At 70.8% G+C, this 115,343-nt stretch carries 90 protein-coding genes, 1 tRNA gene and 1 pseudogene (2 of these 92 cut by a window edge); 42 read left to right on the top strand and 50 right to left on the bottom strand.

What is annotated here, in order from left to right; all coding sequences use genetic code 11:
• Together OG897_RS10975 and OG897_RS10970 are read left to right on the top strand one after the other, a co-directional pair.
• A protein-coding gene (locus tag OG897_RS10975; protein WP_266655235.1) for an ABC transporter permease crosses the window boundary here: on the top strand, window positions 1–665 show its 3' portion. Its footprint begins 118 nt before the window's first position; 665 of the gene's 783 nt are visible here — the last part of the coding sequence; its start codon lies off the left edge, out of view; the stop codon is at window positions 663–665.
• Between the two features lie 69 nt (window positions 666–734).
• Window positions 735–1,709, top strand: a complete 975-nt coding sequence (locus OG897_RS10970) for a heme A synthase (RefSeq protein ID WP_266655233.1) — start codon at window positions 735–737, stop codon at window positions 1,707–1,709.
• A gap of 117 nt (window positions 1,710–1,826) precedes the next feature.
• Here OG897_RS10970 and OG897_RS10965 read toward each other — a convergent pair whose 3' ends face one another.
• From OG897_RS10965 to OG897_RS10955, 3 genes are all read right to left on the bottom strand, one after another.
• Window positions 1,827–2,906 carry an amidohydrolase gene (locus OG897_RS10965; protein ID WP_266655231.1) on the bottom strand — a complete coding sequence of 360 codons (1,080 nt, stop codon included), beginning with the start codon at window positions 2,904–2,906 and terminating at the stop codon, window positions 1,827–1,829.
• A gap of 135 nt (window positions 2,907–3,041) precedes the next feature.
• Window positions 3,042–3,413 (bottom strand): hypothetical protein, encoded by a 372-nt coding sequence (locus tag OG897_RS10960; protein ID WP_266655229.1) that lies wholly within the window; start codon window positions 3,411–3,413, stop codon window positions 3,042–3,044.
• A gap of 108 nt (window positions 3,414–3,521) precedes the next feature.
• On the bottom strand, window positions 3,522–4,478 hold the full coding sequence (locus tag OG897_RS10955) for a heme o synthase (protein ID WP_266655227.1): 957 nt from the start codon (window positions 4,476–4,478) through the stop codon (window positions 3,522–3,524).
• A 360-nt stretch (window positions 4,479–4,838) separates the two neighbouring features.
• Between OG897_RS10955 and tkt the strand changes: the two genes are divergently transcribed.
• Genes tkt through pgl form a run of 5 tightly spaced genes read left to right on the top strand, consistent with a single transcriptional unit; the run spans window position 4,839 to window position 11,456 of the window.
• Window positions 4,839–6,944, top strand: a complete 2,106-nt coding sequence (gene tkt, locus OG897_RS10950; protein WP_266655225.1) for a transketolase — start codon at window positions 4,839–4,841, stop codon at window positions 6,942–6,944.
• A 34-nt stretch (window positions 6,945–6,978) separates the two neighbouring features.
• Entirely contained in the window at window positions 6,979–8,097 is a 1,119-nt protein-coding gene (gene tal, locus OG897_RS10945) for a transaldolase (RefSeq protein ID WP_266655223.1), read from the top strand.
• 4 nt (window positions 8,098–8,101) lie between these two features.
• The gene (gene zwf, locus OG897_RS10940; protein WP_266655221.1) at window positions 8,102–9,625 is read left to right on the top strand and encodes a glucose-6-phosphate dehydrogenase; all 1,524 of its coding nucleotides are present in this window, start codon (window positions 8,102–8,104) and stop codon (window positions 9,623–9,625) included.
• Window positions 9,622–10,674 carry a glucose-6-phosphate dehydrogenase assembly protein OpcA gene (gene opcA / locus OG897_RS10935; protein ID WP_266655219.1) on the top strand — a complete coding sequence of 351 codons (1,053 nt, stop codon included), beginning with the start codon at window positions 9,622–9,624 and terminating at the stop codon, window positions 10,672–10,674. The genes zwf and opcA overlap by 4 nt, the downstream gene beginning before the upstream one ends.
• On the top strand, window positions 10,674–11,456 hold the full coding sequence (gene pgl, locus OG897_RS10930) for a 6-phosphogluconolactonase (protein ID WP_266655217.1): 783 nt from the start codon (window positions 10,674–10,676) through the stop codon (window positions 11,454–11,456). Before opcA ends, pgl begins: the two co-directional genes overlap by 1 nt.
• A 344-nt stretch (window positions 11,457–11,800) precedes the next feature.
• Here pgl and OG897_RS10925 read toward each other — a convergent pair whose 3' ends face one another.
• From OG897_RS10925 to OG897_RS10850, 16 genes and pseudogenes are all read right to left on the bottom strand, one after another.
• On the bottom strand, window positions 11,801–13,372 hold the full coding sequence (locus OG897_RS10925; protein WP_266655215.1) for a PH domain-containing protein: 1,572 nt from the start codon (window positions 13,370–13,372) through the stop codon (window positions 11,801–11,803).
• Window positions 13,369–13,893: a PH domain-containing protein gene (locus OG897_RS10920; RefSeq protein ID WP_266655213.1), complete on the bottom strand. Its 525-nt coding sequence runs from the start codon at window positions 13,891–13,893 to the stop codon at window positions 13,369–13,371. The genes OG897_RS10925 and OG897_RS10920 overlap by 4 nt, the downstream gene beginning before the upstream one ends.
• Window positions 13,894–13,923: 30 nt before the next feature.
• Window positions 13,924–15,606: a glucose-6-phosphate isomerase gene (pgi, locus tag OG897_RS10915; RefSeq protein WP_266656746.1), complete on the bottom strand. Its 1,683-nt coding sequence runs from the start codon at window positions 15,604–15,606 to the stop codon at window positions 13,924–13,926.
• Between the two features lie 58 nt (window positions 15,607–15,664).
• Window positions 15,665–16,882, bottom strand: a complete 1,218-nt coding sequence (locus OG897_RS10910; protein WP_266655211.1) for an MFS transporter — start codon at window positions 16,880–16,882, stop codon at window positions 15,665–15,667.
• Between the two features lie 180 nt (window positions 16,883–17,062).
• Window positions 17,063–17,398 (bottom strand): RNA polymerase-binding protein RbpA, encoded by a 336-nt coding sequence (locus tag OG897_RS10905; RefSeq protein WP_010352468.1) that lies wholly within the window; start codon window positions 17,396–17,398, stop codon window positions 17,063–17,065.
• A gap of 171 nt (window positions 17,399–17,569) precedes the next feature.
• Window positions 17,570–17,800 (bottom strand): preprotein translocase subunit SecG, encoded by a 231-nt coding sequence (secG, locus tag OG897_RS10900; RefSeq protein ID WP_266656744.1) that lies wholly within the window; start codon window positions 17,798–17,800, stop codon window positions 17,570–17,572.
• Window positions 17,801–17,949: 149 nt separating this feature from the next.
• Window positions 17,950–18,729 carry a triose-phosphate isomerase gene (gene tpiA / locus OG897_RS10895; RefSeq protein ID WP_266655209.1) on the bottom strand — a complete coding sequence of 260 codons (780 nt, stop codon included), beginning with the start codon at window positions 18,727–18,729 and terminating at the stop codon, window positions 17,950–17,952.
• A 7-nt stretch (window positions 18,730–18,736) separates the two neighbouring features.
• Complete coding sequence (gene pgk, locus OG897_RS10890) at window positions 18,737–19,948, bottom strand: phosphoglycerate kinase (RefSeq protein WP_266655206.1); 1,212 nt, start codon at window positions 19,946–19,948, stop codon at window positions 18,737–18,739.
• Window positions 19,949–20,056: 108 nt separating this feature from the next.
• A complete protein-coding gene (gap, locus tag OG897_RS10885) occupies window positions 20,057–21,067 on the bottom strand; it encodes a type I glyceraldehyde-3-phosphate dehydrogenase (RefSeq protein WP_266655203.1) in 1,011 nt (336 codons plus the stop codon).
• A 246-nt stretch (window positions 21,068–21,313) separates the two neighbouring features.
• Window positions 21,314–24,271 (bottom strand): M14 family metallopeptidase, encoded by a 2,958-nt coding sequence (locus OG897_RS10880; protein WP_266655199.1) that lies wholly within the window; start codon window positions 24,269–24,271, stop codon window positions 21,314–21,316.
• 371 nt (window positions 24,272–24,642) lie between these two features.
• Window positions 24,643–25,611 (bottom strand): annotated as a pseudogene (gene whiA, locus OG897_RS10875) (DNA-binding protein WhiA); the annotation flags it as partial.
• The gene (gene yvcK / locus OG897_RS10870; protein ID WP_266655197.1) at window positions 25,602–26,660 is read right to left on the bottom strand and encodes a uridine diphosphate-N-acetylglucosamine-binding protein YvcK; all 1,059 of its coding nucleotides are present in this window, start codon (window positions 26,658–26,660) and stop codon (window positions 25,602–25,604) included. The pseudogene whiA and the gene yvcK, both read right to left, overlap by 10 nt.
• The gene (gene rapZ / locus OG897_RS10865) at window positions 26,657–27,688 is read right to left on the bottom strand and encodes an RNase adapter RapZ (protein WP_266655195.1); all 1,032 of its coding nucleotides are present in this window, start codon (window positions 27,686–27,688) and stop codon (window positions 26,657–26,659) included. The genes yvcK and rapZ overlap by 4 nt, the downstream gene beginning before the upstream one ends.
• Complete coding sequence (uvrC, locus tag OG897_RS10860; RefSeq protein ID WP_266655193.1) at window positions 27,660–29,702, bottom strand: excinuclease ABC subunit UvrC; 2,043 nt, start codon at window positions 29,700–29,702, stop codon at window positions 27,660–27,662. Before uvrC ends, rapZ begins: the two co-directional genes overlap by 29 nt.
• Window positions 29,703–29,783: 81 nt before the next feature.
• Window positions 29,784–30,593, bottom strand: a complete 810-nt coding sequence (locus OG897_RS10855) for a hypothetical protein (RefSeq protein ID WP_266655191.1) — start codon at window positions 30,591–30,593, stop codon at window positions 29,784–29,786.
• A 4-nt stretch (window positions 30,594–30,597) separates the two neighbouring features.
• Window positions 30,598–31,257, bottom strand: coding sequence for a papain-like cysteine protease family protein (locus tag OG897_RS10850; RefSeq protein ID WP_266655189.1), 660 nt, complete (start codon window positions 31,255–31,257; stop codon window positions 30,598–30,600).
• 272 nt (window positions 31,258–31,529) lie between these two features.
• Between OG897_RS10850 and OG897_RS10845 the strand changes: the two genes are divergently transcribed.
• Window positions 31,530–32,489, top strand: a complete 960-nt coding sequence (locus tag OG897_RS10845) for a hypothetical protein (protein ID WP_266655187.1) — start codon at window positions 31,530–31,532, stop codon at window positions 32,487–32,489.
• A gap of 56 nt (window positions 32,490–32,545) precedes the next feature.
• Here OG897_RS10845 and OG897_RS10840 read toward each other — a convergent pair whose 3' ends face one another.
• The 3 genes from OG897_RS10840 to uvrA all read right to left on the bottom strand — a co-directional run bounded on the left by OG897_RS10840 (window position 32,546) and on the right by uvrA (window position 38,123).
• A complete protein-coding gene (locus OG897_RS10840) occupies window positions 32,546–32,977 on the bottom strand; it encodes a Rieske (2Fe-2S) protein (RefSeq protein ID WP_266655185.1) in 432 nt (143 codons plus the stop codon).
• A 158-nt stretch (window positions 32,978–33,135) separates the two neighbouring features.
• Window positions 33,136–34,752 carry an alpha/beta hydrolase gene (locus OG897_RS10835; protein WP_266655183.1) on the bottom strand — a complete coding sequence of 539 codons (1,617 nt, stop codon included), beginning with the start codon at window positions 34,750–34,752 and terminating at the stop codon, window positions 33,136–33,138.
• A gap of 266 nt (window positions 34,753–35,018) precedes the next feature.
• Entirely contained in the window at window positions 35,019–38,123 is a 3,105-nt protein-coding gene (uvrA, locus tag OG897_RS10830; RefSeq protein WP_266655181.1) for an excinuclease ABC subunit UvrA, read from the bottom strand.
• Window positions 38,124–38,375: 252 nt separating this feature from the next.
• Between uvrA and OG897_RS10825 the strand changes: the two genes are divergently transcribed.
• The 4 genes from OG897_RS10825 to OG897_RS10810 all read left to right on the top strand — a co-directional run bounded on the left by OG897_RS10825 (window position 38,376) and on the right by OG897_RS10810 (window position 42,328).
• Window positions 38,376–39,062 (top strand): maleylpyruvate isomerase family mycothiol-dependent enzyme, encoded by a 687-nt coding sequence (locus OG897_RS10825; RefSeq protein WP_266655179.1) that lies wholly within the window; start codon window positions 38,376–38,378, stop codon window positions 39,060–39,062.
• Between the two features lie 22 nt (window positions 39,063–39,084).
• On the top strand, window positions 39,085–39,741 hold the full coding sequence (locus tag OG897_RS10820) for an MBL fold metallo-hydrolase (protein WP_266655177.1): 657 nt from the start codon (window positions 39,085–39,087) through the stop codon (window positions 39,739–39,741).
• Between the two features lie 81 nt (window positions 39,742–39,822).
• Window positions 39,823–40,911: a carcinine hydrolase/isopenicillin-N N-acyltransferase family protein gene (locus OG897_RS10815; protein ID WP_266655175.1), complete on the top strand. Its 1,089-nt coding sequence runs from the start codon at window positions 39,823–39,825 to the stop codon at window positions 40,909–40,911.
• A 73-nt stretch (window positions 40,912–40,984) separates the two neighbouring features.
• Window positions 40,985–42,328, top strand: coding sequence for an MFS transporter (locus OG897_RS10810; RefSeq protein ID WP_266655173.1), 1,344 nt, complete (start codon window positions 40,985–40,987; stop codon window positions 42,326–42,328).
• 142 nt (window positions 42,329–42,470) lie between these two features.
• On the opposite strand, the gene OG897_RS10805 is transcribed toward OG897_RS10810, so the two are convergent.
• The 4 genes from OG897_RS10805 to uvrB all read right to left on the bottom strand — a co-directional run bounded on the left by OG897_RS10805 (window position 42,471) and on the right by uvrB (window position 48,842).
• Window positions 42,471–43,457, bottom strand: coding sequence for a TerC family protein (locus OG897_RS10805; RefSeq protein ID WP_266655171.1), 987 nt, complete (start codon window positions 43,455–43,457; stop codon window positions 42,471–42,473).
• A 255-nt stretch (window positions 43,458–43,712) separates the two neighbouring features.
• A complete protein-coding gene (locus OG897_RS10800; protein ID WP_266655169.1) occupies window positions 43,713–45,785 on the bottom strand; it encodes a TerD family protein in 2,073 nt (690 codons plus the stop codon).
• 214 nt (window positions 45,786–45,999) lie between these two features.
• Window positions 46,000–46,578: a TerD family protein gene (locus OG897_RS10795; protein WP_266655168.1), complete on the bottom strand. Its 579-nt coding sequence runs from the start codon at window positions 46,576–46,578 to the stop codon at window positions 46,000–46,002.
• 143 nt (window positions 46,579–46,721) lie between these two features.
• Window positions 46,722–48,842, bottom strand: a complete 2,121-nt coding sequence (gene uvrB / locus OG897_RS10790; RefSeq protein ID WP_266655166.1) for an excinuclease ABC subunit UvrB — start codon at window positions 48,840–48,842, stop codon at window positions 46,722–46,724.
• A 278-nt stretch (window positions 48,843–49,120) separates the two neighbouring features.
• Between uvrB and OG897_RS10785 the strand changes: the two genes are divergently transcribed.
• The 3 genes from OG897_RS10785 to OG897_RS10775 all read left to right on the top strand — a co-directional run bounded on the left by OG897_RS10785 (window position 49,121) and on the right by OG897_RS10775 (window position 52,249).
• The gene (locus OG897_RS10785) at window positions 49,121–50,005 is read left to right on the top strand and encodes a glycerophosphodiester phosphodiesterase family protein (RefSeq protein ID WP_266655164.1); all 885 of its coding nucleotides are present in this window, start codon (window positions 49,121–49,123) and stop codon (window positions 50,003–50,005) included.
• A gap of 90 nt (window positions 50,006–50,095) precedes the next feature.
• The gene (locus OG897_RS10780; RefSeq protein ID WP_266655162.1) at window positions 50,096–50,686 is read left to right on the top strand and encodes a methylated-DNA--[protein]-cysteine S-methyltransferase; all 591 of its coding nucleotides are present in this window, start codon (window positions 50,096–50,098) and stop codon (window positions 50,684–50,686) included.
• Between the two features lie 312 nt (window positions 50,687–50,998).
• Window positions 50,999–52,249 carry an MFS transporter gene (locus OG897_RS10775; protein ID WP_266656742.1) on the top strand — a complete coding sequence of 417 codons (1,251 nt, stop codon included), beginning with the start codon at window positions 50,999–51,001 and terminating at the stop codon, window positions 52,247–52,249.
• A 54-nt stretch (window positions 52,250–52,303) separates the two neighbouring features.
• On the opposite strand, the gene OG897_RS10770 is transcribed toward OG897_RS10775, so the two are convergent.
• Window positions 52,304–52,666, bottom strand: coding sequence for a cupin domain-containing protein (locus OG897_RS10770; RefSeq protein ID WP_266655160.1), 363 nt, complete (start codon window positions 52,664–52,666; stop codon window positions 52,304–52,306).
• A gap of 252 nt (window positions 52,667–52,918) precedes the next feature.
• Here OG897_RS10770 and OG897_RS10765 point away from each other — a divergent pair, with 252 nt between their 5' ends.
• A complete protein-coding gene (locus tag OG897_RS10765; RefSeq protein ID WP_266655158.1) occupies window positions 52,919–53,200 on the top strand; it encodes a GlsB/YeaQ/YmgE family stress response membrane protein in 282 nt (93 codons plus the stop codon).
• 97 nt (window positions 53,201–53,297) lie between these two features.
• Here OG897_RS10765 and OG897_RS10760 read toward each other — a convergent pair whose 3' ends face one another.
• Complete coding sequence (locus OG897_RS10760) at window positions 53,298–53,948, bottom strand: uridine kinase (RefSeq protein WP_266655156.1); 651 nt, start codon at window positions 53,946–53,948, stop codon at window positions 53,298–53,300.
• 92 nt (window positions 53,949–54,040) lie between these two features.
• Between OG897_RS10760 and OG897_RS10755 the strand changes: the two genes are divergently transcribed.
• The 3 genes from OG897_RS10755 (at window position 54,041) to OG897_RS10745 (ending at window position 55,975) form a co-directional block, all read left to right on the top strand.
• On the top strand, window positions 54,041–54,838 hold the full coding sequence (locus OG897_RS10755; protein ID WP_266655154.1) for an SDR family NAD(P)-dependent oxidoreductase: 798 nt from the start codon (window positions 54,041–54,043) through the stop codon (window positions 54,836–54,838).
• Between the two features lie 73 nt (window positions 54,839–54,911).
• On the top strand, window positions 54,912–55,277 hold the full coding sequence (locus OG897_RS10750) for a MerR family transcriptional regulator (protein ID WP_266656740.1): 366 nt from the start codon (window positions 54,912–54,914) through the stop codon (window positions 55,275–55,277).
• 26 nt (window positions 55,278–55,303) lie between these two features.
• Complete coding sequence (locus OG897_RS10745) at window positions 55,304–55,975, top strand: DUF2293 domain-containing protein (protein ID WP_266655152.1); 672 nt, start codon at window positions 55,304–55,306, stop codon at window positions 55,973–55,975.
• 25 nt (window positions 55,976–56,000) lie between these two features.
• On the opposite strand, the gene OG897_RS10740 is transcribed toward OG897_RS10745, so the two are convergent.
• Window positions 56,001–58,001, bottom strand: a complete 2,001-nt coding sequence (locus OG897_RS10740) for a toll/interleukin-1 receptor domain-containing protein (protein ID WP_266655150.1) — start codon at window positions 57,999–58,001, stop codon at window positions 56,001–56,003.
• A 39-nt stretch (window positions 58,002–58,040) separates the two neighbouring features.
• Between OG897_RS10740 and OG897_RS10735 the strand changes: the two genes are divergently transcribed.
• The gene (locus OG897_RS10735) at window positions 58,041–58,712 is read left to right on the top strand and encodes a hypothetical protein (protein ID WP_266655148.1); all 672 of its coding nucleotides are present in this window, start codon (window positions 58,041–58,043) and stop codon (window positions 58,710–58,712) included.
• A 76-nt stretch (window positions 58,713–58,788) separates the two neighbouring features.
• Here the strand turns inward: OG897_RS10735 and OG897_RS10730 are convergent, their stop codons facing one another.
• The 4 genes from OG897_RS10730 to OG897_RS10715 form a co-directional block, all read right to left on the bottom strand.
• Entirely contained in the window at window positions 58,789–60,069 is a 1,281-nt protein-coding gene (locus OG897_RS10730) for an SWIM zinc finger family protein (protein ID WP_266655146.1), read from the bottom strand.
• A complete protein-coding gene (locus tag OG897_RS10725) occupies window positions 60,066–63,077 on the bottom strand; it encodes a DEAD/DEAH box helicase (protein ID WP_266655144.1) in 3,012 nt (1,003 codons plus the stop codon). Before OG897_RS10725 ends, OG897_RS10730 begins: the two co-directional genes overlap by 4 nt.
• 232 nt (window positions 63,078–63,309) lie before the next feature.
• Complete coding sequence (locus OG897_RS10720; RefSeq protein WP_266655142.1) at window positions 63,310–64,710, bottom strand: alpha/beta hydrolase; 1,401 nt, start codon at window positions 64,708–64,710, stop codon at window positions 63,310–63,312.
• Between the two features lie 35 nt (window positions 64,711–64,745).
• Window positions 64,746–65,759, bottom strand: coding sequence for an AraC family transcriptional regulator (locus tag OG897_RS10715; RefSeq protein ID WP_266655140.1), 1,014 nt, complete (start codon window positions 65,757–65,759; stop codon window positions 64,746–64,748).
• 187 nt (window positions 65,760–65,946) lie between these two features.
• On the opposite strand from OG897_RS10715, the gene OG897_RS41010 reads away from it, so the two are divergent.
• The 5 genes from OG897_RS41010 to OG897_RS10695 all read left to right on the top strand — a co-directional run bounded on the left by OG897_RS41010 (window position 65,947) and on the right by OG897_RS10695 (window position 70,241).
• Window positions 65,947–66,042: a putative leader peptide gene (locus tag OG897_RS41010; RefSeq protein ID WP_353963749.1), complete on the top strand. Its 96-nt coding sequence runs from the start codon at window positions 65,947–65,949 to the stop codon at window positions 66,040–66,042.
• Between the two features lie 222 nt (window positions 66,043–66,264).
• Window positions 66,265–67,488 carry an LLM class flavin-dependent oxidoreductase gene (locus OG897_RS10710; RefSeq protein WP_266655138.1) on the top strand — a complete coding sequence of 408 codons (1,224 nt, stop codon included), beginning with the start codon at window positions 66,265–66,267 and terminating at the stop codon, window positions 67,486–67,488.
• The gene (locus tag OG897_RS10705) at window positions 67,485–68,351 is read left to right on the top strand and encodes an ABC transporter permease (protein WP_266655136.1); all 867 of its coding nucleotides are present in this window, start codon (window positions 67,485–67,487) and stop codon (window positions 68,349–68,351) included. Before OG897_RS10710 ends, OG897_RS10705 begins: the two co-directional genes overlap by 4 nt.
• 35 nt (window positions 68,352–68,386) lie before the next feature.
• Window positions 68,387–69,439: a glycine betaine ABC transporter substrate-binding protein gene (locus OG897_RS10700; RefSeq protein WP_266655134.1), complete on the top strand. Its 1,053-nt coding sequence runs from the start codon at window positions 68,387–68,389 to the stop codon at window positions 69,437–69,439.
• A complete protein-coding gene (locus tag OG897_RS10695) occupies window positions 69,426–70,241 on the top strand; it encodes an ABC transporter ATP-binding protein (protein WP_266655132.1) in 816 nt (271 codons plus the stop codon). Before OG897_RS10700 ends, OG897_RS10695 begins: the two co-directional genes overlap by 14 nt.
• 54 nt (window positions 70,242–70,295) lie before the next feature.
• On the opposite strand, the gene coaE is transcribed toward OG897_RS10695, so the two are convergent.
• The 3 genes from coaE to rpsA form a co-directional block, all read right to left on the bottom strand.
• On the bottom strand, window positions 70,296–70,901 hold the full coding sequence (coaE, locus tag OG897_RS10690) for a dephospho-CoA kinase (protein ID WP_266656738.1): 606 nt from the start codon (window positions 70,899–70,901) through the stop codon (window positions 70,296–70,298).
• 132 nt (window positions 70,902–71,033) lie between these two features.
• Complete coding sequence (locus tag OG897_RS10685; RefSeq protein ID WP_266655130.1) at window positions 71,034–71,972, bottom strand: PAC2 family protein; 939 nt, start codon at window positions 71,970–71,972, stop codon at window positions 71,034–71,036.
• 308 nt (window positions 71,973–72,280) lie between these two features.
• Window positions 72,281–73,795 carry a 30S ribosomal protein S1 gene (gene rpsA / locus OG897_RS10680; protein WP_266655128.1) on the bottom strand — a complete coding sequence of 505 codons (1,515 nt, stop codon included), beginning with the start codon at window positions 73,793–73,795 and terminating at the stop codon, window positions 72,281–72,283.
• Between the two features lie 394 nt (window positions 73,796–74,189).
• Here rpsA and OG897_RS10675 point away from each other — a divergent pair, with 394 nt between their 5' ends.
• Window positions 74,190–75,053: a class I SAM-dependent methyltransferase gene (locus tag OG897_RS10675; protein ID WP_266655126.1), complete on the top strand. Its 864-nt coding sequence runs from the start codon at window positions 74,190–74,192 to the stop codon at window positions 75,051–75,053.
• Window positions 75,054–75,170: 117 nt separating this feature from the next.
• Window positions 75,171–77,681 (top strand): ATP-dependent helicase HrpB, encoded by a 2,511-nt coding sequence (gene hrpB, locus OG897_RS10670; protein ID WP_266655124.1) that lies wholly within the window; start codon window positions 75,171–75,173, stop codon window positions 77,679–77,681.
• A 37-nt stretch (window positions 77,682–77,718) separates the two neighbouring features.
• Here the strand turns inward: hrpB and OG897_RS10665 are convergent, their stop codons facing one another.
• From OG897_RS10665 to OG897_RS10655, 3 genes are all read right to left on the bottom strand, one after another.
• Window positions 77,719–78,765 carry a DUF3068 domain-containing protein gene (locus OG897_RS10665; RefSeq protein WP_266655122.1) on the bottom strand — a complete coding sequence of 349 codons (1,047 nt, stop codon included), beginning with the start codon at window positions 78,763–78,765 and terminating at the stop codon, window positions 77,719–77,721.
• A 16-nt stretch (window positions 78,766–78,781) separates the two neighbouring features.
• Window positions 78,782–78,919, bottom strand: a complete 138-nt coding sequence (locus OG897_RS10660) for an SPW_0924 family protein (RefSeq protein WP_266655120.1) — start codon at window positions 78,917–78,919, stop codon at window positions 78,782–78,784.
• A 212-nt stretch (window positions 78,920–79,131) separates the two neighbouring features.
• Window positions 79,132–80,922: a lytic murein transglycosylase gene (locus OG897_RS10655; RefSeq protein WP_266655118.1), complete on the bottom strand. Its 1,791-nt coding sequence runs from the start codon at window positions 80,920–80,922 to the stop codon at window positions 79,132–79,134.
• A gap of 209 nt (window positions 80,923–81,131) precedes the next feature.
• Between OG897_RS10655 and OG897_RS10650 the strand changes: the two genes are divergently transcribed.
• Window positions 81,132–82,040 (top strand): DUF4184 family protein, encoded by a 909-nt coding sequence (locus OG897_RS10650; RefSeq protein WP_266655116.1) that lies wholly within the window; start codon window positions 81,132–81,134, stop codon window positions 82,038–82,040.
• A gap of 49 nt (window positions 82,041–82,089) precedes the next feature.
• Here the strand turns inward: OG897_RS10650 and polA are convergent, their stop codons facing one another.
• A complete protein-coding gene (gene polA / locus OG897_RS10645) occupies window positions 82,090–84,753 on the bottom strand; it encodes a DNA polymerase I (RefSeq protein ID WP_266656736.1) in 2,664 nt (887 codons plus the stop codon).
• Between the two features lie 217 nt (window positions 84,754–84,970).
• On the opposite strand from polA, the gene OG897_RS10640 reads away from it, so the two are divergent.
• Both OG897_RS10640 and OG897_RS10635 read left to right on the top strand, forming a co-directional pair.
• Complete coding sequence (locus OG897_RS10640; protein ID WP_266655114.1) at window positions 84,971–87,250, top strand: FdhF/YdeP family oxidoreductase; 2,280 nt, start codon at window positions 84,971–84,973, stop codon at window positions 87,248–87,250.
• 89 nt (window positions 87,251–87,339) lie between these two features.
• A complete protein-coding gene (locus OG897_RS10635; protein ID WP_266655112.1) occupies window positions 87,340–87,813 on the top strand; it encodes a PaaI family thioesterase in 474 nt (157 codons plus the stop codon).
• On the opposite strand, the gene OG897_RS10630 is transcribed toward OG897_RS10635, so the two are convergent.
• Window positions 87,803–89,716, bottom strand: a complete 1,914-nt coding sequence (locus tag OG897_RS10630; RefSeq protein WP_266655110.1) for a Xaa-Pro dipeptidyl-peptidase — start codon at window positions 89,714–89,716, stop codon at window positions 87,803–87,805. The two genes, OG897_RS10635 and OG897_RS10630, sit on opposite strands and share 11 nt — an antisense overlap.
• A 176-nt stretch (window positions 89,717–89,892) precedes the next feature.
• Between OG897_RS10630 and OG897_RS10625 the strand changes: the two genes are divergently transcribed.
• The 6 genes from OG897_RS10625 (at window position 89,893) to OG897_RS10600 (ending at window position 96,517) form a co-directional block, all read left to right on the top strand.
• Window positions 89,893–90,309 (top strand): hypothetical protein, encoded by a 417-nt coding sequence (locus OG897_RS10625; RefSeq protein WP_266655108.1) that lies wholly within the window; start codon window positions 89,893–89,895, stop codon window positions 90,307–90,309.
• Between the two features lie 544 nt (window positions 90,310–90,853).
• On the top strand, window positions 90,854–92,074 hold the full coding sequence (locus tag OG897_RS10620) for a branched-chain amino acid ABC transporter substrate-binding protein (protein WP_266656734.1): 1,221 nt from the start codon (window positions 90,854–90,856) through the stop codon (window positions 92,072–92,074).
• A 99-nt stretch (window positions 92,075–92,173) separates the two neighbouring features.
• Window positions 92,174–93,103, top strand: coding sequence for a branched-chain amino acid ABC transporter permease (locus tag OG897_RS10615; RefSeq protein ID WP_266655106.1), 930 nt, complete (start codon window positions 92,174–92,176; stop codon window positions 93,101–93,103).
• Window positions 93,104–93,108: 5 nt separating this feature from the next.
• Window positions 93,109–94,905 (top strand): branched-chain amino acid ABC transporter permease, encoded by a 1,797-nt coding sequence (locus OG897_RS10610; protein WP_266656732.1) that lies wholly within the window; start codon window positions 93,109–93,111, stop codon window positions 94,903–94,905.
• Between the two features lie 5 nt (window positions 94,906–94,910).
• Window positions 94,911–95,804, top strand: a complete 894-nt coding sequence (locus OG897_RS10605; RefSeq protein WP_266655104.1) for an ABC transporter ATP-binding protein — start codon at window positions 94,911–94,913, stop codon at window positions 95,802–95,804.
• Complete coding sequence (locus OG897_RS10600) at window positions 95,801–96,517, top strand: ABC transporter ATP-binding protein (RefSeq protein WP_266655102.1); 717 nt, start codon at window positions 95,801–95,803, stop codon at window positions 96,515–96,517. The genes OG897_RS10605 and OG897_RS10600 overlap by 4 nt, the downstream gene beginning before the upstream one ends.
• A gap of 101 nt (window positions 96,518–96,618) precedes the next feature.
• On the opposite strand, the gene OG897_RS10595 is transcribed toward OG897_RS10600, so the two are convergent.
• Complete coding sequence (locus OG897_RS10595) at window positions 96,619–97,275, bottom strand: ANTAR domain-containing response regulator (RefSeq protein ID WP_266655100.1); 657 nt, start codon at window positions 97,273–97,275, stop codon at window positions 96,619–96,621.
• Between the two features lie 98 nt (window positions 97,276–97,373).
• Here OG897_RS10595 and OG897_RS10590 point away from each other — a divergent pair.
• Both OG897_RS10590 and OG897_RS10585 read left to right on the top strand, forming a co-directional pair.
• A tRNA-Leu gene (locus tag OG897_RS10590) sits at window positions 97,374–97,448 on the top strand.
• Window positions 97,449–97,557: 109 nt separating this feature from the next.
• Entirely contained in the window at window positions 97,558–98,319 is a 762-nt protein-coding gene (locus OG897_RS10585) for a transcriptional regulator (protein WP_266655098.1), read from the top strand.
• Between the two features lie 10 nt (window positions 98,320–98,329).
• Here OG897_RS10585 and pyk read toward each other — a convergent pair whose 3' ends face one another.
• Window positions 98,330–99,763 (bottom strand): pyruvate kinase, encoded by a 1,434-nt coding sequence (pyk, locus tag OG897_RS10580; protein WP_266655096.1) that lies wholly within the window; start codon window positions 99,761–99,763, stop codon window positions 98,330–98,332.
• Window positions 99,764–99,900: 137 nt separating this feature from the next.
• The gene (locus OG897_RS10575) at window positions 99,901–100,608 is read right to left on the bottom strand and encodes an SIMPL domain-containing protein (RefSeq protein ID WP_266655094.1); all 708 of its coding nucleotides are present in this window, start codon (window positions 100,606–100,608) and stop codon (window positions 99,901–99,903) included.
• A gap of 199 nt (window positions 100,609–100,807) precedes the next feature.
• Between OG897_RS10575 and OG897_RS10570 the strand changes: the two genes are divergently transcribed.
• Window positions 100,808–102,628 (top strand): bifunctional UDP-sugar hydrolase/5'-nucleotidase, encoded by a 1,821-nt coding sequence (locus tag OG897_RS10570; protein WP_266655092.1) that lies wholly within the window; start codon window positions 100,808–100,810, stop codon window positions 102,626–102,628.
• A gap of 51 nt (window positions 102,629–102,679) precedes the next feature.
• On the opposite strand, the gene OG897_RS10565 is transcribed toward OG897_RS10570, so the two are convergent.
• The 5 genes from OG897_RS10565 to OG897_RS10545 form a co-directional block, all read right to left on the bottom strand.
• Window positions 102,680–104,095: a lysine N(6)-hydroxylase/L-ornithine N(5)-oxygenase family protein gene (locus tag OG897_RS10565; RefSeq protein WP_266655090.1), complete on the bottom strand. Its 1,416-nt coding sequence runs from the start codon at window positions 104,093–104,095 to the stop codon at window positions 102,680–102,682.
• 109 nt (window positions 104,096–104,204) lie between these two features.
• Window positions 104,205–105,641 (bottom strand): aminotransferase class V-fold PLP-dependent enzyme, encoded by a 1,437-nt coding sequence (locus tag OG897_RS10560; protein ID WP_266655088.1) that lies wholly within the window; start codon window positions 105,639–105,641, stop codon window positions 104,205–104,207.
• Window positions 105,642–106,165: 524 nt separating this feature from the next.
• Entirely contained in the window at window positions 106,166–108,733 is a 2,568-nt protein-coding gene (gene pepN / locus OG897_RS10555) for an aminopeptidase N (RefSeq protein WP_266655086.1), read from the bottom strand.
• A gap of 418 nt (window positions 108,734–109,151) precedes the next feature.
• Complete coding sequence (locus OG897_RS10550) at window positions 109,152–109,475, bottom strand: chorismate mutase (RefSeq protein WP_266655084.1); 324 nt, start codon at window positions 109,473–109,475, stop codon at window positions 109,152–109,154.
• 20 nt (window positions 109,476–109,495) lie between these two features.
• The gene (locus OG897_RS10545) at window positions 109,496–110,374 is read right to left on the bottom strand and encodes an AraC family transcriptional regulator (protein ID WP_266655082.1); all 879 of its coding nucleotides are present in this window, start codon (window positions 110,372–110,374) and stop codon (window positions 109,496–109,498) included.
• Window positions 110,375–110,600: 226 nt separating this feature from the next.
• Here OG897_RS10545 and OG897_RS10540 point away from each other — a divergent pair, with 226 nt between their 5' ends.
• Window positions 110,601–112,388: a beta-galactosidase family protein gene (locus tag OG897_RS10540; RefSeq protein ID WP_266655080.1), complete on the top strand. Its 1,788-nt coding sequence runs from the start codon at window positions 110,601–110,603 to the stop codon at window positions 112,386–112,388.
• Between the two features lie 746 nt (window positions 112,389–113,134).
• Here the strand turns inward: OG897_RS10540 and OG897_RS10535 are convergent.
• Complete coding sequence (locus tag OG897_RS10535; protein WP_266655078.1) at window positions 113,135–113,923, bottom strand: trypsin-like serine protease; 789 nt, start codon at window positions 113,921–113,923, stop codon at window positions 113,135–113,137.
• A gap of 232 nt (window positions 113,924–114,155) precedes the next feature.
• On the opposite strand from OG897_RS10535, the gene OG897_RS10530 reads away from it, so the two are divergent.
• The gene (locus tag OG897_RS10530) at window positions 114,156–115,061 is read left to right on the top strand and encodes a hypothetical protein (RefSeq protein WP_266655077.1); all 906 of its coding nucleotides are present in this window, start codon (window positions 114,156–114,158) and stop codon (window positions 115,059–115,061) included.
• A 158-nt stretch (window positions 115,062–115,219) separates the two neighbouring features.
• On the top strand, window positions 115,220–115,343 hold the start of the coding sequence (locus OG897_RS10525) for an ankyrin repeat domain-containing protein (RefSeq protein ID WP_266655075.1). It continues 1,610 nt past the right edge of the window; 124 of the gene's 1,734 nt are visible here — the first part of the coding sequence; the start codon lies at window positions 115,220–115,222; its stop codon lies beyond the right edge, outside the window.

The raw sequence follows: 115,343 nt of genomic DNA, 5'->3' as shown, positions 1-115,343 counted from the left end.
CCGTGATCATCCCTGCCCTCCTCCTGGTCCTCTTCTCGGCCGTCGACATCATCGCGGTGCCTGTTTCACCGCAGGGCACGGGCAAGTCCGTCGACTTCCTCGCCCCCGGCATCCTCGCCCTCGCCGTGATGTCGACCGCGTTCACCGGCCAGGCCATCGCCACCGGCTTCGAGCGCCGGTACGGCGTCCTCAAGCGGCTCGGCACCTCGCCGCTCCCCCGCTGGGCCCTGATGACGGCGAAGACGCTCTCCGTCCTGGTCACCGAGGTCCTCCAGGTCGTCCTCCTCACCGCCATCGCCTTCGGCCTCGGCTGGTCGCCGCAGGGCGACCCGGTCTCCGTGCTCCTCCTCCTGGTCCTCGGCACGGCGGCCTTCTCCGGTCTCGGCCTGCTGATGGCGGGCACCCTCAAGGCGGAGGCGACGCTCGCCGCCGCCAACCTCGTCTTCCTCCTCCTCCTCGTCGGCGGCGGCGTCATCGTCCCGCTCGACAAGTTCCCGGACGCCGTGCAGGACGTCCTGGGCCTGCTGCCGATCTCCGCGCTCTCCGACGGCCTGCGCGACGTGCTCCAGCACGGGGCGTCGATGCCGTGGGGCAACCTCGGCGTCCTCGCGGTGTGGGCGGTCCTGGGCCTCGGCGCCGCGGCGAAGTTCTTCCGCTGGGAATAGGCGCGTGGGAGTGAGGTCACACGCCTCCACCGCCCCCCTCGTGAAAACTCGCACAAGCACCCGCCTACCATGGTTGCCGTGTTGACCCCCCTCGCCCTCATCGCCCAGCGATGGACGCCCACGCCCCGTACGCTCCAGCGCGCCGCGCTCTCCGCGGTCGTCATGAGCGTCTTCATCATCGTGACCGGCGGCGCGGTCCGGCTGACCGGTTCCGGTCTCGGCTGCGACACCTGGCCCAAGTGCACCTCCGACAGCCTGTTCGTGACGCCGGAACAGGGCTTCCACGGGTTCGTGGAGTTCGGCAACCGCATGCTGACGTACGTCCTGTCGGCGGCCGTCGGCTGGGCCATCATCGCGGCCCGCTCCACGAAGCCGTGGCGGCGCAGCCTCACCCGTACCGCCTGGGTGATGTTCTGGCTGGTCATGAGCAACGCCGTCGTCGGCGGCGTCACCGTGTGGATGGGCCTCAACCCGTGGACGGTGGCGGGTCACTTCCTGGCCGCCAACGCCCTCCTCGCGGTCGCCGTCACCGTCTGGCAGCGCACCCGCGAGGGCGACGGCGCGCCCGTCCCGAGGGTGCCGCGTCCGGTCCGCAAGCTGGCCTGGGCGATCGTCGCGACGAGTGCCGTCCTGATCGTGCTGGGCACCTCGGTGACCGGCTCGGGCAAGCACGCGGGCGACAAGAGCGAGGTGCCGCGCATGCCGTGGGACTGGGCGGACGCCGCACACGTGCACGCCGCCGCCGCGTGGGTGGTCTGCGCGCTGGCCATCGCGATGTTCCTGGTGCTGCGCATGGTGGACGCGCCGGACGACACCCGTCACCGCTCCCGCGACCTGCTGATCGTGCTGGTCGCCCAGGGCGCCGTGGGCTACGTGCAGTTCTTCACGCAGGTCCCCGAACTCCTGGTCGCCGTGCACATGCTGCTGTCCTCCCTCATGTGGATCGCGGTGATCCGCCTGCTGCTGAGCATGCGCGAGCGCCCGGTGGAGTCGGCGGAGAGCGTCGCCTCCGACGCCCCCGCCCAGGTGCCGGCGAGCGCCTGACAGACCGACACGAGAAGGCCGGGACGGACACCGTCCCGGCCTTCTTCTCGTCCGCACGGAGCCTCCCCGTACGCACGGAGCCTTCCCGCACGCACGGAGCTTTCGTACGCATGGAGCTCACGCCAGCCGGTAGACCCGCCGCGCGTTCCCCGCCGCGATCATCCTGGCCACCCGCTCCGCGTCCGCCTTCGCCCAGGCCCCCTCCGCCACCCACCCGCCGAGCACCCTGGCCAGCGCCTCCTGGAACAGCCGCGCCCCCACCACGTGCAGCTCCGGCAGCCCGCGCGCCCCGCTGGAGAACAGCACCTTCCCGAACGGCGCCAGCTCCAGCATCTCCGCGAGCACCGCCGCCGCCCCCGCCCCCGTCTGCGACAGGGCGGGCCCGAGATCCGCGTACACATGGGGGAAGACGCCCGCCAGGTGCGCCGCGTGCCGGTGGTACGGATAGTCGTGCAGCAGCACCAGATCGGTACCGAGCCCCGCGCTCGCCGCCGCGAACTCCGTCAGCCGCTCCGGGTCCCCCGCCACGTGCAGCTGGAGCGGCAGCCCGCAGCTCACCGCGTTCCACAACAGGTGCCGCAGGAGTACGGGGTCGGACAGGCGGCCCCCCGCCCTGCGCCCCGCCAGCCAACGCCCCGCCGCCCCGCGCACCTCGCCGGGGCCCGGCGGGTGCGGCGCGAGCGCCGGCCCGTGCCGTACGCCCGCCACGGAAGTGAACGCGACCGCGGTCTTCGTCGCCGCGTGCATGGCCTCGCCCAGGTTGGCGAGGAAGCACTCGGCGGTGCCCGAGGTGTCGGCGATCTGCTCGGCGAGCAGTTCGAGCCGTACGATCTCGCGCGCCTCGGCGTCGCCCGCGACGGCCAGCTCCCGGGGGCAGGTGAGGTCTCCCGGCAGCCCGGTGTCGACCAGGTAGGTGGCGATCCCGGTGCCGCGCAGCAGCCGCCGCCCCGCCTCCAGGACGCCCAGCTCGCGGCGTCGGGCCAGGTAGCGGGCGGGCGGGCAGTGCGGCTCCAGGCCGAGCAGGGGCGGACACCAGCGGCGTACGGCGAAGCCGGTCTGGGTGTCGAAGAAGGTGGTGCCGGGGGCGGGCGGCGCCGGGGTGCGGCCGAGGTGCGCCTCGAAGGTGCCCAGACCCAGCTCGGTGCGGAGCACGCCGTGGCAGTACTGGTCCACCAGGGGCGGAGGGGTGACGAACATCGGGGGCTCCCTGCGGGTGGCGTGACGCGTGTGACGCTTCCACAGGGCCTAACGGGTGAGGCCCGCCCCGGGGTACTGGACGGGCCTGTTCACTACGGCTTCCGTACGGCCCGACCGAGCCGTACGGGACCTCGGCTAGCGCCTGGCGGGCCGGCTGCCGCCGATCTGGATACCGGCCATCCGCTTCCACTCGTAAGGACCCGTCTCGACCTTGGCCGCGAACTCGCCGTCGAAGTCCTCGTGGACGGTGATCCCGGCCTTCTCGGTGGCCGCCTTCGCCACGTCGTACGTGGGGGCCACCAGGTCGCCCCAGGAGCCGTCGTCGCCGACCAGGACGATGCGGGTGCCCCGCTGCCCGATGTACGCGAGCTGTCCCTCGGCGCCGCCGTGCTGCCCGGCGAAGGCGGTGATCTGCTTGGCCAGCTTCGCCGTCCTGCGCTCCGCCGACTTCTCGGCCCTCTCGGCCGACTTCGCCGTGGGCCGCTCTGCCTGCTTGGTGTCTGCCATGAGCAGGATGCTACCGACGAGTAGCGAAAACGGCGACGGGCGGGACACGTGGCCTTGACCACGTGTCCCGCCCGTCACGGACGTACGAGAACGAACCCGGCGCGGAACTCAGAAGCGCAGGAAGGGGTCCACCGCGACCGCCACGAAGAGCAGCGAGACGTAGGTGATCGACCAGTGGAACAGTCGCATCTCCTTCAGCTTCGCGCCCGTGACCTCGGCCTTGGCGCGGGCCTGGAGGCCGTGCGCCTCCCACAGCCACCAGCCGCCCGCGAGGGCCGCGACGACGGTGTAGAACCAGCCCGTGTAGCCGAGCGGCTGGAGCAGCAGGGACACGGCGACCATGACCCAGCTGTAGATCACGACCTGCTTGGCGACCGCCTTGTTGCCCTTGACGACCGGCAGCATCGGCACGCCCACGCGGGCGTAGTCGTCCTTGACCTTCATCGACAGCGGCCAGTAGTGCGGCGGCGTCCAGAAGAAGATGACCATGAAGAGGACGACCGCGGCCCAGGACATCGAGTTGGTCACCGAGGACCAGCCGATGAGGACCGGCAGGCAGCCCGCGATGCCGCCCCAGACGATGTTCTGCGTGGTACGGCGCTTCAGGATCATCGTGTAGACGACGACGTAGAAGAGCAGCGCGCCCAGCGCCAGCCAGGCCGACAGCCAGTTGACCAGCAGGCCGAACCAGAGCGTGGAGATCACCGCGAGCGAGATGCCGAAGACCAGGCACTCGCGCGGGCTGACCATCCCGGTGACCAGCGGACGCTGCGACGTGCGGTCCATCAGCGCGTCGATGTCGCGGTCGATGTACATGTTGAGCGCGTTGGCGCCACCGGCGGAGAGATAACCGCCGAGGCACGTGGCCAGCACCAGCCACAGGTCCGGGACACCCTGCTCCGCCAGGAACATCACCGGAACGGTGGTGATCAGCAGAAGCTCGATGATCCTCGGCTTGGTCAGTGCAACAAACGCCTTGACCCGGGCTCCGAACGGCCGATGGCCCCCCGGGCTGGGAGTCGAAGCGACCCCTGCGGGTCGGGACTCGACGGCCGTCACGCACACCCCTGACAGAGAATTCCCAAAGCAAGCTCCGGGCGTGAAGGCCCGGTAAAGACTTGCGCGTACCACGCCACTCTAGACGTTGCCCATACGTCGCCCTTCGCCGGGGTGGGGTCGTGTTGGGCCGACCGTGAACAAGCAGGGGGACGGGGTGCCCCAGGAGTAGTGTCCGGATGTATACGGAAATGCGTTCGTCGAGAGGCGAACCCCGTTCAACGCGCGCACTCTGGTCCGTAACGCCTCTTGTTTTCACGGCGTGGACTCGAAATTTTGCGCGTTCCGGCGAGGGTAGGCTCGACAGCGCCCCGGTGCGGCGAACAGACACCGGGACTAAAACATTGTGGAGAGGAGCCCTGACCCAGGGTGAGCACCAAGCCGACCACCACAGATGACCTTGAGTGGACCGAATTGGACCAGCGGGCCGTAGACACCGCCCGCGTCCTGGCCGCGGACGCCGTACAGAAGGTCGGCAACGGCCATCCGGGTACGGCGATGAGCCTGGCGCCGGCCGCGTACACCCTCTTTCAGAAGGTGATGCGGCACGACCCGGCGGACGCCGACTGGACCGGCCGCGACCGCTTCGTGCTGTCCGCGGGCCACTCGTCCCTCACGCTCTACACCCAGCTCTACCTGGCCGGGTTCGGCCTGGAGCTGGACGACCTCAAGTCGTTCCGCACCTGGGGCTCCAAGACCCCGGGCCACCCGGAGTACGGGCACACGGTCGGCGTCGAGACCACGACGGGTCCGCTGGGCCAGGGTGTCGCCAACGCGGTGGGCATGGCGATGGCCGCCCGCTACGAGCGCGGTCTGTTCGACCCCGGGGCGCCGGTCGGCGAGTCGCCGTTCGACCACTTCGTCTACGCCGTCGCCGGTGACGGCTGCCTCCAGGAGGGCATCTCCGCCGAGGCGTCCTCGATGGCCGGTCACCAGAAGCTCGGCAACCTGGTCCTCCTGTGGGACGACAACCACATCTCGATCGAGGGCGACACGGAGACCGCGATCTCCGAGGACACGCTGAAGCGGTACGAGGCGTACGGCTGGCACGTCCAGCGCGTCGCCCCGAAGCCGGACGGCGACCTGGACCCCGAGGCGCTGTACAACGCGATCGAGGCGGCCAAGGCCGTCACCGACAAGCCGTCGTTCATCGCGATGCGCTCGATCATCGCCTGGCCCGCGCCGAACGCGCAGGGCACCGAGGCGTCGCACGGCTCGGCGCTCGGCGACGACGAGGTCGCGGCCACCAAGCGCGTCCTGGGCTTCGACCCGGAGCAGTCCTTCGAGGTCTCCGACGAGGTCATCGCCCACACCCGCAAGGCGCTGGAGCGGGGTGCCGAGGCGAAGGCCGAGTGGGAGAAGGGCTTCGCCGCCTGGCGCACCGCCAACCCGGAGCGCGCCGCCGAGTTCGACCGCATCAACGCGGGTGAGCTGCCCACGGGCTGGGAGGAGAAGCTCCCCGTCTTCGAGACCGGCAAGGGCGTCGCCACCCGTGCGGCCTCCGGGAAGGTCCTGCAGGCTCTCGGTGCGGTCATCCCCGAGCTGTGGGGCGGCTCCGCCGACCTCGCGGGCTCCAACAACACGACGATCGACAAGACCTCCTCGTTCCTCCCCGAGGGCAACCCCCTCCCGGAGGCGAGCCCGTACGGCCGCACGATCCACTTCGGCATCCGCGAGCACTCGATGGCCGCCGAGATGAACGGCATCGCGCTGCACGGCAACACCCGTGTCTACGGCGGCACCTTCCTGGTGTTCTCCGACTACATGCGCAACGCGGTGCGCCTCTCCGCGCTGATGCACCTGCCGGTGACGTACGTGTGGACGCACGACTCGGTCGGCCTCGGCGAGGACGGCCCCACGCACCAGCCGGTCGAGCACATCGCCTCGCTGCGCGCGATCCCGGGCCTGAACGTGGTCCGCCCGGCGGACGCCAACGAGACGGCCATCGCCTGGCGCGAGATCCTCAGGCGTTACACGAAGGTCTTCGGCAAGGGCGCCCCGCACGGTCTGGTGCTGACCCGTCAGGGCGTGCCGACGTACGAGGCCAACGAGGACGCCGCGCGTGGTGGTTACGTGCTCTTCGAGGCGGAAGGGCCCTCCGGGCAGCACACGGACGCCCAGGTCGTCCTGATCGGCACCGGCTCCGAGGTCCAGCTGGCCGTCGAGGCCCGTGAGGCCCTCCAGGCCGGGGGTGTCCCGACGCGTGTCGTGTCGATGCCGTCGGTGGAGTGGTTCGAGGAGCAGGACCAGGGGTACCGGGACAGCGTCCTTCCCCCGTCGGTGAAGGCGCGGGTGGCGGTCGAGGCCGGTATCGGTCTCACCTGGCACAAGTACGTCGGTGACGCGGGCCGCATCGTCTCGCTGGAGCACTTCGGTGCCTCGGCCGACGGCAAGGTCCTCTTCAAGGAGTTCGGTTTCACCGGCGAGGCCGTCGCCGCCGCCGCCCGGGAATCTCTCGCCGCCGTCCAGCGCTGACGCTCGTATACACGATCTAGGAGATGCATTTCTCATGACAGACGCACTCAAGCGCCTCTCCGACGAGGGCGTTGCGATCTGGCTCGACGACCTGTCGCGCAAGCGGATCACGTCCGGCAACCTGGCCGAGCTGATCGACCAGCAGCACGTCGTGGGCGTCACCACCAACCCCTCGATCTTCCAGAAGGCGATCTCGCAGGGCGACGGCTACGACGTCCAGCTGACCGACCTCGCGGCCCGCGAGGTGACCGTCGAGGAAGCCATCCGGATGATCACGACGGCGGACGTCCGGGACGCCGCCGACATCCTGCGCCCCGTCTTCGACGCGACGCAGGGCCAGGACGGCCGGGTCTCCATCGAGGTCGACCCGCGCCTGGCGCACAACACCCGGGCGACGGTCGCCGAGGCCAAGCAGCTCGCCTGGCTGGTGGACCGCCCCAACACGCTCATCAAGATCCCGGCGACCAAGGCCGGTCTCCCGGCGATCACCGAGGTCATCGGCCTGGGCATCAGCGTCAACGTCACGCTGATCTTCTCCCTTGAGCGCTACCGCGAGGTCATGGACGCGTACCTGGCGGGTCTGGAGAAGGCGAAGGCCGCGGGCCTGGACCTCTCCAAGATCCACTCGGTCGCCTCCTTCTTCGTGTCCCGTGTGGACACCGAGATCGACAAGCGCCTGGACGGCCTGGGCACGGACGAGGCCAAGGCCCTCAAGGGCAAGGCGGCTCTCGCCAACGCACGCCTCGCCTACCAGGCGTACGAGGAGGTCTTCTCCTCCGACCGCTGGGCCGCGCTCGACAAGGCGCAGGGCAACAAGCAGCGTCCGCTGTGGGCCTCGACCGGTGTCAAGGACCCGTCCTACAAGGACACCCTGTACGTCGACGACCTGGTCGCGCCGGGCACGGTGAACACCATGCCGGAGGCGACCCTGGAAGCCACCGCCGACCACGGCCAGATCACCGGCAACACCATCGCGGGCACGTACGAGCAGGCCCGCGCCGAGCTCGACGCCATCGAGAAGCTGGGAATCGCGTACGACGACGTCGTCGCGCTCCTGGAGACCGAGGGCGTCGACAAGTTCGAGGACGCCTGGAACGACCTGCTCAAGTCGACCGAGGCCGAGCTCAAGCGCCTCGCTCCTTCGGAGGGCTAAAACCTTGTCCAGCAGCAATCCGCTGCGTGACGCACAGGATCGACGGCTCCCGCGCATCGCGGGGCCGTCGGGCCTGGTCATTTTCGGCGTCACGGGCGATTTGTCCCGTAAAAAGTTGATGCCTGCTGTCTACGACCTGGCCAATCGCGGCCTGCTGCCGCCGGGCTTCTCGCTCATCGGCTTCGCCCGTCGCGACTGGGAGAACGAGGACTTCGCGCAGGTCGTGCACGACGCGGTCAAGGAGCACGCGCGCACGGAGTTCCGCGAGGAGGTCTGGCAGCAGCTGATCCAGGGCATGCGCTTCGTGCAGGGCGACTTCGACGACGACAACGCGTTCGAGACGCTGAAGTCGACGATCCAGGAGCTCGACCAGGCGCAGGGCACGGGCGGCAACTTCGCCTTCTACCTCTCCGTACCCCCGAAGTTCTTCCCGCAGGTCGTCCAGCAGCTGAAGAAGCACGGACTGGCCGAGCAGAAGGACAACTCCTGGCGGCGCGCGGTCATCGAGAAGCCCTTCGGCCACGACCTGGACTCCGCGCAGGAGCTCAACCGGATCGTGCACGAGGTCTTCCCGCCGAACGAGGTCTTCCGCATCGACCACTACCTGGGGAAGGAGACGGTGCAGAACATCCTGGCGCTGCGTTTCGCCAACCAGATGTTCGAACCGATCTGGAACCGGTCGTACGTGGACCACGTGCAGATCACCATGGCCGAGGACATCGGCATCGGCGGCCGGGCCGGGTACTACGACGGCATCGGCGCGGCCCGCGACGTCATCCAGAACCACCTCCTCCAGCTGCTGGCCCTGACCGCGATGGAGGAGCCCGCCTCCTTCGACGCGGACGCGCTGGTCGCGGAGAAGTCGAAGGTCCTGGGCGCGGTCAAGATCCCCAAGGATCTGGGCCGGGACACCGTGCGCGGCCAGTACGCGGCGGGGTGGCAGGGCGGCGCGAAGGCCGTCGGCTACCTCCAGGAGGACGGTATCGACCCCCAGTCGAAGACCGACACCTACGCCGCCGTGAAGCTGGAGATCGACAACCGCCGCTGGGCGGGCGTCCCCTTCTACCTCCGTACCGGCAAGCGCCTCGGCCGCCGCGTCACGGAGATCGCGGTCGTCTTCCAGCGCGCCCCGCACTCCCCCTTCGACCACACCGCCACCGAGGAGCTCGGCCAGAACGCGATCGTCATCCGCGTCCAGCCGGACGAGGGCGTGACGGTGCGCTTCGGCTCCAAGGTGCCCGGCACCTCGATGGAGATCCGGGACGTGTCGATGGACTTCGCGTACGGCGAGTCCTTCACGGAGTCGAGCCCCGAGGCGTACGAACGCCTCATCCTCGACGTCCTGCTCGGCGACGCCAACCTGTTCCCGCGCCTGGAGGAGGTCGAGCAGTCCTGGCGGATCCTCGACCCGATCGAGCAGTACTGGGACACCCACGGCAAGCCCGCGCAGTACGCGTCCGGCACCTGGGGCCCCGACGAGGCGAACGAGATGCTCGCACGAGACGGACGGAGCTGGCGCCGGCCATGAGGATCGACCTGACGGACACCACGTCCAGCAAGATCAACAAGGCACTCGTGCAGGGACGGCGGGCCATAGGAACCCCCGCCGTCGGCATGGTGCTGACCCTCGTCATCGTGACCGACGAGGAGAACGCCTACGACGCCCTGAAGGCAGCGAACGAGGCGTCCCGCGAGCACCCCTCGCGCACCCTGGTCGTCGTCAAGCGGTTCTCGCGCTCGCCCCGCGACCGCTCGAAGGCGCGCCTGGACGCAGAGGTACGGCTCGGAGCCGACGCGGGCACCGGCGAAACGGTTGTGCTGCGCCTGTACGGCGAGGTCATCAACCACGCCCAGTCGGTCGTGCTCCCCCTCCTGCTCCCGGACGCCCCCACGGTCGTCTGGTGGCCGGTGAACGGCCCCGTGGACCCGGCGAAGGACCCCCTGGGGGCCCTGGGCCAGCGCCGCGTGACCGACACGTACGCCGCCGAGCAGCCGATTCACGAGCTGACGGCACGCAGCGAGAACTACACGCCGGGCGACACGGACCTCTCCTGGGCCCGCATCACCCCGTGGCGCTCGATGCTCGCCGCCGCGCTCGACCAGCTCCCCACCCAGGTCACCTCGGTCGAGGTGGAGGGCGAGGAGTTCAACCCGAGCTGCGAGCTGCTCGCCATGTGGCTCGCGGACCGCCTCTCGGTCCCGGTCAAGCGCACCCTCTCCGCCGGTCCCGGTCTGACGGCCGTACGGATGGAGACCGAGGACGGCCCGATCGTCCTGGACCGCGCCGACGGCTCCCTGGCCACGCTGTGCATGAACGGCCAGCCGGACCGCGCGGTGGCGCTCAAGCGCCGCGAGACCTCGGAGCTGCTCGCCGAGGAACTCCGTCGCCTCGACCCGGACGACACCTACGCCTCGGCGCTGAAGTTCGGCGTGGACCGGCTGGGTGCGGTCGTGGACAAGGCGGAGGCGGAAGCCTCCAAGGCCGACGAGCCCGCCGCTCCGGAGAAGGCCGCCTCGGACAAACCCGCCCCGGCGAAGAAGGCTTCCTCCGCTGCCAAGAAGGCGGCCTCCAAGTGATGAGCAGCGCACCACAGTTGGTGGTGCACCGGGACAAGGAGCTGATGGCGCAGGCCGCGGCGGCCCGGCTCATCACGAAGATCGTCGACGCGCAGGCCGCCCGCGGCTCGGCGTCGGTGGTCCTCACCGGCGGCCGCAACGGCAACGGTCTCCTCGCCGCTCTGGCCTCCTCCCCGGCCCGGGACGCGATCGACTGGTCGCGTCTGGACCTGTGGTGGGGCGACGAGCGCTACGTTCCCGCCGCGGACCCCGACCGCAACTACACGCAGGCCCGCGAGGCCCTGCTGGACGCGGTCCCGCTGGATCCCGCGCGGGTGCACGCGATGCCCGCCTCCGACGCGGGCTTCGATGACGCGGACTCGGCGGCTGCCGCGTACGCGGCCGAACTGGCCGCGGCCTCCTCCCCCGAGGACCACGGTCCGGTCCCGACCTTCGACGTCCTGATGCTGGGCGTCGGCCCGGACACGCACGTCGCGTCGCTCTTCCCCGAGCACCCGGCGGTACGGGAGACGGAACGGACGGTGGTCGGCGTCCACGGCGCCCCCAAGCCCCCGCCCACCCGCATCTCGCTCACCCTCCCGGCGATCCGGGCGGCGCGCGAGGTGTGGCTCCTGGCGGCGGGCGAGGACAAGGCGAAGGCGGCGGCGATCGCCCTCTCCGGCCCCGGCGAGATCCAGGCCCCGGCCTCGGGCGCGTACGGCCGCGCCCGCACCCTCTGGCTCCTGGACAAGGCGGCGGCCTCAGAACTCCCGAGGTCCCTCTACCCCCCGTCCTCGGCCTGACCTCCTCCGCACCGCGGCCCGGCACTCCCCCCCACGAGGGGGACGACCGGGCCGCGGTGCGTCGGAAGGGGCTCGGGAGCCGGGGGCCAGGGCCTGTCCGGCGGATCAGGCCGTAGGGAGTGACCTGCGACTTCTCGATACCGCAGAGCGGGGTCGATGGGGTCTCCCCTGCTCGAACGAAGTTGAGAGCTTGGGGAAGCGTGCAGCTGCAAGGCGGAGGATGGAGACGACGCGGAGCGTCGGCGATTGACGACAACGCAGGAGGGGGGTCCCCCCTGGTCCTTAAGACCTTGGGGAGTGCGTGCCATGCCCCGCGACCGCGACAAGATCCGCCGGACAGGCCCTTAAGGGGCACGCTCCAGGAACGGACCGAGCAGGCCCTCCACCGCCTCGTCGGCGAACTCCAGTCCCTCCCCCGCCCCCACGTCGTAGGCGGAGTACGCCCCCACCCCGGCCGCCGTCGTCGCCGTCACCGTCATCAGCCCCGCCCTCCGCTGGAACACCGACTGCTTCACGGTGAACCCGATCACCCCGTCCCGCCGCAGCGCCACCGTCGCCCGCCGCATCGACCCCGACCTCACCACCAGATAGTCCCCGGACAGCCCGTGACCGAGCGAGCGGTACGCGTCCACCGCCATCAGCGCCGTCAACGGGAGCAGGACCACCGCGACGGCCACCGCCACCCACACCAGCACCTGCGTCAGCAGCACACCCAGCAGTGCCAGCGGCAGCACCACCCCGAGCACGGAACCGAGCGCCCACCTCAGCCGCCTCCCCCGCGCCGCCCGAGGATGCGCCCGCAGCCGGGCCGAGGCGGTCGGGGAGACCGGCTCCCGCAGCACCCGCGCGGCCACCGCTTCCGCCACGTCCTTCGGTGCGGGAGGGATGAGGGTCTTGCGGTCGGTCTTCTGGTCGGTCTCGGTCTCCGCGAGGCCGGTCGCCACCGCGTCCACCCGGGCCGCCCCCGACAGCCGGACCCCGAGCGGCTCCAGCACCTCGACCCCGCGCAGCCGCCGCTCCTCGATGGAGATCGACCGCGAGGTGAACAGCCCCCGCTGCACCCGCAGCGTCCCGCCCGGCTCCCGGTCGAGCCGGTACCCCCACCACATCTCGACGAACAGCCCGAGCGCCCCCACCACCCCCGCGGCCAAGAGCACGACGGCGAGCGTGACGATCATCCAGAGCACGGTGACTCCGTCGAACAGGTCGCCGACCCAGTCGATGACCTCCAGTTGGAGCCCGAACCATTCGCTGCCCTGCATCACCGCGCCACCGGCTCCGATCCCGAGGAGCGGTGCGACGAAGGACAGCGGCGCGTACCTGATCCAGCGGGGGTCCAGGGTGGCGAGCCTGCCGTCGGCGGGGTCGTCCGCGTCCTCCAGGGCCGCCCGGTTCAGCAGTTCGCGGCGCAGCCGGTCGCCCTCCCGCCGGGTGACCGGGTTGAGCTGGAGGATGGAGTCCGCTCCCCCGACGCTGTGCTCCCCCGAGCCGATCCGCACCTTGACCAGGCCGAAGACGCGCAGCAGCGGGTGGGCTGTCAGGTCGACGGTGCGGATGCGCTCACGGGTCAGCGAGCGGCGCTTCACCAGCAGCAGCCCGGTGTGCAGTTCGGCCCGCTCGGGGCCGATCCGGTACCGGGTGTGCCGCCAGCGGACGTACTCCAGGCCCGCGCTGACCAGGACGAACAGCGCGGCCCCGCCGAGCACCCAGCCGAGCGCGGACGGCACTCCGAAGGGAACGGAGAGGGCGACGAAGGCGGGCACTCCGCCGCTGAAAGCGATCCCGCCCATGAGGAGCGCCGCGACGAGCACCGCCCGCCGGTCGAGCTTCCGCCACGGCTCGACCCCGGGCCCGTCTCCTGCGGGAACGTCCCCGGCCGGGGCCACTCCCGGGCCGTTCGAGCGCGTCTCGCTCATGTCGCGTCCCCGGGGGTCGCCCCGGTGATCTGTGTGAGCTGCTCGGCCAGTTCGGCGGCGACCTCGTGGTCGAGCCCCTCGATCTTGACCGCGCCCTTGGCGGACGCGGTGGTGACGACGACGGTGGCCAGCCCGAAGTACTGCTGGAGCGGCCCGCGCACGGTGTCCACGGTCTGGATCCGGGACATAGGCGCGATGCGCCACTCCTGCCAGAAGTACCCGGTGTGGAGGTACACCGCGGAGTCGGTGACCTCCCAGCGGTGCACCCGGTACCACCAGCCGGGCAGGAACAGCGCCGCCGCCAGCCCGGGCACGGCGATCAGTGCCGCCGGGAGGAACAGCCAGAACCTGGCCGGTTCGAGCAGCACTCCCAGCAGGACCAGGACGAGGACGGGCGGCAGGACCAGGGCGAGCCACTGCACCCGCCACCAGGGGACGACCCTCCGGTCGAACCTGTTGCGCGGCGGCCTGAGCCGCAGCGCCCCCGCCGCCCTTCCGGTCCCCGCCCCGGTCCCCGTCACCGTCACCCCTCGCCCGTCAGCCGACCGGCCTCAACGGCCGCGCAGCATACGGTACTTGCCCACCAGAGCGGCGGTCGAACTGTCGAGCTGCCCGCCTGCCTCGGTTCCGGTAAGCACCGGTTCGATCTTCTTCGCCAGAACCTTGCCCAGCTCGACGCCCCACTGATCGAAGGAGTCGATGTTCCAGATCGCACCCTGGACGAACACCTTGTGCTCGTACAGCGCGATCAACTGGCCCAGCACGGACGGCGTCAGCGCGTCGCTCAGGATCGTGGTCGTCGGGTGGTTGCCCCGGAAGGTCTTGTGCGGCACCAGGTCCTCGGCGACGCCCTCGGCGCGCACCTCGTCCGGCGTCTTGCCGAAGGCGAGCGCCTGCGTCTGGGCGAAGAAGTTCGCCATCAGCAGGTCGTGCTGCGCCTCCAGCCCCGGCGTCAGGTCCTCGACCGGACGGGCGAACCCGATGAAGTCGGCCGGGATGACCTTGGTGCCCTGGTGCAGCAACTGGTAGTACGCGTGCTGCCCGTTGGTGCCCGGGGTGCCCCAGACGACCGGACCGGTCTGCCAGTCCACCGGGTTGCCCTCGCGGTCCACGGACTTGCCGTTGGACTCCATGTCGAGCTGCTGGAGATAGGCGGTGAACTTCGACAGGTAGTGGCTGTACGGCAGGACCGCGTGCGCCTGCGCGTCGAAGAACGCCCCGTACCAGACACCTAGCAGACCGAGCAGCAGCGGTACGTTCTCCTGCGCCGGAGCCGTCCGGAAGTGCTCGTCGACCTGGTGGAAGCCGTCGAGCATCTCGCGGAAGCCGTCCGGGCCGATGGCGATCATCAGCGACAGGCCGATGGCCGAGTCGAACGAGTAGCGCCCGCCGACCCAGTCCCAGAACTCGAACATGTTGGCCGTGTCGATGCCGAAGTCGGCGACCTTCTCGGCGTTCGTCGACAGCGCCACGAAGTGCTTGGCGACGGCGGAATCGTCGCCGCCCAGCTTGCCCAGCAGCCAGTCGCGGGCGGAGGTGGCGTTGGTGATGGTCTCGATCGTCGTGAAGGTCTTCGACGCGACGATGAAGAGGGTCTCCTCGGCGTCCAGGTCGCGCACGGCCTCGTGCAGGTCCGCGCCGTCCACGTTCGACACGAAGCGGAAGTCCAGCTCACGGGCGGTGAAGGAGCGCAGCACCTCGTACGCCATGGCGGGGCCGAGGTCCGAGCCGCCGATCCCGATGTTGACGACCGTCTTGATGCGCCTGCCGGTGTGCCCGGTCCACTCCCCCGACCTGACCTTGTCGGAGAAGGCGGCCATCCTGTCGAGGACGGCGTGCACGGCGGGGACGACGTTCTCGCCGTCGACCTCGACCACCGCACCGCGGGGGGCGCGCAGCGCGGTGTGCAGGACGGCACGGTCCTCGGTGGTGTTGATCTTCTCGCCGCGGAACATGGCGTCGCGCAGCCCGGCGACGTCGGTGGCCTCGGCCAGCTCGCGCAGCAGGCCCAGCGTCTCGTCCGTGACCAGGTGCTTGGAGTAGTCGAGGTACAGGTCGCCGACCTGGAGCGTGTAGCCCGTGCCGCGGGCCGGGTCGGCGGCGAACAGGTCGCGCAGGTGGGTGTCGCCCAGCTGCTCCCGGTGCTTGCCGAGGGCGGCCCACGCGGGCAGCTGGTTCAGCCTGGTGCGGCCGTCCGTACCCGTCCGGCCGCTCTTCGAATCCATCGCGTTCATCTCGGACATCAGCCCACTTCTACTCGTATCCGCCTGCATCCCCCGCTGCTTCCCCAACTTAATTGATCAGAGGTGCGAGTGCGGCAACGGACAGGACGAACAGTCCGGCGGCCAGCAGCATCGGCGTGTTCAGCCCCCAGGCCGACGCCACCAGCCCTCCGAGGAGGGCCCCCAGCGGGGCCCCCGCGGCGCCGAGCGTGCGGGAGGCCGCACTGACCCTGCCCAGCATTCCCGCCGGGGCGCGCTCCTGCATCAGCGTCACCTGGTTGGCGTTCCACACCAGTCCCATGAAGCCGAACACCGCGAGGGCCGCCACGCTCACCCACAGCTCCCGCACCAGCCCCATGGCCAGCAGGCACCCGGTCTGCACGGCCCCGGCCAGGAACACGCACCGTAGGCGCCCCAGCGCCGCGGCCAGCCGCCCCGCCGCCAGCCCCCCGGCGACGCTCCCCACCCCGTACGCGGTGAGCGCCACCACGTATCCGGTGTGCCCGGCGTCCAGCCAGCCGGTGATGTGCAGCACCAGCATCGCGATGAGCGCGCCGACCCCCACGTTGCACAGCGCGGCCGAGACGCAGAGCCCTCGCAGCGGGCGGTCCGCCCAGAGCGCCTTCACGCCCTCCTTGATGTCGCCCCGCAGGGTCGCTCCGGGGGCCCTCGGCTCCTTCTCGGGGGCCTCGGCACGCAGCGAGGCGATCAGCACCGCCGCCAGCGCGTACGTCGCCGCGTCGGCCGCGTACGGCACGGAGGGCCCCTGGAGCAGCAGTACCGGCACCAGCGGCGCGGCCAGGAAGGTGCCCGCGATCATCTGCCCCGTCATCAGCCGGGCGTTGGCCGTGCCCAGCGCAGGTCCGGGGACCAGGGAGGGCAGCAGGGCGGTGGCGGCGTTGTCGAAGAGCGTCTGGAGCGTGGTCAGGGCGAACGCCACCACGACGAGCAGCGCGATCGAGGCGTGCCCCAGGGCGACCGCCACCGCGAACGCGGCCATCAGGGCGCCCCGCAGGAGGTCGACGGTCCACATCGCCCGCCGCTGGTCCACCCGGTCCGCCACCGCCCCGCCCACCAGCCCGAACAGCAGCCAGGGCAGGAAGCCGCAGGCGGTCACCAGCGACACCGGTACGGGATCGGCGGTGAGCGAGGCGGCGAGCAGCGGCATCGCGGCCCCGCGCAGCGAGTCGCCGAACTTCGACACGACGGCCGCCGACCACAGCCTCCCGAAGCCCCCGCGCCACGCGGGCGCCTGCCCCTCCACCACCTCTGCCGCTGCCACTGCCACAACTACCCCCGTACGTCCCACTGTTCAGCTCGTGCAAGAACCGTAGGGGGTACCACTGACAATCGCGCTGACCAGCTGAAACAACCAGAAGGGCCAGGAAACAGCGAAAGCCGGGAAGCAGCGAGAACCAGGAAACAGTGAGGGCCGGACGCCACCCGGCGTCCGGCCCTCACTCCGTTCCTAGATCTCGCCCCGCAGTTTGGCGAGCGCCTCGGCGAGGATCGCCTCGCCGTCCGCGTCGCTGCGCCGCTCCCGGACGTACGCCAGATGCGTCTTGTACGGTTCCGTGCGCGGCGGAGCCGGAGGGTTGTCCCGGTCCTGACCGGCCGGGAATCCACAGCGCGGGCAGTCCCAGGTGTCGGGGACCTGCGCGTCACTGGCGAAGCTGGGCTGTGTCTCGTGCCCGTTGGAGCACCAGAAGGAGATGCGCAGGCGGGGCGCGGACTCGCCGCGCTCGGCCTCACCCATCGGCCCCGCTCCGACCCGGCTTCCCCGGATCGCGTTGCCACTTGCCACGGTCGTAACTCCCTGCGTGAAGGTGCTGCGAGGCTTCGTCGTACGACCTCGCGGCGGGCGCCCCGTCTCGATAAAGGCTCAACGCGCGTCCAGTGAGGGGAGTTACACCCCGACGCCGGGACGCCTGCCCATGATAGGCCGCGATCCCGGCGTCGTACCGGACGATGTGCGTCAGCCGTCGAGCTTCATCAGCAGCGCGAGCGCCACGATGAGTGCGAACCAGACCAGACCGACGACAACGGTGATCCGGTCGAGGTTGCGCTCGGCGACCGAGGACCCTCCGACGGACGACTGCATGCCGCCGCCGAACATGTCGGAGAGGCCGCCGCCCTTCCCCTTGTGCATCAGAACCAGCAGCATCAGCAGCAGGCTGAATACGATCAGGGCGATCGAGAACCCCATAACCACGGCTGGACCAACTTCCTCGGATCAGACAAAGACGACGGGGGCCGGTGGCGAGCCACCGACCCCCGTCAGAGTACGACGGATCGGCCCTAGGGCCTACTCACTGCCAGTACTACTGGTAGCGGCCGGGCCCGACAGGAGGGCGACTACTGGTCGCGGAAGCGGACGATCTTGACGAACTCGTCGGCGTCCAGCGCCGCGCCGCCGATCAGCGCACCGTCGACGTCCGGCTTCGCCATGATCGCGGCGACGTTCCCGGACTTGACGGAACCGCCGTACTGGATGCGGACCTTGTCGGCCAGCTCCTGCGAGTACAGCTCGGCGAGACGGCCGCGGATCGCACCGCAGACCTCCTGCGCGTCCTCGGGCGTGGCGACCTCACCGGTGCCGATGGCCCACACGGGCTCGTACGCGATGACGATGGTCTCGGCCTGCTCGGCCGGGATGTCCTTCAGACCGCCGTCGACCTGGGCGAGGGTGTACTCGACCTGGTTGCCCGCCTTGCGGACGTCCAGGCCCTCACCGACACACATGATCGGGGTGATGCCGTGCTTGTACGCGGCCTTCACCTTGGCGTTGACGACCTCGTCGGTCTCGTCGTGGTACTGGCGGCGCTCGGAGTGGCCGACGGCCACGTAGGAGCACTTGAACTTCGCCAGCATCGCGCCGGAGATCTCGCCGGTGTACGCGCCGGAGTCGTGCGCCGACAGGTCCTGGGCGCCGTACTTGATCTTCAGCTTGTCGCCGTCGACGAGGGTCTGCACGGAGCGCAGGTCGGTGAAGGGCGGCAGGACCGCGACCTCGACCGCGTCGAAGTCCTTGTCGGCCAGCGCGAAGGCGAGCTTCTGGACGTGGGCGATGGCCTCGAGGTGGTTGAGGTTCATCTTCCAGTTGCCCGCCATCAGCGGGGTACGGGTGGTGCTCATCTAAGGATCAGTCCTCCAGTGCGACAAGGCCGGGCAGGCTCTTGCCTTCCAGGTATTCGAGGCTTGCGCCGCCGCCGGTCGAGATGTGGCCGAACGCGTTCTCGTCGAAGCCCAGGATGCGGACCGCGGCGGCCGAGTCGCCACCGCCGACGACGGAGAAGGCGTTGCTGTCCAGCAGGCCCTGCGCCACGGCGGCGGTGCCGCCCGCGTAGTCCGGGTGCTCGAAGACGCCCATCGGGCCGTTCCAGAAGACGGTGGCGGCGTCGGCCAGCTTGGCAGCGTACAGCTCACGGGTCTTGGGGCCGATGTCCAGGCCCTCCTGGTCCGCCGGGATGGCGTCCGCGGCGACCGTGGTGGGGTTGGCCGGGGTCTTGCCCTTGAGGTCGGGGAACTCCGCCGAGACCAGGACGTCGACGGGAAGGACGAACTCGACGCCCTTCTTCTCGGCGCGCGACAGGTACTCCAGGACGACCGGGATCTGGTCCTCCTGGAGCAGCGAGATGCCGACCTCGTGGCCCTGTGCCTTGAGGAAGGTGTACGCCATGCCGCCGCCGACCAGGATGCGGTCGGCCTTCTCCAGCAGGTGGTCGATCACGCCGAGCTTGTCGGAGACCTTGGCGCCGCCGAGGACGACGACGTACGGACGCTTGACGTCCTCGGTGAGCTTCTTCAGGACGCCGACCTCGGTGGCGATGAGGTCGCCCGCCGCGTGCGGCAGCCGGGCCGGGAGGTCGAAGACCGACGCGTGCTTGCGGTGCACCGCGCCGAAGCCGTCGCCGACGTACAGGTCGGCGAGGGAGGCGAGCTCGTCCGCGAAGGCGCCGCGCTCGGCGTCGTCCTTGGCGGTCTCACCGGCGTTGAAGCGCAGGTTCTCGATGACCGCGACCTGGCCGTCGGTCAGTGCCTCGACGGTGCTGCGGGCGGACTCGCCGACCGTGTCGGTCGCGAACGCCACGTCCGCGCCGAGCAGTTCGCCGAGCCGCGCGGCGGCCGGGGCCAGCGAGAAGGCGGGGTCCGGGGTGCCCTTGGGGCGGCCCAGGTGCGAGGCGACGATGACGCGTGCGCCCGCGGCGGCGAGCTTGGCGATCGTCGGCTGGACGGCGCGGATGCGGCCGTCGTCGGTGATCTTCGTGCCGTCGAGCGGCACGTTGAGGTCGGCGCGGACGAAGACCCGCTTGCCTGCGACCCCGTCGGCGATGAGTTCGTCGATCGTCTTCATGAGTTACGGCTCCTCAGGAGGGCTGGACAGGCCACAGGGCTCGCACAGCGCCGCATTGCGCTGCCCGAGCCCTGTCGCTCACATCTTCATGCTCTCAGCTACTGCTGATCAGAGCTGACCGCCGACGAAGACGGTCAGGTCGACCAGACGGTTGGAGTAGCCCCACTCGTTGTCGTACCAACCGAGGATCTTCACCGTCTTGCCGTCCTGCACCATCGTCATGAGGGAGTCGAAGGTGCACGACGCCGGGTCGCTGACGATGTCCGAGGACACGATCGGGTCCTCGGTGTAGTACAGGTAACCCTTCAGGTCACCGTCCTCGGACGCCTTCTTGAACGCGGCGTTGACCTCGTCCTTGGTGACCTCGCGGTCGAGCTCGACGACCAGGTCGGTGGCCGAACCGGTCGGGACCGGCACGCGCATCGCGATGCCGTCGAGCTTGCCCTTGAGCTGCGGGAGGACCAGAGCGGTGGCCTTCGCGGCACCCGTCGTGGTCGGAATGATGTTCTCGGCGGCGGCGCGGGCGCGACGCAGGTCCGAGTGCGGGAAGTCCAGGATGCGCTGGTCGTTGGTGTACGCGTGCACCGTCGTCATCAGGCCCTTGACGATGCCGAAGTTCTCGTCGAGAACCTTCGCCATCGGCGCCACGCAGTTCGTGGTGCAGGAGGCGTTGGAGATGATGTGGTGCTGCGCGGCGTCGTACTTGTCCTGGTTGACGCCCATCACGATGGTGATGTCCTCGTCCTTGGCCGGAGCCGAGATGAGGACCTTCTTGGCGCCACCGGCGATGTGCTTCTCGGCGTCGGCCTTCTTGGTGAAGATGCCCGTGGACTCGATCACGATGTCGACGCCCAGCGTGCCCCACGGGATGTCGGCGGGGTTGCGCTCGGACAGCACCTTGATGGTGTGACCGTCGACGGTGATGGTGTCCTCGGTGTGCGACACCTCGGCCTTGAGACGGCCCAGGATGGTGTCGTACTTCAGAAGGTGCGCGGTGGTCGCGGTGTCACCCAGGTCGTTGACAGCCACGATCTCGATGTCCGCACCCTGCTCCAGCAGCGCCCGGAAGTAGTTGCGCCCGATGCGGCCGAAGCCGTTGATGCCTACGCGGATCGTCACGAACCGATCTCCTCGTTGGTACGCCGAGGTTTCGACGCCACGGCGAGCTTGAATGGGATGTCCCCGACCGCTGTCGACCCTACCTCTCCGTAGACCTTGACGTCGCATCGAGTACGGCCGGGCCGTGGCCGGAACATGACCCGGCGACCCGTACTACCCAGTAATGGAGCGGGTAGCAGGGGCCGCCGGGACCTTTGTCCGTATTACTCTGCGTGACCGTGAAGGACGGCCCTTGATGCCGTCCGGTCAGCCCTTGATGCTCTTCAGGGCCTTCTCCAGGAGCGTGGCGCGCTCCTTGGCGTCCGGTACGTGCTCCAGGCCGAAGCCCAGGAGTGCGGTGTCACGCGTGGTGATCGCCGCGTACGTCTGGAACAGCTCGCCGGTACGGGCCCACGGGGCGGTCACCGCCGGGCTGCCCGCCGGGGCGGCCGTCGGGGCCCACGCGCCGAGGGAGGTCTCGAAGCCCTCGGCGTCCTTGTCCGTGCCGCCGACGGTGAGGCGGGTGTCGTCGAGGAAGACGCCCCGGCCCAGGTCGCTCGGGTCGGTGGCGTAGGCCAGCGACAGCTCGACCTTCTTGCCCGCGTAGGCACTCAGGTCGAAGGAGACCTGCTTCCAGCCGGCGGAGGAGCCGGTGAAGCTGTTCCACTGGCCGCTGCTGCCGGAAGCGGTGCAGCCCGCGTCGGTGCGGGTCAGGTAGTGCGCCAGGAACGGGTGCGCCTGGAGGTAGAAGCCCTGGTCGCACTGGGCCGGGACGGTGTTCTTGGTGAGGCCGCTCTTCTCGGGCAGCGTCGTGTAGTCCTCGCCGCCCTCGGTACGGGCCTCCAGGAACGCGTGGTCGTAGCCGGGCTCGGTGTTCCAGTTGAGCGCCGCGCGCAGCGCCGGCTGGTCGGCGGCGGTGACGCCGGTCAGGTCGACGGTCCGGGTCAGGCGCTTGTACTGGCCGCTCTGACTGGTCGCGGACGCCATCCAGGAGCCCTGGTAGGGGGCGTACGGGTTGGCGACACCGGTGTAGCGGCCCGCCTGGGCGCTCTTGAACTGCGGGAACTCGGCGGCGGGCAGCGAGTCGGAGGTGACCAGGTAGGAGCCCGCGGTGTCCAGCGGGTTGCCGGGCGTTCCGGTGAGCGGGGTGGAGACGCCGCTGAGCCCGCCCGCTCCGGCGAGGCCGGTGACGCCGGGAGAGTTCACCCGGCCGTACGCGCCGAGGTAGTACTGGGCGAAGTCGTCGGTCAGGGCCGGGCCGAGCTGGGCGGTGCCGCCCGCCTTCTCACCGGCCTCGACCAGCTTGCCGCCCTCGTTGAGGTACTGGCGCAGCTGGTACTGGGTCGCACCGCCGGGGGTGTTGGCCCCGGTGTAGTGCACGACCGAGTCGAAGTGGCCGAGGACGCCGAGCGAGTGCGGGGCGCCCTGGGTGGCGACGTCCCAGACGGTGGCCGAGCGGCCGTTGGCCTTCAGCGCGTCGACGTACTTCTGGACCTCCGTGGCGGGTGCGCCCTCCTCGGCGACCACCAGGTGCGCGGCCTGGGGGCGCTGGGCGAGCGTGTAGGTGAAGTGCTCACTCTCGGTGGGCTTCCCGGCCCTGGTCTCGCCGGTGAACCAGACCTCGACCTTGTCGCCGGGCTTGCCGTCCTGGACCTTGGCGCGGTAGTCGTCGAAGTACGTGTTGTCCTCGTCGCCGTACGTCTCGCCGCCGTCCCACGCCTTCAGCGCCTGGTCGTGGACCTTGCCGCCGTTGACGCGGTAGCGGAGTTCCTTGTCGCGCACCGACTTGCGGGCGGTGACGTTGATCTCCTGGTCCTTGTCACGGGCGTACGAGCTGGTGAACGGGTCCAGCGTGAAGTCGGGGGCGTCGATGCCGACGGAGGAGACCGGCTGGTCCGGCGTCAGGGAGGTCTCGGCGACGGAGACGGCGAAGGGGATGTTCTTCGCGAACTCCTGCTGGATCAGCTTCTCGTCGTCGGGGAAGTTGAAGCCCGACATGCAGTCGCGGGCGTTCCACCGGTCGTTGGGGTCCAGGTCGGAGATCGTCTGGCAGGTCGACATCTCGGGCGTGAACATCTTGATGCCATTGACGTTGCCCGCGTGACCGTCGGCCTCGCCGTTGGTGACGTACAGCTCCGAGGAGACCTGCGGGTGGTAGCCGGGGACGGCCGAGTTCTCCGGGGTGCCCGCGAGGGCCTTGAGGGCCACGTCGTCGGGGGTCGGGGTGGCGACCTGCCAGCCGACGCCGTAGAGGAGCAGTTCGGCGGCCGAGTGGTAGTTGATCGCGTACTTGAAGCCGATGCGCTTCTGGAAGCGGTCGAGGGCGACCGTCTCGGGCTCGGACATCACCTTCGGGCCGCGGTAGGTCTCGTCCGTGGGGTCGGGGGACGAACCCTCGTTGTCGTAGCCCCACTTGTAGGCGAAGTTGCGGTTGAGGTCGATGCCGTCGCCGGTCTCGGTCTTCCCGCTGCCGTTGGTGTCGCGGAGGTTCTTGCGCCACAGGCGGACGTTGCGGTCGGCGGGGGCGGTGTGCGTGTAGTCGTAGCCGTCCGGGTTGGCGGACAGCATGAACCACAGCTCGCTCTTGTCGACGAGCTTGGTTGTCTTCGCGTCCTTGCCGTACCCGTTGACGAAGTGGTGCATCAGTCGCCGGGTCATCTCCGGGGTGATCCACTCACGGGCGTGCTGGTTGGACAGGTAGAGCGTGGCGGGCTTGGAGCCGTCGGCGCTCTGGCGGGCGTTCTTGGTGAGCTTGAGGGCCAGGATGTCCTTGCCCTGGACCGTCTTGCCGATGGAGACGACCTTGGCGATCGACGGGTTGGCCTGCGCGACGGCCAGCAGCTCCTCCGCCAGGCCGCCCTTGCCGCTGTACGGACGGAACACGCCGTCACCCTCGGCCGCGGCCCGCGCCCTGGCGGCGGGGAACTTGCGCTCGCTGATGTCGACACCCTGGGTGCGCAGTTCGGAAGCCTGCTTCTGGGTGAGGATCAGCTCGACGGTGGCGGTGCCCCTGGCCGGGACCTGCTCGCTCAGCTCGTGGGCGTCGGTGCCCGCCCTCAGGAGCAGCGGCACCTGCGCCTGGGTGACCTTGGCGTCCCACACCGAGACGTTCTCGCCGCCCCCAGCGGCGTTCCCGGCGGGCTGCGCCTGGGCCACGGGTATCGCCGCCACCCCGGCTATCAGCAGTGAAGATGCGGCGAGTATCGATCTCGCTCTGCGTCTCATGTGCCCCCCTTGCTCTTGTCTGTCACGTGAGTGAACAGACGTCAGAATCATGACCATTCATGGCCACGTCAAGAGCACATCAGGAACACAGAAAGCTGCCCCTGGCACCCAACTGGGCACCAGGGGCAGCGAGTTGTAACGGAGTCATTAAGTCCGCCACCGGGGGACGGTGCGGACTAGTAGCTTCCGGCCGCCAGACCGTTGGCCATCCCGGGTGTCATACCGGTCGTCATCCCGGCCGCCATCGTTCCCGTCATGCTGCTCGTGGCGTTGTTCGCCAGGGATCCGTTCGCCAGGGAGCTGTTCGCCATCGAGCCGTTGGCCAGGGAGGCGGCGAGTCCCTTGGCCATCTCCTCCTCGATCTCCTCGGTCATGTCCTCGGTCAGATTGCACTCCGTACCGGGGATGCCGAGATCCTGCGCCCGCTTGTCCGCCATGGCGAGCAGGCGGCGGATGCGGCCCGCGACCGCGTCCTTGGTGAGCGGCGGATCGGCGAGCGCGCCCAGCTCCTCCAGGGACGCCTGCTTGTGCTCCATGCGCAGCCGTCCGGCCGCGGCGAGGTGCTCGGGCACCTCCTCGCCGAGGATCTCCAGCGCGCGCTGCACGCGGGCACCGGCGGCGACGGCGGCGCGGGCGCTGCGGCGCAGGTTGGCGTCGTCGAAGTTGGCGAGCCGGTTGGCGGTGGCGCGGACCTCGCGGCGCATCCGCCGCTCCTCCCACGCCAGTACCGACTCGTGGGCGCCGAGCCGGGTCAGCAGGGCGCCGATCGCGTCGCCGTCCCGTACGACGACCCGGTCCACGCCGCGCACCTCGCGCGCCTTGGCTCCGATGGAGAGCCTGCGGGCCGCGCCGACGAGCGCGAGCGCCGCCTCCGGGCCCGGGCAGGTGACCTCCAGGGAGGACGAGCGGCCCGGCTCGGTGAGGGAGCCGTGCGCGAGGAAGGCCCCGCGCCAGGCCGCCTCGGCGTCACAGGTGGCCCCGGAGACCACCTGGGGCGGAAGTCCCCGGATGGGGCGTCCACGGCCGTCCACGAGGCCGGTCTGGCGTGCCAGTTGATCGCCGCCCGCCACGACCCGTACGAGATAGCGCGAACCCCTGCGCAGACCGCTGGGGGCCATCACCACCAGCTCCGAGCTGTGCCCGAAGATCTCCAGAATGTCCTTCTTCAGCCTGCGCGCCGCATAGCTGATGTCCAACTCCGCCTCGATCACGATGCGCCCGCTCACCAGGTGCAGGCCGCCCGCGAACCGGAGGATCGCCGAGACCTCTGCCTTTCTGCAGCAGGTCCGGGTGACGGGGAGCCGGGAGATTTCGTCCTTCACCGCTGCCGTCATCGCCATGGGCCGATCCTTCCATGCATCCGAAAAATACGGTCGTACGCGGCTGCCAGGAGCTCCGGGTCGTGCTTGGGGGCTCCGTCGGGCCGGGCCACCGGCGCCAGCTCGACCGTCGCACCGAACCGCTTGGCGGCATCGGCGAGTGAGGGAAGGTCGGGCACGGCGGCCTGATCGGCCAGCACCACGTCGAGGGCGAGTTTAGGGGCGTGTCGGGCCAAAACCTCCAAATGACGCTGCGGGGAAAAGCCCTCGGTTTCGCCCGGCTGGGGCGCGAGATTGAGGGACAGAATCCGCCTCGCCTTGGTCTCCACCAGGGCATCAAGCAGTTCCGGCACCAACAGGTGGGGGATCACCGAGGAGAACCAGGAACCGGGTCCGAGAACCACCCAGTCGGCGTCACGAACCGCCGCCACGGCCTCCGGAACGGCCGGCGGATCGTGCGGTACGAGATGCACCGACTGGACCTCGCCGGGGGTCAGCGCCACCGTCGCCTGACCCCGTACGGTGTCGACGTCGTCGGGGCGCGCCGGGTCGTGGCCCCGTACGAGCGCCTCCAGCTCCAGCGGGACCGCGGACATGGGCAGCACCCGGCCGTGCGCTCCCAGGAGCTTGCCGACCAGGTCCAGGGCCTGCACGTGGTCGCCGAGCTGCTCCCACAGGGCGACGATCAGCAGGTTGCCGACCGCGTGCTCGTGCAGGTCGCCCTTGGACTGGAAGCGGTGCTGGATGACCCGGGACCAGGTCTGCCCCCAGTCGTCGTCCCCGCACAGCGCCGCGAGGGCCTTGCGCAGGTCGCCGGGGGGCAGCACGCCCAGCTCCTCCCGGAGCCGGCCGCTGGAGCCGCCGTCGTCGGCGACGGTGACGACGGCGGTCAGGTCGCCCGTGATGCGCCGCAGCGCGGCCAGCGAGGCGGACAGGCCCATGCCGCCGCCGAGGGCGACGACCTTGGGCGTGGCGCCGCGCCTGCCGCGCGCGGCGCGCGGGGACGGCTCACTGCCCAGCGCGGAGGTGACCCTGCGCAGGCGGTGCAGCCGGACGGTGCGGTTGGTCACTCGCGCCCCATGTCCCGGTGTACGACGACGGTCTCGACGCCCTCGCTGGCCAGGCGGGCGGCCAGCTTCTCGGACATGGCCACGGAGCGGTGCTTGCCGCCCGTGCAGCCGACCGCGATGGTGACGTAGCGCTTGCCCTCGCGGCGGTAGCCGGTGGCGATGAGCTGGAGCAGCTCGGTGTACTGGTCGAGGAACTCCTTGGCGCCGGGCTGGTTGAAGACGTAGCCGGACACCTCCTCGTTGAGGCCGGTGAAGGGGCGCAGTTCGGGGACCCAGTGCGGGTTGGGCAGGAAGCGGCAGTCCACGACGAGGTCGGCGTCGACGGGCAGGCCGTACTTGTAGCCGAACGACATGACGGTGGCGCGCAGCTCCGGTTCCTCGTCCCCGGCGAACTGGGCGTCCATCTTGGCGCGCAGTTCGTGGACGTTGAGGCTGGAGGTGTCGATCACCAGGTCGGCGTCGCCGCGCAGCTCGCGCAGCAGGTCGCGCTCGGCGGCGATGCCGTCGGTGATGCGGCCGTCGCCCTGGAGGGGGTGCGGGCGGCGGACCGACTCGAAGCGGCGGACCAGGGCGTCGTCGGAGGACTCCAGGAAGACGATGCGCCGGGTGACGCCCTTGGCGTCGAGGTCGGCGAGGGACTCGCGGAGGTTGTCGAAGAAGCGGCGGCCGCGGACGTCGACGACGACGGCGATGCGGGCCACGTTGCCCTGGGAGCGGGCGCCGAGCTCCACCATCGTGGGGATCAGCGCGGGCGGCAGGTTGTCGACGACGAACCAGCCGAGGTCCTCCAGGCACTTCGCGGCGGTACTGCGGCCCGCCCCGGACATGCCGGAGATGATGACCAGCTCGGGGATGGGCGTCTCGGCGGCCTCGGCGGTCTCCCGCGTGGTGCCCGTACTCACGTGTGCTCCGTCTCGGTCGGTGTCCTGGCCCGGTGCGGGGCCTGGTGCGGTGCCGGTTTCCGGCTCCGGCACGGCGGTGGGTGCTGCCGGGCCCCGGTCAGGCTCTGGGCTGTTCTGCTGAGTCATGCGTGGTTCCCCCGTTCTCCGGCGGGGCCGTCGCGGATGCGGTGGCCTCGTCGTCCTCAATGATCTCTCCTGTCGCCGTGTTCACGGCGGGTGCGGCAGGGGCCGCGGCGGCGAGGGTCGCGGCGACGGTCTCGGCCGTCTTGCGGCCGATCCCCGGAACCTCGCAGATCTGGTCAATTGTGGCGGATCGCAGCTTCTTCACCGAACCGAAGTGTTTGATCAGCGCCTGCTTGCGGGTCTCGCCCAGGCCGGGCACGTCGTCCAGGGGTCCGGCACGGAAGCGCTTGGCCCGCTTGGCGCGCTGGTAGGTGATGGCGAAGCGGTGGGCTTCGTCACGCACCCGCTGGAGGAGGTAGAGCCCTTCGCTGGTGCGCGGCAGGACCACCGGGTCGTCCTCGTCGGGCAGCCAGACCTCTTCGAGGCGCTTGGCGAGGCCGCAGACGGCGACGTCGTCGATGCCCAGCTCGTCCAGGGCCCGCTGGGCGGCGGCGACCTGCGGCTGCCCGCCGTCGACCACGACGAGCTGCGGCGGATACGCGAAGCGCTTGGGCCTGCCCTCGTCCTCCCGGATCTCCTCCCCGGGGATCTCTCCGCCCATGAGGTCGCCGCTCTTCTCCTTCGCGGCGAGGTACCGCTTGAAGCGCCGGGTGATCACCTCGTGCATGGAGCGGACGTCGTCCTGCCCCTCGAAGCCCTTGATCTCGAAGCGCCGGTACTCGCTCTTGCGGGCCAGGCCGTCCTCGAAGACCACCATGGAGGCCACGACGTCGTCACCCTGGAGGTGCGAGATGTCGTAGCACTCGACGCGCAGCGGCGCGCCGTCCAGGCCGAGGGCCTCGGCGATCTCCTCCAGGGCGCGGGAGCGGGTGGTGAGGTCGGAGGCGCGCTTGGTCTTGTGCAGCACCAGGGACTGCTGTGCGTTGCGCTGGACCGTCACCATCAGGTCCTTCTTGTCGCCGCGCTGCGGGATGCGCAACGAGACGTTGGAGCCGCGCTTGGCGGTCAGCCACTGGTTGACGGCGGCCGTGTCGTCGGGGAGCGCCGGGACGAGCACCTCCTTGGGCACCGCGTCGCCGCTCTCCTCGCCGTACAGCTGCTGGAGGGCGTGCTCGACGAGGCCGGACGTGTCGACGTTCTCGACCTTGTCGGTGATCCAGCCGCGCTGGCCGCGCACGCGTCCGCCGCGCACGTGGAAGATCTGCACGGCGGCTTCGAGCTCGTCCTCGGCGAGGGCGACGAGGTCGGCGTCGGTTGCGTCGTTGAAGACGATCGCGTTCTTCTCCAGGGCCCGCTTCAGCGCCTCTATGTCGTCGCGCAGACGGGCGGCCCTCTCGTACTCCATGTCCTCGGCGGCGATCATCATCTGCTGCTCGATGCGCTGGAGGTGGGCGCCGGTGCGTCCGGCCATGAAGTCGCAGAAGTCCTCGGCCAGTTCGCGGTGCTCCTCGGGCGTGACCCTGCCGACGCAGGGGGCGGCGCACTTGCCGATGTAGCCCAGCAGGCAGGGGCGGCCGATCTGGGCGGAGCGCTTGAACACCCCGGCGGAGCAGGTGCGTACGGGGAAGACCCGGAGCATCAGGTCGACGGTCTCGCGGATCGCCCAGGCGTGTCCGTACGGGCCGAAGTAGCGCACGCCCTTCTTCTTGGGGCCGCGCATCACCTGGACGCGCGGGAACTCCTCGTTCATCGTCACCGCGAGGTGCGGATAGCTCTTGTCGTCGCGGTACTTGACGTTGAACCGGGGGTCGTACTCCTTGATCCAGGAGTACTCCAGCTGGAGCGCCTCGACCTCGGTGGACACGACCGTCCACTCGACGGACGCGGCGGTGGTGACCATGGTGCGCGTGCGCGGGTGGAGATTGGCCAGGTCCTGGAAGTACGAGGACAGGCGCGGGCGCAGGCTCTTGGCCTTCCCGACGTAGATCACCCGGCGGTGCTCGTCGCGGAAGCGGTAGACCCCCGGCGAGTCGGGGATCTGGCCCGGCTTGGGACGGTAGCTGGAGGGGTCGGCCATGTCGCACAGCCTACTTGCGGGCACTGACAGCCGGGGCGCCCCGGGTGGGACGCCCCGACCGTGGTGCGGGTCCTGCGACCGCTACGCCTGTGTGGCCTTACGGCGGCGCAGGCGTACGGCGGTGAGACCTGCCGCGGCGAGGAGCACGGCCGCTCCCCCGGCGGCGGCCGGGGTGCTCAGGGCGCCGCCGTCCGGGGCGGGGTTCCCGGCGGCGGCCCCGGCGGGGGCTCCGTAGCCGCCCGCCTTGCCCTGCTTGGCGTAGGCGGTGCCGGGGAGCTTGTCGGCGTACGCCTTGTGGACGCGGCTCTGGTACGCGGCGAGGGTGGTGCCCTTCGCCCCGACGGCGCTGGTGGCGTCCTCGTCGAGGGGCAGGACGCGGGTCGCGTCGTGGACGTACCAGGCGTCGATCTGGGGTTCGCGGAAGACGGTGCCGCCGGGGAGTGCGCGGGCGCCGGCGGCGGCGTAGCGGGTCTCGTCGTCGCCGGTGGCGATGTTCACGACCTTCCACGCACCGTCTTGAGGTGCCATCCACAGGGAGGCTTTCTGGCCGTCGGAGGAGACGGCGGTGGTGGCCATGAAGTCGAGTTTCGAGGCCGCGGCGCCCTTCGTGCCCGCGACGAATGCGGCGGAGAGCGTGTGGACGGGCACGGTGGCGTTCTGGACGCGGGGCGCGGCGGCGCTGCGGGTGACGGCGCCGTCGCGGGCGAAGAAGCGCGACAGGGTGTCCAGCGTGGCGGGTGCGGTGGCCGCCTTGTGGGCGCCCTGGGCCGGGGTCTCCTCGGCGCCCGCCTCGGTGGCCGCGCCGAGCAGCAGGGTGGCGGTGACGGCGGCGAGGGCGGCGGCTCTGAGGTGGAGGTGCTTGGCGGGGACGTGGCTGGCGTGGAGTGTCATGGCGTCACGCCCCGATCTTGTAGAGCGAGTGGGTCCAGGAGAACTCGTTGTTGTTGACGTACCAGTCGTGCGAGGCCCAGTTGTAGCGGCTGCTGGTCTGCCACGGGTCGCCCCAGTAGACCCAGTTGCTGGCGGTGTCGTAGCCGTAGATGACGTGCATGTGGCCGCCGCCGCTGGACCACTGGATGCGGGTCTCGACCGGGCGGTTGGCGGATATCTCGGTCTGCACGGTCGGGTAGCGCAGCCAGCCGGTGACGTAGGAGCCCGGGTTGATCCCCGCCCAGCGCAGGCCGGTCTGGACGTTGCCCAGGGTGGCCTGGTTGTTGGGGCAGGTGGTGTTCTGGCTGCGGTTGAAGGCGGCGTTGCAGAACTGGTTCTGGCTGTAGTTGCGGCCGAACCAGGTGGCGATGGTGTTTCCGGCGGCGGCCCAGCACCAGTTGGTCTTCTCCTGGGCCTGCATGGTGATGTTCAGGCGCTTGGCGGCGAGCAGGGGCGCTGCCGCCGGGGCCGCGTCCTGCTGGGCGGCTGCGGCGGGACGGTCGCCGGGCACGGGGGCAGCGGTCGCCGTCGCCGTGGGGACGGCGAGCAGCAGTGCGGCGGTCAGGACGGCCGGGGAAAGCCGTCTGAGGGTCTTGCGGGGACGGGTGTCGCTTCGATCGCGCATCGCGTTCCTCCCGGGGCGGGGGGTGGGGATCTCCCCCAGCTCGACCGAAGTGGAGAGCTGAGAGAGGTGGAGGAGCGCGTCCGGACGCTGTTGAGGAGCATCGGGTGTTGTCGAGTGCAGGTCAACACGCTTCAATGCGGGATGACGCGCGGTTGTGAACGCGGTGGCCCGGATGTGAACGGAAGGTTCCCGCCCACCAGCCCGCTTCGCCGACGGCGGCATGCCGGTGCGGTGTGCCGCCGTGAACGTTCACTGCCTGCGGAGGAGCCGTGATGCGTCAGCACCCGCCACCGGACGCCGACGACCTCGTACCGGAGGAGGCCGATCTGGAGCGGCTGCTGCGGACCGGACCCTTCCATCTGGCGCTGCGGGCCGCGCTGGCACTGCGCGGACTGCCGTTGCAGCGCGTACGGCACCACCTGGCGGGGCGCGGCATCACCGTCGGGGTGACCAGCCTCAGTTACTGGCAGCAGGGCGCACGGCGTCCGCAGCGGCCGGAATCGCTGCGCGCCGTACGGGAGTTGGAGGACGTGCTGCGGCTGCCCGCCGAGTCGCTGATCCGGCTGCTGCTCGCGGAGGGCGCGGCGGCCGAGGGCGAGAGACCCCAGAGCCTCTCGTACCGGGCGCTGGTGGAGGCGTCGGGCTCGGTGGAACGGCTGCTGTCGGAGCTGGAGTCCCCGGTCGACGGCGGCCTGCACACCGTCGGCCACCACGAGCGGGTGCGCATCGGGCCCGACCGGGAGCTGGTGGGGCGCGACTCGCAGCACGTGGTGCGGGCGCACCGGGACGGCGTCGACCGCTATCTCGCCGTGCATCACGGCGACCCGGGGTGCGACCCGTCCCGGGTGGCGGTGCGGGCCGGGGAGAACTGCCGCACCGGGCGGGTGCGGTGGCACCGGGAGACCGGGCTCGTCGTCGCGGAGCTGCTGTTCGACGCGCGGCTGCGGGCCGGGGACACGTACTTCTTCGAGTACGGCTTCGAGGACGGCACCGGCGGGCCCAGCGTCGAGTACGTGCGCGGCTTCCGCTTCGCGGGCGGGCAGTACGTGCTCCAGGTCCGCTTCGACGAGCGGGCGCTGCCGGTACGGTGCCGCCGCTTCGCCCAGTCGACGGCCGGTGCGCCGAGGGCGGCGCGCCAGGACCTGACGCTGAGCGGGCGGCACGGCACGGTGCACTTCGTGGAGCAGGGGGTGCGGCCGGGGATCCTCGGGGTGGACTGGGACTGGGAGTAGCCCCTGGCCCTTTCTGATCAGTTCGGGCCACCGGACGGTGACCGGTTCTGACCGGTTCAGGCGTCCGGGCCCGCGACCAGCTTGCCGTCCTTCAGCTTGACCGGGACGGCGGGCAGCGGGGCGGTCGCGGGGCCCAGGAGCACCTGGCCTGTTGTGGTGTCGAACCGGCTGCCGTGGCAGGGGCAGTTGCCCTCGTTGGCCTCGACCTTGTCGAGCAGGCAGCCCGCGTGGGTGCACTGGGCGCTGAACGCCTTGTACTCGCCCTTCTTCGGGCAGCTCACGATCACGCGCTGCTCCCGGTACAGCTTGGAGCCGCCGACCGGCACGGCCGCCGGGTCGCCGAGGTCGACCGGAGCGGTGGGGGTCGGCGTCTCGGCGTGCCCGAGCTTGGACTCGGTGGAGCAGGCGGCGGCGCCGAGCCCGGCGGCCCCGGCGAGTGCGGCGCCCTTGAGGACGGTACGGCGGGCGGCGGACGTGCTGCCGGACATGGCGGTCTCCACGGGTGCGGTGCGGGTGGTGCGGGACCGCGCCGCCACGGGCGGACGGGCGGTGCGCCGTTGCGTCCCGACGATACCTGTGGGGCGGTCGGGGCCGGTGCGCAGGGGAGCGCGTCGGAGACCCGCCGGACCGGCTTGACGGGAGCGCGTCACGTACCCGGCAGGGTCTCCGGCAGCTCGTCGCCCGGCTCCCCCGGCGGCACCGCCGGGCAGGCCGTGCCGTCGGCGGGGAGGGTCCCGTCGACGAGATAGGCGTCGGTCTTCTCGCGGATGCACGGGGAACTGCCGTACGCGCCGTGGCCCTCGCCGTCGTACTGCAGCACGACCGCGTTGCCGAGCCGCCGCGCGGTCTCCTCGGTCCACCGGTACGGGGTGGCGGGGTCGCCCTTGGTGCCGATCAGCAGCACCTGGGGCCCGGAGACGTTCTCCACGTTCCGGATGTAATCGGTACCGGCGGGCCATCCGGTGCAGGAGATCGCACCGCCGACCATGTCGCGGCCGAAGACCGGGGACGCCTCGGTGAACTCCTTCTCGATCGTGGCGAGTTCCTTCTCGGAGACGGCGCCTCGGTCGGGGTCGTCGGCGCAGTTGACGGCGATCAGGGCCTCCTCGCCGTTGCCGGGCTCGTCGGCCAGCGAGTTGATCTCGACGAGGATGCCCGGGTCGCCGTCCTGGTCGAGGTCGGCGATGCCCTGGGCGAGCGCGGGCCATGCCTGGGCGGCGTACAGCGAGATGGACAGCGCGCCGCGCAGGTCGGCGACGCCGAAGGGGTTGCCCGCCTCGTCCCGCACGGGCTTGCGGGTGAGGGCGGCGACGACACGGTCGACGGTGCGGGTGGCCTCGGCGGTGGTGCTGCCGAGCGGGCAGTTCTGCTTCTGGTCGGCGCAGGTGGCGAGGAAGGCTTCGAACGCCTTCTGGAAGGCACGCGCCTGGTTCAGCCCGGAAACGCGGGAGTTCTCGGTGAGGGTGTCCACGGCGTCCAGGACCAGCCGCCCCGACCTGTCGGGGAACTGCGCCGCGTAGACCGATCCGAGCCGGGTCCCGTACGAGATCCCCATGTAGTTCAGCTTCTCGTCGCCGAGGGCCTGGCGCAGGACGTCCAAGTCGCGGGAGACGTTGATGGTGCCGACGTGCGGGAGCAGCTTGCCGGTGTGCTGGGCGCAGGCGGCGGCGATGTCCTTGAGCTCCTTGACCAGGTCGCCGTGGTCGAGGGGTGCGTCACCGGGCGGGACCTGCGGAGCCCCGTCTCCGTCCTCCAGCTCCTCCTCGGCCTCTTTCCCGCAGTTGACGGGCGAACTGCGGCCCACCCCGCGCGGATCGAAGCTGACGAGGTCGTACCGCTTGCCGAGGCTCCTGTACGTGTCCTTGGCCTCGGCGAGCGTGGTGAGGCCGGAGGCGCCGGGTCCGCCGAAGTTGAAGACGAGGGAGCCGATGCGGTCGCCGCCGCCGGAGCTGGGGCTCGCGCTGGCACCCGTGCCGGATCCGGTGCCGGTACTGCGATATCGGCCGACCGCGAGGGTGATGGTGCCGAGGGCGGGGTTCGCGTAGTCGATCGGGACGGTGAGCCGGGAGCACTCCATGCCCTTGAGGGCGGTGCCGCCCTTGGGCTGCTCCTCGCCCTCGCAGTCGCCCCAGGCGAGCTTCTGGTCGTAGAAGCGGGCCAGGTCGGGGCTGTCGGCTGCGGTCGCGGGGCGCACGGCCGTCGCGGTTCCGGCGAGCAGGAGGGCCGTGCCGGTGAGGGCGGTGGCGGCGCTGCGTAGGTGCATCCCGGGTGTGCCTTTCACGAGGCGGACCCCCGGAACTCAGCCTAGGGGCGCGTACGCCGCCCCGCCCGCCGGGACGGGAGCCCGGCGGCGAGAGGGCTGGGCGGAGGCTGCGAAGCATGCCTCCAGGGGTGCGGGGAACTGCGCGGCCAGCCATGACGCGCCCGCACGCAACGGGAGCCGAGCCTCGCGGGCCGGAACGCCGACGGCGTGGGCCGGGACCTGTCAGAGGTCCCGGCCCACGCCGTCGTGTCGCACAACTCCGCCGGTCAAGCCTTGCGAGCCCTCGCAGTGGTCTTCTTCGCGGGCGCGGCCTTCTTGACCGGAGCGGCCTTCTTGGCCACAGCCTTCTTGACCGGAGCGGCCTTCTTGGCCACAGCCTTCTTGGCCGGGGCCGCCTTCTTGGCAGCCGGGACGGCGGACTTCGCGACCTTCTTGGCGGCAGCCTTGCTCGCGGGCACCGTCTTCACCGCCTTCCGCACCGGAGCCTTCGTCCGGCCACCAGCGGCCACGGGCGTCGCATCACTGATCCGGCTCGGGTCCAGGATGTCCCGCAGGAACTTCCCGGTGTGGCTGGCGGGAACCCCCGCCACCTCCTCCGGCGTCCCCTCGGCGACGACCAGACCGCCGCCCTTGCCGCCCTCGGGCCCCATGTCCACGACCCAGTCGGCGGTCTTGATCACGTCGAGGTTGTGCTCGATGACGATCACCGAGTTCCCCTTCTCGACCAGCCCTTCCAGGATCTTGATCAGCTTGCTGATGTCCTCGAAGTGCAGCCCCGTCGTCGGCTCGTCGAGGATGTACACGCTCCGCCCCGACGACCGCTTCTGGAGCTCCGCCGCCAGCTTGACGCGCTGCGCCTCACCGCCGGACAGCGTGGTCGCCGCCTGCCCCAGCCGTACGTACCCGAGCCCGACCTCGTTCAGGGTCGCCAGGTAGCGGGCGATCGAGGTGACCGGCTCGAAGAAGGCAAGGGCCTCCTCGATCGGCATGTTGAGCACCTCGGCGATGTTCTTGCCCTTGTAGTGCACTTCGAGCGTCTCGCGGTTGTACCGCGCCCCGTGGCACACCTCGCACGGAACGTACACATCCGGCAGGAAGTTCATCTCGATCTTGATGGTGCCGTCGCCGGAGCAGTTCTCGCAGCGGCCGCCCTTGACGTTGAAGGAGAACCGGCCCTGCTGGTAGCCCCGGACCTTCGCCTCCGTCGTCTCCGCGAACAGCTTGCGGATCTTGTCGAAGACTCCGGTGTACGTCGCCGGGTTCGAGCGCGGCGTGCGCCCGATCGGCGACTGGTCGACGTGCACGACCTTGTCGAGGAGCTCGTCGCCCTCCACCCGCGTGTGCCGCCCCGGAACGCTGCGCGCCCCGTTCAGCTCGCGGGCCAGATGCGTGTACAGGATGTCGTTGACCAGCGTCGACTTGCCCGATCCCGAAACACCGGTGATGGCGGTCAGCACCCCCAACGGGAAGGTGACGTCGATGTCCCGCAGGTTGTTCTCCCGCGCCCCGTGCACCGTCAGATGGCGCGCCGGGTCCACGGGCCGCCGCACCAGCGGCGTCGGGATGGCCCGCTTGCCCGACAGGTACTGACCGGTGATCGACTCCTTGTTGGCCAGCAGCCCCTTCATGGAGCCGCTGTGCACCACTCGGCCGCCGTGCTCACCGGCACCCGGGCCGATGTCGACGATCCAGTCGGCGACCTTCATGGTGTCCTCGTCGTGCTCGACGACGATCAGCGTGTTGCCCATGTCGCGCAGCCGCACCAGCGTCTCGATGAGACGGTGGTTGTCGCGCTGGTGCAGACCGATGGACGGCTCGTCCAGCACGTACAGCACGCCGACGAGACCCGACCCGATCTGCGTGGCGAGCCGGATGCGCTGTGCCTCACCGCCGGACAGCGAACCCGCCGGACGGTTCAGCGACAGGTAGTCGAGGCCCACGTCCACCAGGAAGCGCAGCCGCTCGTTGACCTCCTTGAGCACCCGCTCGGCGATCGTCTTGTCGCGGTCGTTCAGCGTCAGCTGCGCCAGGAAGTCGGCGCACTCGCTGATCGACATCGAGGAGACCTCGGCGATGGACTTCTCCATCACCGTGACCGCGAGGATCAGCGGCTTGAGGCGCGTGCCCTCACAGGTGGGGCAGGGCACCTCGCGCATGTAGCCCTCGAAGCGCTCGCGGCTGGAGTCGCTGTCGGACTCCGCGTGCCGCCGCTTGACGAACGGCACCGCGCCCTCGAAGGAGGTGGTGTACGCGCGCTCGCGCCCGTACCGGTTGCGGTAGCGGACCTCGATCTGCGTCTTGTGACCGTAGAGCAGGGCCTTCTTGGCGCGCTGCGGGAGTCCCGCCCACGCCATCGACGTGCTGAAGCCCAGCTCGCTCGCCAGGGCGTTGACCAGGCGGGCGAAGTAGTCCTTGGTGTGGCCGTGCGACCAGGGGTGGATGGCGCCGTCGTCCAGGGACTTGTCCGGGTCCGGGACGATCAGCTCCGGGTCGACCTCCATGCGCGTACCGATGCCGGAGCAGTCGGGGCAGGCGCCGAAGGGCGAGTTGAAGGAGAAGGACCGCGGCTCCAACTCCTCGAACGACAGGTCGTCGTACGTGCAGTACAGGTGCTCGGAGTACATCCGCTCGCGGTCCGGGTCGTCCGCGTCGAGGTCGACGAAGTCCAGGACGACCATGCCGCCGGACAGCCCGAGGGCGGTCTCCACGGAGTCCGTGAGGCGGCGCTTGGCGCTCTCCTTCACGGTGAGGCGGTCGATGACCACCTCGATGGTGTGCTTCTCCTGCTTCTTCAGCGTGGGCGGCTCGCTCAGCTGGATCGTCTCTCCGTCGACCCGGGCACGGCTGTAGCCCTTGGTCTGGAGGTCGGCGAAGAGGTCCACGAACTCGCCCTTGCGCTCGCGCACCAGCGGCGACAGCACCTGGAAGCGGCTGCCCTCGGGCAGTTCCAGCACCTTGTCGACGATGGCCTGCGGCGACTGCCGGGCGATCGGCCGCCCGCACTCGGGACAGTGCGGCTTGCCGATGCGGGCGAAGAGCAGCCGGAGGTAGTCGTAGACCTCCGTGATGGTGCCGACCGTCGAGCGCGGGTTGCGCGAGGTCGACTTCTGGTCGATGGAGACGGCGGGCGAGAGACCCTCGATGAAGTCCACGTCCGGCTTGTCCATCTGACCGAGGAACTGCCGTGCGTAGGAGGAGAGCGACTCGACGTAGCGGCGCTGCCCCTCGGCGAAGATCGTGTCGAACGCGAGGGAGGACTTGCCCGAGCCGGAGAGCCCCGTGAACACGATGAGGGAGTCGCGGGGAAGGTCGAGCGAGACGTTCTTGAGGTTGTGCTCGCGAGCGCCACGAACGATGAGACGGTCGGCCACGCCGGTTCGCACCTTTCTGGAGAAGAAAGCAGGGTGCTGAGAAGCAGGCTGCTGAGACGGAGTGTCCAGTGCGGGGCGGCAACATCTGCCACGTTGGACGCCGGGCCCTCGGACACCGTTCCGTTCAACGGCGACCGCGGGCTCGAATGTTCCCTTCGAGCGTATAGCACGTACATTCGATTAGCGGCCAGATGGCCATCGCTTCACCCGAACGAGTGGCTACGCCTTGCGCTGCGGCCTATCGTCTGCCCCATGAACGATCATGCGCACGATCTGGCCCTGCTGAGCGACGCCACGAACCGTCTGCTCGCCGCCGCGGCCACTCTGGACAACGCCGCCGTCGCCGAACCGTCACGGCTGCCCGGCTGGAGCCGTGGGCACGTGCTGGCCCACCTCGCCCGCAACGCCGACGCCCTCCAGAACGTCCTCGCGGGCCGCCCCATGTACGTCAGCGCCGAGGCCCGCGACGCCGACATCGACCGCGACGCCCCGCGCCCCCTCGACGTACAGCTGGACGACGTACGGGCGACCGCGGACGCCTTCCGGCGGGTGGTGGAGGAGCCCGCCGACTGGAGCCGCGCCGTGGAGCTGCGCAACGGAGTCACGGACTCGGCGTCCCGGGTGCCGTTCCGGCGGCTGATCGAGGTCGAGCTGCACCACGTGGACCTCGGGATCGGCTACGAGCTGGAGGACCTTCCCGAGGAGTTCACCGGGCGCGAGATCGCCTGCCTCGCGGACCGCTTCTCGGGCAACGCCGCGGTGACCGCCGCGACGCTCACCTCGGCCGACGGCAGGCGGTGGACCACCGGGCGCAAGGACGGCGACGCGGTCACCGTGACGGGTGCGGCGGCCGACCTCCTGGGGTGGCTGGCGGGCCGCCGCGACGGCGGTGCGCTGAGCGTCGAAGGGGGCACGCTTCCCGTACTGCCGCCGCTGTGACGGCCGCTATAGGGTGCGCGGTATGACGTACAGCGGAGCAGTGAAGGTCGGCGGACCTGCGGATGTGCACGAGCTCAAGGACCTGATGATCTCGAAGGTCGCGGTCGGGTCGATGAACAACAACGCGTACCTGCTGCGCTGCCGGGACACCGGTGAGCAGTTGCTGATCGACGCGGCGGCCGAGCCGCACACCCTGCTGACGCTGATCGGCGACGGCGGCGTCGCGTCCGTCCTCACCACCCACCGGCACGGCGACCACTGGCAGGCCCTCCAGGAGGTCGTCGACGCCACCGGTGCGCGCACCCTCGCGGGGCGGTACGACGCGGAGGGCATCCCCGTGCCGACCGACGTCCTTCTTGAGGACGGCGACACCGTGCGGGTGGGACGCGTCGAGCTGACCGCGCGGCACATCGTCGGTCACACCCCGGGCAGCATCGTGCTCGTGTACGACGACCCGCACGGCCACCCGCACGTCTTCACCGGTGACTGCCTCTTCCCCGGTGGCGTCGGCAACACCTTCGGCGACGCGGACGCCTTCGTGTCGCTGCTGCGCGACGTGGAGGAGAAGGTGTTCGCCCCGCTGCCGGACGAGTCCTGGGTGTACCCGGGGCACGGCGACGACACCACCCTCGGTGACGAGCGCCCGCACCTGGCCGAGTGGCGCGAGCGGGGCTGGTAGCACCGCTGCCTCCGCTTGCGTCACGGCCCTCCCGGACGCCCGCGTTCCGCACGCATAGTGGGCACCAGGGAGGGCCGACCCATGAAGACGTCCCGTGCCGCAGCGACCGTCGCACCGCTGGCCGCACTCGCACTGCTGCTGAGCGCCTGCACGGAGGCACCCGTGTCGCGGACACCCGGCGCCTCCCGGCCGACGAGCGCTTCCGCGCCACGCGACGCGGCACGGGACACGGCTCGCGACGCGGCGGCCTTCGCCTCGCTCCGCAAGGTGGACGACCACCCGCTGTGGCAGATGCGGTTCGAGGGGACGTATCAGCGCGAGTCGCGGTCCGTCGCACCCGCCGTGCCGCCCACGGCCGGTTTCGGCTGCTCGCTGTTCTTCGCGGGCGGCGACCGCGACGACCCGCAGTACGCGCGGAACTTCGACTGGCGGCACGGACCCGCCCTGCTGCTGTTCACCGACCCGCCGGACGGCTACGCCTCGGTGTCCGTCGTCGACACCACCTACCTCGGGCTGAAGTCCTCCGCCGACTTCACCACCGAGCACGGCAAACGCGGCCTGTTGCAGGCCCCGTTGCTGCCCTTCGACGGCATGAACAGCAAGGGACTCGCCGTCGGCTTCGCCTCCGTGGACCGCGCGGACGGGCCCAAGGGCGGTACCAAGGTGGGCAGTACGCGCATCCAGCGCATCGTCCTCGACAAGGCGGCCACCGTCGCCGAGGCCCTCACGCTCTTCGGCCAGTACGAACTCGACTTCACCGACGGCCCTCCCCTGCACTACTTCCTCGCCGACGCGGGTGGCGACTCGGCCGTGGTCGAGCTGGTCGGCGGGAAGACCGTGGTCGCCGAGCGCGGCCGCAAGCCGTGGAACGGCGCGGTCAACTTCACCTTCGCCGACACCCCGGCCGCCGGGCGCCTTCAGGACAGGCGCTACGGCGCCGCGACGAAGGTGCTCGACGATGCACAGGGCACGCTGGACACCGACGGGTCCTTCGGTCTGCTGCGCACCGTCGCCCAGTCGCACACCCAGTGGTCCGTGGTGTACGGCATGAAGACCGGCAAGGTGACGCTGGTGACCGGTCAACGCTGGGAGAAGCGGCACGAGTTCACGCTGCCCATGGACGGAGCGCAGGGGCCCCGCGAAGGACCCCGCGATGCGCCCACCGGGTGATCTTTCGCGGTGAACCGGTACGACAAGTGCGTCACACCCCATGGCGGCGCGCCACGTCGGGTAGCGACGCCGCATGCACGCTTCACGATCACCGGCCCGTCCGGGCAGCCCCTCCATGCTCCGGCTCGCGACCGCGTCCCTCGCCGGTACGGCCATCGAGTTCTACGACTTCGCGATCTACGGAACGGCCGCCGCCCTCGTCCTCGGCCCCCTCTTCTTCCCCTCCTTCTCGCCCCTGGCGGGCACTCTCGCGGCCTTCGGCACCTTCGGGGTGGGTTTCCTCGCCCGGCCGGTCGGCGCGGTCCTCTTCGGGCACGTGGGCGACCGCTTCGGCCGCAGACCCGTGCTGTTCTCCTCGCTGATCCTCACCGGGGCGACGACGGTGGCCGTCGGCTGTCTGCCCACGTACGACTCGATCGGTCTGCTCGCACCCGTCCTGCTGATCCTGCTGCGCTTCCTCCAGGGGCTCGGGCTGGGCGGCGAGTGGGGCGGGGCGGTGCTGCTCACCGTGGAGCACGCGCCGGCGCACCGGCGGGCCCTGTGGGCGAGCTTTCCGCAGACCGGCCCCTCGATCGGGTTCCTGCTGGCGAACGGCGTGATGCTGGCGATGTCGGCGGGCCTGACCGACGCGCAGTTCACCTCGTGGGGGTGGCGGGTGCCGTTCTGGGCGGCGGGCGTACTGGCCGTCGCCGGACTGCTGCTGCGCTCCTCCCTGGAGGAGACACCGGACTTCAAGGAGCTGGCGGCGAAGGGCGAGCGGGCCGGGGCGCCGTTCGCCGAGGTGGTGCGCGACCACTGGCGGCTGGTGCTGCTGACGGCGGGCGCGCTCTCGCTGGGGTACGCGCTCGTCTACACGATGTCGACCTGGTCGCTGGCGTACGGCACCGAGCACCTCGGCGTCGACCGTACGGTGATGCTCGGCTGCGTCATGGCCGCCGTGGTGCTCAAGGGCCCGCTGATCCCGGTGGCGGCGGTGATCGGGGACCGGGTCGGGCGGCGGCCGATGTGCCTGGTGGGCTGCGCGATCAGCGCCCTGTGGACCTTCCCGATGATGGCGCTGCTCTCGACCGGTGAGCCGTGGCTGATGTTCCTCGGCTTCCTGGGCGGATCGGTGTCGTTCGCGGCGATGTTCTCGGTGATCGGCGCGTATCTGCCGGAGCTGTACGCACCGCGCGTGCGGTGCACCGGGGCGGCGCTCGGCTACAACCTGGCCGGGGTGTCCGGCGGTGCGCTCACCCCGATCGTGGCGACGGCCGTGTCGGGCGGGGACGGGCCGCCGTGGGGCGTGGCGGCGTATCTGACGGGGATGGCGCTGGTCAGCCTGGGCTGCTTCGCCCTGCTCCCGGAGACGCGTCCGGCGGCCGTACGGGCCGCGGAGGCGAAGGCCGCCGGGGCGGAGGGGGCCGCGCCCGCCTGACGCGGGCCGCCCGACCGTGCGTACGGACGCAACCGTGCGTACGGACGAGACCGTGCGTACGGACGAGACCGTGCGTACGGACAGAAAGGTGGAGGGGACGGCATGCACGCCGTCCCCTCCACCTCTCGTACGAGCCCTGGGGTCAGGACTCGATCGGAGCCTTGTCCTCCTTGGCGGCCTCCGCCGCCTCCCGCTTCTTGTTCGCGATCAGGCTGGTGATCGTCGTGACGACGAGCACGCCGCAGATGACGGACAGCGAGACGGCGATGGAGATCTCCGGAACGTTCACGCCGCTCTCGTGCAGTGCGTGCAGCACCAGCTTGACGCCGATGAAGCCGAGGATGACGGAGAGGCCGTAGCTGAGGTGGACCAGCTTCTCCAGCAGGCCGCCGATCAGGAAGTACAGCTGGCGCAGACCCATCAGCGCGAAGGCGTTCGCGGTGAAGACGATGTACGGGTCCTGGGTCAGGCCGAAGATCGCCGGGATCGAGTCCAGCGCGAACAGCACGTCCGTCATGCCGATGGCGAGCATGACGACCATGAGCGGCGTCAGGATGCGCTTGCCGTTCTTCTGGATGAACAGCTTCGTGCCGTGGTACTGGTCGGCGACGCCGAACTTCTTCTCGATCTTCTTGAGAAGCATGTTCTCCTCGGGCGCCTCCGCCTCCTCACCCGCACGCGCCTCCTGGACGAGCTTCCAGGCGGTGTAGATCAGGAACGCGCCGAAGATGTAGAAGACCCACGAGAAGTTGGCGATGACCGCGGCGCCCGCGGCGATGAAGATCGCCCGCAGCACCAGGGCGATCAGCACGCCGATCAGCAGCACCCGCTGCTGGAGGTGGGACGGCACCGAGAACTTCGCCATGATCAGCACGAAGACGAAGAGGTTGTCGACGCTCAGGGACTTCTCGGTGATGAAGCCCGCGAAGAACTCGCCGGATGCCTTGCCCTCGCCGAACACCAGCAGACCGAGTCCGAAGATCACGGCCAGCGCGATCCAGACGACCGTCCAGATGCCCGCTTCCTTCGTCGAGACGTCGTGGGGCTTGCGCCCGATGAAGAAGTCGACACCGATCAGGGCCGCGAGGGCCAGGATGGTGAAGAGCCACATGTTGAATGAAACGTCCACTGCGCCTCCGGCAGATAGCTACGGCAACTCAATCAGCGTCGTCGCTGCCGGAGGTCTCTTCCACCCGAGCCGCCTTCTGGCGTGCAACGGGCCGATGCCCCGGGACCGATGGCGGTCCGTATTGACGGGAACATCGCAGCCGGGAGTACTCCCCTCCGCACTGAAGAGAGTACCCGAAACACCAAGAACAGGTAAAGGGCAAGGTAAAGGAGGCCCAAAAGCGCAGGTCAGATGAGTGCCTTTGGATCCGGGTGATCAGCGGCCGAGGGCCCTCCTGGCCGCCGCCACCTGACTCAGCACGTTCCACAGCACCTGGCTCCCGGGCGGCGCGAGGAGCGGTTCGTACGTCCAGGCGTGCCCCACCCACGGGTCGGCGAGGTGCGCGTCGGGCACCGGCGTCAGTCGCAGCAGCGAACGCCACAGCGGGTCGAGCACCGGGCCGTAGGCGCTCGCGTCCTCGCGGTCGGCGACCATCATGAGGTGCACGCCGACGGACGGACCTTCGTCGGCGAGATAGCGCAACTGGGTGACGGCGCGGTCGTCGAAGCCGTGCGGGAAGTCGTTGACGATCAGAAGCTGCTCGGCCGTGTCCAGGTGCGGCGGCAGCGCGTCGGAGGCACCCGCCCTGATCGCCATCTGTACGAGGTCCACGCGCTCGGTCAGCCGCGCCAGCACGTCCGCCACGCCCTGGGCTCCCGCGGCGGGCGGCGAGGCCAGCGCGCCGGACTTCACCAGCGGGGCGAGCGCGGCGGACGCGGAGCCCGCGGGGTCGACGACGTGCACCGTGAATTCGCCCGCCGGGTACGCACCGAGCAGTCGGGCGGCGTGCGCGACGGCCGTGTCCATGGCGAGGCGGCGCAGCTCGTCGGTGTCCATCATCATCGCGGCCTCGGAGCCCGTGCGGCCCGCGTCTATCCACAGACCGCGCTCCAGCGGAAGCCGTACCAACAGCGGAATGTGCAGGTCGGGGCGCTCGGGCAGGTGGAGATCTCCGATGCGCAGCGCCATCGGGATCTCCATCGGGACCTTGTACGCGTGCCAGGCGGGGTTGTCCCAGCGGGCGAAGGACGGCGGCAGCGCGGGCTCCACCACGTCGGACTCGGCGACGAGCTGGGCGATGTCGCGGTCCAGGACGGCGCGGGCCTGCTCCACGAGCGCGTCGCACTTGGCGCGGGCGGTGCGGCGGGCCTCGTCGCCGGTGCCGCCGATGCGGCTGCGCGGGTCGGAGAGGACCTGTTCGAGCTCCTTCTCCATCCGGGACTCGGCGAAGTCGACGGCGCTGCGGTAGGCGGCGGCGGTGCGGGCCAGGTCCTCGAACATGCCCCAGACCTGGTTGTAGAGCCGTTCCTCCATGGACCAGCCGGAGGCGTCGCCCGCGACGGGGTGCGGCGGCTGCCCAGGACCGGAGGGCTCCGGGCGGGCGGGCGGCGGGGCGGGCGCGTTCGGCGGGGCGGCCGGGGGCTGCTTGCGGCGGCGCGGGTGGCTGTAGTCGACGGGGCCGGAGGGGGCGGCCGGGCCGGAGGGGGCGGCGGGCGGGGTCTGGTCCTGCGCGCCTGACTGCGCGGGCAGGCCCGGTGCGGACGTCGGCGCGGCGGGCCGGGTGCCCTGCTGGGGCGGCGGGGTGTCCTGGTGGGACTGGGGCGTCCCGCTGTCGCCATCGGCGAGGTTTCCCCGTACGCCGTCCTGGGCGGAGGCGCCCTGCCGGGCCGGGCGGGCGGCGCGGCGGGCCCGGTCGCCGTCGGCCGTACGGGGCGGGGGCGCGGACACCGAACGGGCGAGGCTGCGGCCGACCGCGTCCTGGATGGCGGCGGCCAGCTCGCCCGCCTGCGCCAGGCCCTGGTCGGCGAGCAGCTCGGCGAGGCCGCCCGCGTACCCCTGGCCCACGGCACGTACCTTCCAGGCGTCCTGGCGGCGGTACAGCTCCAGGGCGACGACGGCGGACTCGGCGTCCAGGCCGGTCAGGGTGAAGGTGGCGACCTCGGTGCCGTCGAGTCCCGTGACGGCGACGAAGGGGGCGGCGACCGCGCCGAAGCGGGCCGGGAAGCCCACGGCGGTGGGCAGCGCCAGCAGCACGTGCACCCGGTGCGCCTCCTGCGGGAGCGCGCCGAGGTCCACGGCGAGCCGGTGGTCCGCGGCGGCCTGCCGGGACACCTCCAGGCCGGGGAGCTGGTGGGCTCCCGGGTGGGCGACCCACTCCGTGCCCCGTACGGTGCCCTGCTCGTCGACGAGCGTGGCTCCGGCGACGACCGGCTGACCGGCCGAGACCCGGATCTCCAAACGGGCCTGGGGCAAGGGGTGGTTCTGCCCCCGGACCAGTTCGGCCGTCATCGTCTGTCTCCCCCACCGTCGGTGATCACCGTTGCGTCGTGCGCGCGTGCGTCGTGCTTGCTTCGTACCTGTGTCACGCCTGCTTCTCCCGCCGTGGTTCCGCCGCGGGAATGCGGTGCAGCTCCCGGCGGCCTGCTGCCTCCGGGAGCTGCGGTACTGCTGATGCTCCTGTGCCTGAAGGCGCGTGCCTGGGTGCGCGCCTGAGGGTGCGTGCCTAGAGGTGCGGCAGGATCGACGGCATCAGGTCCTGGAAGGTGCGCCCGTTGGCCGGGTTGCCGAGGGCGGTCATCTGCCAGCCCGCCCCCGCGCGGCTGACCTTGGCCATGATCTGGGCGGTGTACTGGCCGCCGCCGTCGAGGGTGTAGCGGGCCAGCTCCTGGCCGTTGGTCTCGTCGACGATGCGGCAGAAGGCGTTCTGCACTTCCTGGAAGGTCTGGCCGGTGAAGGAGTTCACCGTGAAGACGATCTGGTCGATGTGCACCGGGACCCGGGAGAGGTCCACGAGGATCGCCTCGTCGTCGCCGCCTTGGCCCGCGCCGCCGACCAGGTTGTCGCCGGTGTGCTTCACGGAACCGTCGTCGCTGACCAGGTGGCGGAAGAACACGACGTCGACCGGCTGCTTGTCCGCGAACAGGACCGCCGACGCGTCGAGGTCGATCTCCTGGGTGCGCTTGCCGAACAGACCACGGCGCGGCGCCGCCTGCCAGCCGAGCCCCATCCGCACCGCGGTCAGGGTTCCCCCGTCGCTCTTCTGCAGGCTGATGGCCTGGCCCTTGGTCATGTTGACCGTCACGCGCTACCCCTCTCCACAAACCCCGTCACCACCCGTGTGTGCGGTTGTCAGCACCCTACGCAGTCCGCCCGACGCGGTCGCAACTCCGGTGCGTTTTGTGTCGTTCCTGCAACACTCCGCGGCGCACCGGAACGCTCGCGCCGTTACGCCTGTCCCGCCTCCCTCATCATGCGCAGTTCCTTCTTGAGTTCGCCGACCTCGTCGCGCAGCCGGGCGGCCACCTCGAACTGGAGCTCCGCGGCGGCGGCGCGCATCCGGTCGGTCATGTCCTCGATCTGCTGGGCCAGTTCGGCGGCCGGGCGGTCGGTGAGGACCTCGGCGCCCTTCTTGCCCTTGGCGGCCTTCCCGCGCAGCGCCGGAACCGGGGCCTTGGCGTCCTTGCCCGCCTTCGGCTTGCGGTAGTCCGTACCGAGCAGTTCCTCGGTGTCGACCTCCTCGCGGGCGATCGTCGCGACGATGTCGTTGATCTTCTTGCGGAGCGGCTGCGGGTCGATCCCGTGCTCCTTGTTGTACGCGACCTGCTTCTCGCGGCGGCGGTTGGTCTCGTCGATGGCCTTCGCCATCGCCGGGGTGATCCGGTCCGCGTACATGTGGACCTCGCCGGAGACGTTGCGCGCCGCGCGGCCGATGGTCTGGATCAGGGAGGTCCCCGAGCGCAGGAAGCCCTCCTTGTCGGCGTCGAGGATCGCCACCAGGGACACCTCCGGCAGGTCGAGGCCCTCGCGCAGCAGGTTGATGCCGACCAGCACGTCGTACTCACCGGCGCGCAGCTCGCGCAGCAGCTCGATGCGGCGCAGGGTGTCGACGTCGCTGTGCAGGTAGCGGACCTGGATGCCCAGTTCGAGGAAGTAGTCGGTGAGGTCCTCGGCCATCTTCTTGGTGAGCGTGGTGACCAGGACGCGCTCGTCCTTCTCGGTGCGCTTCCTGATCTCGTGCACCAGGTCGTCGATCTGGCCCTCGGTGGACTTGACGACGACCTCGGGGTCGACGAGTCCGGTCGGGCGGATGATCTGCTCCACGAAGCCGTCGCCGCGCGAGAGTTCGTACGTGCCCGGGGTCGCGGACAGGTACACGGTCTGGCCGATCCGCTTCTGGAACTCCTCCCACTTCAGCGGGCGGTTGTCCAGCGCGGACGGCAGCCGGAAGCCGTGGTCGACGAGGGTCCGCTTGCGGGAGGCGTCGCCCTCGTACATCGCGCCGATCTGCGGGACGGTGACGTGCGACTCGTCGAGGACGAGCAGGAAGTCCTCGGGGAAGTAGTCGAGGAGGGTGTGCGGGGCGGTGCCGGGCGCGCGGTCGTCGAAATGCATGGAGTAGTTCTCGACGCCGGAGCAGCTGCCGATCTCGCGGAGCATCTCCAGGTCGTAGGAGGTGCGCATGCGCAGCCGCTGGGCCTCCAGCATCTTGCCCTGCTTGTCCAGCTCGGCGAGGCGCTCCGCGAGCTCCTTCTCGATGCCGTTGATCGCCTTTTCCATGCGCTCGGGTCCCGCCACGTAGTGGCTGGCGGGGAAGACGTACAGGCTCTGGTCCTCGCTGATGACCTCGCCGGTGAGCGGGTGGAGCGTGGACAGGGCCTCGATCTCGTCGCCGAACATCTCGATGCGGACGGCCAGTTCCTCGTACACCGGGAAGATCTCGATGGTGTCGCCGCGGACCCGGAAGGAGCCGCGGGTGAACGCCACGTCGTTGCGGTTGTACTGGATGTCGACGAAGCGGCGCAGCAGGGCCTCGCGGTCGATCTCGTCGCCGACCTTGAGGGAGACCATGCGGTCCACGTACTCCTGCGGGGTGCCGAGGCCGTAGATGCAGGAGACGGAGGCGACGACGATCACGTCGCGGCGGGTGAGCAGCGAGTTCGTCGCGGAGTGGCGCAGTCGCTCGACCTCCTCGTTGATCGAGGAGTCCTTCTCGATGTAGGTGTCCGACTGCGGGACGTACGCCTCGGGCTGGTAGTAGTCGTAGTACGAGACGAAGTACTCGACGGCGTTGTGGGGCAGCAGCTCGCGGAACTCGTTCGCCAGCTGGGCGGCGAGGGTCTTGTTGGGCGCCATGACGAGCGTGGGGCGCTGGAGCTTCTCGATCATCCAGGCGGTCGTCGCCGACTTGCCGGTGCCGGTGGCACCCAGCAGGACGACGTCCTTCTCGCCTGCGCGAATGCGCTTCTCCAGCTCGGCGATGGCCGCCGGCTGGTCACCGCTGGGCTGGTAGGGACTGACGACCTCGAAGGGCGCCACCGTACGTTCGATCTTGGAAACGGGCCGCATGCAACCACCGTACGACCCACCACTGACACTCACGTGGTGATCGGCCTCCGGGGGCGGGTACGGGAGGTGGTGCGGGTGTACGGAACCGGGCTCCGGGAGTTTACGGACCGGCCCCCACCCGATCGGCCGAAGTCCCTCTCCGTACCGGAACCGTCACGAAGCGTGTTGGACGCACGTGTCACATCGTTCACCGCATGGCCATTCCTCACCTGTCCCGCGTTGGCGGGCAGCTGTCACGCTCGGTCGCCCGAGCCGTCTTCTCGCGCAAGGAGAGATCCATGCTCACCCTCGCAGTCGCCGCGACCCTGACCGCTCTCGCGGGCGGGACCGCCGGTGTGGTGGAGTCCCCGGCCGCCCCCGGGGCCGCCCCGGTGGCCGCTCCCACCACTGTGCCCTCGGTCATCGCCCACCGGGGCGCTTCCGCGTACGCGCCGGAGAACACCCTCGCCGCCGTCGACAAGGCGCACCGGCTGGGCGTCGACTGGGTGGAGAACGACGTCCAGCGGACCAAGGACGGCGAGCTGGTGATCGTCCACGACGACAGCCTGGCGCGGACGACCGACGTGGAGCAGGTGTTCCCGGGCCGCGCCCCGTGGAGGATCAAGGACTTCACGGCGGCGGAGATCCGCAGGCTGGACGCGGGCAGCTGGTTCGGCCCCGCGTACGCGGGTGCGCGCGTGCCGACGCTGAAGCAGTACCTGAAGCGGGTGGACCACAACCGGCAGAAGCTCCTGATGGAGGTCAAGAATCCGGCGCTGTACCCGGGCATCGAGAAGGACATGCTCAAGGTGCTGCGCGCGCAGGGCTGGCTGGACACGGCGCACGTGCGGTCGCGGCTGGTGGTGCAGAGCTTCGACGCGGCGAGCATCCGGGCCGTGCACCGGCAGCACAAGGGCCTGATCACCGGGTTCCTGGGCACGCCCAAGGTGGCGGACCTGCCGACGTACGCGGCGTACACGGATCAGATCAATCCGCAGCACTCCTCGCTCAGCAAGGAGTACGTGGCGGCGGTGCACCGGCTGAAGGGGGCGCACGGGCAGCGGCTGCGGGTGAACGCCTGGACGGTGGACGACGCGGCGAACGCGAAGAAGGTCAAGGGCTTCGGCGTGGACGGGGTCATCAGCAACAGGCCGGACGTGGTGCGGGCGGCGATGCGCGGCTGACCTCGCGGGGGCGCATGGCCTCGGGGGCCGCGAATGACCTCGCGATGCGCGGCTGACCTGGGTCTTCCTCGCCGTCCTGGCCCGTTGTCAGTGCCCGGTCGTACCGTGGGGAGCGTGATCAGCGAAACGCCTCGGGCGAGTTGTGTGGAGTGGGCCGTCGTCCGCAGTGACATCGGCCCGCTCCTGCTGGCCGCGACCGGAACGGGCCTGGTGAGCGTGGTCTTCCACGCGGACGAGAAGGTACGCGCCCAGGCCCTGAAAGTTCTGGCGTCACGACTCGGTGCCGCACCGGTCGAGGTGGCGGAGCCGATACCCGCGTCGAGTCGGCTGGCCGAGCCGGTGCGCCAGTTCGCCGCCTACTTCGCGGGCACGCTGCGGGCGTTCGACCTGCCGCTGGACTGGTCGCTGACCTCCGGGTTCAACCGCCAGGTGCTCCGCGAGCTGAACGACGGCGTGCCGTACGGGACGGTCGTCGGGTACGGCGATCTGGCCGGACGCGTCGGGCAGCCCGGGGCGGCGCAGGCGGTCGGGGCGGCGATGGGCTCGAACCCGCTGCCGGTGGTGGTGCCGTGCCACCGGGTGGTGGAGAGCGACGGCGGACTCGGCGGTTTCGGTGGCGGCCTGGAGACGAAGCGGGTGCTGCTGGCGCTGGAGGGGGTGCTGCCGGAGCCGCTGTTCTGAGACCGGGTGCGCGGGCAAGGGGTGCGGCGATGCCGTGCGGTGGGCGGGATTACCTGGTGCCCCGGAGAGTGCGGGCTGGGACACTGCGGCGGTGACGACATTCTTTGACGAGTACACGTACATATGCGGCTCCCTCGCGGTGACCGCGGCCACCGGCGGAGAGGCGTGTACGAAGTGAGCACCACGGACAGGAACGAGCGCCCCGAAGAGACAGAGGACACCGGGGCCACCGGGCGCACCGGAGCCGACGGCGTGCCGCACACCGGTGACTCCGACCCCGCCTCCGGAGGTCTGGTCGCGGACACCGCACCCGTGACCCCGCCCCCGGTGACCGCCGCCGAGGTGCCCGCGCTCCAGCGCCGTACGACCGCCGTGCTGGTCATCAGCCAGATCCTGGGCGGCCTCGGCGTCCCCATCGGCATCACCCTCGCGCCCGTCCTCGCCACGGAGATCGGCGGCACCGAGGCCGTGTCCGGGCTGGCTCCGACCGCGTCCGTGGTGGGCACGGCACTGTTGTCCGTGCCGCTCGCCTCACTGATGACGCAGCGCGGCCGGCGGCCCGGGTTCGTCCTCGCCTACCTGATCGGGGCGCTCGGAGCGGCCCTCGTCGTGGTCGCCGCCCTCGCCGGGAGCTTCCCGCTGCTGCTGCTCGGCATGGCGGGGTTCGGTGCGGCGTCCCTCGCGAACCTCCAGGCCCGGTTCGCCGCGGCCGACCTGGCCGCCCCCGACCGGCGGGCCAGGGCGATCTCCACGGTGGTGTGGGCGACGACCATCGGTGCGGTGCTCGGGCCGAACGTCGCGGCCCCGGCCGGGCGCCTCTTCTCCGGCACCTCCCTCCCCGTGACGGCGGCCCCGTTCGTGTGGGCCGCCGGAATCTTCCTGATCACGGGAGTGATCGTCGCCATACTGATGCGCCCGGACCCGCTGCTGACCGCGCGGGCGCTGGCGCCGCAGGAGGACAACTCGGCCGCGAGCCGCTCGCTGAAGGCAGGGATCGCCGCCGTGAAGGCGTCCCCACGGGCCCGCCTCGCCCTGGTGACGGTCGCCGTCACGCACACCGCGATGGTGTCGATCATGACGATGACGCCCGTGCACCTGGGCCACCACGGTGCGGGGCTGCAACTGGTGGGGCTGGTCATCAGCGGCCACATCGCGGGGATGTACGCGTTCTCCCCGGTCATGGGCTGGCTCGCGGACCGGCTCGGACGGCTGTCCGTGATCGGCCTCGCGGGCGGACTGCTGGCGGTCGCCGCCCTGCTGGCGGGCACCTCCGGCGGCAGCCACGGGCAGACCGCCGCCGGACTCTTCGTGCTGGGCCTCGGCTGGTCGGCGGGCCTGGTGTCGGGATCGGCGCTGCTCACGGAATCCGTACCGCAGCCCGCCCGCGCCGCCGTGCAGGGCCTGTCCGACCTCACGATGAACTCGGCGGCGGCCGTCGGCGGCGCGGCGGCCGGACTGATCGTCGCGCAGGCGGGCTACGGCTGGCTGAACGCGGCCGGGGCCCTGCTGCTGGTGCCGATGGTGGCGCTGGCGCTGATCACCGCACGTACGGAGAACGCCTGAGACTTGCCGCTGGCGTGAGGCCCGAGGCCGGGCCTGACGCTCCGCGGGGCGGCCTCAGAGGCTGATGTGGTACGCCTTGCGCAGCGTCTCGTGCACCGTCCACGTCGTACGGTCGCCCTCGCGCAGCACGCACGCGTCGCCGGGACCGATCTTCAGGGTCGCGCCGCCCTCCACCACGACGGTGGCACGACCGCTGACCACGACGAAGAGTTCGTTGGCCTCGGTGTCGGTCACCACGCCGGGCGTGATCTGCCAGATGCCCCGCAGCTGCTTGCCGTCCGGGGACTCCCAGAGCACCTTGCCGGTGACCTCGGGTGCGCCGGAGACGATCTGCTCCGGGTCGAGCGGTTCGGGCTCCAGCTCGGCGTCCGGAATGTGCACGGAGAAGGAGGCGGGAAGTTGATCAATTGTCGTCATGGCCGGTCACCTTAGCCGCGACCCCTGGCACCTCGTCGGCCAGGCCCGGAGCATGGACACCACGGTGCCCGCGTCTCTCTCCCGTACCGTCCCGTCACCCCCTGTCACGTGCGTTCCACCTTTCGGCAAAGTGGTGGGAAACGACAATGCCGTAAGGCGTGCACCGGCGCGCGAGGGGCACAGGTACGGGCACAGACCTCGGCAGAGGGCTACGGCTCGGCAGAGAGCCACGCTCGACAGGGAGCTATGAGCATGGAGATTTCCGGCTTCATCAGCGCGATCGTCATCGGCATCATCATCGGCGTCCTCGGCAGGCTCGTGGTCCCGGGCCGCCAGAAGATCGGCATCCTGTGGACCATCGCCGTCGGCATCCTCGCGGCACTGGCGGGCGCGGCGATCGCCAAGGCGTTCGGGGTGCAGGACACCAAGGGCGTCGACTGGATCGAGTGGCTCATCCAGATCGGCCTCGCCGCGATCGGCGTCGCCGCCCTGGCCAGCTTCAAGTCCGGCAACCGCAGCCGAAGCCACCGGTAGACCGGAACTCGAAGCCCCGCCCACGGCACCCGTCACGCATCCGAAACCATCGGCTCCGGACGGCGGGGCTCACGCCCGGACGCCCCGTCCCGAGCCCTCACTCCCCGTCGCCCGGCAGCCCGGTCCACGCCGGATGCCGCGCGTCGTCGGCCCGTACGACGACGTCGGCGGCGTCCGAGGGCCCGACCTCCTCCTCGTACCGCGCGAAGGCGGGCAGCATCCACCGTTCGTCCTCGGCGGTACGACGCCCCAGTGCCCCCGGCGACAGCCGCACGTGCACCGTCAGGTCGAACGGGAACCACCGCCCGAGCAGCATCGGGCCGTGCACCAACAGCACACCACCGGGCGGGAGTTGTACGTACGGGCTGCGCGTCGCCCGGTCGGTGACGGGGTCCCAGAGGTCGGGCAGCACCCGCCCGGTGCCTCCGGCCTCCAACGGGCCGAAGACCTCGCGCCACAGGGCCCCGGTGTCGAACCACCCGTCGACGTACGTGTCCGGGTCCTGCTTCCCGTACTCGAAGCGCAGCGAAGCCGACCGCAGGAACCCCTGGGTGTCGACCTCGTGGACGCTGCGCCCCCGCTCCCGCAACGCCTCGGCGAGCGGCCCGGCCAGCTCTCCCGTACGAGCGGCGGGCGCACCGTCGACGCCGACCTTCAGCCACGGGCTGCCGTCGCCGGGCTCCAGGCTGTCGAGGTGGCGGGCCAGACGGCCCGCGAGGCGTCCCCAGGTAATCGGTCGAAGATCCACCCGTACATCATCGCCGGTACGGAATGCGGCGGCCTCCCCGGAGGGCCTCCGCTTGACCTTGCCACTGGCGTCAAGGTCGGAACATCGGCCCCATGAACACCTCAGACACCACAGCCACCCCTGCCGCCCCTGTCGCCCCCGCCGGGAGGCGCGTCGTCATCGTCACCGGAGGAGGCACCGGCATCGGCCGGGCCACCGCGCTCGCCTTCGCGGCCGAGGGCGCCCAGGTGATCGCCGTGGGGCGCAGGCCGGAGCCGTTGGCGAAGACGGCAGCCGCCGCCGAACACCCCTCCCGCATCACCCCCTTCGTCGCGGACATCACCGAGGAAGGGGCCGCCGAGGCCCTCGCGCGCGAGGCGCTCGACACGTACGGCCGCCTGGACGTCCTCGTCAACAACGCTGGGATCGTCGGCGGCGGCGCCCTCGGCACCTACACCCGATCCGGCGTCGAGGCGCAGCTCGCGACGAACCTGGTCGCCCCGGTCCTGCTGACGCAGGCCGCCCTGCCCGCGTTCGGCACGCGCGGCGGCGTCGTCGTGAACATCAGCACCTCGGTGGGGCTGCGCGCCTGGCCCGGCAACGCGGTCTACGCGGCGTCGAAGGCAGCGCTCGAACTCCTCACCCGCAGTTGGGCGGTGGAACTCGCACCGCGCGGCATCCGTGTGGTGGCGGTGGCGCCGGGGGCGATCGACACTCCGATCGGCGAACACCGGGGGCTGACGCCGGACGAGCGGACCGCCGTACGGAACTGGCAGGTGGCGCACACTCCGCTGGGCCGGATCGGGCGCCCGGAGGAGGCCGCCTGGGCGATCACCCGGCTCGCCGCACCGGAGGCGTCGTTCGTGACGGGCGTCGTGCTGCCGGTGGACGGGGGCGCGGTGGTCGCGTGAGCCCGTGCGTGCTACGAATTCCCCGGCAGCACAGGCGGCGGCACAGGCAGCAGCGTCGAACGGGGGGGCGGACGTGCGCATCGGGGAACTCGCGCGGGCGACGGGCACGACCGCCCGCGCTCTGCGGCACTACGAGCAGGCGGGCCTGCTCACCTCCCACCGGGAGGCCAACGGCTACCGGACCTACGACGCGGAAGCCTCCGTCGTCCGCGTACGCAACATCCGCCAACTCCTCGCCGTGGGCCTGACCTTGGACGACGTACAGGACTTCGCTCCCTGCCTGGACGGTGACGTGCTCGCTGCCGCGCCATCCGAGGCGAAGCTGCGGATCGCACGGGACCGGCTGGCCGTACTGGACGCCCGGATCGCGGCGCAGACCGAGGCGCGGGACAAGCTCGCCGAGGCGCTGGAAGGAGCCGGAAACCGCTCTGTGCCGTAGGGAGAAACGGGGGGTATCCCCTTCCCATGAACCTCGTCGCTCATCTCGTGGTCGTCGAACCCCTCCAGCGGCGGCACTGCGCCGACTGCCGCCAGGGCCCGCTCCCCCTCCTGATCCTCGAATTCAACGCCCCGCGCTGCCTGGACTGCGCCGACCTCGGGCATCTCCTGTTCCTGCCGCGCGGCGACACGGCCCTCACCCGCCGGGCCCGCGAGGCCAGTTCGCTGTGGGCGGTCGTCGTCCGCTGGCACAAGCGCCGCAAGCGCTACGAGCGCCAGGGCCTGCTCGTCGAGGAGGCCGCCCTCGCCGTCGCCGAGTCCGCCTGCCTCGCCGACGCCGAGGCCCGCGAACGCCGCCGCGCCCGGGACGCGGTCCGCCGTGCCGCCGAGGACGTCCGCTTCACGGCCGCGTTCGCGGCGGCCATCGCCGCGCTCTTCCCCGGCTGCCCGCCCGAACGGGCCCGCACCGTCGCCGCGCACGCCTCGGCCAGGGGCAGCGGCCGGGTGGGCCGCAGTGCCTCGGGCCGCGCCCTGGACGAGGCCGCCGTCACCGCGGCTGTCCGCGCCTCCGTGCGCCATGTCGACACGCCGTACGACGCCCTGCTGATGGCGGGCACCCCGAGGAACGAGGCGCGGGCGCGGGTGGCGGAGACGATCGAGGGCGTGTTGCGGGGGTGGCGCACGGCTGCCGGGGGCTGAGCGGACCTGCCCCCGCCGAGGTGTGTCAGCCCGCCGCCGTCAGGCCGAAGTCCGCTCCCGAGATGGCGGCGAGGTCTGCGGAGATGCGCAGCAACGGGCCGCGCAGGGCGGTGAGCTCTGCCCGCATCCGGTCCGCATCGGGCCAGGCCGCCTCGTGGTCCTGGGGTGTCACGGAGGCCGGGCGCGTCGCCTCGTAGGCCGTGAGGAGCGGGTGCCAGGTGGTGGTGAAGGGGCGCAAGGTGTCGTTGAGGAGGCGGTAGGCGACGGCGCGTACGTGCGGGGTGTCCGTGTCGGCGGGGGCGGCGGCCAGGCTGACGCTGTAGCGGCGCAGCGTCTCGCGGACGAAGGGGAAGAGCCCGTACAACGAGGTCAGGGCTTCGCGGAGGTTGCCGCCGCCGGGAGGCAGTTCCTGGATGCCGATGCGGGTGACGAGTTCGGTCTGGATGTCGAAGGCGGCCATCCGCTCCGACTCGCTCGGCGGCGGGAGCGGGTTCGTGCGGGAGGGCGACGTGGGCATGTCCGACTCCTTCCGGCCGCCGGGGAGTCCGGCGCTTCCCAGCGTAGCCCCGTGCAGGGTGCGCAGGACGGCGTGCCGCAGTGCTTCGGTGCGGGCCGGAGAGGGGTCGTGATGGCGCCAGGCGTGCAGGGTGACCGGGTGGACGTGCCAGTGGGGGTCGGTGGAAGCCGTCCGTCCGGACTGCCGTTCCCGCGTGAGCATGCTGCACACCTCCAGATCCCGTACGCCCGCCTCGGCCCTGCGCTGCGCCACCGCCCTGGGTACGGAGTCGGCGGCGGCCAGGGCGCGGGCCGCGTCGTGGGCGGTGAGCGGCAGCGGGTGCAGGGCCGCCGCGCAGCGCAGTACGTCCTGGGCGTCGGCGGTGTCGGCGTCGCGGACGAGGGCGGAGGTGATGTCGTCCCCGGCGAGGGTGTCCAGGGGTGAGGGGCCGGGTGTGTACAGGGCGTCGGCCGGTCTGCCCGCGCGGGCCAGCAGGGCGAGGGCGAGCGGGTGGCCCTCGGCGGACGCGGCGAGTTCGCGGGAGCCCGCGAGGGCGTAGGCGTGTTCCGGGTCGAGCGGGCCGAGGTCGACGGGGGCGGCGAGTGCGGCGTAACCGCGGCCTCGGGTGGTGAAGAGGGTGCGGCCGAGGGGGTGCGGAGCGGCGAGCCGGGCGGCGTCGCGCGGGGCCAGGCGGGGCGGCAGGCCGTCGACGACGAAGAGGAAGGGGGCCGCCGCGGCCTCGAAATGGGCGTAGAGGTCGGGGGCTTCCAGGCGGCGGCGGAGGGCTTCGAGATCGGTCTCGTAGCTGCCGGGGCTGGTGGCGTCGAGCCAGCAGACCCCGCCGGGGAAGGCCGCACCGAAGCGCAGGGCGTACTCCTGGGCGAGGAGCGTCTTGCCGACGCCCGCCATGCCCCGGATCTGGACGGCGCGGGCCGAGGCCCGGCCGGTGACCAGGGGCGCGGCGTGTTCGTGCAGCGCGGAGTGCACCCGCCACAGCTCGGGGAGGCGGCCGGTGAACTCGGGGGCGGCGGACGGCTGCGGCCCGGGCAGCCAGCGGGGGCTGCGGCCGTCGGCCAGCGGTGCGGACATCGGGGTGTCGAGGGCGGCCACGTGCGTGCGTACGTCGGCGGCCAGTGCGGCGAGGGCCGCCGGGTCGGCGTCCGCGCCGAGCCCGTCCGCGTGCCGGGCGTCGCGCAGTTCCACCGGCTGGATGTGGGCGGTGCCCGGCTCGGGGTTGACGACCATGACGCGGCGGCGGGGGTCGCCCTCGCCGAGCCCCACGAGGTAGGCCGTGGTCAGTTCCCACTGGCATGCCTGGCGTTCGGGGTAGCCGGTGGAGTAATAGGCCAGCAGTGCGCGGGAGTTGGCGAGTTCGCGGCGGATGGTGTCGCTGATGCCGGAGAAGGAGGCGACGCCCGCCTCGTCCGTGAAGACCTTCAGGCCGGATTCCCGGAGCGCGTCGAGCAGCGGACGCACCCGGTCCGCGTCGTCGCGGCTGTAGCTGAAGAAGACATCCCACACGGAGAACACGGAGCCTTACCCTACTGTGAGGAGCCGGGGAGGGCGATCATGAAGCGCAACAGCGGCAAGCGGCACGGGGCGGGTCCGACGCAGATCACGGCCCGGCTGGCATTTCCGTTCGTGGGTGAGATCGCGGGTGTGTGGGAACCGGCGGACGCCGAGCGGCGGGCGTCCTGGGAGCTCTACCTCGACCTGGTCAGCCGGGTTTCCGTGGCCGAACTGGGAAGGGACAAGGGGCTGTTACGGGAGGCGCTGTCCTCGTTGTACAGCTTGTTCGGCACGACCCGGGAGATCCTGCGCAGGCACGGCCCGGCCGTCGCGCCGCCGCTGGAGCCGGGCCACTTGAGTTTCGGTGTGCTGGCGATGACCGTACTGAACCGGGTCCTGCGCCCTCTGCTGTCCGAGTGGCACCCTCGGCTGGCCGCGTACGAGTCGCAGCGTCCCGCGCATGTCGACCCGGTGGCGTACGAACGGGCCTGGGAGCACGCGCAGGCGCTGCGGGGCGATCTGGACGCGGTGCGTCAGGCGCTGGAGTCCCTGGCCAGGACGTTGCAGCAGGTCGCGGGGGTGAGCGATCTGATCGCGCTGCCCGCGCCCGCTCCGCCGTCGGCGCCGGGCACGCCCGGGGTGCTGCCGCCCGGAACGTCGGGTGCGCTGCCCCCGGGGAGGGGCACGGTGCCCGGGAGCAGGAGCGCCTCTGGAGACACCCCCCCCCGCTGATCCTCGGTAGGTGCCGGGCGTTGCGCCGAGTGGGTGGCTCGCGGGGACGGAGGGCTTCGCCGGGGCGGCCCGTGCGTCAGGCTCCGCGCAAACGGTTCAGTACGTCCACGGGGTCGTGGCCCGGCGGGCCTTCCGGCCACCAGTCGTCGTGGCCGGTGTCCGACGCGTAGCCGTACCAGAGGCCGTCCTGCCCGTAGCGGAGCTGGAAGCGGCCCGCGGTCAGGCGGTTGTGGGTGGGGCGGAAGTTCAGGCCGAGGACGAGCAGGGTGGAGCGGGCGCGGTCGAAGGGGCCCGCCGGGGGGTCCCACGGGGTGTCCAGTACGCAGAGGGCTCCGGAGCCGCCCTGACGCCAGGCGGACACCGCCTTGGCCAGCTCGGTGGGGGTGCGGCCCAGCGCCCGGGTGAGGGACGTGTAGAGGGAGCGGGTCGCCGCGGTCAGGCCGGAACCGGGCTGGGCGGCGGCGATGCGGACCGCGTCCTGCCAGGGGGTGAGGGCGGCGATCGGGTCCGTGCCGGTGCTGAGGAGGGCGTGCGCGCGGTGGGCGGCGTCGGTGGCGAGGTGGTCCAGGGCGAGGGGGTCGGGGGCGCCGCGCAGGTGCGGGGGCGGGTAGGAGGGGGGTGTGCCCGGGTGCGGGGGCGGCGGGAAGGCCGGGGGCAGGGGGGCGAGGGTGCGGGTGAGGGCTTCGCGGGCCGGGAGGCCGGGGAGCGTGGGGGGTGTGCGGGTTTCCGTCGCGGTGCGGGCGGCGTTGCGGTGGGAGAGGGCGTCGAGGATCTCCCTCTCGTCGCGGCCTCGGAGCAGGAAGATGACGAAGGGGTCCTCGTCGACGATGCGGGCCACCTGGTAGCAGAGGGCCGCCGCGTGCTTGCAGGGGCGGCCCGCGTCCGGGCAGGTGCAGGAGGGCAGGAGGTCGCCTGCCGTGGTGGGGAGGAGGGGGATCTCCGCGAGGGGCGAGGCCGGGTCGAGGAGGGCCTGGGGGACGGTCTTGGCGAGGAGGGATTCCAGGTGGGCGGGGTCGGCGGCGGCCGCGTCCAGGAAGGCGTCCCAGTCCTCCGGTACGAGGGTGCGCAGACGGAGCTCGGCGCGGTAGGGGCGGGCGCGGCTGCCCCGTACGTACGCCACGACCCGGCCCGGGGTGACGGTGATCGCGTCGACGTGGCCCGCGTCCGCGTAGGCCCGGCCCCGGGCGAGGCGGGCGGGGTCGAGGGAGAGGTCCTCCAGGGCTGCCACCCAGGCCCTGCCCCACCAGGTGACGGCGGGCCCGGTCGACTCCGGGTCCGGCGGGAACGTACGGCGGCGGTCGGACGCGGCAGCGGTGTGCGGGCCACGTGCCGTGGGGCGGGGTCCGTACGGGGTCATGACGGCCTCCGCAGGGAGACGAGGTCGGCCAGTTCGCGGTCGGTGAGTTCGGTGAGGGCGGCCTCGCCGGAGCCGAGGATCGCGTCCGCCAACGACCGCTTGGAGGCGAGGAGTTCCGCGATGCGGTCCTCGACGGTGCCCTCGGCGATGAGGCGGTGGACCTGGACGGGCTGGGTCTGGCCGATGCGGTAGGCGCGGTCGGTGGCCTGCTCCTCGACCGCCGGGTTCCACCAGCGGTCGAAGTGCACGACGTGCGCGGCGCGAGTGAGGTTGAGGCCCGTTCCGGCCGCCTTGAGGGAGAGCAGGAAGACGGGGACCTCGCCGGACTGGAAGCGGTCGACCATCTCCTCCCGCTGCGCCACCGGGGTCCCGCCGTGCAGGAGTTGGGCGGGGATCGCGCGGGCGGCCAGGTGCCGGGAGAGCAGCCGGGCCATGCTCACGTACTGGGTGAAGATCAGTACGGAGTCCTCCTCGGCGAGGATCGTGTCGAGGAGTTCGTCGAGGAGGGCGAGCTTGCCGGAGCGGGTGGTGGCCAAGCGGGGCGGGTCGTCCTTCGAGCCCCCTTCCTTCAGATACTGCGCGGGGTGGTTGCAGATCTGCTTGAGGGAGGTCAGCAGCTTCATGATCAGGCCGCGGCGGGCGATGCCCTCGGAGGTCTCGATGGCGGCCATCGTCTCGTGCACGGCCGCCTGGTAGAGGGCGACCTGCTCGCGGGAGAGGGAGACGGGGTGGTCGGTCTCGGTCTTGGGGGGCAGTTCGGGGGCGATGCCGGGGTCGGACTTCTTGCGGCGCAGGAGGAAGGGGCGCACCAGGCGGGCGAGGCGCTCCACTGCCTCCGGGTCCTCACCGCCCTCGACGGCGCGGGCGTGCCGGGCCCGGAAGGAGGTGAGGGGGCCGAGGAGTCCCGGGGTCGTCCAGTCCAGGAGGGCCCACAGCTCCGAGAGGTTGTTCTCGACGGGGGTGCCGGTGAGGGCGATCCGGGCCGGGGTGGGGATCGTTCGGAGGGCCTTGGCGGTGGAGGAGCGTGCGTTCTTGAGGTGCTGGGCCTCGTCGGCGACGATCATGTTCCAGGTGTGGGTGGCCAGTTGGGCGGCGCTGGTGCGCATGGTGCCGTAGGTGGTGAGGACGAATCCGCCGTCGTACGAGCGCGAGGGGGGCGGGGCGTCGGGGGCGGTGCCTCGGGCGGCGTCGGCGTCGAAGAGGCCGTCGGCGGTGGCCAAGTCGTCCAGGGTGCGTGCCGCGCCGTGGAAGCGGCGCACGGGGACGCCGGGGGCGAAGCGTTCGATCTCGCGCTGCCAGTTGCCGAGGAGGGAGGCGGGGCAGACCACCAGGGTGGGCGCGGTGCGCGGGCCGGGGGCGGCCGGTGCTCCCGGGGTCGCCGCCGCGCGGGCCGCGTCGACGCGGTGCAGGTGGAGGGCGATGACGGTGATGGTCTTGCCGAGGCCCATGTCGTCGGCGAGGCAGCCGCCGAGGCCCAGCGAGGTCATCAGGTCGAGCCAGGCCAGGCCGCGGAGTTGGTAGTCGCGCAGGGTGGCCTTGAGCGCGGGCGGCTGCGGGAGGGTGTCGGCGCCGCCTCGGGCGAGCCGGTCGCGGAGGGTCGCCAGCGCCCCCACGGGTACCGCGTCGACGCGTTCGCCGTCGACCTCCGCGGTGCCGGTGAGGGCGACCTCCAGCGCGTCGGCCGGGTCCAGCAGACCCAACTGCCGCTTGCGCGCCTTGCGTACGAGCTCGGGGTCGACCACCACCCACTGGTCGCGCAGCCGGACCACCGGGCGGTGCTCCTCGACCAGGGCGTCCATCTCGGCCTCGGTGAGGTCCTCGCCACCGAGCGCCAACTGCCAGCTGAACGCGAAGAGGTGCTCCGCGTCGAAGAAGGCGGTGCCATCGGTGGCCGAGCCGGGCGCGGGGCGCACCACCGCCGTGGCGGTCAGCGTACGGGCCAGTTCGCGCGGCCAGTGGACCGTGACCCCGGCGGCCTCCAGCCGGTGCGCGGCCGCGCCCAGCAGGTCGTACAACTCCTCGTCGGAGAGGGGCAGTACGTCGGGAACGGGCTGCTCCAGGAGGCGGGCGAGCGGCGGCCAGACCCGGCCCGCGCGGCGCAGGGCGAGCACCGTGTCCACGCGGGCGCGGGGCCCGAAGGAATCACCGCCGTCGCCCGCCCAGAGGTCCACGGCGTCGACGAGGTGGGTGGGGTCGGCGAGGCTGTGCACCTGGACCACGGCGGCCCCGGCACGGCGGGGCCCTTCCGTACGGTTTCGGGCAGAGCGGCCTTCGGGCGGGTCGCCGCCGTCCTCCTCGCGGGAGCGGTCGTCCTCCTCGCGGGAGTCGAAGAGGCCGTCCGCCGGGAGGTCGAGCCGGAGCGAGACCCGCACTCCGGCGTCCGCGCCCGCCGCGACCTCGGCGGCCCACTCGCGCAGGCGCGGCAGGTTCTGCGCCTCGTGGGAGGCGAAAGGGTCCCCGAAGGCGAGGGCGGCGGCGGGCGTGCGGGGCAGCACGTCGGCGACGGCGTCCACGAAGGAACGCACCAGGTGGGCGGGGTCCGGAACCTGGAGTGGTGTGCGGTCGGACAGCGGAACCGCGTATCCCTCGGGCGGCAGGGCGGCGGCGATCGCACGCAGCTGGGCGACGTCGGCGGCATCCGGCGGACCGGCCCGCCAGGCGTCGTCGTCGGCCCGGGTGAGCCCCGGCAGCAGCAGCCCACGCGAGACGAGGTGCAGGGCGTGCAGGGCGGCCGCTCCCCAGCAGCGCGTCGCGGGGTGGGCGGTGGGGGCGTGCCGGGCGGCGACGAGCAGCGGCAGGGCCTCGGCGAGCGGCAGGATCCGGGCCGGGGCGGTGCGGGCCCGGACGACGGCACCCTGACGGCGGACGACGGTGACGGTGTCCTCGGCGCCCGAAGGCGGCGGCCCTTCCGGCGACCACAGGGCGATACGGGCGTCGCGGGGCAGCGGGGCGGGGAGGTAGAGGGCCGCCGTGTGGGCGGGCACGGGGGTGGGGCGGGTGGTGGTCATGGTGGCTGCGCCTCCCCTCCGAGGTCCGGTTCTGCGCAGGTGGGCGCAGGGTTTCTTCGTGGATCTGCGAGTTTACGGGTGGGGTCTGACAGTGGGGGTCGGGCGGCCGGGATCGGACGGCCGGGATCGGACGGCCGGGATCGGACGGTCGGGGCGGCGGCGAGAACGCTGCGGGGAATCGGTGATTCACCTCAACAGGAATCGGTGGTTCACCTCAGCAGGAATCGGTGGTTCACCTCAGCAGGAAGCGCTCGGCGGCCGCCGCCCCCGACTCCGCACCCTCGTGCACCCGCAACTGCGTGGAGTGGCCAGCCCCCTTGAGGACCACGAGTTCGGCGTGCGGCAGGCGCTTCTTCACCGCTTCGGCCCACGGAAGCGGCGTCGACAGGTCGCGGTCGCCCGCGAGCAGCAGGACGGGGACCTTCAGCGCCCGGTAGTCGTCCGCCGCGTCGTGCGGCCGGGACTTCGGCCAGTGCAGGCAGGTCTGGGCGATGCCCTGTCCGGCGGCGGTGCGTGCCTCGAAGGGCCAGACGTCGCGTTCCTTGAGTGCCCGTACGGCACGGTCGAGGGCGGCGGCGCGTCCGGCCTCCGGCGATGCCGCGTCGCCCCACGGGAACGGCGTGTCCGCGCACAGGGTCGCCGCGTGCAGGCCCGAGCTGAAGACCTTCGGGGGTGCTCCGTCCGGTTCGGCGAACCCCTTCACCAAGGTGTCGAGTTGCTTGGTGTCCCCTGCCGCCGCCTTGTGGAGTGCGCCGAGGATGCCGTAGCGCGGGTTCTTCAGCGGGGCGTCGACGATGCTCGCGGTGACGAGCATGGTGAAGACGCCGACGCCGTTGCCGTCCCGCCGTACGACCTTCGCGAGGTCGACCGCCGGGTCGTGGCCGCAGGACTGTTCCCGGCAGGCGCTGCGCAGCATCCGCTCCGCGTGCCGCAGCGACGCCGTGTAGAGCCCGTCGGCGGCGTCCAGGGGCACCGGGGAGTCCAGGACGAGCCGGTTGACCTTCTTCGGGTGGCTGAGCGCGTACTGGCTCGCGGTGAACGTGCCGTACGAGACGCCGTCCAGGCTCCACCGGGTCGCGCCCAGCGCCTGGCGCAGGTCGTCGAGGTCGGCGACGGTGTCGGCGGTGGTGAAGTGGTTGCGCCGCTCCCCCAGCAGGTCGGCGCACTGGCGCACGGCCGCGCGCGTGGGCGGCACGGTGTCGCTGCCGCCCACCTCCTTCTGGAGCTGCGGGCAGTCGAGGGCGGTGCTGCCGGTGCCGCGCTGGTCGATCATGACGAGGCGGTACTCGGCGACCGCCCTGGGAAGTGCTTCGCGCACCTTCTTGAGGTACTCGACTCCCGGCTGCCCCGGTCCTCCGGTGAGGAAGAGCAATACGCCCTTGGGTGCGCGCACGTTGTCCGCCACGGCGACGCGCAGCGTGAGGGTGCCCTTGCGGCGGGTCCGGTCCAGGGGCACCACCAGGTCGGAGCAGGTGGCCTTGTCGACGCCGGGGCAGGGGCGGGGGTTCGTCAGGGCGGGTCGGCCCGGCGGTGGACCTGCGGAGTGGCCCACCGGAGGTGCGGAGCCGACGCAGGAGACCAGGGTGAGGACCGCGGCTGCGGTCGCTGTGCACACGCGGGTGAGGGCAGGCATGGGTCACTCCCGGCAGAGGGGCGTTCGGGTCGCTCTCATCCTGGGCGGCGGTACGGCGACCGCGTTGAAGATTCGTGCTCGATGGGTGCGAGTTGCCTTCGTACGGACTCAACGGGGGCGAGTTGCCTTCGTACGGACTCAACGGGGGCGAGTTGCCTTCGTACGGAGCTGGGCACGGCTCCGGTGTACTGGCGGACCACCCGGGTCAGATGGGCCTGGTCCGCGAAACCGTACGTCGCGGCCAGAGCGCGCAGGCCGGGGCCGGGACCGCCCTCCGCCAGGACGTTCAGCACTGCCCGTACCCGCAGCTGGTTGCGGTGGGCGGTCAGGGTGCGGCCCGTGACGGCGCGGAAGACCCGGCTGAGGTGGTGCGGCGAGGCACCCACCGTGCGGGCCAGCTCGTCGAGCGTCAGGACGGGCAGGTGCTCCGTGCGCGCCGTCAGGGCCGCGCAGGCGTCGGCGGCGAGCTTCCGGTGCGCCCTGACCGTCGCCGGACCGCCGGAGCCGCGTACGGTCCACTGACCGGCCGAGGCGGCCACGCCGTCGAGCAACGCATGTGTGCGCTCGGTCAGTTCGAAGGCGTCCGTACCTCTGTGGGCGGCGGCGACGAGCGCCCTGTGCCGGAGATCGGCCGCACCGTCCAGGGCGATACCGCGGGCGTTCGGGCGGTGCGGTGCAGCTGGGCGGCGGTCGAAACGGTCCGCGAAGAGCCGCATGTCCACCTGGAGGATCGTGGAACGATCCCCCGGTCCGGCGGGGTGGGCTATGTGGTGCTCGTCGCCCGGCCACAACAGGTAGCCACCGGTGACGTCGACGAAGAACTCCTCTCCGTTCACCCTGCGCAGGTATCCCCCGGCCCGGGTCAGCGCCACCCCGTACATGCCCTCGTACCCGGGCCCCACGAAGCCCGTGCGGTCCTCGCAGCAGTGGATGTCGGTCACCGTCAGACCCTGTGTACGGAGCAACGTCCGGCCCGCCCCCCGGCGTTCACGCACGGCCTCGCTCCACCGGGTCGGCACCCGGCCTCCTGCGGAGGTCCCGCCGCCCATGTCCCCGCCTCCCTCTCCGAGGGGACCATGCTCCCCCGCCGTGGCCGAGGGGAACAGCGCCGGAGAGCGACCCGGCCAGCTCCTCGCCACACTTCCGTTCCACACCCGTATCCACATTCCGAGACACGCTCATCCACCATGCGGACTTCGGTTGTGACGCGACACAACGGGCGGCGAAGATGCGGGCATGGCCCCTGTTCTCGTATCGCGTCGTCACGTGGATCTGCAGCGTGTTTCGACCATGCTCTGTCGGGCCGTCTCCCGCCGTTCGCACGGCTGCTGACACTGCGTTCAGCCCTCCTTCCCGCACGGGCGGACTCCTCACCCCACGGTGACGGTTCCACAGTGACGGACCGCCGCACCGCGTGAACGCCTCCTCCCGGAGACGTCGTAACGCCGTGCCGTCGCCACACTCGCGCGCGCCGCCCCTGCCTCCCTTCCGTACGGCCCCCGTCGCACCTGTGCGTCGCGGGGGCCGTCCCCTGCCTGTCTCCAGAGGTCTCCCATGCCCACCACCGTGCCCTCGGCCACGTCCGGCACCCCTTCGAGCACCCCGACGCCACAGCCCCTGCTGCACTGGTTCCTGCCCACCGGCGGCGACGGCCGCGATCCCGGCGGCGTCACCGCCGTACAGGGGCGCACGGACGCCGCGACCCGCCGCCCCGCCGACATCGGCTACCTCTCCCAGGTGGCCCGCGCCGCCGAACAGGCAGGGTTCCAATCGCTGTTGACGCCCGTCGGCCTCGGCTGCGTGGACCCGTGGATCCTCACCGCCGCCCTCGCCCAGCACACCGACCGGATCGGCTTCCTGGTCGCCTTCCGGGCCGGATTCGCCAGCCCCACGCTGCTCGCCCAGCAGGCGGACGCCTTCCGCAGGTTCGCGGGCGGCAGGCTGCGGCTGAACGTCGTCACCGGCGGCGATCCCGTCGAGCAGCGGGCGTACGGCGACCACCTGGCGCACGACGAGCGGTACGCCCGCACCGCCGAGCTGATGGCCGCCCTGCGCTCCCTCCTGGACGGCGGGGACGCCGACCACGAGGGCGACCACTTCCGCCTCCAGGGGGCCCGCCTGGTCGACCCCGCCGTGCAGCACCCCGTACCGCTGTACTTCGGGGGTGCTTCCCCGGCGGCGGAGGACGTCGCCGCCGCACACGCGGACGTACAGCTGCTGTGGGGCGAGCCCCCGGCGGCGATCGGCGAGCGCATCAGAAGGCTGCGGGCCAAGACGGAGGCGGTGCGCGGAGAGAGCACGTCGCTGCGGTTCGGGCTGCGGCTGCACGTCGTCGCCCGCGACACGGCGGCGCAGGCGTGGGCGGAGGCGGACCGCATCCTGTCCCGGCTCGACCCGGAGGCGGTCCGGGCGAGCCAGGCCAGGTTCGCCGCCATGGACTCCGTGGGGCAGGCCCGGATGGCTGCCCTGCACGGCGGCAGCGCGGACGCCGCGAAGCTGGAGATCGCACCCAACCTGTGGGCGGGCATCGGCCTCGTACGGGAGGGGGCTGGCACCGCGCTCGTCGGCTCGCACGAGGAGGTGGCGCAGCGGCTGTACGAGTACCGCGCCCTGGGCGTCGACGAGTTCGTCCTCTCCGGCTATCCGCACCTGGAGGAGGCGTACCGGGTCGGCGAGGAGGTCGCACCCCGGCTGCGCGCACTCGTCGACGCGGCGGACGCCCCCTCGCACCTCAAAGAAGGTGCTGGCGCGCACACCGAAGAGGCGGCAGGCGCATGACCCTTACCGCGCCGCCGGAGAAACCCTTCACCGCCAAGCCGACTCCGCCCGCCCCCTCCCCCCGCTCCACCCCCCGCTTCGCCGCCCTGCGCTGGGCAGCCCTGCGGCTCGTCGCGCTGGCCGTCCTGCTGGGCGCCTGGCAGCTCGTGGTCGCGGCGGAGGTCTGGCCGCGCGTCCTGGTGCCCTCTCCGGGCGAGGTGTGGCACCAGTTCGTACGGTCCTCGACCGTCCACGACGGGGTGCGCGGCCAGAGCGGGCACCTCCTGATCGAGCACCTGGGCGTCAGCCTGCGCCGCATCGGCATCGGCACCGGGTACGCGGTCCTCGCGGGGGTGCCGCTCGGCCTGCTCATCGGTGCGGTCCGCCCGATCGCCGTCGTACTCGAACCCGCCGTGACGTTTCTGCGGACGCTGCCCCCGCTCGCGTACCTCTCACTGCTCGTCATCTGGTTCGGCATCGACGAGTCGCCGAAGGTGTGGCTGCTGATCATCGCCGCCCTGCCGCCGGTCGCGGCCGCCACCGCCGCTGCCGTACGGACGGTTCCCGAGCACCTGGTGGAAGCCGCACGCGCCCTGGGTGCGGGGCCGGTGTCCCTGCTGCTGTCGGTACGGCTGCCCGCCGCCCTCCCCGAGATCCTCACCGGGGTGCGCATCGCCGTCGGTGTCGCGTACACCTCCGTGGTGGCGGCGGAGACCATCAACGGCGTCCCCGGCATCGGCGGCATGATCCGCGACGCCCAGCGCTACAACCAGACCGCCGTCGTCATCGTCGGCATCATCGCCATCGGCCTGTCCGGCATCCTCCTCGACGCCCTCCTCAAGGGCGCGGAGCGCACCCTCGTGCCCTGGCGAGGCCGCAAGTGACCCCTGACCCCACCCACACCCACCGGAGCCCCGCCATGCCCCAGCACCTCAGTCGCCGCACCGCCCTCCTGGCGGCCACCGCCGCGCTCACCGCCCTCACCGCGACCGCCTGCGGCTTCGGCGGCTCCGCGAGCGCGGGCAGCACGGACGCGGCGGGCAAGACCGTCGTCCGCATCGCCTACCAGGCGATACCCAACGCCGACCTGGTCGTGAAGAACCAGCGGCTGCTGGAGAAGGCACTGCCGGACGTGTCCGTGAAGTGGGTCAAGTTCGACTCGGGCGGCGACGTCAACACCGCGGTGATCGCCGGTTCGGTGGACCTGGGGCTCGCGGGCTCCAGCCCCGTCACCAAGGGGCTCTCCGCGCCGCTGAACATCCCGTACAAGGTCCTCTGGATCCACGATCTGATCGGCGACAACGAGGCGCTCGTCGCGAAGAAGGGCATCGACGGCGTCAAGGACCTGGCGGGCAGGAAGGTCGCCACTCCCTTCGGCTCGACCTCGCACTATTCGCTGCTTGCCGCCCTGAAGTCGGCGGGCATCCCGGCGGACGAGGTCCAGGTCCTCGACCTCCAGCCGCAGGACGCGCTCGCCGCCTGGAAGCGCGGCGACATCGACGCGGCGTACGTGTGGACCCCGACCCTCGACGAGCTCCTCAAGGACGGCAAGGTCCTCACCACCAGCCGCCGGGTCGCCGACGCGGGCAGGCCGACCGCCGACCTCGCCGTCGTCACGAACGCCTTCGCCAAGGAGCACCCGAACATCGTCACCGCCTGGCTGAAGGCCCAGGACCAAGCCGTCAGGCAGGCGAAGTCCGACCCGGCGAAGGCGGCGGCCTCCATCGGCAAGGAGCTGAACGTCTCGCCCGCCGACGCACAGCGGCAGCTGGGGCAGCTGGTCCTGCTCACCGCGAAGGAGCAGGCGGGACCCGACTACCTCGGCCGCCCCGGCGCCCCCGGCAAACTGGCCGCGAACCTGCGCGACGCCGCCGGGTTCCTGAAGGGGCAGAAGGCCGTGGACGCGGTGCCGCCGCTCGCCGACTTCCAGAAGGCGCTCGCCGTCGAGGAGTTGAACCGTGCCGCAGGCTGAGACCGCGACAGCTCGTCCGGAAGTCCTGCTGGAGGACGTCACCGTCCGGTACGGGCGAGGCGCGCGCTCCCTGACCACCGCCGTCGAGGGCGTCTCGCTCACCCTCGCCGACGGCGAGTTCACCGTCCTGGTGGGCCCGTCCGGTTGCGGCAAGACGACCCTGCTGCGGGTCGTGGCGGGCTTCGAGCGTGCCTCGCGGGGCACTGCCCTGGTACGGGGCTCGGGCCCGGCCCCCGGCGGCGGCACGGGCATCGTCTTCCAGCAGCCTCGGCTGTTCCCGTGGCGCACGGTCGGCGGCAACATCGCCTTCGCTCTCGCCCGGCACGGTGTCCCGCGCGAACAACGAAAGGACCGCGTCGCACAGTTGCTGGAGCGGGTCGGCCTTCCCCACATGGCGGGCCGTCGCACCTGGGAGTTGTCGGGCGGCCAGCAACAGCGCGTGGCGATCGCCCGCGCGCTGGCGGGCGAGCCCCGGCTCCTGCTGATGGACGAGCCGTTCGCCGCACTCGACGCGCTCACCCGCGAGCGCCTCCAGGAAGAGGTGCGCACCCTCGCGGCGGCCTCCGGTGCGACGGTGCTGTTCGTGACGCACTCGGCGGAGGAGGCGGTGCTGCTCGGCACCCGCGTCCTGGTGATGGCCGCGCCTCCCGGCAGTCCCGGCCGTATCGTTTCGGAACTCACTGTCGATCTGCCGCGCGCCCCCGACACGGACCCGGCGGCCTTGCGCGCCACACCGGAATTCGCCCGGCTGCGGGGCGAGTTGACCGCCGCGATGCGGGAGGCGGCGACGCTCGACGCGTGAAGGCGGGGTGCCGCCTCGGAGGGGCGACACCCCACAGCCGTACCGGTACGAGGGCTAGCCCTCCAGCCCCGCCCGCTCCACCAGCGCCTGCCACACCTTGCGCACCTGGGGCTCCAGCGCCTCCAGCGGCCCGTCGTTGTCGATCACCAGGTCGGCGACGGCGAGCCGCTGCTCGCGCGTGGCCTGCGCCGCCATCCGCCCACGCGCGTCCGCCTCGGACGTCCCGCGCAGCCGCACCAGCCGGTCCAACTGCGTCTCGGGGGACGCGTCCACGACGACCACCAGGTCGTACAGCGGTGCGAGTCCGTTCTCCGTCAGCAGCGGTACGTCGTGGACGACGACGGCGTCGGCGGCCGCGGCCGCCTTCAGTTCGGCGGAGCGCGCCCCGACCAGCGGGTGCACGATCGCGTTGAGGGTCTTCAGCTTCTCCGGGTCGGCGAAGACGATCGCCCCGAGCGCGGGCCGGTCCAGCGTGCCGTCCGCCGCGAGGATGCCCTCGCCGAACGCCGCCACCACGGCGTCGAGCCCGGGAGTCCCGGGCTCGACGACTTCACGCGCGATCTTGTCGGCGTCGACGACGACCGCGCCGTACGACGCGAGCAGCCGCGACACTTCACTTTTACCGGCGCCGATACCACCGGTCAGGCCCACCGAAAGCATGGACACGCCCTCTCAGGTACAACCCCCGCAAGGGCGGGAACGACGTTCCGGCACCGATTCCGCCGGTCAGGCCCACCGGACCACCCCCGCGTCGGCGGGGCAGAGAGGCCGTATTCGCAGCCTAGCGGATCATCAGAGGTCGCCCTCCCGCTCGGCGAGGAACTTCTCGAACTCCAAGCCGATCTCGTCCGCCGACGGCAGGTCCTTGGCCTCCGCGACGAGGCTGCCGCGCGTCTCCGCACCGGCCACCGCGTCGTACTGGTGCTCAAGCCCCTGGACCAGCGCGACCAGTTCCTCGTCGCCCTCGCCGACCTGACGGTCGATCTCGTCCTGGGTGCGCCGGGCCTCGGTGCGCAGCGCGTGCGCCACGGACGGCAGCACCAGGCCGGTCGCCGCGGTGATCGCCTCCAGGACGGTCAGCGCCGAGTCCGGGTAGGCGGAGCGCGCCACGTAGTGCGGCACGTGGGCGGCGACGCCGAGGACGTCGTGCCCCGCCTCCGTCAGCCGGTACTCCACCAGCGACTCCGCGGACCCCGGCACCTGCGCCTCGTCGAACGGACTGCGGTGTCCCGGCACCAGGTCGGTGCGGTTGCCGTGCGGGGTGAGACCCACGGGGCGGGTGTGCGGGACGCCCATCGGGATGCCGTGGAAGTTCACCGCGAGCCGCACGCCGAGGCGCTCCACGATCTGCCGCACCGCCGCCGAGAACCTCTCCCACTCCACGTCCGGCTCAGGGCCGGAGAGCAGCAGGAACGGGGCGCCCGTGGCGTCCTGCACCAAGTGCACCTCAAGGGCGGGCGTCTCGTAGTCCGACCACTGGTCACGCTTGAACGTCAACAGGGGGCGGCGGGCCCGGTAGTCGACCAGCCGGTCGTGGTCGAAGCGCGCCACGACCTGGTGGGGCAGTGTGTCCAGGAGCTTCTCGACGATCTGGTCGCCGGTCTCTCCCGCGTCGATATAGCCGTCGAAGTGGTAGAGCATGACAAGTCCGGCCGACTCCTGGGCCAGCGCCATGTCGACGACGGCCAGCCCCTTCGGCTCCCATGCGTACAAACCCTGCGGATCAAGCACGATTCCCGCTACCTCCTCGCGTTTCACAGGGAAGAACGTGCTTCGGGCCTGGGACATTCCCTCCCCGGCCCTCTTCCCTCATACGAGTGGACAAGCCGACAAACGGGAACCGCACCCGCCCGCCGGAAACATCGCGCTCCGGAAACACTGCCCTTCGGAAACACGGCCCTTCGGGAACAGCGCCCTTCGGAAACGCAGGAAGGCCCGCTCCCCCGAAGGGGAACGGGCCTTCCTGTTCAGTCAGTTCGGCTCCCGGCCGTCACAGGGTGACGATCAGGTGGCCTCGCGACCGGTGAGGGTCAGAGCATTCAGCTCTGGCCGCCCGCCAGCTTCTCGCGGAGCGCGGCCAGGGCCTCGTCCGACGCCAGGGCGCCGGAGTTGTCGTCCGACTCCGAGGAGTACGAACCGCCCGAGATACCGGCGCTGGCGCTGCCGCCACCGGTGGCGGCCGGAGCGGCAGCACCCTCGGCAGCAGCGGCCTCGTCGGCCTCGCGGGACTTGATGACCTGGGCCTGGTGCTGCTCGAAGCGCTGCTGCGCCTCGGCGTACTGACCCTCCCAAGCCTCACGCTGGGTCTCGAAGCCCTCGAGCCAGTCGTTCGTCTCGGGGTCGAAGCCCTCGGGGTAGATGTAGTTGCCCTGGTCGTCGTACGACGCGGCCATGCCGTAGAGCGTCGGGTCGAACTCGACCGAGGCCGGGTCGGCACCGAAGGACTCGTTGGCCTGCTTCAGCGACAGCGAGATCCGGCGACGCTCAAGGTCGATGTCGATGACCTTGACGAAGATCTCGTCGTTGACCTGGACGACCTGCTCCGGGATCTCCACGTGGCGCTCGGCCAGCTCGGAGATGTGGACCAGACCCTCGATGCCCTCGTCCACGCGGACGAACGCACCGAACGGAACCAGCTTCGTGACCTTGCCGGGGACGACCTGGCCGATCTGGTGCGTACGGGCGAACTGCTGCCACGGGTCTTCCTGCGTCGCCTTCAGCGACAGGGAGACACGCTCGCGGTCCATGTCGACGTCGAGGACCTCGACGGTGACTTCCTGGCCGACCTCGACAACCTCGGACGGGTGGTCGATGTGCTTCCAGGACAGCTCGGAGACGTGCACGAGACCGTCGACGCCACCCAGGTCCACGAAGGCACCGAAGTTGACGATCGAGGAAACGACGCCGGAGCGGACCTGACCCTTCTGGAGGGTCGTGAGGAACGTCTGGCGAACCTCGGACTGGGTCTGCTCGAGCCAGGCACGGCGGGACAGGACCACGTTGTTGCGGTTCTTGTCCAGCTCGATGATCTTGGCCTCGAGCTCCTTGCCCACGTAGGGCTGGAGGTCGCGGACACGACGCATCTCGACGAGAGAGGCCGGCAGGAAGCCACGGAGGCCGATGTCGAGGATGAGACCACCCTTGACGACCTCGATGACGGTACCGGTGACGATCCCGTCCTCTTCCTTGATCTTCTCGATGGTGCCCCAGGCGCGCTCGTACTGTGCGCGCTTCTTCGAGAGGATCAGGCGGCCTTCCTTGTCCTCCTTCTGGAGAACCAGGGCCTCGATCTCGTCACCCACGGCGACGACCTCGTTCGGGTCGACGTCGTGCTTGATCGAGAGCTCGCGGCTCGGGATCACGCCTTCGGTCTTGTAGCCGATGTCGAGGAGGACCTCGTCGCGGTCGACCTTGACGATGACGCCGTCAACGATGTCGCCGTCGTTGAAGTACTTGATCGTCTCGTCGATCGCCGCGAGGAACGCGTCGGCGTCGCCGATGTCGTTGACCGCAACCTGCGGAGTGGTGGCGGTGGTCTCGGTGCTGCTCGTCATGTGGGAAAGGGCTCCGGTACGGACAGAAATCGTAGGTACTGCTACGCCGTGAGCCTGTCGCTCTGCAGAAGCCGGACAGCCGAAGAAGCACCAAGCCGGAAAACACGCCGGGCACCTCGAAAACCGAGGAGACATACATACAGATACGAGCGCGGCCTGCTAGGTCTGAGGCGCGCAGGCTCGCAGCGCAACTTGTAGCATACGGGGGCCGCCGGGCAGGGTCAATGCGCGAAGGCACACACCCGGGGCGGAACGCCCCATACCCGGCACAACTCGGGTTCGGCGAGGCCACAATGGGCTTCCCGCTCCCCCTCGACCTCTTCCCGGCCGGCCCTCGGGACCGTACCCGGGAGGGGTTCCGGCGGAGCCTACTCAGACTATTCGGACGGGCGCAATGATCCACGACGACGACTCTTCCGACGCCTCCTCCCTCGACGCCCTGGAGCTTCCGGACGACAGCGAGCCCGAGGCCACCCGGCGTGACGCGGGGGACGCGGAGAGCAGCCGGGCCAGCCGGGGCTGGTGGGACCGCAACGCGGACGAGTACCAGCAGGACCACGGGACCTTCCTGGGCGACGACCGCTTCGTGTGGGGCCCCGAGGGCCTCGACGAGGTGGAGGCGGAGCTCCTGGGCCCCGCCGAGGACCTCAAGGGGCTCGACGTGCTGGAGATCGGCGCGGGCGCCGCACAGTGCTCGCGCTGGCTGGTGGCGCAGGGCGCGCGCCCGGTCGCCGTCGACCTCTCCCACCGGCAGCTCCAGCACGCGCTGCGGATCGGCGGCGGCGAGGACGGGGTGGGCCTGGTGCAGGCCGACGCCGGAGTACTGCCCTTCCGGGACGGTTCCTTCGACCTGGCGTGCTCGGCGTACGGGGCGGTGCCCTTCGTCGCGGACCCGGTGAAGGTGTTCCGCGAGGTGCACCGGGTGCTGCGGCCGGGCGGGCGGTGGGTCTTCTCGGTCACCCACCCCGTCCGCTGGGCGTTCCCCGACGAACCGGGTCCGGAGGGGCTCTCGGTCTCCGCCTCGTACTTCGACCGCACTCCCTACGTGGAGCAGGACGAGCAGGGGCAGGCGGTGTACGTCGAGCACCACAGGACGCTCGGGGACCGCGTCCGGGACGTCGTCGCCGGGGGCTTCCGCCTGGTGGACCTCGTGGAGCCGGAGTGGCCCGCGTGGAACACCTCGGAGTGGGGCGGCTGGTCCCCCCTGCGGGGGAATCTGATCCCGGGCTCGGCGATCTTCGTGTGCGAGCGGGACTGAGGCCGGCTCCCCGAGTGGGTTCCCTTTCGGGACCGACCGCGTCCCGAAAGGGAACCCACTCCGTTCCGTAACGGAACCCACTCGGGCGTCGCCGCGCACCCGTACGACACTGTGGGGGTGATCCGTAGCGAAGCCCTCGATCAGCTGCCCGTACGCACCGCGGTGCCCCCTCTCCTGGAGGCGCTCGACGCGCACGGGGCGGCGGTGCTGTGTGCGCCGCCCGGCACCGGCAAGACGACCCTGGTGCCGCTGGTGCTGGCGGGCCTGGTGGGTGGCGGGCCCGTACGCACGGTGGTCGTCGCGGAGCCCCGCCGGATCGCCGCGCGGGCGGCGGCGCGGCGGATGGCGTGGCTGCTGGGCGAGCGCGTGGGACAGCGCGTCGGTGTCACCGTGCGCGGCGAGCGCACCGTCTCGCAGGACACCGTCGTGGAGGTCGTCACGACGGGCGTGCTGCTGCAACGGTTGCAGCGGGACCAGGAGTTGACCGGCGTCGACGTCGTCGTGCTGGACGAGTGCCACGAGCGGCATCTCGACGCGGACACCGCCGCCGCCTTCCTCCTGGACGTACGTTCCGCCCTGCGGCCGGAGCTGCGGCTCGTGGCGGCGTCGGCGACCACCGACGCGGCGGGCTGGTCGGAGCTGCTGGGCGACGCGCCCGTGGTGGAGGCGCAAGGGGTGTCGCACCCCGTCGAGACGGTGTGGGCACCGCCCCTGCGCCCGGTACGCCCGCCGCACGGGATGCGCGTGGACCCCGCACTGCTGTCGCATGTGGCCTCCGTCGTGCGCAGGGCGCTCGCCGAGCGCGAGGGCGACGTGCTCTGCTTCCTGCCGGGCGTGGGTGAAATCAGCCGGGTGGCGGGACAGTTGAGCGGCGTCGGGGCCGAGGTGCTCCAGGTGCACGGGCGGGCTCCCGCGGCCGTGCAGGACGCCGTCCTCGCGGGCTCCTCCGCCGGACGCCGGGTCGTCCTGGCGACGTCCGTCGCGGAGTCGAGCCTGACCGTGCCCGGGGTGCGGGTCGTCGTGGACTGCGGTCTCGCGCGTGAGCCGCGTACCGACCACGCACGGGGATTGAGCGCGCTGACGACCGTACGGGCGTCTCGTGCGGCGGCACGGCAGCGCGCGGGGCGCGCCGGGCGTGAGGCTCCGGGCGCGGTGTACCGGTGCTGGGACGAGGCCGAGCAGGGGCGGCTGCCCGCCTACCCGAACCCGGAGATCAAGGTGGCGGACCTGGCGGCGTTCGCCCTCCAGGCGGCCTGCTGGGGCGACCCGGACGCCTCCGGCCTCGCCCTCCTCGACGCGCCCCCTGCGGGGGCGATGGCGGCGGCCAGGGAGGTCCTGACGGCGGTCGGCGCGGTGGACGCGCAGGGGCGGGCCACCGACCGGGGCGTACGCCTGTCGCGGCTCGGCCTGCACCCGCGTCTCGGCAGGGCGCTGCTGGACGGTGCGCGGGAGATCGGGGCGCGGCGGGCCGCCGAGGTGGTGGCGCTGCTGAGCGAGGAACCGCCGCGCGAGTACGGGGACGACCTGGCGGAGGCGTGGCGGGCGGCTCGGCGCGGCAACGACGCGTACGGGGCGCGCTGGAAGCAGGAGACGCGGCGGCTGGCGTCGGGGGTGCAGGGCGAGGGCACTCCCCTGCCGGACGACGCGGCGGCGGGCCTGGTGGCGGCGCTGGCGTTCCCGGAGCGGGTGGCGCGGGCGCGGGGTGCGGGGGCGTTCCTGATGGCGTCGGGGACGGGTGCGGAAGTGGGCGAGGGGTCGCGGCTGCGGAGTGCTCCGTGGCTGGCCGTGGCGGTCGCGGACCGTCCGGCGCACGCGGCGTCCGCGCGGGTGCGGCTGGCGGCGGTCGTCGACGAGGACACGGCGCGGCTGGCGGCGGAGCACCTGTACGGGGTGCGGGAGGAGGTCCGCTGGGAGGGCGGGGACGTGGTGGCGCGGCAGGTGGAGGCGCTGGGTGCGGTGGAGCTGACCGTGCGCCCTCTTCAGGAGGTGCCTCGGGCACAGGTGCGCGACGCCCTTCTTGAGGGGTTGCGCAGGGAGGGCCTCGGGCTGCTGCGGTGGACGCGGGACGCGGTGGGGCTGCGGGAGCGGCTGGCGTTCCTGCACAGGGTGCTGGGGGCGCCGTGGCCGGACGTGTCGGACGGAGCCTTGGTGGACCACCCCGACGACTGGCTGGAGCCGGAGTTGTCGCGGGCGCGGCGGAGGGCGGATCTGGGGCGGATCGAGGCCGGGCAGGCGCTGAACCGGCTGCTGCCGTGGGCGACCGGGGAGGCGACCCGGCTGGACGAGCTGGCACCGGAGCGGATCGAGGTGCCGAGCGGGTCGCGGATCAGGGTGGACTACGGGGGTGAGCAGCCGGTGCTGGCGGTGAAGTTGCAGGAGATGTTCGGGCTGGGCGAGACGCCGAGGGTGGGTGCGTCCGGGTCCTCCGCCGGGGTGCCGGTGCTGGTGCACCTGCTGTCGCCTGCGGGGCGGGCGGTGGCGGTGACGGCGGATCTGGCGTCGTTCTGGCGGGAGGGGTACCGGGGGGTGCGGGCGGAGCTGCGGGGGCGGTATCCGAAGCATCCGTGGCCGGAGGAGCCCGGTGAGGCGGTGGCCACGCGGTATACGAAGGCGAGGTCGAAGGGGTAGGAGGGCGGGGCGAGGCCGAAGGGCGGGGCGAGGGCATTCAGGGGCGCGGGGAACTGCGCAACCCGTCGGAGGCGGGCCGGGGGTCCGGGGGCGGACTCCCCGGGGCAGTGGCCCCGGCCCCGCTCGCCCGCACGGTCCCCCTCCTCCTGCCCCGGGCCTCCAACCACAGCGCAAGGCCCAGCAGGGCGAGGCCGAGGCCCAGGAAGCCCCACGGCAGGTACGACGTCAGCAGCAGCACCAGTGTCCGGTTGGACGTGACGAGGGCGACCGTCGCGTCGACGTAGTCCGCCCGCATCTTCACGTGCCCGGCGAACGCCGTGACCTTGTCCCGCCCCTGGAGCAGGGTGCCGCCCCGCATCTCCTCCTGGTGGATCTCCTCCCCGTTCACCGGGGCCCCCGTCACCGGGTCGATCCAGAACATCCGCTTCGTCGTGTACCACATGCTCGTCCCGGTCGACTTCTCCAGCGTGCTGGAGTCGAGGCCCTCGACCGGCATCTGCCGGGGGTAGGGCACCTTCGTCCACGGGACGGTCTGCTCGAAGTAGTAGACCTCCATCCCCCGGAACTCCCGCGTCCCCTTGTAGTGGATGGGTGCGGTGCGCCGGGAGCGCGCGTCGAAGTACTCGTAGTCGCGCTTCTCCGTCAGGAACGGCCACTTGAACTCGATGCCGCGCCGCCGCACCGCTTCCCCGTCGACCATTTCCCCGGTGGCGTGCACGGGGTCCTGGGTGTGCGCGTCGAAGATGTAGCGCTCGGGGATGGTGGAGACCATCTTGCCGTCGGGTCCCGCGATGAAGGTCAGGGCGTCCCAGACCACCACGTCGCGCCCGGCGGTCTTCTCGATGCGCGTCGACTCCTCGACGTTCCCCTTGAGCGTCTGCACGATGGTGAGCTTCTCCACCTGCTTGGCCTGCATGGTGCCGTAGTCGACGAGCGTCGCGGGCTTCGCCTCCAGGACCATGTCCTGGTACTGGCTGGGCGGGATCTTCGCGAGCCGAGGGAAGGCGTACCAGCGCGTCAACGGCGACAGCGCGGCGAAGAACATCGCGAATGCGAGCAGGAACAGTCCGGCTTTGCTTCGCATGTCGTCCTCGCCCCCGCTACTTCTTCGGTCCCGGGACGGTGGTCAGCAACGGTTTCGACGACGTCTCTCCGTCAGGAGCGCCGATCGCCGTGATCGTGAGGACCAGGGCGAACGCGGCGGCCAGCCCCACGGCTGCGGCGATGAGGGCACGCATGACCCGACTCCCTCCCGGGGGAAGTTCTCTGACGTTCCGTCAGGGAGGGGGCACCGTAGCAACGGCAGCGTCAGAGGGGAACACCCGCACAGAAGACAGAAGACAGCGGAAACAGCGTGAGGGGCCGGGTTTTCCCGGCCCCTCACCCATGTCACGGTCCCCGCCGTCACGTCACGGCTCCAGCCGCACACGTCACGGACTCATCAACACGCCTACGGCTTCGGCGTCCCCGTCGCTCCCGGCGACGACGAGGCGGACGGGCTCGCGCTCGTGCCAGGCGACTTCGTCGGCGTGGTCGTCGGCGGGGTGGTGGGAGGCGTCGTGGGCGGCGTCGTCGGAGGCGTGGTGGGCGGCGTCGTGGGGGCGGCGGTGACCGTCAGCGTGACGTTCAGGGCCACGCCGTCCGCGACGATCCGCAGGATGTACGTCCCCGCTGTCGGGCCCGCGTACAGCTTCGGCAGCGTCACCGTGCCGTCGGCGCCCGTGACGAGGCCCCCCACCGTACGTACGGCGGTGCCGTCGGCGGCCTTGAAGTACGGGCCCTTCGTGCCGACGACCACGGCGGACACCTTGGAGCCCTTGAGCGCCTTGCCGTCGGCCGTGGCCTTCACCTCGACGGCGCCCGCGAACGTCTCGCCCGTCTCGGCCTTGAGCGCGGCGGCGGACGTACGGGCCAGAGCGTCGGCCTTCGGCGCGGGCTCGGCCTTCGCGGTGACCGTCGCCCAGAACTCGGCGGCGGGCGCACCCGTCGTGGACACCCGGACGACGAACGCGCCCGCCGTGTCGCCCGCGGCCAGGACCGGCGCGACGGCGAGGCCGTTCTTGTTCGTGGTGACGACGGTGCGCAGCGCGTTGCCCGGGAAGCGGGCCCCGGTGGCGCCGACGACGGTGAAGTCGACCTTGACGCCCGCGACGGGCTTGCCCGCCTTGTCGAGCGCCTGCACGGAGGGCCGGGTGGCGAAGTCGTCGCCCGCGACGGCGGCGAGCTTCGTCCCGGTGGTGGCCTTGAGCGCGGCGGCGGTGTCCGGCGTGGTCGGCGGAGTGGTGGGCGGCGTGGTGGGCGGCGTGGTCGGGCTCGGCTTGCCGCCGGGCTTCGTCGGACCCGGGGAGGGCGGGGCGGTGACGCCGCCGTTGCCGGGGGCCGGGGGGTTCTTGGTGTGGCTGTCGGGCTGCGGGGTGGTCGGCTGGACGCCGGTGCCGTCGGGGACCGTGTGGGTGCCCCGGTTGTAGAAGTCGAACCAGGACAGGACGGTCCGCAGATACACGCGCGACTGGTTGTAGCTGAGGATCGCCTTCTCGCGGTCGGCCGGGTTCGTCATGTCGCGGGAGCCCGCGCACAGGTAGTGACCGGCCGCGAGCGCCGCGTCGTAGATGTTGTTCGGGTCCTTCTTGCCGTCCCCGTTGCCGTCCTTGCCGTTGCGGGCCCAGGTCGAGGGGATGAACTGCATCGGGCCGACGGCACGGTCGTACGTGCTGTCGCCGTCGTACGCACCCTTGTCGGTGTCCGAGATGTTGGCGAAGCCGACACCGTTGAGGACAGGGCCCAGGATCGGCGCGAGGGTGTTGCCCTGGGCGTCGACCTGGCCGCCGCGCGCCTGGCCGGACTCCACCTTGCCGATGGCGGCGAGGAGTTGCCAGGGCAGTCGGCAGGACGGGTCGGCGGACTCGACCGCCGCCTGCGCCTTCTTGTACGCGTCCAGGACGGTCGCGGGCAGGCCCGCCTCCACCGCACCGGTGGGGGCAGTGGTGCCGTCACCGGTGCCGGGCATCCCGATGCTCGTCTCAGGAGCACCGGGCATGGTGAGAGGCGGAAGGTCCGTGTAGTAGGGGGAGTTGCCGGTGGCCGCACTCTCCGGGCTCGGCTTCGCACCGGCCGTCTGTCCGTCGTACTGACTCCCCGCGGCTCCGGGAGCCTGCGACGCGGACAGAGCGGCCACGGCTATCGCCGCGACCGCCGTCGTGGTCGCTCCCTTGCGCAAGCGACGACCGAACTGTGCAGCCATGCGATTGGTCCCTCCCCATCGGCGGCAGTGCGCGCTCCCCAGCGCGAAGACCCACGTGACACTACGACAACTCTTGGCCCCGGAACACAGCCTTCTGGACGCTTTTCACCTCTTCGACACTTTCGTATCCCCAGATAGCCGGGTCACCACAGTCCCGCATACTGGGCGACACCGATCACACGTGATCAAGCAGTGCACAGGGGGACCCGTTGCCATTCACGCTCAGCCACGCCGCCGCTGTCCTGCCGGGCATCCGCCGCGACGGCACCGGACGCGGCCCCTTCCTGGCGTCCGCACTCGTCGCGGGCTCCTTCGCCCCGGACCTCACCTACTTCGCGGCGTCCGTCCTCCCCGGCGGCATGTCCTACGGCTCCTTCACGCACTCCCCCTGGGGCATCGTCACGGCGGACGTGGTGTGCGCGGCGCTGCTGGTACTGCTGTGGATACGGGCGCGCGAACCCGTGGTGGCGCTGTTGCCGCGACGGTGGCAGGGGCGGGTGCACGCCTTCGTGCGCGGCACGCGCTGGACCTCCCTCACGCCGTCGCTGGCCGCGAAGTTCGTCCTGTCGGCGGTCGTCGGATCGCTCACCCACGTCGGCTGGGACCTCTTCACCCACTCGGGACGGCTCGGCACGGACCTGTTTCCCGTCCTCGGGAGAACGGTCGGCGGCTTCCCCCTCTACACCTACGCGCAGTACGGGAGTTCGGCGCTGGCGGCGCTCGGCCTCTGCTGGTTCCTGGTGACGGCACTGCGCCGCCAGCAGCCGTCGTCGCTTCAGGACGTACCCCTGCTGGACCGGCGTCGGCGCGTCGTCGCCACCACGCTCCTCGGAGGCTGCGCGGTCCTCGGCGCGGCCCTGCGGGTCCTGCGCTGGCAGGCCCACCAGAGGATGCCGCTGAGCACGTTCGACTACATCCCCACGCTCTGCTTCGGCGCGGGCGCGGGACTGCTGGTGGGGCTGGTGCTGTACGTGGTGCTGGCGGGGCGGTGGCGAGCGGCGGCACCGGGAGCCGCCGCGGCCACCGACAGCGGAGCCGCCGGAGCCGGAGCCGGCCGGACCGCAGCCGCCCCCGCCCCGGACACGGCACAGGCCCGCCCCCGTACCCGATCGCACTGATCGCGTACGGAGCCGGGCCCCGGCCCCTCGCTTCGCGGGCGAGCGGGCGTCAGTGCGCGGCGGACTCCCAGTCCCCGCCGACCCCCACCGAGACATCGAGCGGCGCCCGCAGTTCGACGGCACCCGCCATCTCGCGGCGGACGATCTCCTCGACCTTCTCCTTCTCGCCCTCGGCGATCTCCAGCACGATTTCGTCGTGCACCTGGAGCAGCATCCGGGACGTACAACCGGCCTTCTCCAGCGCCGCGTCGACGTTCAGCATCGCGACCTTGACGATGTCGGCCGCGGTGCCCTGGATCGGGGCGTTGAGCGCCATCCGCTCGGCCATCTCACGCCGCTGCCGGTTGTCGCTGTTGAGGTCCGGGAGGTAGCGGCGACGGCCCAGCATCGTCTCCGTGTACCCGGTGGCACGCGCCTCCTCGACGGCGCGCTGGAGGTAGTCCTGCACCCCGCCGAACCGCTCGAAGAAGGTGTTCATCAGGCCGCGCGCCTCGCCCGCGTCGATGTTCAGCTGCTGCGAGAGGCCGAACGCGGACAGGCCGTACGCCAGGCCGTACGACATGGCCTTGATCTTGCGGCGCATCTCGGCGTCGACCTCGGAGCGCTCCACGCCGAACACCTGGGAGGCGACCGTGGTGTGCAGGTCCTCACCGGACTTGAACGCCTCGATGAGGCCCTCGTCCTCCGACAGGTGCGCCATCACCCGCAGTTCGATCTGGCTGTAGTCCGCCGTCATCAGGCACTCGTAGCCCTCGCCGACGACGAAACCGCGGCGGATCGCGCGGCCCTCGTCGGTGCGGACCGGAATGTTCTGGAGGTTGGGCTCGGTGGAGGACAGGCGTCCGGTCGCGGCCACCGTCTGGTTGAAGGTGGTGTGGATGCGGTCGTCGGCGGCGATCGTCTTGATCAGGCCCTCGACGGTCACCCGCAGCTTGGCCTGCTCACGGTGGCGCAGCATGATCACCGGCAGCTCGTGCTCGGTCTGCGCCGCCAGCCACGCCAGGGCGTCCGCGTCCGTGGTGTAACCGGTCTTGGTCTTCTTCGTCTTGGGCAGCGCCAGCTCGCCGAAGAGGATCTCCTGCAACTGCTTGGGCGAACCGAGGTTGAACTCGCGGCCCGCCGCGTCGTGCGCCTCGCCGACCGCCTGCTGCACCGCGCCCGCGAACTGCTCCTCCATGGCGGTCAGGTGCGCGCGGTCGGCGGCGATGCCGTGCCGCTCCAAGCGGGCAAGGAGGATCGAGGTGGGCAGTTCCACGTCGTGCAGCAGCTCGGCCGCGCCGACCTCCTTCAGCTTCTGGGTGAAGGCGTCACCCAGGTCGAGGATGGTGCGGGCCTGCCCCATCAGGGCGTCCGCCTCGGCCCGCTCGTCCTCCTCGGAACCGAACGCCAACTGCCCCTCGGCAGCAGCCGCCGGAGCCAGCTCACGGCCCAGGTACTCCACCGACAGGGCGTCCAGCGCGAACGAACGGCGGCCCGGCTTCACCAGGTACGCGGCGAGCGCGGTGTCCATGGTGACGCCGCACAGCGTCCAGCCGTGCTCCGGCAGGACCCGCATCACACCCTTGGCGTTGTGCAGGACCTTCGGGCGGTCCGCGTCGGCGAACCAGGCGGCGACGGCCTTCTCGTCGGCCTCGTCGAGCTCCGCTGGGTCGAACCAGGCGGCGGCCCCACCGGCCGCGGCCAGCGCGATCTCGGTGACGCCGCCCGTGCCCAGCGCCCACGTGTCGACCGTGGCGACGCCGAGCGGCTGCGCACCGTGCTCCGCCAGCCACGGGGCGACCTCGCCGGTGCCCAGCACCGAGCCGTCCAGCTCCAGCCCTGCGGCCGGAGCGGCGGCCTCCTCCTCGGCGGCCCCCGGGTCCACCGCGTACAGGCGCTCGCGCAGCGACGGGTTGCGGATCTCCAGCACGTCCAGGACACCGGCCACCGCGTCCCGGTCGTACGGAGCACGCTCCAGGTCGCCCGGAGCCTTGGACAGCTCCACGTCGCGCACCATCTCGGTGAGCTTGCGGTTGAGCTTCACGGCGTCCAGGTGGTCGCGGAAGTTCTGCCCGGCCTTGCCCTTGACCTCCTCGGCGCGCTCCACCAGATCGGCGAACGAACCGAACTGGTTGATCCACTTCGCGGCGGTCTTCTCGCCGACGCCCGGGATGCCGGGGAGGTTGTCGGACGGGTCGCCGCGCAGGGCCGCGAAGTCCGGGTACTGCTGCGGGGTCAGCCCGTACTTCTCCTCGACCTTCTCCGGGGTGAAACGGGTCAGCTCGGAGACGCCCTTGGTCGGGTACAGCACGGTGACGTGCTCGGTGATCAGCTGGAAGGAGTCCCGGTCGCCGGTCACGATCAGCACGTCGAACCCGGCCGCCTCCGCCTGGGTGGCGAGCGTCGCGATCACGTCGTCGGCCTCGAAGCCGTCGATCGCGAAGCGGTCCACGTGCATCGCGTCCAGGAGCTCCCCGATCAGCTCGACCTGCCCCTTGAACTCGTCGGGGGTCTTCGAGCGGTTCGCCTTGTACTCCGGGAACTCCTCGGAACGCCAGGTCTTGCGGGACACGTCGAACGCCACCGCGAGGTGCGTGGGCGCCTCGTCACGCAGGGTGTTCGCCAGCATCGACGCGAAGCCGTAGACGGCGTTCGTCGGCTGACCGGTCGCGGTCGTGAAGTTCTCCGCGGGCAGCGCGAAGAACGCACGGTAGGCCAGGGAGTGCCCGTCCATGAGGAGCAGGCGGGGCCGCGCCCCGGCGGTCTCGGAAGTCTTGTCTGCGGTCTTCGCTGCTGTTTTTGCCACGCCCCCGATCCTAGGCGGCGCCACTGACAATCCGGTCCGCCCGCCGGTCACGCCCCGCCCCTGGCGTCCTCACTGTCAGTGGCCCGTGACAGGATCGAAGAGGTCAGACTCAGACTCGAAGATCCACCGCTCGAAGGGGAGCGCCATGGCAGCGAAGCCGCCCGCAGGGGACCCGGTCCAGGACGCGCCGCAGGTCGCGGCCCCCCAGCACGCCGCCGCCGGGCTGCCCGCCATCGCGCACACGCTGCGCGCCGCCCACCAGCAGATGGGCACGGTCCGCACCGCCCGCACCCTCCTCAAGGTCAACCAGAAGGACGGCTTCGACTGCCCCGGCTGCGCCTGGCCCGAGGAGGACAAGCGGCACACGGCGGAATTCTGCGAGAACGGCGCGAAGGCGGTCGCCGAGGAGGCCACCGTCCGCCGGGTCACCCCCGCCTTCTTCGCGCGGCACCCGGTCTCCGACCTCGCGGAGCGCAGCGGGTACTGGCTCGGCCAGCAGGGCCGCATCACCGAGCCGATGTTCCTCGACGAGGGCTCCGACACCTACGTACCCGTCACCTGGGAGCGCGCCTTCGAGCTGATCGGCAAGGAGCTCAAGGCCCTCGACTCCCCCGACGAGGCCCTCTTCTACACCTCCGGCCGCACCAGCAACGAAGCGGCGTTCCTGCTCCAGCTCTTCGCCCGCGAGTTCGGCACGAACAACCTGCCCGACTGCTCCAACATGTGCCACGAGTCCTCCGGCTCCGCCCTCACGGAGACCATCGGCATCGGCAAGGGCAGCGTCTCCCTCGACGACCTCCACAAAGCCGAACTGATCATCGTCGCCGGGCAGAACCCCGGCACGAACCACCCGCGCATGCTGACCGCCCTGGAGAAGGCCAAGCACGCGGGCGCGAAGATCATCTCGGTGAACCCGCTGCCCGAAGCCGGTCTGGAGCGGTTCAAGAACCCACAGACCCCGCAGGGCATGCTCAAGGGCACCTCCCTCACCGACCTCTTCCTCCAGATCCGCCTCGGCGGCGACCAGGCCCTCTTCCGCCTCCTCAACAAGCTGATCCTCGAAACGCCCGGCGCGGTCGACGAGCTGTTCGTCCGCGAACACACCCACGGGTACGAGGAGTTCACGGCCGCGGCGAAGGCCGCCGACTGGGACGAGACCCTCACCGCGACCGGCCTGGACCGCGCCGACATCGAGCGCGCCCTGGAGATGGTCCTCGCGTCCAGGAGCACCATCGTCTGCTGGGCGATGGGCCTCACCCAGCACAAGCACTCCGTGCCGACGATCCGCGAGGTCGTCAACTTCCTCCTGCTGCGCGGCAACATCGGCCGCACCGGCGCCGGAGTCTGCCCCGTCCGCGGCCACTCCAACGTCCAGGGCGACCGCACCATGGGCATCTTCGAGCGGCCCGCACCCGCCTTCCTCGACGCCCTCGACAAGGAATTCGGCATCACCTCGCCCCGCCACCACGGGTACGACGTGGTGCGCGCCATCCAGGCGCTGCGCGACGGCGACGCCAAGGTGTTCTTCGCGATGGGCGGCAACTTCGTCGCCGCCACCCCCGACACCCACGTCACCGAGGCCGCCATGCGCACGGCCCGCCTCACCGTCCACGTGTCGACCAAGCTCAACCGCTCGCACGTCGTCACCGGCACCCGCGCCCTGATCCTGCCGACCCTCGGCCGCACCGACAAGGACATACAGACGAGCGGCAAGCAGTTCGTCACCGTCGAGGACTCCATGAGCATGGTGCACGCCTCGCGCGGCAACCTGCCGCCCGCGAGCAAGCACCTGCTCTCCGAACCGGCCATCGTCGCCCGCATGGCCCGCGCCACCCTCGGCAAGGAGTCGGCCACCCCCTGGGAGGAGTTCGAGCAGGACTACGCGACGATCCGCGACCGGATCTCCCGCGTCGTCCCCGGTTTCGAGGACTTCAACGCCCGCGTCGCACAGCCCGGCGGCTTCACCCTCCCCCACGGCCCGCGCGACGAGCGCCGCTTCCCCACGGCCACCGGCAAGGCCAACTTCACCGCCGCACCCGTCGAGTACCCGGAACTGCCCGCAGGGCGGCTGCTGTTGCAGACCCTGCGCTCCCACGACCAGTACAACACCACCATCTACGGCCTCGACGACCGCTACCGGGGCATCAAGGACGGCCGCCGCGTCGTCCTGGTCAACCCCGAGGACGCGACGGCACTCGGGCTCGCGGACGGCTCGTACACCGATCTGATCAGCGAGTGGAAGGACGGCGTCGAACGCCGCGCCCCCGGCTTCCGCGTCGTGCACTACCCGACCGCGCGGGGCTGCGCCGCCGCCTACTACCCCGAGACGAACGTGCTGGTGCCGCTGGACGCCACCGCGGACACCAGCAACACCCCCGCCAGCAAGTCCGTGGTGGTCCGTCTGGAACAATCACCGACCGTCTGAGCGTTCGCTTAGCCAGCGGACCACCCGCAGCCACCGGACCACACGGTCACCGGACCGCACGGTCACGTACATCGAACGGAGCCTGGCCCATGGGCGAGCAGTCCACCGCGAAGTTCCCGCAGGAAGTCGTCGACGAGTACGCCGCACTCGGCGTCGACCTGGTGTCGATGTTCTCCGCCGGACACCTCGGCACCCGCATGGGCGTCCAGATCGTCGAGGCATCCGCGGACCGCGTCGTCGGCACCATGCCCGTCGAGGGCAACACCCAGCCGTACGGACTGCTGCACGGCGGCGCCTCCGCCGTCCTCGCCGAGACCCTCGGCTCCGTCGGCGCGATGCTGCACGGCGGCAGCAAGAAGATCGCCGTCGGCGTCGACCTCAACTGCACCCACCACCGCGGCGCCCGCAGCGGACTGGTGACCGGCACGGCCACCCCCGTCCACCGCGGACGCTCCACCGCGACCTACGAGATCGTCATCACCGACGAGCACGACAAGCGGGTCTGCACCGCCCGCCTGACCTGCATGCTCCGCGACGTCGAACCCAACGGGGTCACCGGCTGACCGGCAGCGTCACACTGCTGAGCCCGGCCCGGACCGACATCTCCGTCCCGGCCGGGTAGCGCAGCGTGTAGTCGAAGTCCGTCGACACGAGCACCACACCCAGCCGGTGCCCCTTCTTGAAGACGTACTCCTGCGGCTGCATCCCCCACCTCAGGGCGTACTCCCGTCCCTCGGCGACCCTGTCCTGACGGGACAGCGAATTCCGGTTGCGGACATCCAGCCAGCCCCGGGAAACGATCTTGAAGTCGGCGCTCTCCGCACGGTGCCTGGTCCGGTACGCGCACCCGGTGTCACCCGGAATGCCCTGCCCGTAACAGACCGGCGGCTGCGAGGTGTCCTGGGCGACACCGGCCGTCGCCCGGGTGTCCTTCCCGTAGTCCACGAGCAGCGCCGTCACGTACGGCGACGTGCCCTTCAACGACGCCACCACCGACACCTTCGGCACCCCGTTGACCCGCAGATCCTCCCTCAGGGCACCCGTCGTGTACGCCAGCCGGTTCGGGTTCCGCGCGTCCGGCGAGGCCACCAGCTGCTCCGCCCGCACCGTGCGGCCCGCGTCCGTCAGCGACTCCTTCACCGGGAAGCCGGGCCACACCCCCAGCCGCCCGTCCGCGTTCAGCCGCAGCGTCTGCTCCCGGGTGCCGCGCGCGGGCCACTCCGACTGGCGCCGCCACGTGAAGTCGGCCTGCTCGACGTCGACCTTCGGCTCGTCCAGGGCCCCGTTCCTCAGCCCGTACAGCCAGTAGTCGAACCACTGGTGGGTCTGGCGCAGCCACTCCTCCATGCGCAGCGGCATGGGGTTGCTGTGCCCGGCCTGGTGCAGCCACATCTTGCGCGGCACACCGTGCTTCTTCAGGGCGTCCCACAGCTGCACGGAGTTCTTGGTCTTCACGTTCCAGTCGTTGAAACCGTGCACGACGAAGACCCCGGCCTTGATCTTCCCGACGTCCTTCAGGTAGTCCCGCTCCTTCCAGAACGGGGTGTAGTCGCCGCTCTCCCGGTCCTGCCCGGCGGTCAGCGCGTCATGGACCGGAGCACAAACCTCCGGATTGCTGCGGCTGTTGACACCCTTGGCGAGGATGTCGGTGTCCTCCCCCTGGTAGCCGCCCGGCGCGACGACCCCGCCGTTCGCCCGGTAGTAGTCGTACCAGGAGGAGATCCCCGAGATCGGCACGATCGCCTTGAGACCCTTCACCCCCGTCGACGCGACAGCCGTCGGCAGGGTCCCGTTGTACGAGATGCCCATCATCGCCGAATCGCCCGTCGACCAGGACGCCTCCACCGGCTTCCCGTCCGGGTCCCAGCCCTTGGCACGCCCCGCCAGCCAGTCCACGGCCGCCTTCGCACCGAGGGTCTCGTTGCGGCCCCCGGAGGTGGAGCAGCCGGTGGCCCTGCCCGAGCCGACGTTGTCGACCTCGGCGACCGCGTAACCACGCGGCAGGTAGTAGTTGTCGTAGTACCCGCCGTACGTCACCGGGCCCGCCGCAGCGAGAGAGGGCAGCCGGGCCTCGCCGAGCCGCTTGCCGAGCGGCAGCCCGTCGCCGTCCAGGTCGACGTCGTGGAAGGGGACGTCGGGGCCGCCGCCCCAGTACGGGCTGGCCTCGATGATCGTGGCGACCTTCAGCCCGGCGTCGGTCTCCTTGGGGCGCAGGATCCGCATCCGTATCGTGTCGCGCCTGCCGTCGTGGTCACTGTCGGTCTCGGTCTCGACGTCGACCTGCTGGTAGACGGCGTCGGCACGGGAGAACACCGGCTGCGTCTCGTTGTTCACGATCTTCAACGCGGGTTCCTGAGCGGCGGCCGGGGTCGGCAGCGCCATCAGAAGGGACGCGGCGAGCGCCGCCACGCCCCCTTTCCTCACCGTACGAGCGGAGTGGGTGCGGGTGCCGTTCGGTCTCGCCATCGTGCAGCCTCCAGGGGGCGCGGGGACATGTGCCGATCACTCGCGAAGCGCACGCACATTCCACCGCCCCGGCCCCTCCCGCACCAGAGGGCCGCACCAGCCCCCGGAAGTTCCCCACGGACATCTCGCTCATCGGGCAAGCTTGCGCATCCCAACTCCCGTTCTACCTTGGGGAGATGGAGCAGAAGCGCACATCCGCCACCGCCGCCGCACTCGCTGTCGCGCTCGCCTCGCTGCTCGCCGCGTCGGCCGTACTGACCGGCTGCGACAGCGCGGACCCCGACCGGCCCCCGGCAGCGGCCCAGACCCCCTCCTTCCCGCCGCTGAACACCAAACCGCCCGCCCAGATCTGCGCGGACCTGACCTCCTACTGGGTCCACGAGCGACTCGCCGGGCGGGGCACCGGCGACTACATGAAGGAGGGCATGTCCAACGCGCAGAACAACATCGTCGTCTCCGTGATGGCGGCCGCCCGCAAGGAGAAGGCCCGCGCAGGCGACGCGGCGGCCGAGAAGCTCATCGCCGCACGCACCAAGAGCGACTGCGCCGAGCGCTACCGAGGCGGAAAGCCCACCGAGGTCCCCTGGCACTGACCCGGCCCCACGCCCCCGGCCCGACGGCATCCACCCTGCGACACCGGCCCCGCGCCCCCGTCCCGCCCCCGCCGGACAGTGACCGATTTCCGGGTTTCACCGTTCGGATGCCGCAGAAAAGTTACACAGCGTAACACTCAGCCCAAGCGGAATGAGTGCATCCAACACCCTTTCCGACCCACTGCGGAACCCTTCCTCCACAAGTTGTCCGCATAGCGGACTGTCAGCACCATCAATAGCCCAAGCCCCTTAATCATGCTGGGAGTTCTCGGTATTCGAGATTCCGCACCCCAGCAGAAAAGGCCGAAAAGCCCGACCTGTGACACGAGCTTCTGGCCACGGCATAACAAGAGCGTCACATCCTGCGCACGCCGCTCCCGGCCGCCTCCCCCTGCGCTTAGAGTCACGGCCAGTCACCGCGCCGCCGGGCGCGTCGCCGCAGCACCGCACTCAGCAACGCCCACGTACGCCCCGGCGATCGACACGGCACCTCACATCGAGGACGCCGCGCCAGGGAAAGGACCCCTTCGTGCGACACCGTTCTTTGCTCATACTCACCACAGTGCTCACCACCGGAGCACTGACGCTCACCGCCTGCGGTTCCCGCGACGACAAGGGCGGCGGCGACAACGGCGGCGGCGGCAAGACCAAGGTCGTCATCGGCGTCGACTCCCCCACCAGCGGTGACCTCTCCGCGCTGGGCCTCGGCATCCGCAACTCCGCCGACCTCGCGATCAAGACCGCGAACAAGAACAACACCGTTCCCGGCGTCGAGTTCGTCGCCCAGCCCCTCGACGACCAGGGACAGCCGAACGTCGGCCAGCAGAACGCCGCCAAGTTCATCAGCGACAAGACCGTCGTCGGCGTCGTCGGCCCGCTGAACTCCAGCATCTCCCAGGTGATGCAGAAGCCCTTCACCGACGCCAACCTCACCCAGGTCTCCCCGGCCAACACCGGAACCGAACTGACCCAGGGCGACGGCTGGAAGACCGGCGACAAGAAGCGCCCCTTCAAGGCGTACTTCCGCACCGCCACCACCGACCAGGTACAGGGCGCCTTCGCCGCGAAGTACCTCAAGGAAACCAAGAAGATCGACCAGGTCTACTTGATGGACGACCAGAAGACCTACGGTGCAGGTCTCGCCGCCTCCTTCAAGGACCAGTTCGTCAAGCTGGGCGGCAAGATCGTCGGCGAGGACCACGTCGTCCCCGAAGAGCGCGACTTCAACTCCATCGTCACCAAGGTCAAGAAGTCCGGCGCCAAGGCCGTCTACTACGGCGGCGAATACCCCGCCGCAGGCCCCCTGAGCCAGCAGCTCAAGAACAGCGTCAACATCCCGCTCATGGGCGGCGACGGCATCTACAGCGCCGACTTCCTCAAGCTCAACAAGAAGGCCGAGGGCGACCTCGCCACCTCCGTCGGCAAGCCCGTCGAACAGCTCGAATCCGCCAAGAAGTTCATCGCCGACTACAAGGCCGGCGGCTACACCGACGACTACGAGGCATACGGCGGCAGCACCTACGACGCCACCTGGGCCATCATCGAGGCCGTCAAGATCGCCGTCGCGGGCAACGGCGGCAAGGTCCCGACCGACCTGCGGCCCAAGACCCTGGAAGCCATGTCCAAGGTCAAGTTCGACGGCGTCACCGGCCCCGTCTCCTTCGACGAGTTCGGCGACACCACCAACACCATGATGACCGCCTACGAGGTCGAAAAGGGCAAGTGGGCGCCCAAGTTCAGCGAGGCGTACAAGCCGCAGTCGTAACCACGGCTCTCGCTCGACGCCACACCCCCAGACCGCGCGGGCGCGCCACCAGCGCTCCCGCGCGGTGCCATATTCCGAACCACTGACGGAGGCCCTGCGGTGCACGAACTGCCGCAACAGCTGGCCAATGGACTCATCCTCGGCGCGATGTACGGTCTCATCGCGATCGGCTACACGATGGTCTACGGCATTGTCCAGCTCATCAACTTCGCCCACGGCGAGATATTCATGGTCGGCGGCTTCGGCGCCCTGACCGTCTACCTGATACTGCCCGCCGGGTTCTCCCTCGGCGCGGCGATCCCGCTCATGATCCTCGGCGGAATGGTCGTCTCCGTCGCCGTGGCGACCGCCGCGGAACGCTTCGCCTACCGCCCCCTGCGAGGCGCACCACGGCTGGCCCCCCTGATCACCGCGATCGGGCTCTCCATCGTTCTCCAGCAACTCGTCTGGCAGTGGTACCCCGACGCCAAGAAGGACCACGTCTTCCCCCAGCTCAAGGGCGAAGCCGTCAGCCTCCTCGGCGCCAACCTCCAGCCCGGCGGCATCTTCCTCCTCATCGCCGCCCCGCTCTCCATGATCGTCCTCGGCGTCTTCGTCAACAAGACCCGCACCGGCCGAGGCATGCAGGCCACCGCGCAGGACCCCGACACCGCCAAGCTCATGGGCATCAACACCGACCGCATCATCGTCACCGCCTTCGCGATCGGCGCCGCCTTCGCCGCCATCGCAGCCGTCGGCTACGGCCTCCACAACGGCCAAGTCAGCTTCCGCATGGGCTTCCTCCTCGGCCTCAAAGCCTTCACCGCAGCCGTCCTCGGCGGCATCGGCAACATCTACGGAGCCATGCTCGGCGGCCTCGTCCTCGGCGTCGCCGAAGCCCTCGCCACCGGATACATCGCCGAAATCCCCGGCATGGAACTCTTCGGCGGAGGCGGCTGGAAAGACGTCTGGGCCTTCAGCCTCCTCATCATCGTCCTCCTCGTCAGGCCCCAGGGCCTGCTCGGCGAGCGCGTCGCGGATCGGGCGTGAGCACCATGACCACCAACCTCACCAAGGACACCGCCACCGGCGGCACCCCCCTGATCCCGCTCCCCGCGAACACCGCCCGGATCACCGCCCTCGCAGGCTCCGCCCTCGCCCTCGTCGGCACCTTCCTCGCCTGGACCTGGAGCCAGGAATTCCCCGGCAACCTCACCGTCACCGGCTACCCCGGCGGACTCCAGACCCTCACCCTCGCCGCCGCCCTCCTCACCCTCCTCTTCACCCTCTCCGGGTACGGAGTGAAGGGCCTGCGCTGGCTCACCCCCGGCGGCACCAACAGCCCCGTGCGCCTCCTCGCCCTCGGCACCCTCGGCACCGTCGGCTTCACCATGGGCGCCATCTCCGTCGTACTCGGCGGACTCGTCAACCTCGACCCCGGAGCCTGGATCTCCGGCGTCGGCGCACTCATCGCCACCATCGGCGCCTTCGCACTCCCCGACGACACACCCGCCGAAGACCTCCCCACCACCTTCTGGGGACGCTTCCGCAACAGCCTCAGGGCACCCGCCCCCAGCACCCCCAAGGCACTCCCCGGCTGGGCCGAAATCCTCGTCATCACCGCCGTGTTCGCCTTCGGCCTCTTCGTCTTCGCCTACGGCATCGACATCGAGTACCCCGAACTCTTCATCGGGTTCCTCATCACCGTCGGCTTCACGTTCGCCGCACTCGGCAAAGCAGGACTCCCCCGCCGCACCAGCCAGCTCGCAGGCAAACACCGCAAGGTCGCCATGCTCGCCGCCCTGGCCGCAGCGATCTGCTTCCCCTTCACCCAGACCAACGACCAGTACGCCCTCATCGGCGCCCAGGTCCTCATCTTCGCCACCGTCGCCCTCGGCCTCAACGTCGTCGTCGGCCTCGCCGGACTCCTCGACCTCGGATACGTCGCCTTCCTCGGCGTCGGCGCCTACACCGCGGCCCTCGTCTCCGGCACCGCCAGCTCCGCCTTCGACGTCAAGTTCCCCTTCTGGGCAGCCGCACTCGCCGGAGCAGCCGCCTCACTCCTCTTCGGCGTCATCATCGGCGCACCGACCCTGAGACTCCGAGGCGACTACCTCGCCATCGTCACCCTCGGCTTCGGCGAAATCTTCCGCATCACCGTCCTCAACCTCAACGGCACCTCCGGACCCGACATCACCAACGGATCCAACGGCATCACCAACGTCCCCGACCTCAACATCTTCGGGTTCGACCTCGGCATCCAACACGACGTACTCGGCTTCACCCTCACCAGGTCAGCCAACTACTTCCTGCTGATGCTCCTCTTCACCGTCATCGTCGTCCTCGTCTTCCGACGCTCCGCCGAATCCCGCATCGGCCGCGCCTGGGTCGCCATCCGCGAAGACGAAACCGCCGCCACCGCCATGGGCATCAACGGCTTCCGCCTCAAACTCATGGCCTTCGCCCTCGGCGCCGCCCTCGCAGGCTTCGCCGGATCCGTCCAGGCACACCTCGGCATGAGCGTCACCCCCGAGCAGTACCAGTTCGCCGGATCCGTCGCCCCCAACTCCGCGTTCCTCCTCGCCGCCGTCATCCTCGGCGGCATGGGCACCATCGCGGGACCCCTCATCGGCGCGGCACTCCTCTACCTCATCCCGGCCAAACTCGCCTTCATGCAGGACTACCAGCTCGTCCTCTTCGGACTCGCCCTCATCCTCCTGATGCGCTTCAAGCCGGAAGGACTCGTCGCCGACCGCCGCAAGAAACTCGAATTCCACGAAACAGACCAACTCGCCACACCGGACGACACCCTGACCGGCACCGGCACCGGCGTCACGAAGGCGGGGGCGTGAACACCATGGCAACTCCCACAGCCACCACCACGACCGTCCTCGACGCCAGCGGCGTCACCATGCGCTTCGGCGGCCTCACCGCCGTCCGCAGCGTCGACCTCCAAGTCAACACCGGCGAAATCGTCGGCCTCATCGGACCCAACGGCGCCGGCAAGACCACCTTCTTCAACTGCCTCACCGGGCTCTACGTCCCCACCGAAGGCAAGGTCAGCTACAAAGGCACCGTCCTGCCACCCAAGCCCCACCTCGTCACCCAGGCAGGCATCGCCCGCACCTTCCAGAACATCCGCCTCTTCTCCAACATGACCGTTCTGGAAAACGTCCTCGTCGGCCGCCACACCCGCACCAAAGAGGGCCTCTTCTCCGCCCTCCTCCGCGGCCCCGGCTTCAAAAAAGCCGAAGCCGCATCCCACGCCCGCGCCATGGAACTGCTGGAATTCATCGGCCTCGCCCACAAGGCCGACCACCTCTCCCGCAACCTCCCCTACGGCGAACAACGCAAGCTCGAAATCGCCCGCGCACTCGCCAGCGACCCCGGCCTGCTGCTCCTCGACGAGCCCACCGCAGGCATGAACCCGCAGGAAACCCGCGCCGCCGAAGAACTCATCTTCGCCATCCGCGACCAAGGCATCGCCGTACTCGTCATCGAGCACGACATGCGCTTCATCTTCAACCTCTGCGACCGCGTCGCCTGCCTCGTCCAGGGCGAAAAACTCGTCGAAGGCACCCCCGACGTCGTCCAGAGCGACGAACGCGTCGTCGCCGCCTACCTCGGCACCCCCTTCGAAGGCGCCCCCGGCGCCGAAGAAGCCGCCGAAGTCGCCGCGGCGGAAGCGGACGCCCAAGCGGACACGACCAGCACCACCCGCACGGACCGCACCGAAGGAGACACCCCGTGACCGCCCTTCTGGAGGTCGAGGACCTCCGCGTCGCCTACGGCAAGATCGAAGCCGTCAAGGGCATCTCCTTCAGCGTCGAAGAGGGCCAGGTCGTCACCCTCATCGGCACCAACGGCGCAGGCAAGACCACCACCCTGCGCACCCTCTCCGGACTCCTCAAACCGTCCGGCGGCCACATCACCTTCGACGGCAAACCCCTCGACGGCATACCCGCCCACAAGATCGTCTCCCTGGGCCTCGCCCACTCCCCCGAGGGCCGCCACATCTTCCCCCGGCTGACGATCACCGAAAACCTCCAGCTCGGAGCCTTCCTCCGCAGCGACAAAGAGGGCATCCAGAAGGACATCCAGCGCGCCTACGACCTCTTCCCCATCCTCGGGGAACGCCGCAAGCAGGCCGCAGGCACCCTCTCCGGCGGTGAGCAGCAAATGCTCGCCATGGGCCGCGCCATGATGTCCCGGCCCAAACTCCTCATGCTCGACGAGCCCTCCATGGGCCTCTCTCCGATCATGATGCAGAAGATCATGGCGACCATCGTCGAACTCCGCTCCACCGGCACCACCATCCTGCTCGTCGAACAGAACGCCCAAGCGGCGCTCTCCCTCGCCGACCAGGGCCACGTCATGGAGATCGGCAAGATCGTCCTCTCCGGCACCGGCGACAACCTCCTCCACGACGAGAGCGTCCGCAAGGCGTACCTCGGCGAGGACTGATGGCCTGACGCCGCTTACGGACACGAAGAGGCCCGCCCCGCGTACTTACTCACGCGGGGCGGGCCTCTTCTGCGTCTCTACGTCTCTACGTCGTGCGGGGCCTACTGCTCCTTGGCCGCCTTCTTCTCCTCGGCGTCCTCGATGACCGCCTCCGCGACCTGCTGCATGGACAGACGGCGGTCCATCGACGTCTTCTGGATCCACCGGAACGCGGCGGGCTCCGTCAGCCCGTACTGCGTCTGAAGAATCGACTTCGCCCGGTCGACGAGCTTGCGCGTCTCCAGGCGCAGGGTGAGGTCCGCGACCTCGTTCTCCAGCGTCTTCAGCTCCGCGAAACGCGAGACGGCCATCTCGATCGCCGGGACGACGTCGCTCTTGCTGAAGGGCTTCACGAGGTACGCCATCGCGCCTGCGTCCCGCGCCCGCTCCACCAGGTCGCGCTGCGAGAACGCCGTGAGCATCAGGACCGGGGCGATGGACTCGGCGGCGATCTGCTCGGCGGCGGAGATGCCGTCCAGGACGGGCATCTTCACGTCGAGGATGACCAGGTCCGGCTTGTGCTCCCGGGCCAGCTCGACGGCCTTCGCGCCGTCACCGGCCTCGCCGACGACCGAGTAGCCCTCTTCCTCCAGCATCTCCTTGAGGTCGAGCCGGATGAGGGCTTCGTCCTCGGCGATGACGACGCGGGTCGTCAGCGGCGGAACGTGCGACTTGTCGTCGTCGGCGACGGGCGGCTGGGGCGACTCGGGGGTGGTCACGGGGCTCCTCATTACGGGCGGGAACTGCTTTCCAAGAGCCTACCTAGCTGCGGTATGGTGAGGGCACGGCGGGTGACCGTCTACCTTCGATTCATTAGGCCCCGGTATTCCAACTGGTCAGAGAAGCGGTGCTCAAACCACCGACAGTGTGGGTTCGAATCCCACTCGGGGCACTTGACCTTCGATTCCAAGGTCGCGTGAGAATGGCGACACTCCACACGAACGTGTGAGCGTGTCGCCTTTTTCGTACCTGGGACGCAGCACGCACGCAAGATCGACCCCGTGTACGACATTGATACGCGCAAACGGGCCCTCGCTCTCGTCTCCCAGGGGCGCAGCCTCAACTCGGTGAGCAAGCAGACCGGCATATCCCGGCACGCCATCACCTGCTGGCTGGAGCGCATCGACCCACTACCGCGCGCTCTCGGCTCTCCCCCGCGCAGCAAACCGGATGACCTCGCCGCGTACAGCTACCTTCTCGGGCTCTATCTCGGAGATGGGCACATCAGCGCGCATACACGAGGAAGCGGCTATTACCTCCGCATTACGTGCGCGGATGCTTGGCCTGGACTCATTGAGGAGTGCAGGGCCGCGATCCTCGCTGTCCACAACGAGTGCACGGCCTATCTCGTCCAACGCCAAGGGTGCGTGAACGTGACAAGCTCCAGCCAGAGCTGGCCAGTTCTCTTCCCTCAACACGGCCCCGGCAGGAAGCACGAGCGCCACATCGTCCTCGAAAAGTGGCAACAGGACATCGTGGACACCCACCCCTGGGAGTTCATCCGGGGACTCGTCCATTCAGACGGCTGTCGCAACATGAACTGGACCACCCGCCTCGTGGGCGGTGAGCGCAAGCGGTACGAGTATCCGCGGTACTGGTTCACCAACGTCTCGGACGACATCCGGAAGCTCTACACGGACACCCTCGACACGCTGGGCGTCGAGTGGAAGGACTGCACCCGGCACGGCCAGCCGTACAACATCTCCGTGGCCCGACGGGCGTCCGTAGCCTTGATGGACGCCCATGTCGGGCCCAAGTACTGAACGCAGCCGCCTACTTGGGAGTGTCGTCCTCGCCGATGTGGTGGATGCGCACCAAGTTCGTGGAGCCTGCGATTCCGGGCGGGGAGCCTGCGGTGATCACCACCACGTCGCCCTTCTGGCAGCGGCCGATGCGGAGGAGCTGTTCGTCCACCTGGGCGACCATCTCGTCCGTCGAGTCGACCTTCGGGCCGAGGAAGGTCTCCACGCCCCACGTCAGGTTCAGCTGCGAGCGGGTGGAGGATTCCGGGGTGAAGGCCAGGAGCGGGATCGGGGAGCGGTAGCGGGAGAGGCGCTTGACCGTGTCGCCGGACTGGGTGAAGGCGACGAGGAACTTCGCGCCGAGGAAGTCGCCCATTTCGGCGGCTGCTCGGGCGACCGCGCCGCCCTGGGTGCGGGGCTTGTTGCGGTCGGTCAGGGGCGGGAGGCCCTTGGCGAGGATGTCCTCTTCGGCTGCCTCGACGATGCGGGACATGGTGCGGACCGTCTCGATGGGGTACTTGCCGACGCTGGTCTCCCCGGACAGCATCACCGCGTCCGTGCCGTCGATCACGGCGTTCGCGACGTCGGAGGCTTCGGCGCGGGTGGGGCGGGAGTTCTCGATCATGGAGTCGAGCATCTGGGTGGCGACGATGACGGGTTTGGCGTTGCGCTTGGCGAGTTTGATGGCTCGCTTCTGGACGATGGGGACTTGTTCCAGGGGCATTTCGACGCCGAGGTCGCCTCGGGCCACCATGATGCCGTCGAAGGCGGCGACGATGTCGTCGATGTTGTCGACGGCCTGGGGCTTTTCGATCTTGGCGATGACGGGGAGGTGGCGGTTCTCCTCGCGCATGATGCGGTGGACGTCTTCGATGTCGCGGCCGCTGCGGACGAAGGAGAGGGCGATGATGTCCGCTCCGATGTTGAGGGCCCAGCGGAGGTCTTCGATGTCCTTTTCGGAGAGGGCCGGGACGGAGACGGCGACGCCCGGGAGGTTGAGGCCCTTGTGGTCGGAGACCATGCCGCCTTCGATGACGGTGGTGTGGACGCGGGGGCCGTCGACGGAGGTGACTTCGAGGGTGACTTTGCCGTCGTCGACGAGGATGCGTTCGCCGGTGGTGACGTCGGTGTTGAGGCCGTCGTAGGTGGTGCCGCAGGTGTGGCGGTCGCCTTCCATGGGTTCGACGGTGATGGTGAAGTCGTCGCCGCGTTCAAGGAGTACGGGGCCTTCGCGGAAGCGTCCGAGGCGGATCTTCGGGCCTTGAAGGTCGGCGAGGATGCCGACGCTGCGGCCGGTTTCGTCGGACGCTTTGCGAACGTGCTGGTATCGCTCCTCGTGTTCGGCGTAGGTGCCGTGGCTGAGGTTGAAGCGGGCGATGTCCATTCCGGCTTCGACCAAGGCTTTGATCTGGTCGTATGTGTCGGTGGCGGGGCCCAGGGTACAGACGATCTTTGCTCGGCGCATACCTCCGAGCCTAGGGCTTACCGGTGGGTAGGTAATTGGCGCTGCGTGACTACTCAACAACCTTTGCATGAAAGGTTATTGACAAGTGTTGAATTGTGCGCGGGGGTGCTCGGATGAGCAATTTCCCTTGAATGTGTTCAGAGTTGTGGCGGGGCCATCGTGAAGCGGGCGTTGACGTGGGCGTAGACGGTCTGGCGCTGGGGTTCGAGGTCGAGGGCGGGGGCGGATTCGGCGGCTGCTGCGCCGCGCATCATGGGGCCGCCTCCGTAGCCGACGTGGACGTCCATGGGGGCGCTTTCGCTGCCGTCGTCGGCGAGTTCGAGGAGGGCGACGAGGTGGGTGCCGAGGGCTTCGGCGTAGGCGCGGGCGCGGGCGACGGCTTCGTGGACGGCTTGGGTGCGGGCTTGGGCGTAGACGGGTGAGGTGGGGCGGAGTTTCCACCAGGGGCCGTCGACGCGGGTGAGTTCGAGGTCGGAGAGGCGGGTGGTGAGTTCGCCGAGTGCGGTGAAGTCGGCGAGTTCGGCGGTGACGTGGACGCGGCCGTGGTAGGCGCGGATGTTTTCGCTGCGGCCTTTGCGGGTGAGTTCGGGGTTGATGGAGAAGGAGCCGGTTTCGAGTTTTTCGACGGCGTCGCCGTAGGTCTTGACGAGGTCGAGGACGGCGGCGTTGCGGCGGGTGAGGTCGTCGAGGGCGGTGCGGCGGTCGGTGCCTCGGGCGCTGACGGTGATGCCGATGCGGGCGAGGTCGGGGTCGACTTCGAGGCGGGCTTGGCCGCGTACGGCGACGCGGGGTGCGTCGGGGGTGCCGTAGGGGGCGGCGGGTGCGGGGTGGTCGGTGGGGGTCATGCGGGCTCCCTGGGTCGGTGTGCGCGATCGGGTGGATGGCGTACGACCACTGTGGCATCCGGGTCTGACATCGGGGAGTCACCGGATCGAAACCTGTAGGGGGTGTCGCGACGGGCGGGCGTCGGTGAGAATCTACGCGCGTTGTGCATGGACAACGCGTGGGCGACGCATGGTTTCGTGCGTGGACGAAGGAGTTCAAATGCCGCTGAATCGGCGTAAGTTTCTGGGGCAGGCCGCTGCGACGGGTGCCGGTGTGGCGCTGGTGGGCGGGGCGGCGGGGTCCGCTGAGGCCGCCGGGCACGGTCATGGTCAGGGCGGGCACGGTCCCGGTCGGCCGCCGAAGCGGTATTCGTTCACGGTGATGGGGACGACGGACCTGCACGGGAACGTCTTCAACTGGGACTACTTCACCGACAAGGAGTTCGACGACAAGGCGCACAATGACGTCGGTCTGGCGAAGATATCGACGCTGGTGAATGCGGTCCGTAAGGAGAAGGGGCGGCGGAATACGCTGCTGATCGACGCGGGCGACACGATTCAGGGCACGCAGCTGTCGTACTACTACGCGAAGGTCGATCCGATCACGGCGAAGCGTGGTCCGGTGCACCCGATGGCGCAGGCGATGAACAAGATCGGTTATGACGCCGCCGCGCTCGGTAACCACGAGTTCAATTACGGGATTCCGGTGCTGCGGAAGTTCGAGGAGCAGTGCGATTTCCCGCTGCTCGGTGCGAACGCGCTGGATGCGAAGACGTTGCGGCCCGCGTTCCGTCCGTACAGCATGCATCGGCTGCGGACGCCGCACGGGCGGGATGTGAAGGTGGCGGTGCTGGGGCTGACGAACCCGGGGATCGCGATCTGGGACAAGCAGAACGTGCAGGGGAAGATGGTGTTCCCGGGTCTTGAGGAGCAGGCGGCGAAGTGGGTGCCGAAGCTGCGGTCGATGGGTGCGGACGTGGTGATCGTCTCCGCGCACTCGGGTTCGTCGGGGACGTCGTCGTACGGTGATCAGCTGCCGTACGTGGAGAACGCGGCCGGTCTGGTGGCGGAGCAGGTGCCGGGGATCGACGCGATTCTGGTGGGGCACGCGCACACGGAGATCCCGGAGTACTTCGTCGAGAACAAGGCGACGGGGAAGAAGGTCGTCCTGTCCGAGCCCCTGAAGTGGGGTCAGCGGTTGACGCGGTTCGATTTCGAGCTGGTGTGGGGGAAGGGCCGTTGGACGGTGGAGAAGGTCGGGGCGAGTGTCCTGAATTCGAATGCCGTGGAGGAGGACCCTCGGATCACCGGGATGCTGGGTGACGAGCACAAGAAGGTCGTCGCGTACGTGAACACGGTGATCGGGACGTCGACGGCGGCGATGACGACGGCTGAGGCGGCGTGGAAGGACGAGCCGCTGATCGATCTGATCAACCTGGTGCAGGTGGAGACGGTGAAGGCGGCGCTGGCGGGTGGCGCGTATGCGGCGCTTCCGGTGTTGTCGCAGGCGTCGTGCTTCTCGCGGACGGCTTCGGTGCCGCAGGGGCAGGTCACGATCAAGGACGCGGCGGGGCTGTATCCGTTCGAGAACACGCTGGAGGCGCGGCTGCTGACGGGTGCGCAGATCAAGGAGTACCTGGAGTACTCGGCGAAGTACTACGTGCAGACGCCTGCGGGCGGTCCGGTCGACACGTCGAAGCTGACGAACGCGGAGAGCACGCCGGACTACAACTACGACGTGGTGTCGGGGCTGACGTACGAGGTCGACATCGCGAAGCCGAAGGGGTCGCGGATCGTGAAGCTGTCGTTCGACGGGAAGCCGTTGGATCCGAAGGCGGAGTTCGTGTTCGCGGTGAACAACTATCGGGCGAGCGGTGGGGGCGCGTTCCCGCACATCGCTGGTGCGAAGCAGTTGTGGGCGAATTCGGAGGAGATCCGGAACACGATCATCACGTGGGTGAAGGCGAAGGGGACGGTGGATCCGAAGAGCTTCGCTTCGGTGGACTGGAAGCTGACGCGGGACGGTACGCCGGTGTTCTAGTGCGTTGTGGGTGAAGGGCCGCGCCTTTTGGGGGTGCGGCCCTTTTGCTTGTCAGACCTTGAGCTGGACGAGCCCTTCGCGTTGGTGCGGGAGCATGGGGCGGGTGGGGGTGTTGAGGCCGAAGGTGGTGAAGGCGGTGCGGGCGGGGAGGGGGTAGGCGTTGGTGCCGGTGAGGTGGTTGAGGATGACGGCGCTGCGCCAGGCGGCGAGGCCGAGGTCGGGGGCGCCGACGCCGTGGGTGTGGCGTTCGGCGTTCTGGACGTAGACGTTGCCCTGGACGACGGGGTCGAGGATGAGGCGCTGGTGTTCGTCGATGCGGGCGCGTTGGGAGGAATCGCGCTTCATGTAGGGGTCGAGGGCGGCGAGGATGCGGTCGACGGGGCGTTCGCGGTAGCCGGTGGCGAGGACGACGGCGTCGGTGGTGAGGCGGGAGCGGGCGGCCTGTTGGGTGTGTTCGAGGTGGAGTTCGACCTTGGTGGTGGCGACGCGGCCTGCGGTGCGGACGTGGACTCCGGGGGTGATGGTGACGTCGGGCCAGGTGCCGTCGAGGGTGCGGCGGTAGAGCTCGTCGTGGATGGCGGCGATGGTGTCGGCGTCGATGCCTTTGTGCAACTGCCATTGGCGGGGCAGGAGTTCGTCGCGTACGCCTTCGGGGAGGGCGTGGAAGTAGCGGGTGTAGTCGGGGGTGAAGTGTTCGAGGCCGAGTTTGGAGTACTCCATGGGGGCGATGGCTTCGGTGCGGGCGAGCCAGGTGAGTTTTTCGCGGCCGACGGGGCGGGCGCGCAGGAGGTCGAGGAAGATTTCGGCGCCTGATTGGCCGCTGCCGATGACGGTGACGTGGTCGGCGGTGAGGAGGCGGTCGCGGTGGGGGAGGTAGTCGGAGGAGTGGAGGACGGGGACGCCGGGGGCTTCTGCGAGGGGTTTGAGGGGTTCGGGGATGTAGGGGGCGGTGCCGACGCCGAGGACGAGGTTGCGGGTGTAGGTGCGGCCGAGGGCTTCGGCTTCGCCGTCGGTGTCGAGTTGGGTGTAGTCGACTTCGAAGGCGGTGCGTTCGGGGTTCCAGCGGACGGCGTCGACCTGGTGGCTGAAGTGGAGTCCGGTGAGGTTCTCGCTGACCCAGCGGCAGTAGGCGTCGTATTCGGTGCGTTGGATGTGGAAGCGCTCGGCGAAGTAGAAGGGGAAGAGGCGTTCGCGGTCGCGGAGGTGGTTGAGGAAGGTCCAGGGGCTGGAAGGGTCGGCGAGGGTGACGAGGTCGGCGAGGAAGGGGACTTGGAGGGTGGCGCCTTCGATGAGGAGGCCGGGGTGCCAGTGGAAGGTGGGGTGCTGTTCGTAGAAGGCGGTGGTGAGGCCGCCGTGGATGCCGTCGGCGAGGGCGGCGAGGGAGAGGTTGAAGGGGCCGATTCCGATGCCGACGAGGTCGTGGGGGTGGTCGGGCTGGGGGGGCTGGGGTGGGTGGTCGGCGGTCATCGGTGGTGGGCCTTTCGGGGCGTGAGGGGGGTGGGTGCGGGTTGAGGGGTGGTTGCTGATGGGGCTGGGGCCCCTTGCTTCCTGCACGGGCTGCTGGGCCCGCGCGTCCTCAAACGCCGGACGGGCTGGTGTGGGTGACGTGGGTGATGTGGTCCAGCAGGGCTTGGAGGTCAGTGGGGGTGGTGTGGGGGTTGAGGAGGGTGGCTTTGAACCAGAGGCGGCCCGAGGTGTGGGTGCGGCCGAGGACGGCGCGGCCTTCGGTGAGGAGGCGGCGGCGGAGGTGCGCGACGTCGTGGTCCGTGGCACCGGTGGGGCGGAAGAGGACGGTGCTCAGGGTGGGGCGGTCGTAGAGGTCGAGGTCGGGGTGGATGTCGACGAGGTCGGCGAGGTGTCGGGCGGCGGCGAGGGTGCGGTCGATCAGGTCGGCGAGGCCGTCGCGGCCGAGGGACTTGAGGGTGACGGCGATCTTCAGGGCGTCGGCGCGGCGGGTGGTGCGCAGGGAGCGGCCGAGGAGGTCGGGGATGCCCGCTTGGGTGTCGTCGTCGGCGTTGAGGTAGTCGGCCTGGTGGGTGAGGGGGGCGAGGGTGGTGGTGTCGCGGACGGCGAGGAGTCCGGCGGCGACGGGCTGCCAGCCGAGTTTGTGCAGGTCGAGGGTGATGGTGTGGGCGCGTTGGAGGCCGGTGAGGAGGTGGCGGTGGGTGGGGCTGAAGAGGACGGTTCCGCCGTAGGCGGCGTCGATGTGGAGGTCGGCGTGGTGGCGTTCGCAGAGGTCGGCGATGTCGGGGAGGGGGTCGATCTCTCCGGTGTCGGTGGTGCCTGCGGTGGCGGTGACGAGGGTGGGGTGGTGGAGGTGGGTGAGGGCTTCGTCGAGGGCGGCGGGGTCGAGGGTGCCGTTGGGGGCGGGTACGACGATGGGTTCGGGGAGGCCGAGGAGCCAGGCGGCGCGGGTGAGGGAGTGGTGGGCGTTGGCGCCGACGACGAGTTGGAGGGGGCCGTGGTGGGCGTGTTTTTCGCGGGCGAGGAGGAGGGCGAGTTGGTTGGACTCGGTGCCGCCGGTGGTGATGAGGGTGTCGGGGTGGGGGGTGTCGGGGTACAGCTCGGCGGCGAGGGTGCGGGTGAGGGTTTCCTCCAGGGCGGAGGCTGCGGGGGCCTGGTCCCAGGAGTCCATGGAGGGGTTCAGGGCGGAGGCGGCGAGGTCTGCGGCGGCGGCCACGGCGAGGGGTGGGCAGTGCAGGTGGGCGGCGCAGTGGGGGTGGGCGGGGTCGGCTGCTCCTGCGGCGAGGGCGTGTACGAGGGTGCGGAGGGCTTGGTGGGGGCCCGTTCCGGTGGTGGGGAGGAGGGGGTGGGCGGCGGCCCTGAGCTGGGCGGCGGTGTGTTCGGGGCCGCCGGCGGGGAGGGGGCCGGGGCGGGTGGCGGTGCCGGTGGTGAGGGCGGTGAGGACGGTGTCGAGGAGGGGGTGGAGGGCGGTGGGGCCGGTTGCGCCGCCGGAGAGGGGTGGGAGGGGAGGTTGGGTTGGGGTGGTGGCCAGGGGCGGCGGCGTGGTCATGCGGGTCCTTCGGGGTGGTGTGTGCGGGGCGCGGGCACACCAGCGTGTACGGGGATCGGGTTGGGTGTCCGGAGTGGACAACGAGCGCAACTCGAAAGTGGTACTGCCGTACGGGGAAGGAGGGTTGGGGTTTCGGGGGCTGGTATAGGGAGCGGGGGTGCTCCCGTGCGGGTTGGGTGGGGGCGGGGGTTCGGGCCGCTGCGCGGGGCGATTTCTCCCCTCTCCGCCCCTTCCCTCAAGCGCTTGCCGCGCGGCTGGTCCGGTCCGGGGTGTGTGCGGGTGCGTCGTGGCTGGGCGCGCCCACGCGGCGGAGCCGCATATCGACACAGCCCCGCTCCCCTCAATGCCCCCCTGCGGGGGATCTCGGCCCGTCACGCGGCGTCCAACCCGTCGAGGGGGCACCTGCTCGAACGAAGTTGAGAGCTTGGGGGTGATGGGGGACGCGTGGGCGCAGCCCGGTGCAGGGGGCGGGGTTGGGGTGGCCCGCCGCGGGCGAACGGCGATGCGGCGGGCACGGGGGTGGGCTAGTCGGCTGTGCGGACCCTCAAGGAGCGGGCGAGGTTGTCCAGTTGGTCGACGAGCTTGCGGCGCAGGGCCGGGGTCAGGTCGGTTGTCGAGAGGTGCTGTTCGCCGAGGGCCAGCGCCTCCGGGGTCACCGCGTGGACGGGGAACGCGTAATGGCCCGCCGCCTCCGCCATGGCCGGGCCCCGGCGGGCGGCGAGGGCTGTGGCGGCCGGGTAGTAGCGGGGGACGTAGTCGGCGACGAGTTCGGTCTGTTCCGGCTGCCAGAAGCCCTGGGCGGTGGCGGTGAACAGGTAGTTGGAGAGGTCGTCGGAGGTGAAGAGGCGTTCCCAGGCGGCTGCCTTGGCCTCGGCGGTGGGGAGTGCGGCGCGGCAGCGGGCGGCGCCCTGTTGGCCGGTGGCGCTGGGGTCGCGGGTGAGTTCGCGGTCGATGGCGGCTTCGTCGGTCGCGCCGAGTACGGCGAGCCGGTGGAGGATGCTCCAGCGGAGTTCGGGGTCGAGGAGGGGGCCGCCGGGGACGCTGTCGTTGTCGTACCAGTCCTGGACGCTGTCGGGCTGGGTCGCGGCGGAGATGAAGTGGCGTACGGCGACCAGGCGCAGGCCCGGGTTGTTGCCGTCCTCGGTGCGGCGCATGAGGTCGCGGCAGAGGTCGGCGAGGGTGGCGAGGGCCCTCTGGCGGGCGGCGGGGGTGAGGTAGCGGTCGGCGACCTGTCCGGCGGCGAACGCGAGGACGCCCTGGACGACGGCGAGGTCGGTCTCGTGCGGGAGGTGGGCGCGGGCGGCGTCGAGGTAGGCGGTGGGCGGGAGTTGGCCGTCGCGGACCATGTCGCGGGCGGCGTTCCAGATCACGGCGCGGGTGACGGCGTCGGGGATGCCCGCGAGGGAGTGGAGTGCGGTGTTCCAGGAGGTGGGGTCGAGGCGGACCTTGGCGTAGGTGTGGTCGCCGTCGTTGAGGAGGAGCAGGGCGGGGCGGCGGCCGGGGTGGTGGGTGGGGGCCTGTGCTCCCTGGGCTTCGGGGGCCTCCCCCGCCGGTGCGTCCGGTGCAGACGCGCCCGGTACCAATACGTCCGGTGCCGGTACGTCCAGCTCGAAGCGTTCGCGCAGCACGAGGGTGTCCGCGTCGACCAGGTCCTGGTCGTACGCGCCGACGGTGATGCGGTGCGGGCGGCCTCCGGTGTGGGCGATGTCGAGGGTCCAGCCCGCGTCGGTGTCGGTGACCGTCGGGGTGAGGGTGTCGACGCCGGTGGTGCGGAGCCAGGACTGGGCCCAGGCGTGGACGTCGCGGTCGGTGGCGGTGGCGAGGTTGTCGAGGAGGTCGGCGAGGGTGGCGTTGGCGAACTTGTGGCGGGTGAAGTGGGTGTTGATGCCGGTCAGGAAGTCCTTCTCGCCCATCCAGAAGACGAGTTGGCGCAGGGCGGAGGCGCCCTTGGCGTAGGAGATGCCGTCGAAGTTGAGGAGGGCGGTCGCGGTGTCGGGGACGGCTTCGTGGTCGGGGGCGACGGGGTGGGTGGAGGGGCTCTGGTCGGCGTCGTAGCCCCAGCTCTTGCGGGCGATGGCGAAGTCGGTCCAGGTGTCCTTGAAGCGGGTGGCTTCGGAGAGGACCTGGTAGGCCATGTATTCGGCGAAGGACTCGTTGAGCCAGATGTCGTCCCACCACTGGAGGGTGACGAGGTCGCCGAACCACATGTGGGCCATCTCGTGCGCGACGGTCAGGGCGCGGGTCTGGCGCTGGGTGTCGGTGACGGCGGACTGGTAGACGTAGGTGTCGCGGTAGGTGACGAGTCCGGGGTTCTCCATGGCGCCCGCGTTGAACTCGGGGACGAATGCCTGGTCGTAGGAGTCGAAGGGGTACGGCTCGTCGAACTTCTCGTGGTACCGGTCGAAGCAGTCCTTGGTGATGCCGAGGATCTCGTCGGCGTCGGCGTCGAGGTGGGGGGCGAGGGAGCGGCGGCAGTGCAGGGCGAAGGGCAGCCCGGCGTGTTCGGTGCGTACGGAGTGCCAGGGGCCCGCGATGACGGCGACGAGGTAGGTGGAGATGAGGGGGGTGGCGGCGAAGGTCCAGCGGCCGTCGGGGGTGTGGTCGGTGTTGCGGCTGTTGGAGGCGACGGTCCAGCCTTCGGGGGCGGTGACGGCGACCTCGAAGACGGACTTGAGGTCGGGCTGGTCGAAGGCGGGGAAGACGCGCTGGACGTCGTCGAGGAAGAGCTGGGTGTAGACGTACGTCTCGCCGTCGGCGGGGTCGGTGAAGCGGTGCATGCCTTCGCCGGTACGGGAGTAGTGCATGGCGGCGTCGACGCGGAGTTCGTGGTCGCCGGGGGTGAGGGCGGTGAGGGGGAACCGGTTCTCGGTGAGGGCGGCGGGGTCGAGGGGGTGTCCGTCGAGGGTGACGGAGCGCAGGGTGGCGGGCTTGAGCTCGATGAAGGTGTCGCCTGCGGTGCGTGCCGTGAAGTGGATGACGGTACGGGAGTCGAAGGTGTCGTCGCCTTGGGTGAGGTCGAGGTCGACCGTGTAGTGGCGGGCTTCGATGAGCTGGGCACGGGTCTGCGCTTCGTCGCGCGTCAGTACGGACATGGGGACATGGTCCCCGATGCGGGGGCTCTGCCGGGGTGGGGGGTTTGCCTTGAGGGGGCGCGGGTGGGGAGCATGCCTTGGGGGGGCGCGGGGAGCATGTCTTTGGGGCGCGGGGAACTGCGCGGCCAGCCACGACGTGCCTGCACGCCCGACCCCCCAAGCCTCGCGAGTTTAGGTGAAGGGGTGGGTCTGGGGCGGCCCGCCGCAGGCGCACCCGGGTGCGGCGCACCCATAAGCGGGGGTAACGGCGGGCGGCTCCGGGGTGGGCCCGGAGCGAGAGGGGCCGCCCCCTTGCCCGCCCGTCCCGCCCCCGGGGGGCGGCCCCGCCGCCCAAGGAGGCTCGGCGGAAGCGGAGCCCAAGAGGGCTAGGCGAGCGGCCTCGCCGCACGGAGCACCGCCCCGCCGTATGGGGCCCTCGTCACTCCGAGGGGGTGTCGGCGATCTGTTCGTGGTGGCGGATGACTTCCGCGATGATGAAGTTGAGGAGCTTCTCGGCGAAGGCCGGGTCGAGTTTGGCGGACTCGGCCAGCCCCCGAAGGCGGGCGATCTGGCGGGCTTCGCGGGCCGGGTCGGCGGGCGGGAGATGGTGTTCGGCCTTGAGGTGGCCGACCTGCATCGTGCACTTGAAGCGCTCCGCGAGCATGTGGACGACAGCCGCGTCGATGTTGTCGATGCTGTCGCGGAGCCGGTCGAGTTCGGCCCGTACCGAGGGGTCGACGGGGCCGGTGGTGTCGGTGGTCATGGTCGTCGAGCTTACGTGGATCAGGTGGCGATCGTCGGTGGATGTTCGGGATGCGGGATCTGGTTGCTCCATCCCCCGGGCACGGTGCGTCCCTGTTGTTCGCGGAAGCGGACGGGGGCGGTCCCGACCCGGCGGGTGAAGAGGCGGGAGAAGTAGGCGGGGTCGTCGTAGCCGACGCGGCGGGCGACGGCGGCGACGGGGAGTTCGGTGGCGGCGAGGAGTTCCTTGGCGCGGCCGAGGCGGATGCCGAGGAGGTAGTCCTTGGGGCTGCACCCGGCTCCTCGGCGTACGGCGTTGCGGAGTTCGGCGGGGGTCATGCCGTGCCGGGAGGCGTGTTCGGCGACGGAGAGGGGCTGGAAGGCGTCGCGGGCGAGGGCGGCCAGGACGGGGTCGCCGTCGGCGCCGAGGTCGGCGCGGGCGCGGCGCAGGGCGACGAGGAGTTCGTGGACGGCGGCGCCGGTCTCGACTTCGAGGAGGGGGTTGCCCCGGCGGGCGGCGCGGGCGATGCGGCCGACGGCGGCGCGGGCTCCGGCGGTGTCGGCGAGGGGGACGACGGGCCGGTCGGGCTCTATGTAGCCGAGTTCGGTGTACGTGGCGGTGGCGGGCCCGGTGAAGTCGACGAAGCTCTCGTCCCAGCCGGTGTCGGGGTCGGGTCCGTAGTGGTGCGGGACGCCGGGGGTGACCCAGAGGAGGGCGGGTGCGGTGACGGTGGTGCGGCGGCCGTCGGCGCCCCGGTACCAGCCGGAGCCCGCGCTGATGACGATGGCGACGTGGTGGTCGAGGGTGCGGGGGCCGACGGTGGGGAGGGTGCCGTGCTGGAGGCCGACGCCGAGGCAGACCAGGCCGAGTTTGTGGTGGGTGGGGCTGGGGGTGAAGTAGCGCATCCAGGTGTGGTACATCCGCGTCCCTCGTCCGTCCTCGGGTGGTCCCCTGCCGGTCCGTGAACCACGGTCCGTGCGTGCCGGTCCGTACGCACCGATCCGTACGCACCGATCCGCACCCACCGGTCGTGCCCGGCTCTCGTAGCCAACCGTCCAACTTCCGTTGATCTTTGTCCATGGACCGGTCCGGCCGCCAGGGGGGAGGGTGTGTCCCTTGTCGTCGACTTCCGGATGGGTGGGGACCGTGGCTGACTTCACGGTGGGTGACCAGGACTTTCTGCTGGACGGGCGACCGGTGCGGCTGCTGTCCGGGGCGTTGCACTACTTCCGTGTGCACGAGTCGAGTTGGGGGCACCGGCTGCGGATGCTGCGGGCGATGGGCCTCAACTGCGTGGAGACGTACGTCCCGTGGAACCTGCACGAGCCGGAGCCGGGCCGGTTCCACGACGTGGACGCGCCGGGCCGGTTCCTGGACGCGGTGGCGGAGGCGGGGCTGTGGGCGATCGTGCGCCCGGGGCCCTACATCTGCGCGGAGTGGGAGAACGGCGGGCTGCCGCACTGGCTGACCGGGCCGTTGGGCACGCGGGTGCGGACGCGCGACGGGGCGTATCTGGGGCAGGTGGAGCGGTGGTTCCGGCGGTTGCTGCCGCAGGTGGTGCAGCGGCAGGTCACGCGGGGCGGTCCGGTGGTGATGGTGCAGGTGGAGAACGAGTACGGGAGTTACGGGTCGGACGCGGTGTATCTGGGGCGTTTGGCGGGGTTCTTGAGGGAGGTGGGGGTGATGGTGCCTCTGTTCACCTCGGACGGGCCGGAGGACCACATGCTGACGGGCGGTTCGATTCCGGGGGTGCTGGCGACGGCGAACTTCGGGTCGGGGGCGCGGGCGGCGTTCGAGACGCTGCGGGCGCATCAGCCGTCGGGGCCTTTGATGTGCATGGAGTTCTGGTGCGGGTGGTTCGAGCACTGGGGTGCTTCGAGGGTCGTACGGGACGCGGGGGACGCGACGGCGGCGCTGCGGGAGATCCTGGAGTGCGGGGCGTCGGTGAACCTGTACATGGCGCACGGCGGGACGAACTTCGCGGGCTGGGCGGGGGCGAACCGGGCCGGTGAGCTGCACGGCGGGGAGCTTCAGCCGACGGTGACGTCGTACGACTACGACGCGCCCGTTGACGAGTTCGGGCGGCCGACGGAGAAGTTCTGGCGTTTCCGGGAGGTGCTCGCACCGTACGCGGAGGGTCCGCTTCCGGAGGTGCCGGAACCGCCGGTGCGGTTGGCGGGTCCGCTGGAGGTGGAGTTCACGCAGTGGGCGCCGCTGGGGGACGTACTGGAGGCGCTGGGCGGCGAGGAGACGGAACGCGGTGTTCCGGCGACGTTCGAGGAGCTGGGGGTGGGGCGGGGGCTGGTCCGCTACCGGGTGGAGGTGCCGGGGCCGAGGCAGGCGTATCCGCTGGGGGTGCGGGGGCTGCGGGACCGGGCGGTGGTGTGGGTGGACGGGGTGCGGGCGGGGTCCCTGACGGAGGAGGACTGTTTTCTGGCGGAGCCGGTGGCGGGGCCCGCGGTGGTGGAGCTGTGGGTGGAGTCGCTGGGGCGGGTCAATTACGGGCCCCGGGTCGGGGAGTCGAAGGGGCTGACGGGGGGTGTGCTGCACGAGCGGCAGTATCTGCACGGGGTGCGGTCGAGGGGGCTGCGGCTGGAGGCGTTCGAGGATGCGGGGGCGGTGCGGAAGGTGGGGTTCCGCGGGGTGCCGGGTGGGTCGGGTGGGGCGGGTGGGTCGGACGGGCTCCCTGCGGGGCTCTACTCGGGAGAGTTCACCGTCGCCGAGGGCGGGAGCGGGGATGCGGGGCTGGAGTTGCCGGGGTGGGGGCGGGGGTTCGTGTGGGTGAACGGGTTCTGCCTGGGGCGGTACTGGCCGGGGGTGGGGCCGCAGGGGGCGCTGTTTGTGCCGGGGGCGGTGGTGAGGGACGGGGTGAATGAGGTGTGGGTGCTGGAGGTGGAGGGAGGTGGGGGTGAGATGACGGGGGCGGTGGGGTAGGGGACCCGGCCTGGTCGGCCCCGACCCGGTCGGGGGTGCGGTTCTACGGCGCGGGGGTGGGGGTGAGGGTGGCGCTGGGCTGGGGTTCAGGCCGCTGCGTGCGGGCGGGGGTGGGTCGCGGTCCAGGCCACTGCCCGGGACGGGGATGGGTCGCGGTCCAGGCCACCGCGCGCGGGCGAGAATCCGTCGCAGTCCAGGCCACTGCCCGGGACGGGGATGGGTCGCGGTCCAGGCCACCGCGCGCGGGCGAGAATCCGTCGCAGTCCAGGCCACTGCCCGGGACGGGGATGGGTCGCGGTCCAGGCCACCGCGCGCGGGCGAGAATCCGTCGCAGTCCAGGCCACTGCCCGGGACGGGGATGGGTCGCGGTCCAGGCCACCGCGCGCGGGCGAGAATCCGTCGCAGTCCAGGCCACTGCCCGGGACGGGGATGGGTCGCGGTCCAGGCCACCGCGCGCGGGCGAGAATCCGTCGCAGTCCAGGCCACTGCGCGCGGGCGGGAATCGGACGCAGTCCAGGCCACGGCGCGGGACAAGCCCCCTGCCCGCCGCTTCCCCGAAGCGCTCGCCGCGCTGCTGGTCTCGGGTATGTGCGAGTGCGCCGTGGCTGCTCGCGCCCGCGCGGCGGAGCCGTACATGTCACAGCTCCGCGCCCCTGACTACCAGCCCCGTGCACACGGAAGGGGCGGGGCCCCTGCACGCCGTACCGCACGCGTGCACAGCAGCCCCGCCCCTCGCACAAGACCCCTTACAGGGTCGAAGCGGCCTGCGCGATCGCCGACGCGAAGGTCGAGACCTCCGTGTACACGCCCGGGTAGTTCGGCCGGGCGCAGCCGTTGCCCCAGCTCACGATGCCGACCTGGATCCACGCGCCCGCGTTGTCCTTGCGGAACATCGGGCCGCCGGAGTCACCCTGGCAGGTGTCCGTGCCGCCCTGCGCGTACCCGGCGCAGATCTCCTCGCCGGGGATGAGGTCGCTGTACGACGTCTTGCACGACGCGTCGGACACGAAGGGCACCTGCGCCTTGAGCAGGTAGCGCTGCTGCGCCCCGCCCTCGCGGGCCGCGCCCCAGCCGGCGACCGTGAAGGTGCCGGAGTTGTACGAGGTGTTGGTGGCGATCTTCAGCGTGGGCTGGTTGATCGGCTTGGCCAGCTTGATGAGCGCCCAGTCCTTGCCGCTGCCGTTGTAGCCGGGGGCCTGGAGGACCTTGGTGGACTTCACCTTGATGGCGCTGGAGCTCTGGAGGTCCACGACGCCGGCGGTGGCGGTGATGCTGGTGTTGTTCCCGGAGCCGTCGACGCAGTGGGCGGCGGTGAGGACGATGTCCTTGGCGTAGAGCGCGCCGCCACAGCCCATGGAGAGGCGGACCATGAACGGGAACTCGCCCTGGGCGGCGCGCGTTCCTCCAACGACGGGCTGGGTGCCGGGGGTTCCGGTGGTTCCCGCGGAGGCGCCCGCGGGCTGGAGACTGAATGCGGCGAGCGCGACCGCGCCTATGACGGCGGATCTCTTGATGGCACGGAGTACGTTCTTCAACGGAGTGCCTTTCGTGGGGGGTGGAGAGGGAAGCGCACTGCACGGAGCACCTGCCGAACACGCACGGAGCACACACATCACACACGGCACGCACCGATGCAACGCTGGCATGAGCCCGTCAACGCGCTGTTGGATTATGTGGAGTTGATCCATCGGCCGACAAGGGTTCCTTTTCGGCCAGCCCGCGGCGGGCGTCGACGGGCATCCTGGACCGGTGGCAGAAGGGGCGCACATGGGCATCGCGGACATCGGCAGCGAGGTCGAGCACGGCTTCCCGCACCTGGACACGGTGCGGGCGGCCCTCACCGCGCTCTACCGGCGGATCGGCGAGGACGGCGTGCACGCGTACGTGCCGAGCGTGTTCCCCGCCGACGTGGCCTTCTCCGTACAGGACGATCCGCATCTGGGGGCCCAGGAGGTGGCCCGCGCGCTCGTCTCCCACCTGCGTCTGCCGGACGCCCGGATGATCGTCAGTTACCGGCAGATGGAACACGCGGCCGGGGTGGAACTCACCGCGGGGCCCGAGTACTTCATCGAGCTCAACGAGCGCTTCCTCACCCATCGCCGCGACATCGGCGCCGCCCTCGCGCACGAGATCACGCACGTCCTCCTGCACCGCCTGGACCTGTCCTTCCCCGGCACGCGCGACAACGAGATCCTCACCGACACGGTGACGACGTACCTCGGTGCGGGCTGGCTGCTGCTCGACGCCTTCCGGCAGGACGGGGCCTCCAGCCAGAAGCTGGGCTATCTCACCCCGGAGGAGTTCGGGTACGTGCTCGCCAAGCGCGCGCTGCTCCTCGGGGAGGACCCGGCCCCCTGGTTCACCAGCGCGGAGGCGTACACGGCGTACACGAAGGGCATGGCCCAGGCGCTGCGCGACACCCGGCAGCCGCCCCTCGCGGAGGCGGGCCGACTCGCCCGGCACCGGTACGCCAAGGATCGCAGGCTAGCCCGGGAACACGGCGGCACGGGCACGCCGGGCCCTCTCGCCCGGTACGCCTTCGAGGGCGAACCGGCGGCGCTGCGCGTCTCGTTCCCCTGCCCGACCTGCCACCAGCGGCTGCGGGTGCCGGTGCGCGGGACGCTGCGGGCGCGCTGCGGCCTGTGCCGCACGGTCCTGTCCTGCGACACGTGAGGCGCTTCCGCACCCCCGGCACAGCACTTCCGCGCCCCCGCGCAGCCCTTCCGCACCCCCCGCAGGGGGCGTCCTCGCCCCCTGCGTCACTCCCACCCATCTGACCAGCACAGCACCTGACCTGCGGGAACGGTCGGCGGTCCGCGTAGGGTCGAAGGATGGACTACGAGCCGACAGCGGGCCTGCGGGACCTGTTCGAGGCTGTGCACGGTGGCGAGGACGACGCTGTTGTACGGCTGCTTCGGGCGGGCGTCCCGGCGGAGGCCACGGACATCGACGGAA

The organism is Streptomyces sp. NBC_00237 (genome assembly GCF_026342435.1).
Taxonomy (GTDB): Bacteria; Actinomycetota; Actinomycetes; order Streptomycetales; family Streptomycetaceae; genus Streptomyces.
Note: the sequence above shows the minus strand (reverse complement) of the source record. Positions and strands in the feature narration are given on the sequence as shown.

Coding starts and splice junctions, on each gene's coding strand:
- OG897_RS10715 (WP_266655140.1), bottom strand. CDS start 65,759: ATGGGCGGCGGGACCTCCGCAGGAGGCCGGGTGCCGACCCGGTGGAGC.
- OG897_RS10855 (WP_266655191.1), bottom strand. CDS start 30,593: ATGACACTCCACGCCAGCCACGTCCCCGCCAAGCACCTCCACCTCAGA.
- OG897_RS10925 (WP_266655215.1), bottom strand. CDS start 13,372: ATGAGCGAGACGCGCTCGAACGGCCCGGGAGTGGCCCCGGCCGGGGAC.
- rpsA (WP_266655128.1), bottom strand. CDS start 73,795: ATGACGAGCAGCACCGAGACCACCGCCACCACTCCGCAGGTTGCGGTC.
- OG897_RS10655 (WP_266655118.1), bottom strand. CDS start 80,922: ATGGCTGCACAGTTCGGTCGTCGCTTGCGCAAGGGAGCGACCACGACG.
- OG897_RS10770 (WP_266655160.1), bottom strand. CDS start 52,666: ATGACGACAATTGATCAACTTCCCGCCTCCTTCTCCGTGCACATTCCG.
- OG897_RS10605 (WP_266655104.1), top strand. CDS start 94,911: ATGGCAACTCCCACAGCCACCACCACGACCGTCCTCGACGCCAGCGGC.
- OG897_RS10965 (WP_266655231.1), bottom strand. CDS start 2,906: ATGTTCGTCACCCCTCCGCCCCTGGTGGACCAGTACTGCCACGGCGTG.
- rapZ (WP_266655195.1), bottom strand. CDS start 27,688: ATGACTCAGCAGAACAGCCCAGAGCCTGACCGGGGCCCGGCAGCACCC.
- OG897_RS10630 (WP_266655110.1), bottom strand. CDS start 89,716: ATGGCGAGACCGAACGGCACCCGCACCCACTCCGCTCGTACGGTGAGG.
- coaE (WP_266656738.1), bottom strand. CDS start 70,901: ATGCTTTCGGTGGGCCTGACCGGTGGTATCGGCGCCGGTAAAAGTGAA.
- tpiA (WP_266655209.1), bottom strand. CDS start 18,729: ATGAGCACCACCCGTACCCCGCTGATGGCGGGCAACTGGAAGATGAAC.
- OG897_RS10800 (WP_266655169.1), bottom strand. CDS start 45,785: ATGACGGCCGAACTGGTCCGGGGGCAGAACCACCCCTTGCCCCAGGCC.
- opcA (WP_266655219.1), top strand. CDS start 9,622: ATGAGGATCGACCTGACGGACACCACGTCCAGCAAGATCAACAAGGCA.
- OG897_RS10755 (WP_266655154.1), top strand. CDS start 54,041: ATGAACACCTCAGACACCACAGCCACCCCTGCCGCCCCTGTCGCCCCC.
- OG897_RS10530 (WP_266655077.1), top strand. CDS start 114,156: ATGGGCATCGCGGACATCGGCAGCGAGGTCGAGCACGGCTTCCCGCAC.
- OG897_RS10745 (WP_266655152.1), top strand. CDS start 55,304: ATGAACCTCGTCGCTCATCTCGTGGTCGTCGAACCCCTCCAGCGGCGG.
- OG897_RS10675 (WP_266655126.1), top strand. CDS start 74,190: ATGATCCACGACGACGACTCTTCCGACGCCTCCTCCCTCGACGCCCTG.
- OG897_RS10765 (WP_266655158.1), top strand. CDS start 52,919: ATGGAGATTTCCGGCTTCATCAGCGCGATCGTCATCGGCATCATCATC.
- OG897_RS10710 (WP_266655138.1), top strand. CDS start 66,265: ATGCCCACCACCGTGCCCTCGGCCACGTCCGGCACCCCTTCGAGCACC.
- OG897_RS10545 (WP_266655082.1), bottom strand. CDS start 110,374: ATGTACCACACCTGGATGCGCTACTTCACCCCCAGCCCCACCCACCAC.
- OG897_RS10720 (WP_266655142.1), bottom strand. CDS start 64,710: ATGCCTGCCCTCACCCGCGTGTGCACAGCGACCGCAGCCGCGGTCCTC.
- OG897_RS10880 (WP_266655199.1), bottom strand. CDS start 24,271: ATGAGACGCAGAGCGAGATCGATACTCGCCGCATCTTCACTGCTGATA.
- OG897_RS10705 (WP_266655136.1), top strand. CDS start 67,485: ATGACCCTTACCGCGCCGCCGGAGAAACCCTTCACCGCCAAGCCGACT.
- pgl (WP_266655217.1), top strand. CDS start 10,674: ATGAGCAGCGCACCACAGTTGGTGGTGCACCGGGACAAGGAGCTGATG.
- OG897_RS10810 (WP_266655173.1), top strand. CDS start 40,985: ATGCACGCTTCACGATCACCGGCCCGTCCGGGCAGCCCCTCCATGCTC.
- OG897_RS10730 (WP_266655146.1), bottom strand. CDS start 60,069: ATGACCCCGTACGGACCCCGCCCCACGGCACGTGGCCCGCACACCGCT.
- OG897_RS10735 (WP_266655148.1), top strand. CDS start 58,041: ATGAAGCGCAACAGCGGCAAGCGGCACGGGGCGGGTCCGACGCAGATC.
- OG897_RS10815 (WP_266655175.1), top strand. CDS start 39,823: ATGAAGACGTCCCGTGCCGCAGCGACCGTCGCACCGCTGGCCGCACTC.
- OG897_RS10970 (WP_266655233.1), top strand. CDS start 735: ATGGTTGCCGTGTTGACCCCCCTCGCCCTCATCGCCCAGCGATGGACG.
- OG897_RS10565 (WP_266655090.1), bottom strand. CDS start 104,095: ATGACCGCCGACCACCCACCCCAGCCCCCCCAGCCCGACCACCCCCAC.
- polA (WP_266656736.1), bottom strand. CDS start 84,753: ATGGACGGGCACTCCCTGGCCTACCGTGCGTTCTTCGCGCTGCCCGCG.
- OG897_RS10640 (WP_266655114.1), top strand. CDS start 84,971: ATGGCAGCGAAGCCGCCCGCAGGGGACCCGGTCCAGGACGCGCCGCAG.
- secG (WP_266656744.1), bottom strand. CDS start 17,800: ATGGGGTTCTCGATCGCCCTGATCGTATTCAGCCTGCTGCTGATGCTG.
- OG897_RS10660 (WP_266655120.1), bottom strand. CDS start 78,919: ATGCGTGCCCTCATCGCCGCAGCCGTGGGGCTGGCCGCCGCGTTCGCC.
- OG897_RS10570 (WP_266655092.1), top strand. CDS start 100,808: ATGCCGCTGAATCGGCGTAAGTTTCTGGGGCAGGCCGCTGCGACGGGT.
- pepN (WP_266655086.1), bottom strand. CDS start 108,733: ATGTCCGTACTGACGCGCGACGAAGCGCAGACCCGTGCCCAGCTCATC.
- OG897_RS10785 (WP_266655164.1), top strand. CDS start 49,121: ATGCTCACCCTCGCAGTCGCCGCGACCCTGACCGCTCTCGCGGGCGGG.
- OG897_RS10850 (WP_266655189.1), bottom strand. CDS start 31,257: ATGCGCGATCGAAGCGACACCCGTCCCCGCAAGACCCTCAGACGGCTT.
- OG897_RS10725 (WP_266655144.1), bottom strand. CDS start 63,077: ATGACCACCACCCGCCCCACCCCCGTGCCCGCCCACACGGCGGCCCTC.
- OG897_RS10840 (WP_266655185.1), bottom strand. CDS start 32,977: ATGTCCGGCAGCACGTCCGCCGCCCGCCGTACCGTCCTCAAGGGCGCC.
- OG897_RS10825 (WP_266655179.1), top strand. CDS start 38,376: ATGAACGATCATGCGCACGATCTGGCCCTGCTGAGCGACGCCACGAAC.
- uvrB (WP_266655166.1), bottom strand. CDS start 48,842: ATGCGGCCCGTTTCCAAGATCGAACGTACGGTGGCGCCCTTCGAGGTC.
- pgk (WP_266655206.1), bottom strand. CDS start 19,948: ATGAAGACGATCGACGAACTCATCGCCGACGGGGTCGCAGGCAAGCGG.
- pyk (WP_266655096.1), bottom strand. CDS start 99,763: ATGCGCCGAGCAAAGATCGTCTGTACCCTGGGCCCCGCCACCGACACA.
- OG897_RS10665 (WP_266655122.1), bottom strand. CDS start 78,765: ATGCGAAGCAAAGCCGGACTGTTCCTGCTCGCATTCGCGATGTTCTTC.
- OG897_RS10560 (WP_266655088.1), bottom strand. CDS start 105,641: ATGACCACGCCGCCGCCCCTGGCCACCACCCCAACCCAACCTCCCCTC.
- OG897_RS10625 (WP_266655108.1), top strand. CDS start 89,893: ATGGAGCAGAAGCGCACATCCGCCACCGCCGCCGCACTCGCTGTCGCG.
- OG897_RS10610 (WP_266656732.1), top strand. CDS start 93,109: ATGACCACCAACCTCACCAAGGACACCGCCACCGGCGGCACCCCCCTG.
- OG897_RS10960 (WP_266655229.1), bottom strand. CDS start 3,413: ATGGCAGACACCAAGCAGGCAGAGCGGCCCACGGCGAAGTCGGCCGAG.
- OG897_RS41010 (WP_353963749.1), top strand. CDS start 65,947: ATGGCCCCTGTTCTCGTATCGCGTCGTCACGTGGATCTGCAGCGTGTT.
- OG897_RS10550 (WP_266655084.1), bottom strand. CDS start 109,475: ATGACCACCGACACCACCGGCCCCGTCGACCCCTCGGTACGGGCCGAA.
- OG897_RS10635 (WP_266655112.1), top strand. CDS start 87,340: ATGGGCGAGCAGTCCACCGCGAAGTTCCCGCAGGAAGTCGTCGACGAG.
- OG897_RS10820 (WP_266655177.1), top strand. CDS start 39,085: ATGACGTACAGCGGAGCAGTGAAGGTCGGCGGACCTGCGGATGTGCAC.
- OG897_RS10835 (WP_266655183.1), bottom strand. CDS start 34,752: ATGCACCTACGCAGCGCCGCCACCGCCCTCACCGGCACGGCCCTCCTG.
- OG897_RS10845 (WP_266655187.1), top strand. CDS start 31,530: ATGCGTCAGCACCCGCCACCGGACGCCGACGACCTCGTACCGGAGGAG.
- tal (WP_266655223.1), top strand. CDS start 6,979: ATGACAGACGCACTCAAGCGCCTCTCCGACGAGGGCGTTGCGATCTGG.
- uvrC (WP_266655193.1), bottom strand. CDS start 29,702: ATGGCCGACCCCTCCAGCTACCGTCCCAAGCCGGGCCAGATCCCCGAC.
- OG897_RS10575 (WP_266655094.1), bottom strand. CDS start 100,608: ATGACCCCCACCGACCACCCCGCACCCGCCGCCCCCTACGGCACCCCC.
- OG897_RS10700 (WP_266655134.1), top strand. CDS start 68,387: ATGCCCCAGCACCTCAGTCGCCGCACCGCCCTCCTGGCGGCCACCGCC.
- pgi (WP_266656746.1), bottom strand. CDS start 15,606: ATGAACGCGATGGATTCGAAGAGCGGCCGGACGGGTACGGACGGCCGC.